106 protein-coding genes and 2 other annotated features (2 of these 108 only partly in view) are annotated in these 115,343 nt (G+C 41.2%); of the genes, 19 read left to right on the forward strand and 87 right to left on the reverse strand.

Going from position 1 to position 115,343, the window contains the following annotated elements:
* From GN217_RS02160 to GN217_RS02170, 3 genes are all read right to left on the reverse strand, one after another.
* On the reverse strand, nucleotides 1-711 hold the 5' end (the start) of the coding sequence (locus GN217_RS02160) for an IS1182 family transposase (protein WP_156854808.1). 738 nt of this gene lie to the left of the window's left edge; only the first 711 of its 1,449 coding nucleotides appear in the window; its start codon is at nucleotides 709-711; its stop codon lies off the left edge, out of view.
* 200 nt (nucleotides 712-911) lie between these two features.
* Nucleotides 912-2,594 carry a dihydroxy-acid dehydratase gene (gene ilvD / locus GN217_RS02165; RefSeq protein WP_156854810.1) on the reverse strand — a complete coding sequence of 561 codons (1,683 nt, stop codon included), beginning with the start codon at nucleotides 2,592-2,594 and terminating at the stop codon, nucleotides 912-914.
* A 203-nt stretch (nucleotides 2,595-2,797) separates the two neighbouring features.
* Nucleotides 2,798-3,586: an HAD family hydrolase gene (locus tag GN217_RS02170; protein WP_156855017.1), complete on the reverse strand. Its 789-nt coding sequence runs from the start codon at nucleotides 3,584-3,586 to the stop codon at nucleotides 2,798-2,800.
* A 780-nt stretch (nucleotides 3,587-4,366) separates the two neighbouring features.
* Between GN217_RS02170 and GN217_RS02175 the strand changes: the two genes are divergently transcribed.
* Both GN217_RS02175 and GN217_RS02180 read left to right on the forward strand, forming a co-directional pair.
* Nucleotides 4,367-5,461, forward strand: coding sequence for a branched-chain amino acid aminotransferase (locus GN217_RS02175; RefSeq protein ID WP_156854812.1), 1,095 nt, complete (start codon nucleotides 4,367-4,369; stop codon nucleotides 5,459-5,461).
* A gap of 124 nt (nucleotides 5,462-5,585) precedes the next feature.
* Nucleotides 5,586-6,443, forward strand: a complete 858-nt coding sequence (locus tag GN217_RS02180; protein WP_156854814.1) for a YitT family protein — start codon at nucleotides 5,586-5,588, stop codon at nucleotides 6,441-6,443.
* Between the two features lie 13 nt (nucleotides 6,444-6,456).
* Here GN217_RS02180 and GN217_RS02185 read toward each other — a convergent pair whose 3' ends face one another.
* Nucleotides 6,457-7,419, reverse strand: a complete 963-nt coding sequence (locus GN217_RS02185; protein ID WP_156854816.1) for a dipeptidase — start codon at nucleotides 7,417-7,419, stop codon at nucleotides 6,457-6,459.
* A 430-nt stretch (nucleotides 7,420-7,849) separates the two neighbouring features.
* Between GN217_RS02185 and GN217_RS02190 the strand changes: the two genes are divergently transcribed.
* Nucleotides 7,850-8,845: a YcjF family protein gene (locus tag GN217_RS02190; protein WP_156854818.1), complete on the forward strand. Its 996-nt coding sequence runs from the start codon at nucleotides 7,850-7,852 to the stop codon at nucleotides 8,843-8,845.
* Nucleotides 8,846-8,847: 2 nt separating this feature from the next.
* Entirely contained in the window at nucleotides 8,848-9,324 is a 477-nt protein-coding gene (locus GN217_RS02195) for a GNAT family N-acetyltransferase (RefSeq protein WP_156854820.1), read from the forward strand.
* A gap of 65 nt (nucleotides 9,325-9,389) precedes the next feature.
* Here GN217_RS02195 and GN217_RS02200 read toward each other — a convergent pair whose 3' ends face one another.
* The 11 genes from GN217_RS02200 to GN217_RS02250 all read right to left on the reverse strand — a co-directional run bounded on the left by GN217_RS02200 (nucleotide 9,390) and on the right by GN217_RS02250 (nucleotide 22,020).
* Nucleotides 9,390-9,938, reverse strand: a complete 549-nt coding sequence (locus GN217_RS02200; protein ID WP_156854822.1) for a GNAT family N-acetyltransferase — start codon at nucleotides 9,936-9,938, stop codon at nucleotides 9,390-9,392.
* A 577-nt stretch (nucleotides 9,939-10,515) separates the two neighbouring features.
* Nucleotides 10,516-11,913, reverse strand: a complete 1,398-nt coding sequence (locus GN217_RS02205) for a SpoVR family protein (protein ID WP_156854824.1) — start codon at nucleotides 11,911-11,913, stop codon at nucleotides 10,516-10,518.
* Nucleotides 11,910-13,079 carry a sporulation protein YhbH gene (gene yhbH / locus GN217_RS02210; protein ID WP_156854826.1) on the reverse strand — a complete coding sequence of 390 codons (1,170 nt, stop codon included), beginning with the start codon at nucleotides 13,077-13,079 and terminating at the stop codon, nucleotides 11,910-11,912. The genes GN217_RS02205 and yhbH overlap by 4 nt, the downstream gene beginning before the upstream one ends.
* A gap of 411 nt (nucleotides 13,080-13,490) precedes the next feature.
* Nucleotides 13,491-15,386 carry a PrkA family serine protein kinase gene (locus GN217_RS02215; protein WP_156854828.1) on the reverse strand — a complete coding sequence of 632 codons (1,896 nt, stop codon included), beginning with the start codon at nucleotides 15,384-15,386 and terminating at the stop codon, nucleotides 13,491-13,493.
* Nucleotides 15,387-15,686: 300 nt separating this feature from the next.
* The gene (locus tag GN217_RS02220) at nucleotides 15,687-16,103 is read right to left on the reverse strand and encodes a hypothetical protein (RefSeq protein ID WP_156854830.1); all 417 of its coding nucleotides are present in this window, start codon (nucleotides 16,101-16,103) and stop codon (nucleotides 15,687-15,689) included.
* A gap of 27 nt (nucleotides 16,104-16,130) precedes the next feature.
* Nucleotides 16,131-16,955: an aldo/keto reductase gene (locus GN217_RS02225; protein ID WP_156854832.1), complete on the reverse strand. Its 825-nt coding sequence runs from the start codon at nucleotides 16,953-16,955 to the stop codon at nucleotides 16,131-16,133.
* A 335-nt stretch (nucleotides 16,956-17,290) separates the two neighbouring features.
* On the reverse strand, nucleotides 17,291-18,229 hold the full coding sequence (locus GN217_RS02230; RefSeq protein ID WP_156854834.1) for an MBL fold metallo-hydrolase: 939 nt from the start codon (nucleotides 18,227-18,229) through the stop codon (nucleotides 17,291-17,293).
* Between the two features lie 20 nt (nucleotides 18,230-18,249).
* On the reverse strand, nucleotides 18,250-19,023 hold the full coding sequence (locus GN217_RS02235; protein ID WP_156854836.1) for an enoyl-CoA hydratase/isomerase family protein: 774 nt from the start codon (nucleotides 19,021-19,023) through the stop codon (nucleotides 18,250-18,252).
* A 12-nt stretch (nucleotides 19,024-19,035) separates the two neighbouring features.
* Nucleotides 19,036-20,025, reverse strand: coding sequence for an NAD(P)H-dependent flavin oxidoreductase (locus tag GN217_RS02240; RefSeq protein ID WP_156854838.1), 990 nt, complete (start codon nucleotides 20,023-20,025; stop codon nucleotides 19,036-19,038).
* Nucleotides 20,026-20,218: 193 nt separating this feature from the next.
* Nucleotides 20,219-21,379 (reverse strand): toxic anion resistance protein, encoded by a 1,161-nt coding sequence (locus tag GN217_RS02245; protein ID WP_156854840.1) that lies wholly within the window; start codon nucleotides 21,377-21,379, stop codon nucleotides 20,219-20,221.
* Entirely contained in the window at nucleotides 21,379-22,020 is a 642-nt protein-coding gene (locus tag GN217_RS02250; protein WP_156854842.1) for a 5-bromo-4-chloroindolyl phosphate hydrolysis family protein, read from the reverse strand. Before GN217_RS02250 ends, GN217_RS02245 begins: the two co-directional genes overlap by 1 nt.
* A gap of 185 nt (nucleotides 22,021-22,205) precedes the next feature.
* Here GN217_RS02250 and coaW point away from each other — a divergent pair, with 185 nt between their 5' ends.
* Nucleotides 22,206-23,006 (forward strand): type II pantothenate kinase, encoded by an 801-nt coding sequence (coaW, locus tag GN217_RS02255; protein ID WP_198042561.1) that lies wholly within the window; start codon nucleotides 22,206-22,208, stop codon nucleotides 23,004-23,006.
* Here the strand turns inward: coaW and GN217_RS02260 are convergent.
* Nucleotides 22,938-23,297, reverse strand: coding sequence for a DUF3006 family protein (locus GN217_RS02260; RefSeq protein WP_156854846.1), 360 nt, complete (start codon nucleotides 23,295-23,297; stop codon nucleotides 22,938-22,940). The genes coaW and GN217_RS02260 overlap by 69 nt on opposite strands.
* A gap of 111 nt (nucleotides 23,298-23,408) precedes the next feature.
* On the opposite strand from GN217_RS02260, the gene GN217_RS02265 reads away from it, so the two are divergent.
* Together GN217_RS02265 and GN217_RS02270 are read left to right on the forward strand one after the other, a co-directional pair.
* Complete coding sequence (locus tag GN217_RS02265; RefSeq protein WP_198042562.1) at nucleotides 23,409-24,587, forward strand: MBL fold metallo-hydrolase; 1,179 nt, start codon at nucleotides 23,409-23,411, stop codon at nucleotides 24,585-24,587.
* Nucleotides 24,584-24,841 carry a DUF3006 domain-containing protein gene (locus tag GN217_RS02270; protein WP_156854850.1) on the forward strand — a complete coding sequence of 86 codons (258 nt, stop codon included), beginning with the start codon at nucleotides 24,584-24,586 and terminating at the stop codon, nucleotides 24,839-24,841. Before GN217_RS02265 ends, GN217_RS02270 begins: the two co-directional genes overlap by 4 nt.
* A gap of 443 nt (nucleotides 24,842-25,284) precedes the next feature.
* Here the strand turns inward: GN217_RS02270 and metA are convergent, their stop codons facing one another.
* Entirely contained in the window at nucleotides 25,285-26,193 is a 909-nt protein-coding gene (gene metA / locus GN217_RS02275; RefSeq protein ID WP_156854852.1) for a homoserine O-acetyltransferase MetA, read from the reverse strand.
* Nucleotides 26,194-26,388: 195 nt separating this feature from the next.
* Between metA and GN217_RS02280 the strand changes: the two genes are divergently transcribed.
* Both GN217_RS02280 and GN217_RS02285 read left to right on the forward strand, forming a co-directional pair.
* Nucleotides 26,389-26,913: a Gmad2 immunoglobulin-like domain-containing protein gene (locus tag GN217_RS02280; protein ID WP_156854854.1), complete on the forward strand. Its 525-nt coding sequence runs from the start codon at nucleotides 26,389-26,391 to the stop codon at nucleotides 26,911-26,913.
* 62 nt (nucleotides 26,914-26,975) lie between these two features.
* Nucleotides 26,976-27,914 carry a DMT family transporter gene (locus GN217_RS02285; protein ID WP_156854856.1) on the forward strand — a complete coding sequence of 313 codons (939 nt, stop codon included), beginning with the start codon at nucleotides 26,976-26,978 and terminating at the stop codon, nucleotides 27,912-27,914.
* Nucleotides 27,915-28,279: 365 nt separating this feature from the next.
* On the opposite strand, the gene GN217_RS02290 is transcribed toward GN217_RS02285, so the two are convergent.
* On the reverse strand, nucleotides 28,280-29,017 hold the full coding sequence (locus tag GN217_RS02290) for an MBL fold metallo-hydrolase (RefSeq protein ID WP_232334301.1): 738 nt from the start codon (nucleotides 29,015-29,017) through the stop codon (nucleotides 28,280-28,282).
* Nucleotides 29,018-29,178: 161 nt separating this feature from the next.
* Between GN217_RS02290 and GN217_RS02295 the strand changes: the two genes are divergently transcribed.
* Nucleotides 29,179-30,648 carry a glycine betaine uptake BCCT transporter gene (locus tag GN217_RS02295; RefSeq protein WP_156854860.1) on the forward strand — a complete coding sequence of 490 codons (1,470 nt, stop codon included), beginning with the start codon at nucleotides 29,179-29,181 and terminating at the stop codon, nucleotides 30,646-30,648.
* 135 nt (nucleotides 30,649-30,783) lie between these two features.
* On the opposite strand, the gene GN217_RS02300 is transcribed toward GN217_RS02295, so the two are convergent.
* The 8 genes from GN217_RS02300 to moaA all read right to left on the reverse strand — a co-directional run bounded on the left by GN217_RS02300 (nucleotide 30,784) and on the right by moaA (nucleotide 38,678).
* Complete coding sequence (locus tag GN217_RS02300; RefSeq protein ID WP_188855985.1) at nucleotides 30,784-31,740, reverse strand: acetamidase/formamidase family protein; 957 nt, start codon at nucleotides 31,738-31,740, stop codon at nucleotides 30,784-30,786.
* Between the two features lie 36 nt (nucleotides 31,741-31,776).
* Complete coding sequence (locus GN217_RS02305; protein ID WP_156854862.1) at nucleotides 31,777-32,985, reverse strand: DUF4317 domain-containing protein; 1,209 nt, start codon at nucleotides 32,983-32,985, stop codon at nucleotides 31,777-31,779.
* A gap of 116 nt (nucleotides 32,986-33,101) precedes the next feature.
* Nucleotides 33,102-33,302, reverse strand: coding sequence for a hypothetical protein (locus tag GN217_RS02310; RefSeq protein ID WP_156854864.1), 201 nt, complete (start codon nucleotides 33,300-33,302; stop codon nucleotides 33,102-33,104).
* A 93-nt stretch (nucleotides 33,303-33,395) separates the two neighbouring features.
* A complete protein-coding gene (locus GN217_RS02315) occupies nucleotides 33,396-34,793 on the reverse strand; it encodes an NAD-dependent succinate-semialdehyde dehydrogenase (RefSeq protein ID WP_156854866.1) in 1,398 nt (465 codons plus the stop codon).
* A 74-nt stretch (nucleotides 34,794-34,867) separates the two neighbouring features.
* Nucleotides 34,868-35,338: a molybdenum cofactor biosynthesis protein MoaE gene (locus GN217_RS02320; RefSeq protein WP_156854868.1), complete on the reverse strand. Its 471-nt coding sequence runs from the start codon at nucleotides 35,336-35,338 to the stop codon at nucleotides 34,868-34,870.
* Nucleotides 35,335-36,612, reverse strand: a complete 1,278-nt coding sequence (locus GN217_RS02325) for a molybdopterin molybdotransferase MoeA (protein ID WP_156854870.1) — start codon at nucleotides 36,610-36,612, stop codon at nucleotides 35,335-35,337. The genes GN217_RS02320 and GN217_RS02325 overlap by 4 nt, the downstream gene beginning before the upstream one ends.
* Before the next feature lie 11 nt (nucleotides 36,613-36,623).
* A complete protein-coding gene (locus tag GN217_RS02330; protein ID WP_156855021.1) occupies nucleotides 36,624-37,634 on the reverse strand; it encodes a MoeB/ThiF family adenylyltransferase in 1,011 nt (336 codons plus the stop codon).
* 33 nt (nucleotides 37,635-37,667) lie between these two features.
* Nucleotides 37,668-38,678: a GTP 3',8-cyclase MoaA gene (gene moaA, locus GN217_RS02335; RefSeq protein WP_156854872.1), complete on the reverse strand. Its 1,011-nt coding sequence runs from the start codon at nucleotides 38,676-38,678 to the stop codon at nucleotides 37,668-37,670.
* A 538-nt stretch (nucleotides 38,679-39,216) separates the two neighbouring features.
* Between moaA and GN217_RS02340 the strand changes: the two genes are divergently transcribed.
* Nucleotides 39,217-40,434: a dicarboxylate/amino acid:cation symporter gene (locus GN217_RS02340; RefSeq protein ID WP_156854874.1), complete on the forward strand. Its 1,218-nt coding sequence runs from the start codon at nucleotides 39,217-39,219 to the stop codon at nucleotides 40,432-40,434.
* Between the two features lie 105 nt (nucleotides 40,435-40,539).
* Here GN217_RS02340 and GN217_RS02345 read toward each other — a convergent pair whose 3' ends face one another.
* The 20 genes from GN217_RS02345 to GN217_RS02440 all read right to left on the reverse strand — a co-directional run bounded on the left by GN217_RS02345 (nucleotide 40,540) and on the right by GN217_RS02440 (nucleotide 64,463).
* Nucleotides 40,540-41,580, reverse strand: a complete 1,041-nt coding sequence (locus GN217_RS02345) for an SEC-C domain-containing protein (RefSeq protein ID WP_198042563.1) — start codon at nucleotides 41,578-41,580, stop codon at nucleotides 40,540-40,542.
* A gap of 373 nt (nucleotides 41,581-41,953) precedes the next feature.
* Nucleotides 41,954-43,396 (reverse strand): SLC13 family permease, encoded by a 1,443-nt coding sequence (locus GN217_RS02350; protein WP_156854878.1) that lies wholly within the window; start codon nucleotides 43,394-43,396, stop codon nucleotides 41,954-41,956.
* Between the two features lie 540 nt (nucleotides 43,397-43,936).
* Nucleotides 43,937-44,662 carry a pyruvate formate-lyase-activating protein gene (gene pflA, locus GN217_RS02355; protein ID WP_156854880.1) on the reverse strand — a complete coding sequence of 242 codons (726 nt, stop codon included), beginning with the start codon at nucleotides 44,660-44,662 and terminating at the stop codon, nucleotides 43,937-43,939.
* 42 nt (nucleotides 44,663-44,704) lie between these two features.
* A complete protein-coding gene (pflB, locus tag GN217_RS02360) occupies nucleotides 44,705-46,948 on the reverse strand; it encodes a formate C-acetyltransferase (RefSeq protein ID WP_370459693.1) in 2,244 nt (747 codons plus the stop codon).
* A gap of 254 nt (nucleotides 46,949-47,202) precedes the next feature.
* A complete protein-coding gene (locus tag GN217_RS02365; protein WP_370459694.1) occupies nucleotides 47,203-47,529 on the reverse strand; it encodes a hypothetical protein in 327 nt (108 codons plus the stop codon).
* A gap of 29 nt (nucleotides 47,530-47,558) precedes the next feature.
* The gene (locus GN217_RS02370; protein WP_156854884.1) at nucleotides 47,559-48,914 is read right to left on the reverse strand and encodes a tripartite tricarboxylate transporter permease; all 1,356 of its coding nucleotides are present in this window, start codon (nucleotides 48,912-48,914) and stop codon (nucleotides 47,559-47,561) included.
* The gene (locus GN217_RS02375) at nucleotides 48,914-49,333 is read right to left on the reverse strand and encodes a hypothetical protein (RefSeq protein ID WP_156855023.1); all 420 of its coding nucleotides are present in this window, start codon (nucleotides 49,331-49,333) and stop codon (nucleotides 48,914-48,916) included. Before GN217_RS02375 ends, GN217_RS02370 begins: the two co-directional genes overlap by 1 nt.
* Nucleotides 49,334-49,602: 269 nt before the next feature.
* Nucleotides 49,603-50,238 (reverse strand): YdcF family protein, encoded by a 636-nt coding sequence (locus GN217_RS02380; RefSeq protein WP_198042564.1) that lies wholly within the window; start codon nucleotides 50,236-50,238, stop codon nucleotides 49,603-49,605.
* Nucleotides 50,239-50,242: 4 nt separating this feature from the next.
* The gene (locus tag GN217_RS02385) at nucleotides 50,243-51,457 is read right to left on the reverse strand and encodes an MFS transporter (protein WP_156855025.1); all 1,215 of its coding nucleotides are present in this window, start codon (nucleotides 51,455-51,457) and stop codon (nucleotides 50,243-50,245) included.
* Nucleotides 51,458-51,634: 177 nt separating this feature from the next.
* Complete coding sequence (locus tag GN217_RS02390; protein WP_156854888.1) at nucleotides 51,635-53,551, reverse strand: vWA domain-containing protein; 1,917 nt, start codon at nucleotides 53,549-53,551, stop codon at nucleotides 51,635-51,637.
* 15 nt (nucleotides 53,552-53,566) lie between these two features.
* Nucleotides 53,567-54,436 (reverse strand): ATP-binding protein, encoded by an 870-nt coding sequence (locus GN217_RS02395; protein ID WP_156854890.1) that lies wholly within the window; start codon nucleotides 54,434-54,436, stop codon nucleotides 53,567-53,569.
* A 279-nt stretch (nucleotides 54,437-54,715) separates the two neighbouring features.
* On the reverse strand, nucleotides 54,716-55,843 hold the full coding sequence (ftsW, locus tag GN217_RS02400) for a putative lipid II flippase FtsW (protein ID WP_156854892.1): 1,128 nt from the start codon (nucleotides 55,841-55,843) through the stop codon (nucleotides 54,716-54,718).
* An 8-nt stretch (nucleotides 55,844-55,851) separates the two neighbouring features.
* Nucleotides 55,852-57,003, reverse strand: coding sequence for a rod shape-determining protein RodA (rodA, locus tag GN217_RS02405; RefSeq protein ID WP_156854894.1), 1,152 nt, complete (start codon nucleotides 57,001-57,003; stop codon nucleotides 55,852-55,854).
* Nucleotides 57,004-57,028: 25 nt separating this feature from the next.
* Entirely contained in the window at nucleotides 57,029-57,664 is a 636-nt protein-coding gene (locus tag GN217_RS02410; RefSeq protein WP_156854896.1) for a DUF1232 domain-containing protein, read from the reverse strand.
* Nucleotides 57,665-57,803: 139 nt separating this feature from the next.
* On the reverse strand, nucleotides 57,804-58,901 hold the full coding sequence (locus GN217_RS02415; protein ID WP_232334302.1) for a M20 family metallopeptidase: 1,098 nt from the start codon (nucleotides 58,899-58,901) through the stop codon (nucleotides 57,804-57,806).
* A 105-nt stretch (nucleotides 58,902-59,006) separates the two neighbouring features.
* Entirely contained in the window at nucleotides 59,007-59,993 is a 987-nt protein-coding gene (locus GN217_RS02420; RefSeq protein WP_232334303.1) for an ABC transporter ATP-binding protein, read from the reverse strand.
* Nucleotides 59,971-60,975, reverse strand: coding sequence for an ABC transporter ATP-binding protein (locus GN217_RS02425; RefSeq protein ID WP_156854900.1), 1,005 nt, complete (start codon nucleotides 60,973-60,975; stop codon nucleotides 59,971-59,973). Before GN217_RS02425 ends, GN217_RS02420 begins: the two co-directional genes overlap by 23 nt.
* Before the next feature lie 13 nt (nucleotides 60,976-60,988).
* On the reverse strand, nucleotides 60,989-61,885 hold the full coding sequence (locus GN217_RS02430; RefSeq protein WP_156854902.1) for an ABC transporter permease: 897 nt from the start codon (nucleotides 61,883-61,885) through the stop codon (nucleotides 60,989-60,991).
* 12 nt (nucleotides 61,886-61,897) lie between these two features.
* On the reverse strand, nucleotides 61,898-62,812 hold the full coding sequence (locus tag GN217_RS02435) for an ABC transporter permease (RefSeq protein ID WP_156854904.1): 915 nt from the start codon (nucleotides 62,810-62,812) through the stop codon (nucleotides 61,898-61,900).
* 79 nt (nucleotides 62,813-62,891) lie between these two features.
* A complete protein-coding gene (locus GN217_RS02440; protein ID WP_156854906.1) occupies nucleotides 62,892-64,463 on the reverse strand; it encodes an ABC transporter substrate-binding protein in 1,572 nt (523 codons plus the stop codon).
* Between the two features lie 148 nt (nucleotides 64,464-64,611).
* On the opposite strand from GN217_RS02440, the gene GN217_RS19150 reads away from it, so the two are divergent.
* Both GN217_RS19150 and GN217_RS19155 read left to right on the forward strand, forming a co-directional pair.
* Nucleotides 64,612-65,400, forward strand: coding sequence for a dipeptidase (locus GN217_RS19150; RefSeq protein ID WP_255454335.1), 789 nt, complete (start codon nucleotides 64,612-64,614; stop codon nucleotides 65,398-65,400).
* Nucleotides 65,401-65,489: 89 nt separating this feature from the next.
* Complete coding sequence (locus GN217_RS19155) at nucleotides 65,490-66,068, forward strand: membrane dipeptidase (RefSeq protein WP_255454338.1); 579 nt, start codon at nucleotides 65,490-65,492, stop codon at nucleotides 66,066-66,068.
* A 43-nt stretch (nucleotides 66,069-66,111) separates the two neighbouring features.
* On the opposite strand, the gene GN217_RS02450 is transcribed toward GN217_RS19155, so the two are convergent.
* The 7 genes from GN217_RS02450 to GN217_RS02480 all read right to left on the reverse strand — a co-directional run bounded on the left by GN217_RS02450 (nucleotide 66,112) and on the right by GN217_RS02480 (nucleotide 71,977).
* Complete coding sequence (locus GN217_RS02450; protein WP_156854908.1) at nucleotides 66,112-66,870, reverse strand: SDR family NAD(P)-dependent oxidoreductase; 759 nt, start codon at nucleotides 66,868-66,870, stop codon at nucleotides 66,112-66,114.
* Nucleotides 66,871-66,933: 63 nt separating this feature from the next.
* Nucleotides 66,934-68,202 carry a TRAP transporter large permease gene (locus GN217_RS02455; protein ID WP_156854910.1) on the reverse strand — a complete coding sequence of 423 codons (1,269 nt, stop codon included), beginning with the start codon at nucleotides 68,200-68,202 and terminating at the stop codon, nucleotides 66,934-66,936.
* Nucleotides 68,199-68,741: a TRAP transporter small permease gene (locus GN217_RS02460; protein WP_156854912.1), complete on the reverse strand. Its 543-nt coding sequence runs from the start codon at nucleotides 68,739-68,741 to the stop codon at nucleotides 68,199-68,201. The genes GN217_RS02455 and GN217_RS02460 overlap by 4 nt, the downstream gene beginning before the upstream one ends.
* A 26-nt stretch (nucleotides 68,742-68,767) precedes the next feature.
* The gene (locus GN217_RS02465; protein WP_156854914.1) at nucleotides 68,768-69,763 is read right to left on the reverse strand and encodes a TRAP transporter substrate-binding protein; all 996 of its coding nucleotides are present in this window, start codon (nucleotides 69,761-69,763) and stop codon (nucleotides 68,768-68,770) included.
* 270 nt (nucleotides 69,764-70,033) lie between these two features.
* Complete coding sequence (locus GN217_RS19345) at nucleotides 70,034-70,267, reverse strand: GapA-binding peptide SR1P (protein WP_370459695.1); 234 nt, start codon at nucleotides 70,265-70,267, stop codon at nucleotides 70,034-70,036.
* Entirely contained in the window at nucleotides 70,197-71,144 is a 948-nt protein-coding gene (locus GN217_RS02475) for a transketolase family protein (RefSeq protein ID WP_156854916.1), read from the reverse strand. The genes GN217_RS19345 and GN217_RS02475 overlap by 71 nt, the downstream gene beginning before the upstream one ends.
* A complete protein-coding gene (locus GN217_RS02480; protein WP_156854918.1) occupies nucleotides 71,141-71,977 on the reverse strand; it encodes a transketolase in 837 nt (278 codons plus the stop codon). The genes GN217_RS02475 and GN217_RS02480 overlap by 4 nt, the downstream gene beginning before the upstream one ends.
* Nucleotides 71,978-72,245: 268 nt before the next feature.
* On the opposite strand from GN217_RS02480, the gene GN217_RS02485 reads away from it, so the two are divergent.
* Nucleotides 72,246-73,268, forward strand: a complete 1,023-nt coding sequence (locus GN217_RS02485) for a LacI family DNA-binding transcriptional regulator (RefSeq protein WP_156854920.1) — start codon at nucleotides 72,246-72,248, stop codon at nucleotides 73,266-73,268.
* A 33-nt stretch (nucleotides 73,269-73,301) separates the two neighbouring features.
* Nucleotides 73,302-73,799 (forward strand): thiol peroxidase, encoded by a 498-nt coding sequence (gene tpx / locus GN217_RS02490; RefSeq protein ID WP_156854922.1) that lies wholly within the window; start codon nucleotides 73,302-73,304, stop codon nucleotides 73,797-73,799.
* Nucleotides 73,800-73,884: 85 nt separating this feature from the next.
* Here the strand turns inward: tpx and GN217_RS02495 are convergent, their stop codons facing one another.
* From GN217_RS02495 to GN217_RS02535, 9 genes are all read right to left on the reverse strand, one after another.
* Nucleotides 73,885-74,148, reverse strand: coding sequence for a hypothetical protein (locus tag GN217_RS02495; protein WP_156854924.1), 264 nt, complete (start codon nucleotides 74,146-74,148; stop codon nucleotides 73,885-73,887).
* A gap of 338 nt (nucleotides 74,149-74,486) precedes the next feature.
* The gene (locus tag GN217_RS02500; RefSeq protein WP_156854926.1) at nucleotides 74,487-75,704 is read right to left on the reverse strand and encodes a M20 metallopeptidase family protein; all 1,218 of its coding nucleotides are present in this window, start codon (nucleotides 75,702-75,704) and stop codon (nucleotides 74,487-74,489) included.
* Nucleotides 75,705-75,889: 185 nt separating this feature from the next.
* On the reverse strand, nucleotides 75,890-76,867 hold the full coding sequence (locus tag GN217_RS02505; protein WP_156854928.1) for a D-2-hydroxyacid dehydrogenase: 978 nt from the start codon (nucleotides 76,865-76,867) through the stop codon (nucleotides 75,890-75,892).
* Between the two features lie 70 nt (nucleotides 76,868-76,937).
* Nucleotides 76,938-77,723 (reverse strand): tryptophan synthase subunit alpha, encoded by a 786-nt coding sequence (gene trpA / locus GN217_RS02510; RefSeq protein WP_156854930.1) that lies wholly within the window; start codon nucleotides 77,721-77,723, stop codon nucleotides 76,938-76,940.
* 30 nt (nucleotides 77,724-77,753) lie between these two features.
* Entirely contained in the window at nucleotides 77,754-78,926 is a 1,173-nt protein-coding gene (trpB, locus tag GN217_RS02515; RefSeq protein ID WP_156854932.1) for a tryptophan synthase subunit beta, read from the reverse strand.
* Nucleotides 78,923-79,537 carry a phosphoribosylanthranilate isomerase gene (locus GN217_RS02520; RefSeq protein WP_156854934.1) on the reverse strand — a complete coding sequence of 205 codons (615 nt, stop codon included), beginning with the start codon at nucleotides 79,535-79,537 and terminating at the stop codon, nucleotides 78,923-78,925. Before GN217_RS02520 ends, trpB begins: the two co-directional genes overlap by 4 nt.
* Nucleotides 79,527-80,321: an indole-3-glycerol phosphate synthase TrpC gene (gene trpC, locus GN217_RS02525; protein WP_156854936.1), complete on the reverse strand. Its 795-nt coding sequence runs from the start codon at nucleotides 80,319-80,321 to the stop codon at nucleotides 79,527-79,529. Before trpC ends, GN217_RS02520 begins: the two co-directional genes overlap by 11 nt.
* 10 nt (nucleotides 80,322-80,331) lie before the next feature.
* Nucleotides 80,332-81,348, reverse strand: coding sequence for an anthranilate phosphoribosyltransferase (gene trpD / locus GN217_RS02530; RefSeq protein WP_156854938.1), 1,017 nt, complete (start codon nucleotides 81,346-81,348; stop codon nucleotides 80,332-80,334).
* A gap of 31 nt (nucleotides 81,349-81,379) precedes the next feature.
* Nucleotides 81,380-82,774: a chorismate-binding protein gene (locus tag GN217_RS02535; protein ID WP_156854940.1), complete on the reverse strand. Its 1,395-nt coding sequence runs from the start codon at nucleotides 82,772-82,774 to the stop codon at nucleotides 81,380-81,382.
* Nucleotides 82,775-82,833: 59 nt separating this feature from the next.
* Nucleotides 82,834-83,102: a binding site (T-box leader), on the reverse strand.
* 41 nt (nucleotides 83,103-83,143) lie between these two features.
* Nucleotides 83,144-83,388, reverse strand: a binding site (T-box leader).
* 863 nt (nucleotides 83,389-84,251) lie between these two features.
* Here GN217_RS02535 and GN217_RS02540 point away from each other — a divergent pair.
* Together GN217_RS02540 and ytvI are read left to right on the forward strand one after the other, a co-directional pair.
* Nucleotides 84,252-85,376 (forward strand): CAP domain-containing protein, encoded by a 1,125-nt coding sequence (locus tag GN217_RS02540; protein ID WP_156854942.1) that lies wholly within the window; start codon nucleotides 84,252-84,254, stop codon nucleotides 85,374-85,376.
* A gap of 168 nt (nucleotides 85,377-85,544) precedes the next feature.
* Nucleotides 85,545-86,651 (forward strand): sporulation integral membrane protein YtvI, encoded by a 1,107-nt coding sequence (gene ytvI / locus GN217_RS02545; RefSeq protein WP_156854944.1) that lies wholly within the window; start codon nucleotides 85,545-85,547, stop codon nucleotides 86,649-86,651.
* A gap of 588 nt (nucleotides 86,652-87,239) precedes the next feature.
* On the opposite strand, the gene GN217_RS02550 is transcribed toward ytvI, so the two are convergent.
* The 19 genes from GN217_RS02550 to rpiB form a co-directional block, all read right to left on the reverse strand.
* Entirely contained in the window at nucleotides 87,240-88,031 is a 792-nt protein-coding gene (locus GN217_RS02550; RefSeq protein ID WP_156854946.1) for an SDR family oxidoreductase, read from the reverse strand.
* A 153-nt stretch (nucleotides 88,032-88,184) separates the two neighbouring features.
* Nucleotides 88,185-89,528 carry a sodium/glutamate symporter gene (locus GN217_RS02555; protein WP_156854948.1) on the reverse strand — a complete coding sequence of 448 codons (1,344 nt, stop codon included), beginning with the start codon at nucleotides 89,526-89,528 and terminating at the stop codon, nucleotides 88,185-88,187.
* 176 nt (nucleotides 89,529-89,704) lie between these two features.
* Nucleotides 89,705-90,478: a TatD family hydrolase gene (locus GN217_RS02560; RefSeq protein ID WP_156854950.1), complete on the reverse strand. Its 774-nt coding sequence runs from the start codon at nucleotides 90,476-90,478 to the stop codon at nucleotides 89,705-89,707.
* A gap of 73 nt (nucleotides 90,479-90,551) precedes the next feature.
* Nucleotides 90,552-91,994, reverse strand: coding sequence for an aldehyde dehydrogenase family protein (locus GN217_RS02565; RefSeq protein WP_232334304.1), 1,443 nt, complete (start codon nucleotides 91,992-91,994; stop codon nucleotides 90,552-90,554).
* A gap of 24 nt (nucleotides 91,995-92,018) precedes the next feature.
* Nucleotides 92,019-92,768: an SDR family NAD(P)-dependent oxidoreductase gene (locus GN217_RS02570; protein WP_156854952.1), complete on the reverse strand. Its 750-nt coding sequence runs from the start codon at nucleotides 92,766-92,768 to the stop codon at nucleotides 92,019-92,021.
* Complete coding sequence (locus GN217_RS02575; protein ID WP_156854954.1) at nucleotides 92,765-93,841, reverse strand: tartrate dehydrogenase; 1,077 nt, start codon at nucleotides 93,839-93,841, stop codon at nucleotides 92,765-92,767. Before GN217_RS02575 ends, GN217_RS02570 begins: the two co-directional genes overlap by 4 nt.
* A gap of 36 nt (nucleotides 93,842-93,877) precedes the next feature.
* The gene (locus GN217_RS02580; RefSeq protein ID WP_156854956.1) at nucleotides 93,878-95,371 is read right to left on the reverse strand and encodes an amidase; all 1,494 of its coding nucleotides are present in this window, start codon (nucleotides 95,369-95,371) and stop codon (nucleotides 93,878-93,880) included.
* A gap of 108 nt (nucleotides 95,372-95,479) precedes the next feature.
* Complete coding sequence (gene panF, locus GN217_RS02585) at nucleotides 95,480-96,949, reverse strand: sodium/pantothenate symporter (RefSeq protein WP_156854958.1); 1,470 nt, start codon at nucleotides 96,947-96,949, stop codon at nucleotides 95,480-95,482.
* Nucleotides 96,946-97,251 carry a YhdT family protein gene (locus GN217_RS02590; protein WP_156854960.1) on the reverse strand — a complete coding sequence of 102 codons (306 nt, stop codon included), beginning with the start codon at nucleotides 97,249-97,251 and terminating at the stop codon, nucleotides 96,946-96,948. The genes panF and GN217_RS02590 overlap by 4 nt, the downstream gene beginning before the upstream one ends.
* A gap of 485 nt (nucleotides 97,252-97,736) precedes the next feature.
* Nucleotides 97,737-98,234, reverse strand: a complete 498-nt coding sequence (locus GN217_RS02595) for a Dps family protein (RefSeq protein WP_156854962.1) — start codon at nucleotides 98,232-98,234, stop codon at nucleotides 97,737-97,739.
* Between the two features lie 299 nt (nucleotides 98,235-98,533).
* Nucleotides 98,534-99,556 carry a YecA family protein gene (locus tag GN217_RS02600; RefSeq protein ID WP_156854964.1) on the reverse strand — a complete coding sequence of 341 codons (1,023 nt, stop codon included), beginning with the start codon at nucleotides 99,554-99,556 and terminating at the stop codon, nucleotides 98,534-98,536.
* A gap of 539 nt (nucleotides 99,557-100,095) precedes the next feature.
* Nucleotides 100,096-100,896 carry an ATP-binding cassette domain-containing protein gene (locus GN217_RS02605; RefSeq protein WP_232334305.1) on the reverse strand — a complete coding sequence of 267 codons (801 nt, stop codon included), beginning with the start codon at nucleotides 100,894-100,896 and terminating at the stop codon, nucleotides 100,096-100,098.
* Nucleotides 100,897-100,934: 38 nt separating this feature from the next.
* On the reverse strand, nucleotides 100,935-101,699 hold the full coding sequence (locus GN217_RS02610; RefSeq protein ID WP_156854968.1) for an ABC transporter permease subunit: 765 nt from the start codon (nucleotides 101,697-101,699) through the stop codon (nucleotides 100,935-100,937).
* 21 nt (nucleotides 101,700-101,720) lie between these two features.
* Complete coding sequence (locus GN217_RS02615; protein ID WP_232334306.1) at nucleotides 101,721-102,698, reverse strand: aliphatic sulfonate ABC transporter substrate-binding protein; 978 nt, start codon at nucleotides 102,696-102,698, stop codon at nucleotides 101,721-101,723.
* Between the two features lie 23 nt (nucleotides 102,699-102,721).
* Nucleotides 102,722-103,528, reverse strand: coding sequence for a VOC family protein (locus GN217_RS02620; RefSeq protein ID WP_156854972.1), 807 nt, complete (start codon nucleotides 103,526-103,528; stop codon nucleotides 102,722-102,724).
* A 138-nt stretch (nucleotides 103,529-103,666) separates the two neighbouring features.
* Nucleotides 103,667-105,679 (reverse strand): transketolase, encoded by a 2,013-nt coding sequence (gene tkt / locus GN217_RS02625; protein ID WP_156854974.1) that lies wholly within the window; start codon nucleotides 105,677-105,679, stop codon nucleotides 103,667-103,669.
* A gap of 32 nt (nucleotides 105,680-105,711) precedes the next feature.
* Nucleotides 105,712-106,356, reverse strand: a complete 645-nt coding sequence (fsa, locus tag GN217_RS02630; protein WP_156854976.1) for a fructose-6-phosphate aldolase — start codon at nucleotides 106,354-106,356, stop codon at nucleotides 105,712-105,714.
* Nucleotides 106,357-106,385: 29 nt separating this feature from the next.
* Complete coding sequence (gene glpX / locus GN217_RS02635; RefSeq protein WP_156854978.1) at nucleotides 106,386-107,333, reverse strand: class II fructose-bisphosphatase; 948 nt, start codon at nucleotides 107,331-107,333, stop codon at nucleotides 106,386-106,388.
* 24 nt (nucleotides 107,334-107,357) lie between these two features.
* Nucleotides 107,358-107,849, reverse strand: coding sequence for a ribose 5-phosphate isomerase B (rpiB, locus tag GN217_RS02640; protein WP_156854980.1), 492 nt, complete (start codon nucleotides 107,847-107,849; stop codon nucleotides 107,358-107,360).
* Between the two features lie 210 nt (nucleotides 107,850-108,059).
* Between rpiB and GN217_RS02645 the strand changes: the two genes are divergently transcribed.
* The gene (locus GN217_RS02645) at nucleotides 108,060-108,836 is read left to right on the forward strand and encodes a DeoR/GlpR family DNA-binding transcription regulator (protein WP_232334307.1); all 777 of its coding nucleotides are present in this window, start codon (nucleotides 108,060-108,062) and stop codon (nucleotides 108,834-108,836) included.
* Nucleotides 108,837-108,880: 44 nt separating this feature from the next.
* On the opposite strand, the gene dhaL is transcribed toward GN217_RS02645, so the two are convergent.
* The 5 genes from dhaL to GN217_RS02665 form a co-directional block, all read right to left on the reverse strand.
* Nucleotides 108,881-109,543 (reverse strand): dihydroxyacetone kinase subunit DhaL, encoded by a 663-nt coding sequence (gene dhaL, locus GN217_RS18650; protein WP_198042565.1) that lies wholly within the window; start codon nucleotides 109,541-109,543, stop codon nucleotides 108,881-108,883.
* A 19-nt stretch (nucleotides 109,544-109,562) separates the two neighbouring features.
* Nucleotides 109,563-110,567 carry a dihydroxyacetone kinase subunit DhaK gene (locus GN217_RS18655; RefSeq protein WP_198042566.1) on the reverse strand — a complete coding sequence of 335 codons (1,005 nt, stop codon included), beginning with the start codon at nucleotides 110,565-110,567 and terminating at the stop codon, nucleotides 109,563-109,565.
* A gap of 316 nt (nucleotides 110,568-110,883) precedes the next feature.
* Nucleotides 110,884-112,191 (reverse strand): MFS transporter, encoded by a 1,308-nt coding sequence (locus GN217_RS02655; RefSeq protein WP_156854982.1) that lies wholly within the window; start codon nucleotides 112,189-112,191, stop codon nucleotides 110,884-110,886.
* 43 nt (nucleotides 112,192-112,234) lie between these two features.
* The gene (locus GN217_RS02660) at nucleotides 112,235-113,092 is read right to left on the reverse strand and encodes a phosphogluconate dehydrogenase C-terminal domain-containing protein (RefSeq protein WP_156854984.1); all 858 of its coding nucleotides are present in this window, start codon (nucleotides 113,090-113,092) and stop codon (nucleotides 112,235-112,237) included.
* Complete coding sequence (locus GN217_RS02665; protein WP_370459696.1) at nucleotides 113,089-113,892, reverse strand: sugar phosphate isomerase/epimerase family protein; 804 nt, start codon at nucleotides 113,890-113,892, stop codon at nucleotides 113,089-113,091. The genes GN217_RS02660 and GN217_RS02665 overlap by 4 nt, the downstream gene beginning before the upstream one ends.
* Before the next feature lie 423 nt (nucleotides 113,893-114,315).
* Between GN217_RS02665 and GN217_RS02670 the strand changes: the two genes are divergently transcribed.
* Nucleotides 114,316-115,092, forward strand: coding sequence for a DeoR/GlpR family DNA-binding transcription regulator (locus tag GN217_RS02670; RefSeq protein WP_156854988.1), 777 nt, complete (start codon nucleotides 114,316-114,318; stop codon nucleotides 115,090-115,092).
* Between the two features lie 86 nt (nucleotides 115,093-115,178).
* Here GN217_RS02670 and GN217_RS02675 read toward each other — a convergent pair whose 3' ends face one another.
* Nucleotides 115,179-115,343: the 3' end of a triose-phosphate isomerase gene (locus tag GN217_RS02675; protein ID WP_156854990.1), read on the reverse strand. It continues 612 nt past the right edge of the window; only the last 165 of its 777 coding nucleotides appear in the window; the start codon falls outside the window, past its right edge — the gene reads right to left on this strand; its stop codon occupies nucleotides 115,179-115,181.

Genomic DNA, 115,343 nt, shown 5'->3' on the forward strand with positions numbered 1-115,343 from the left:
TCCCTCTTTGCAATCTACTACTACCTCTTTCAAGTAGTTCATTTTTTCTTGGACTGCTGGAATTTCACGAATTTCTTCCTCTTTTTCGATGACATCGATTAATTTTTCGCAATAGGCTACAGACTCTTTCACATCATTCTCGGCTGGCTTTTCTGGGTATTTTTCTTTGAGCGATTCATCAAATTCATAGGTTGCTTTTCGGACAGCTTTCGCCTGCTCATTTAAATATTGAGCCGCAGACCTGGAACGATAGCGGGAATGGGAGTGTGTAGAATCGACAATTAAGGCTGCTTTAATTTCAATCAGCCCATGTTCTATTGCGATTTCAGTTGTTTTTTCGATCAATAAATCGAGTAGATTAATATCTTTCAATCGTAGCTTACGAAAATGAGTTAAAGAACTCGGATCAATAACAGGTTCTTCTGGATCCATCCCAAGGAAATACTTAAAAGACATATCGTATTTAGAACGATTAACGACGTCCGCATCGGACAATTTATACATACGCTTTAATAAAATATACTTAAACATTCGGATAGGGCAAATTGCATTCCTTCCGTTGGTAAGACAATAGTTATCCTCCAACTCCTTATAAATAAAGGAAAAGTCAACCAAGTCATTGATTTGGCGTAACTCGTGATCTTCCTCTACTACTATGTCATAAAGGCTTTTATATGGACTAAACGAAAGGCTCTCTTGTGTTTGTAACATGCAATCACCCGCTACTTTCATAAGTATTACATTGATTATAAAACAGAACAGCTAACAAATCACTTTTGTTAGCTGTTTTAAGGGGACTTTTTCAGTGGCCTAGGACAGAGCACTTGTCCCACATGGGAGAAGTGCTCTGACCCTCTGTCCCCCAATACGAAAAAAATGATCCGGGAATTCCCGGATCATTTTCAGGTGGGTTATCTATTTAAGTAATCGGTAACGGCACCTCGAGAGGCACTTGTAACATTATGTGCGTATTTCCCTAGTGCACCTTTTTTGTAAAGAGGTGGTGCAACCCACTTGTTGCGACGGGCCTCAAGTTCTTCTTCGCTCACTTCGAACGTAAGCTCCATGTTCACCGTATCAACTGTGACGGAATCGCCTTCTTCAACTAGCGCAATTGGTCCACCAACTTGTGCTTCTGGCGCAATGTGACCAACTACAAGCCCATGAGTACCTCCTGAGAAACGTCCATCCGTTAAGAGAGCAACTTTTTCACCGAGGCCTTTCCCAACTAGAATACTAGATAGCGATAGCATCTCCGGCATTCCTGGACCGCCTTTTGGTCCTACATAACGGATAATTAGTACGTCACCTTCTTTAATTTTATCGTCCATTACGGCTTGAGTTGCCTCTTCTTCCGTGTTAAATACACGTGCTGGACCAGTATGTTGTTTTACTTTAACTCCTGACAATTTCGCAACCGAACCTTCTGGAGAGAGATTCCCTTTTAGGACGACTAATGGTCCGTCTTTTCGCTTTGGATTGTCTAGTGGCATAATAACCTCTTGTCCTTCTGCCAAATCTGGAACATCTTTTAAATTTTCCGCTAATGTTTTTCCAGTTACGGTGAGACAATCTCCGTGCAGATAACCATTTTCAAGAAGCAACTTCATTACTGCCTGTACACCGCCCACGTTATATAAATCCTGAAATACAAATCTTCCGCTCGGTTTCAAGTCGGCAAGATGAGGTACTTTTTTCTGAATACGTGCGAAATCATCAATCGTAAGGTCGACTTCAATCGCATGAGCAATCGCAAGTAAGTGGAGAATTGCGTTCGTTGAGCCACCAAGTGCCATAACGATTGTAATTGCATTTTCGAATGCTTCTTTCGTCATAATGTCTTTCGGGTAAATCCGTTTTTCAATCAAATTATATACAGCTCGTCCTGCTTCCTTCGAGTCGATTCCTTTCTCTTTCGATACTGCAGGATGGGAAGAGCTACCTGGTAAACTCATACCGAGCGCTTCAACTGCTGATGCCATCGTGTTGGCAGTATACATTCCGCCACAGGAACCAGCTCCCGGACACGCAGCACATTCAATCTGTTTTAGCTCCTCGTCACTGACATCCCCTTTATTATTTTTTCCAACACCTTCAAAAACAGATACGAGGTCAATGTCTTTTCCGTTCAGGTTGCCTGGTGCAATCGTACCTCCATACACGAAAACAGATGGGATTTCCGCATTTGCTATTGCGATCATACATCCTGGAATGTTCTTGTCACATCCTCCAAACGCGACAAGTCCGTCCATATTTTCCGCTCCTACAACTGTTTCAATCGAGTCTGCAATAATTTCCCGGCTTGGAAGCGAGTAGCGCATCCCTTGTGTTCCCATGGATATTCCGTCTGAAACGGTAATCGTATGGAATAAGAACGGAACTGCTCCTGCTTCCCGAACACCCTCTCTTGCTTCTTTAGCTAATGCTCCGAGGTGTACGTTACATGGTGTGACATCACTTTCTGTATCAGCAACCCCGACCATCGGTTTTTTGAAATCTTCATCGGTTAAACCTACCGCACGAAGCATCGCCCGGTTCGGTGCACGCGTTTTTCCATCAAATGCCTGACTTTTAATTCTTAGATCCTTTGACATTCCCTCTCCACCTTTCATTTTCGAATAATTATATGACTAACTTTCAAATAGTTCAATGTATAAATTTGTTTTTATGTATAGAAAAGAGTCATAAAATGCGGACAACTTAACATTTTCGACAATTCCTTAAACATTTTTCAGAAATAAAAAAGCAAGGATACAACTAGTCCATTATAGTTATATCCAAGCTGATGTGTGAACGTTTATTTATTTAATTTCTCCAATAGCGGAACAAGGTCCATAAGTGCGTTGATTTCGTGATCTGGTTGAACTTGACCGGGTTTCGTATCTTTGCGGTTGATCCAGATGGATGTGATCCCCGTTTGTAACGCACCGAGTATATCCGTGTTCAAGTTATCACCAACCATGATAACCTCTTCTTTCTCTTTCTGCACAAGCTCCAATACATGCTCAAATATTGCCACATCCGGCTTTCCTTTGCCAAAAGCTCCGGAAATTACAATCTGTTCAAAATACGGCACAAGAACCGGTGTCAAATCAAGTTTAATATTTTGCAGAGCTGGCGAACCATTTGTTAATAAAACAAGTTGGTATTTCCCTTTCAAAGCATCGAGTAACTGTAATGTATCGTCATAGAGGGCTGCCGTTTTCTTTCTGTTGGCAGGGAATGCTTCACCAAGTTCTGCTCCAAGTTTTGCGTCATCAATTCCAAGGTCGCTCAATCCCCTTGTCCAGGCTTCTTTCCGGTACCCCGGGACTAGCTTATAAAGTTCCGGGAACATGCCGCCTTCATCCGGAAACTCCCCCCATAAGCCTTCAAATGGGTTAATCCCAATCATTTGGGTAAATTCATATGTAGGATAAGATGCATAAATTTCTCGTGCATTTGCCCGAACACGTTTCTCCAGTTCCAGGGAGTCCAGGTCATATTTTTCCTGTGCCATCTTACATGTTGCTTCAAATGCATCTTGCACACTCTTCTCATCCCAGAGTAAGGTATCATCCAAGTCAAATATAATCGTCTTAATCACCATTCGTTCTCCCTTCAAATCAATAAGCTAATCTTAATCAACTTTCACACCTTAAAAATCAAATTACAAACCTGCCAATTACTTTCATTCAGCATAAGTGTTTTGCTCGTTTATTTAATTTAGCGCTCTAATCGCCGTTCAGTTTCCCGGCGGACGGATGCTTTCCGCGGGCTCCGCGCTGAGCCTCCTCGGAAGAAAGGCACTTCCTGCGGGGTCTCATCGTCTCCGCTTTCCCGCAGGAGTCACCGTCCGCCGGGCAACTGAACTGGTAAGGACGATTATTATGAATGGAAACTATCACCCTAAGATCAGCGTTCTATTCCTAAAATCAAAAATAGTGTTCCAAATTTGGCTTTCCCCTCGGAGCAGTCCAGAAACCTCGAGACTCCTGCGGGAGGAAAGGCCTGGCGAGACCCCGCAGCGCGATAGCGCGAGGAGGCTTGCCGGCCGCCCGCGGAAAGCGAGAGGTGTCTGGACTGCGGACCTCCAGGTAAAAGTTGGGCGCACTTACGCTGATTGATAGTAATCCACTGTTTCATGCTACGAAGGTTGGATAACCTTACTTTAGCATAAAACGCAACTTTATTCAGGGAGTTATGTGTTCAACTGGATGATGATAAAACAGTGATTTTTTTATCGAATAAATATAAACTGCGATTGAACGCCTAAATAACACTTCCACGTTAACACAAAAAAATAAAGAATCAAAAAATTCTCTTGCTAAAATCAGAAAAATCGCTTATCATTAAGGGAAACTTTGTTGAATAAGGAGATAGAGATATGGAAGTACAGTCAATACAAGTCGAGAAAAATACAGCACCTAAGGAAAAACCTATGACTGATCAATTAGAATTTGGCAGAGCCTTTACGGATCACATGTTTGTAATGGATTATTCCGATGAGCTTGGATGGCATAATGCTAAAATTCAACCATATCAGCCGCTTTCGATTGATCCTTCTGCAATGATATTCCATTACGGCCAGTCCGTATTTGAAGGATTAAAAGCATTCCGTACCGAATCAGGTGAGGTCCAGCTGTTCCGACCTACAAAAAACTTTGAACGCATGAATAAATCCAATGAACGGCTTGTTATTCCAGAAATTGACGAAGAATTTGTCTTGCAAGCTTTAATAAAACTAGTTGAAATCGATAAGGATTGGGTGCCGGGTGCAGATGGTACTTCCCTCTATATTCGCCCGTTTATCATTGCAACAGAACCATTTCTAGGTGTCGCACCATCCCGAAATTATAAATTCATCATCATTCTTTCACCAGTTGGTTCCTATTACAAAGAAGGTATCAATCCCGTGAAAATCGCAGTGGAAAGTAAATTTGTCCGTGCTGTTAAAGGCGGAACAGGTGAGGCTAAGACAGGTGGAAACTATGCAGCAGGGCTAAAAGGTCAGGAGGATGTAGCAAAAGACGGCTATTCCCAGGTACTTTGGCTTGATGGGGTCGACAGGAAATATATTGAGGAAGTCGGCAGTATGAACGTCTTCTTCAAAATTAATGGTGAAGTCATTACACCTGCGTTAAATGGCAGTATTTTACCTGGAGTTACCCGTGATTCTGTTCTTCAATTGCTCCAACATTGGAACATCCCAGTATCTGAACGAAGAGTGAGCATGCAGGAACTTGCAGATGCCCACGCGGATGGAACGTTGGAAGAAGCATTTGGCTCTGGAACAGCAGCAGTTATTTCACCGATTGGTTTGCTTTGCTGGGATGGTAAAGATTATCCTATCAACAACGGAGAAACCGGTGAACTCTCTAAGAAAATATATGATACGATAACTGGAATCCAGTACGGTAAACTTGAAGATCCATTCAACTGGAACATACCAGTAACACAAAAAGCAAAAGTAAATCAATAAGATATATACTCTCCAGCCGCCTTTGTGCTGGAGATTTTTTATTTCTTTCCTTCAACTATTTACGCCTTAGCCTGTGAATGGTAAAGTAGATACGGTCATAATAATTTAGAAAGGAAACACTTTGATGCAAAATCAAAATCAACTTATTCAGTATTTCTATATTATTCTCGGGGCAACTATTGTCGGGGTAACGTACAATATGTTCTTACTACCCGCAAAGCTTGCCGCCGGAGGAATTTCTGGGGTAGCTACTTTACTTTTTGAAATGTACGAACTCAGTCCTGGTCTGACCCAATTTGTAATCAACATCCCAATTTTCCTAATTGGCTGGCTTACGATGGGAAGTGACTTCGGGTTAAAAACGTTGGTCGGAACATTTTGGGTCCCTTTTATCATCTATTTGACTCAAGATATCGCGATTACGGTTACTAACCCTTTACTTGGTGCCATTTATGGCGGGCTCCTTCTCGGCGTTGGGTTGGGAATTGTTTATAAAGGAAATGGCTCTACCGGTGGGACGGCTGCTCTCGCGCAAATTATGAAACGCTTCACGAATCTGTCGGATGGCTATGCTCAATTAATCGTTGATGGTCTCGTTGTCACTACTTCCATATTCGTCTTCAGTCTCGAACTAACATTGTTCGCTTTGATGACAATTTTCATATCAAGCAAGGCAATCGACTTTGTACAACTGCGTACATCTGCAACGAAACTTATCCTTATCATTAGTGAGGAAGAAGAAAAGATTCAGCAGATCATTAGAGAGGAAATTGACCGGGGACTAACAAAAGTCCGTACAGTCGGCGGTTATTCTAACGAGGATAAAACAATGCTGCTTTGTGTGACAGAACAACATGAGGCTGTCGAATTAAAGAAAATCTTGCAAAAAGAAACACCGAATGCATTCGTCATCTTCCTGAATGCTTCTGAAATTCTTGGACGCGGCTTTTCCATTGATAAATATTATGGACAAAAATTATAGAAGCTCGAGGGGATTACCCATGAGCTTCTATTTTTTTAGTATGATTCATGAAGTTATCATAGGCAAATCCCTTAACGATTTCTTCCGGGTAGGATTTAAGTAGTTCGTTGATTAAATTCTGGTATTCACCAGCATGAGAGAGACGATCGACAAAGCTGCTGATTCCGTCAAAATCCGAGCCAAAGCCAAGATATTTCTCACCACCAAGGGAGCAGATATGATCAATATGCCTGATCAAGTCCAAGATTGATGCTTCTTCACTATTTTCCCGGATAAATGGCGGATTGAAAACTATATGGATAAAACCGCCTTTTCCAATCAGCGCTTGTATCGCTTCATCCGGAAGATTACGCGGATGATTACAGATTGATCTGGCATTGGAATGGCTCGCAAATGGATAATCGGCATGTTCCAACACATCCCAGAAAGCTTGATCAGATAAATGGGAAACATCCGTTAGTATCCGGTTCTCATTATTAAGTGCAACAACCTCTTTTCCAAATGCAGTCAGCCCAGCCCCGCGCGCTTCCCCTGCCCCATCAGCACAAAGGTTGGCATAATTCCATGTTAGTCCAACGGATAATACTCCAAGCCGGTAAAGCGTTCTCAGCTTCGTCAAATCATTCCCGATGCACTCAGCACCTTCGAGTGTAAGAACGGCACCAATTTCCCCTGGTTTTAAATTATCAATTTCGGTAAAACTTCTAATATGCTTCATTTCGGGATTTTTCCCGATAATTTCCGAATGGAACATATCAGCCTGTTCCAGCGCATGCTGCCATTGTTCATCAGTTGGTATATCAGGGTAAATAAATATAGCGAAAAATTGTACACGTACTCCACCCTTTTTTAAGCGCAGCATATTTGTTTCCAGTTCTGGAGATGTGCGAAAGTTAAGCGGTGTATCACAATCAATACGTCTTTTCGTATGTTGCAATTTTAATAGGGCATCACAATGGGTATCGATAATTTTCACTATTACTCTCCTCTCAACAATAGTACATCCAGTTTAAACCTGAATAGAGCATTCGACAAGAAAAGATATTTTCTATCAAAAAAGTTAATTGTCTGATAAAGTGAAACTTCATACAGTGGGGGTTCCCTTACCACCCCCGCTGAATGTTAGTTGAACAGATCAGGTATTTACGGACTGTTTACCCCTACTTCACATATTGGGTTTCCCTCATGTTTAGAGGAGGGGGTATTATAGACCGTTAATACGTGATAAAGTGAAACTTCACTCAGTGGGGAATCCCTTCTCTCCCCACTGAATGTTAGTTGAACAGAATCAGGTATTTACGGACTGTTTACCCCACCTTCACATCTTGGACTTCCCTCATGTTTAGAGGAAGGGGTATTACAGACCGTTAATACGTGATAAAATAATACAAAGGAGTGTGATTTGCTTGCAGCAATACAATGAAAAAGATTTTAACCAAGCATTTGAACATGAAACAAAAAAGGTCAATGCAGAACTTGAGAAAGAGATTTTGTTTGCAATGATCGGTGATGTAAACACGGGTAAGTCATCCACCATTAATCAGCTGATTGGTGATGAAGTTGCCGAGGTCGGCGCAAGACCTGGCGAAACAACAGGAATCGACCGCTATGTATACCGTGATAAAATCATCTTTGTCGATACCCCTGGTTTAGATGATATTGAAGCAAAGCACTCGGAAGAAACATTAAAATTTTATAAAGAAGCGGATGTCGTGCTCTTTTTTCTAAACGCAGCAGGAACGGTCCTCTCTGAAGGGGAATTACGATCCTTTGAAATCATTCGAAAAGCAAATAAAGACATCCTTTTCGTCCTAAATAAAATTGATGCAGCAGACGATATTCCAGAACTCGTCAATTATATTAAAAAGCATACGGGTTCCCGGTCCAAGGTGGTGCCTATTTCCTCAAGGACTGGAGAGAATATCGACAAACTGCGTAATGAGATTTTGGATATCCTGCAAAAAAAGCATAAAGAAGTCCAATTTGCGCGGCTAATCAAGGAAAAAGCGTCAACAGCAAATAAATGGATTCTCACAGCAGCCGGTTCAGCAACAGCTGTTGGAGCTGCGCCGATTCCTGGTTCTGACTTTGTACCTTTAACTGGTATCCAGGTTGGACTGATGGTAAGGCTTGCTACATTATATGAAAAGCCTCTATCAAAAGCGAAAGCAAAGGAATTAATCTTAGCGACAATTACCGGGAATATCGGAAAAACATTGTTCCGACAAGTCGTTAAATTCGTACCAGGTGCAGGTTCTGTTGCTGGCGGAAGTATTGCCGGCGGAATGACACTCGCCCTAGGATATGCTGTAAAGTATGCCTATGAAAATGATATGGAACTTGATGCGAAGACACTTCGATCATTGTATGATTTCTTTAAAGAAAAAAAGCAAAGGAGTTAATTATGCAGATTCGCACCATCCAGGCAAAAGACAATAAAAAAATTGAAGCAATCATTAAGCAATCACTCGAGTCCGAGAACTTAAATATTCCGGGAACCGCTTATTTTGACCCTCACCTTGGTGAGCTTTACCAATTTTATCAAACGGAGCCAAATGCAAATTATTGGGTTGTTGTTGATGAAAACGATGAGGTACTTGGCGGCATTGGTATTGGCCCCTTTGGCAACCACGTTGGTGTGGCGGAACTTCAGAAGCTCTATCTTGCACCAGTTGCACAAGGACGAGGTTTCGCAAAAAAACTGATGCAAACAGCGCTGGAATTTGCTAGCAAACATTACACCCAATGCTATTTGGAGACATTCAAATCCCTTTCCGCAGCAAACCATTTATATGAAAAGTTTGGTTTTGTAAAGCTTAAAAAACCGCTCTCTGGCTCAGAACATAATGCATGTGATTGCTGGTACTTAAAGGAATTATAATGTAGCTGGGACTAGCCTTAATGGATTTATGTCCCAGCCTCCAGTTCTTTTTCCACTTGAAACAGTTAACGAATGATAGCATACATTTTAATATCTCGATTTCTCCCCTTGATTACTCGTGCTTTCCGGAGTGTCCCTTCGTATTGTAATCCCGCCTTTTCCATAACACGGTAGGAGCCGACATTTTCCGGCAAGCATACTGCTTCGATACGGACGAGATTCATTTGTTCGAAACCGAATTGGATGACACGCTTCACAGCTTCGGTCATAAGCCCTTTCCCCCAATAATCACGATGGAGCACATAGCCGATTTCAGCTACCCTGCTAGCCGGTTTCCAATTAACAAAGTCGATGGTACCAATCATTTCGCTATTTGGCTTATATTCAATCGCCCACGGAGCAATTTCCCCTTTTTCATACCTCCCTAGTACAAAATTTAAAAAAGCCTCTGTATCTTGAAGGGATTGATGCCGTTCCCACGTTACAAACTTGCTCACTTCTGCATCACCGCCGTAAGCATTCATCGCTTGCAAGTCCGTTGATCTTACTTTTCTTAACCGAAGCCGTTCTGTTTCCAATGTAGGTAAATTATTATATATATCTTGAACTCGCATTGCCTTCTCCCCCTGCCTAAATGTTGGGGATTATTATACCACACAAAGGGCAAGCGCCCTAATGGGAAAATAGTTCCCTAGTTGTTTTCCTATTAAAGTAAGAAGAATATGCTAATGGGAAAATAAACCCCAGTTGTTTTCCGATTGAAGTAAGGTGAACGTGATGATGGGAGAATAAACCCTAGTTGTTTTCCCTTTAAAGTAAGGTGAACATGCTGATGGGAAAATAAACCTCAGTTGTTTTCCCTTTGATGTAAGGTGAACATGCTGATGGGAGAATAAACCTCAGTTGTTTTCCCTTTGATGTAAGGTGAACATGCTGATGGGAGAATAAACCTCTGTTGTTTCCCTTTGAAGTAAGTGAACGTGCTGATGGGAGAATAAACCCTAGTTGTTTTCCCTTTAAAGTAAGATGAACATGCTGATGGGAAAATAAACCCAGTTGTTTTCCCTTTAAAGTAAGATGATCGATAGTAATCATAGCATTTTTATTTTATAGTTTCTTATACCACAAAAACAGAACAGTCAAAGCCGGAAATTGCATATCTCGCAATCCGGCTTGACTGACAATAACACTTTATAAAAATTTCTTTTTAACATCTTCGCCGTGGCAACTGAAGCGGATATCACGGTCTTCTACAATCGTTTCAAGATGGACAGGTCTGCCCCAAAGTTCATAAATATAAGGTAATACATGTTCAAGATAAGGTAGGTCAAGTTCGGTTCCCTCGTAATGGTGCATAAGGTATAGCTCTCCGTTCCGGTTATAGTCGCCATCCACTACTGTGATATATGGAAATCCACCATTGACCCGCATAGAAATAAGTTGATCGCGGACTTGTTCATATTCCTTTGTAGAAACCCGGTAATCCCTTCCCTTTTTCTCAAACAGATACATATCCTCGCGCTCCACAATTTCCTTTGTTAAATAATTGCGGATGAAGGAAATATCTGATTCTATTTCACGAACTTCAAAGATTTTCTCCCGTCCGCTTCCAGGTTTCACACCGCGGGCAAGCATCTTCTCCGTCGGGTTGTTGTACCTTTCCTCAATATCTTCAAACATTTTGACTCCTAAATAATACGGGTTGATCGATGTGCGAGAAGGTTGCAGGACTCCCGCATTTAATGTTGCATATTCAATCGTATCGGCGCTCGTTAAGTCAAGCTCGCGCATGATGCGCTGATGCCAATACGATGCCCAGCCCTCATTCATGATTTTCGTCTCAAGCTGCGGCCAGAAATAGAGCATCTCTTCCCGGAGCATCGTTAAAATATCACGCTGCCAGTCCTCGAGTTCCCGGCTATGCTGTTCGATAAAATAAAGTAAATCCTTTTCAGGCTTTGGCGGAAATTTCTTCCGTTCCCTTCTAACAATAGGCTTTTCTTTTTCTACTTCATCTAGTCCCCATAAATCATCATAGGGTGTAGGCTTTCGCTCTGGTTTTGTTTCTACCTCTTCATAATCTTGTTCCCCACGCATCAAGGACGGGTCGATATGCTCCTGAATGGCGAGCACCCGGTCGAGGAAATCCTCGACCTCTTTTTTGCCGTACCGCATCTCGTAGGCTGCGATTCGCTCTGCTGTCGTAGTCATACTCTCCACCATGTCCCGGCGTGTATTAGAGAACCTGACATTGTTCTTGAAAAAGTCGCAGTGGGCGAGAACATGAGCAATTATCATTTTATTTTGTACAAGTGAGTTTGTATCAAGTAAAAAAGCGTAACAAGGATCAGAATTGATAACAAGCTCATAAATTTTACTTAAACCGAGGTCATATTGGAGCTTCATTTTATGAAACTGTTTACCAAAGCTCCAGTGACTAAAACGAGTCGGCATCCCATAAGCGCCAAAGGTATATATAATATCTGCCGGACAAACTTCATAACGCATCGGGTAAAAATCGAGTCCGAAACCTTCTGCAATTTCCGTAATCTCCTGGATTGCATATTCCAATTCCTTACTCTCTATCAACGAGACCCCTCCCTCGTCTTCACCCGTGAGAAAAAGGTTTTTAGTGCGGGATACACATCTTGTTTCTCCCGAAGCTGGTAATAGCGGAAGTTCGGATGTTTTATCGTCTGGTACGTATTCATCAATGTTGAATAACGGTTATAGCTATTTACCTCCCCGTAACCGAACATTTGCGACACATCCAGTAACTCATCAACCAATTGCAGACACTTTACATTATCTGATGTGATATTCTCCCCGTCCGAAAAATGAATCGGATAAATATTATAACGGGACGGCGGATACTTCTCTTCAATCAATTCCAGTGCTTTTATATAGGCGGAGGAACAAATCGTCCCACCGCTCTCCCCCTTGGAAAAAAAGTCATCCTTTGACACAACTTTTGCCATCGTATGGTGCGCAATGAATTCAAATTCAACCGTCTGATATTTTTTAATTAAAAAGCGGTTCATCCAGAAAAAGAAACTGCGCGCCATATACTTTTCAAATGTTCCCATAGACGCACTTGTATCCATCATCGCAAGGACTACCGCTTTCGATTCATGCTTCACTTCTTCATTCCAGGTTTTAAAACGTAAATCATCCGGATGAATCGGCGTGATACTTGCCTCGCCTTCTGTTGCATTCCGCTTCAAAGCAGATAAAATCGTCCGTTTCTTATCGATATTCCCCATGAGACCTTTTTTTCGAATATCATTGAACTCAATATTCTCCGTTACCATTTCTCCCGTTTCTTTTTCCGCTAAGTTCGGCAGTTCCAGCTCTTTTAATAATGCAGCTTCAATATCAGCGAGGGAGACCTCCATCTCATAAAAATCTTCTCCCGGCTGATCACCTGGTTTCTCCCCGCCGCCTTTTCCATCCTCACTTCCTGAGCGGGCGATCACATCACCGACCTGACTCTCTCCATCCCCTTGGCCGACATGTTTTGTTTTATCATGGTTATAACGGATTTTATATTCATCCAGGGAGCGGATTGGAATTTTTACAACCTTCTTACCATCAGAAAGAATAATGTTCTCCTGACTGATTAAATCGGGTAGGTTGTTTTTTATAGCTTCCCGGACCTTTTCTAAATGACGTTGCTGATCCTGATTGCCTTTACGATGGAGAGACCAATTTTCCTTGGAAACGATAAATTGCTGCTTATTTGGCTTTTCTCCCATCTTTCTCCTCCTTCATATCCCTTTCAAAATGAATACTGCTTGTTATATCCTATTCATCTTCAGGATCAATTGCTTCCCCCCATAACCCAACTTTCATATCCAAAAAATATCACTCTCATTCAGCGTAAGTGCAGCTTTCAACTGGAGGTCCGCAGTCCAGACACCTCTCGCACCGGCGCACGGTGACTCCTGCGGGAATAGCACGTGTCCGAAGACCCCGCAGGAAGCGAACTTTTTCCGAGGCATACTTAGATCGCCACGTCCTGTAGCAACGTCTGCATTAGCACGTCCTGTGCGTCGAGGTTAAGGCCGTGCCCACGGAAAGCATCCGTTCGCCGGGAAACTGAACGGCGATTAGAGTTTCGGAATAATTGAACGTTTAAAACACTTACGCTGAATGAGAGTTTAATCTTAACGGTTCAGTAGGCTCCCGACATATCGGAGCAGTTCGTTGGCAGAGGTAGAGTTATAGCCGTATTCATCAATGAGTCTCGCGATGACTTCATTCACTTTTTTCAGCTGATTTTCATCCGGTGTCTGGGAGGTTGTTGTTATTTTCACGACGTCTTTTAAGTCTGCGAACAATTTTTTCTGAATCGCTTCCCGGAGCCGTTCATGCGAACTATAATCAAATCGTTTTCCTTTACGTGCATAGGCAGATAAACGAATTAAAATTTCTTCACGGAAGGCTTTCTTCGCATTTTCCGAAATTCCAATCTGCTCCTCAATCGATCGCATGAGCTTTTCATCTGGGTTCATCTCTTCTCCTGTCAATGGGTCACGCAGCTTATTCTTGTTACAATAGGCCTCGACATTATCGAGATAGTTATCAAGCAAAGATTTCGCTGATTCTTCATAAGAATAGACAAATGCTTTCTGGACTTCATTTTTTGCGATTTCATCGTATTCCTTCCTGGCGACAGCAATGTAATTCATATATTTCTCCGCATCTTCCCTCGAAATCGCTGGATGTTGATCAAGCCCATCTTTCAAGGAACGAAGTACATCTAACGCATTAATTGACGGAACTTCTTTACGGATGATGGCAGAAGAGATTCTGTTGATTACATAGCGCGGATCAATTCCGGACATCCCTTCATCTTGATGCTCACGCCCGAGCTCTTCAATATCAACTTGGTTAAATCCTTCAACATTTTCTCCATCATAAAGACGCATTTTCTTCACGAGATCGATTCCCTGCTTTTTCGAATCCTTCAAACGAGTCAGTATGGAAAAAATGGCTGCAACCCTTAATGCGTGCGGAGCAATATGAACATCCGCTATATCGCTTTCCATGATCATCTTTTCATAAATCTTTTCTTCTTCACTCACTCGGAGATTATACGGGATTGGCATGACGATGATTCTTGAATGAAGCGCTTCGTTCTTTTTATTGGCAATAAATGAGCGGTACTCCGTCTCATTCGAGTGGGCTATGATCATCTCATCCGCCGAGATTAATGCGAATCTTCCCGCCTTAAAATTCCCTTCCTGTGTTAACGATAGTAAGTGCCATAAAAATTTCTCATCAGACTTCAATATCTCCTGAAACTCCATCATTCCACGGTTTGCCTTATTCAATTCACCGTCAAAGCGATATGCCCGCGGATCGGATTCCGACCCGTATTCCGCAATCGTTGAAAAGTCGATGCTTCCGGTTAAATCGGCAATATCCTGGGATTTCGGATCGGATGGACTGAATGTCCCAATCCCAGTCCGTTTATCTTCTGAGAAAAAGATTCGTTCCACACGTACATCTTCAATTCGTCCATCATATTCTTTCTCAAGTCGCATCGTATTGAGTGGAGACAAGCTCCCTTCAATACGGATACCATATTCATCCTGGAAATCTTTACGCAGATGTGGCGGAATTAAATGGAGCGGATCTTCATGCATTGGACATCCTTTAATCGCATAAACAGCACCTGCATCTGTACGGGTATATTCTTCCAATCCACGTTTTAACAGGGTTACAATCGTAGACTTTCCGCCACTCACTGGACCCATTAGTAATAAAATTCGTTTTCTAACATCCAAACGCTTAGCTGCCGGGTGAAAATACTCCTCCACGAGCCGCTCAATCGCCTCTTCTAATCCGAATATATCATCCCCGAAAAAATGATAGGTTTTCCTGCCATTTTCTTCGGTGAATCCTTTATCTTTAATCATATTATATATACGGGAGTGAGCAGATTGAGCGACATGGGGTCTCTCTTTGACAATCTCAAGATACTCGGCAAACGTTCCTTCCCACCGTAAACGACTTTCTTCTTCGCGGTACGCTCGAACTTTATTTATAATTTCCATAGTTACTCCCTCCATGATAGCGGCGATTTATATATCCTATGCCGGACAGGAAGTTAACATTACCCCGGAATGAGAAAGGACCGCCAGAACGAGTATCTTACTACTTCGTTCCGGCGGCCCTGATATACTTGGTTGAGGCTTGACTAGTTTTTTATCACGTATTAACGGTCTGTAATACCCCCACCTCTAAACAAAAGGGGAAACCAAAATGTTAAGGTGGGGGAGATACAGTCCGTAAATACCTGATTCTGTTCAACTAACATTCAGTGGGGGGAAAGGAATTCCCCACTGAATGAAGTTTCACTTTATAGATTCATTGTAATATTCGTTGGTAACTTTTTCGGCTTCGACAATTTCGTATTGGCTCGATGTTTTCAGGACGACCCAGGTCATGATATCTTCTCCACCTGCATCGTTCACAACGTAATGCCAGCGTTCTTCATACATCTCGTCCAATTCTTCCACAATTTCGGGATTCAATCGTTTGCGAGTAAGTTCAATTGCGTTTAAGAGTTTAACGCCCTCTACACTACGGACTTGAGCCGCCAGTTCTTCTACTAGTTCCTCAATCGGATGCTCGCTTAAAAATTCTTCACTGAAATAAGCTGCCACAGCTGCTTCATTTTCCATTAGTGCCTGTCCGTACATATCCTCCACAACAGAAACCGATGCAGGGTTAAAACATCCTGTTAAAAGAAAGACAGAACTAACTAACAAAACAGTAATTTTTCGCATGCCATTACCTTAGAAATCATCTGGATTGGAACCGGTACGTTCATTTTTGTTCATGCCAGCAATTTGTTCCACTTCTTCTGCAGTAAGCTTGAAATCAAAGATATCCGCATTTTCAATCATTCTGTTTTTATTAATCGATTTTGGAATTGTCATAACATCCTGGTCCAAATCCCAACGTAAAAGTACTTGGGGTACTGTTTTTCCATACTTTTCGGCAATATCAACAAGTAATGGCTCATCGAAAATACGACCCTTTTTGAGTGGAGACCATGCTTGCATTTGAATATCATTTTCTTTACAGAAAGCTAATACATCACGTTGTGTCAGATGTGGGTGGAATTCAATCTGGTTCACTACCGGTTTCACTTCTGCATCTTTTAGCAGCTCTTCCAGATGATGGACATGGAAGTTACTGACACCGATAGCTCGCACCTTTTTATCCCGGTAAAGCTTTTCGAGTGCTCTCCATGTATCTTTAAATTTCCCTGATACTGGCCAGTGAATAAGATAAAGGTCAAGATAATCGAGTCCTAACTTTTCCAAAGATTCATCGAAAGCTTGCAATGTAGATTCGTATCCTTGTTGATCGTTCCAAACTTTAGATGTAACGAAAATTTCATCCCGAGGGATTCCGGAATCCTTAATTGCCTGTCCGACACCTTCTTCATTTCCATAAACGCTCGCAGTGTCAATCAGACGGTAACCGACAGATAGCGCATCCCTAACGGCATTAATTACAGTATCACCGTCTTCTACTTTAAATACACCGAGTCCGAATCCAGGCATCTTCACTCCATTATTTAATGCGACTGTATCTTGCAAGTTATTAATCATCGTTATCCTCCCATTCATTACTTCTATCGTCTTCTATCTTATCATTATTTTCTTACTTCTAACAAATTGAATGAAAGGGAAAAAATATCGTATAAAGCTGAAAAATTACTATAAGAGCATCTGCCGCTCCGGAAATATACGTTGAGTATCTTGGCGGGTAAAGGCTATCGGCCCGTGGGTCTCACTATGCCGGCCGACGAACAGAGCGTTCTAATGTCGGTGCCCGCCACAGGACTTGAATGTGCTTAGTCGCCCTTTTGCTGGAGTCTCCATATATTTCCGGCACTGATCAGCAATATTATTCTTGTTTTCTTCTATATTAAAATAGTTGTGACTCAACTTCGATATACATAAACTCCCCCTTGTAGTTCCCTTATGCATTCTCCATTTAGGCGGAGATATTCTAGGTGAGCGAGGGTTTCACCGATAGCGAACCGTGTTTCATGGATATTTAATTGTTTATTGAAAAGCTTTTCGCATGCCTCGTAAACCGTGCAGCCTGTTTGAATAATTTCGTGCAAAGCAGCGAGTCTTTCGTCGTGATGTGCTTTTAATTCAAGCACCCGCAAGTGCCCGTCATGAAAAGGTTTCCCATGTGAAGGGATAACAAAGTCGACCTCAAGTGCAGCAATTTTATCCAAAGAATCGAAGTAACTCGCGAGCGGATTCGGGTCACCATGGAACCAGTGGGAAATGTTTGGTGTAATCTTCGGTAAAATATGATCCGTGCTGAGAAGTGCATTTTTTTCCTTATTATAAAAGGTGACAAGTCCTTCCGAGTGACCCGGTGTAAAAATAACTTCATATTCATATTTTCCGAGAACAAGCTTTTCCCCTTCTACTAAATAATGCCCAACGGTCGGATATGGTTGTACCCTTGGGACAAATTCTTCCGTATTCTCAATCATCTGCCGCGCAACTTGTTCCGGTATTCCGGATAACGTATAATATTTCCCGAGTTCGCTGAGCAATCCTTCTTCCCAGCTGTACAGCCCATTTTCCGCATCGATTTGGGACATGGACACCTGGGGCCCATACTTCTCTTGAAAAGCTCCCGCATACCCGTAATGATCTGGATGATAATGGGTAATAATCAAATCAGTGACCTCTTTGCCCGCAAGCTCTTCTTCCCAACGTTTCACCGTCTCCTTATTATGAAGACCAACGTCAATGACTTTATAGCCATCCACTCCTTCTGCAAGGAAGCAATTCACATGGTTCAGGCGAAATGGCAAGTCAAGCCGAATAAGTCGTAAACCATATTCTTCTAACATTTACATCAACACCTTTCGCCTCAATTACCTTTAAAGTTTGGTTTTCGCTTTTCAAAAAACGCTGCAATCCCTTCTTTATTATCTTCAGATTGGAGGAGCAGTGTTTGAATTGCTGTTTCTTGTAGATCACTCGTTTCATAATTCAGCTGCTCAGCATGGTTCACGAAATGCTTCACAAACCGATTCGCAAGCGGAGGACCATCTACAATAAATTGGGCATACTCAGTTGCTTCCTCCATTAGATTTTCTTTGGCAACATGATTAACAAGCCCCCAAGCTTTCAGTTCATCCGCAGATACAGGTTTTGCTGAAGAAAGCCATTCTTTTACAAGCGGACGCGGGACATTATCTGTTAAGGCCTTCATCAGCCCAAGGTCGGGAATCAGTGCAATATTTGAAAAGCTGCTAATGAATGTTGCTTTGCTCTCCGCTACAATAAAGTCTGCCGCCATTGCAATACTAAACCCAGCTCCAGCAGCAAAGCCATTCACAGCCGCAACAACATACGTATCCATCTTACGGATTATCTGGACGACTTCGAGCGCCCGCCTCATATACTTCATAATGGAAGCGGATTCATTTAAGGTGTGAAGTGTTTCTAAATCACCGCCAGCTGAAAACCCTTTTCCCTCACCTGATAAAATGACAGCACGAATTGCTTGATCCTCATCTGCATCTTTTAGGGCTGCAATTACGTCATTTACAAGTTCGATGGATAAGGCATTCCGCTTATCCGGCCGGTTCATTGAAATATAAGCGATACTATTTTCTTTTGTTACTTTTACTAACCCCATGCTCTCTCCCCCTTATTTCATTCGCTGGACGGTTTCGTGATATTCATTTGCGATTTTTTCTTTAGCTTTTAAATATTCTTCCCGAAGCTCATTTGTTATCTCCTTTACTGTCAGCTCCTTTTTAATCGGGCCAACTCCCTGACCTGCCCCCCAAACATCACGCCATGCTTTCACATCGGGATTACCGAGCTCAGAAAAATCTATTTTTCCTTTTTCAGGAAGCTGTTCTGGGTCAAGACCAGCATTTACAATACTCTTCGTCAGGTAATTAGCGTGAATTCCACTAAATGCAGGCGTGTACGTAATATCTGAAATTGAAGAATCAATAACAAGCTTTCGATATTCATCCACAGCACTGCTTTCTTCTGCGACGATAAACTTAGTTCCGAAATAGGCAAGATCAGCACCAAGTGTCTCGGCAACGAGGATGTCCTCCCCCTTCGATAACGTTCCTGCTAAAGCGATAGGACCATCGAAATTTTCACGGATCTCATGCATAAAAGCAATCGGATTCAACCTGCCACCATGCCCGCCTGCTCCGGCAGCAACAAGGACAAGTCCGTCACTTCCTTTTTCTAAAGCCTTCTTCGCAAATTTCATATCGATGACGTCACTAAGAACGACTCCACCGTATTCCTTCACAATTGCTACCACGGGGCTCGGATCTCCCAGTGACGTAATGACAAGTGGTGGTTGATATTTTTCGATTAACGCAAGATCTTCTGTAAAGCGTTTGTTCGAACGATGACTAATAAAATTGATTCCCCATGGGGCAGTTTCTTCCCCGTTTTCTTCTTTTAACTGTTGCAAGCCATCTGTAATTTCTTGCATCCAGTCATCTAACTGTTCGGTTGTGCGTGCATTTAACGCTGGAAACGTCCCGATAATTCCCGAACCGCATGCTTCAAGCACCATTTTTGGATTGGAAATGAGAAACATTGGTGCCATGATGACCGGCAGTTTAACCCCTTGCAGCAATTTTTTCGTTGCTTCATTTGTCATGAAATATACTCCTCCTCTAACATCTCTTTTCTTGAGTGAATGTTCATTCATTCCTTTTCAAAAAAAATAGAATTGGTCAAATCTATTCTTCTTGTATTATTCTAATTCTAAATTTTCATATTTTTAATGTCAAGTGATTACGCGTAAAAAAGAGAACAGGGGCATTGGAAAAATCCAACTGACCCTGTTCTTTTTATTTCAACTCTAATAATTTCTGCTTCATTTCTTCTTCCATTACAATCATTTCTTTTTCAGCTTGTTGGCGCTTCTCTCTACCTTCTGCTTGAATTGTAAGTGTTTCTTCGATGGTAGAAATCAAATCTTCCTGCGTCTTCTTCAATGTTTCAATATCGACAAGTCCACGTTCATTTTCTTTTGCCGTCTCAATTGTATTCGTTCGTAAGAGCTCGGAGTTTTTCAACATGAGATCATTTGTTGTTTCAGAAACGAGTTTTTGCGCTTCAACGGCATTTCTCTGACGCAGCAAGGTTAGTGCAATTGCAATTTGATTTTTCCATAGTGGGATTGCAGTTAAGATTGATGATTGAATCTTTTCCACTAGTGCCTGGTTCGTATTTTGAATGAGCCGAATCTGCGGTGCGCTTTGAATCGTAATTTGTCTGCTTAATTTCAGATCATGCGTCCGCTTCTCAAGACGATCGGTAAATTGAATCAAGTCATTTACTTCCTGAACCATCATTTGATTTTGACTTGCTTCCGCTTTCTCTCTCAGAGCGGGAATTTCTTTTGTCCGGAGCTCAGCAATCTTCACTTCTCCAGCAGCAATGAAAACATTCAATGCATCAAAGTATTCCTTGTTTTTCGAGAATAGCTGTTCCAATAATTTATTATCCTTCGTGAGCTCGTCCTTCCCCCGGTCAAGCTTTACACTAATTCGGTCAATTTGTGCACCAGTCTTTTGATAATTAGAAAGAACTTGATTCACTGAATTAGATACCCGATTGAAAATCTTGGAAAGAAACCCACGGTTATCTGTCCGCAAATCGTCCGGATCTACTTGTTCGAGCTTTTTCATCAGATCGGATAAAATGCCACCAATTTCGCCGATATCACTATTTTTTACATGGTCCAGCATGTCATGGGAAAAATCCATTAGCTTAGACTGTGCTTCCGTACCGTATAAAGATACACTCTGAAGATTTTGCGGGTCGATTTGTTCTGCAAGCTGCAAAGCTCGCTTCCTCTTATCTTCCGGCAATACATCGATGAGTTTCTTTTCGGTTACTTCCTTCTCTGTCTCTATTTCGCTAATTTCCTTGTCAATAGAGTCGCTGCCGAACGGATTCGCCAACAGCTCGTCCAATTCAAATTCATTCTTCTTCTCTTCGGCCATCAGATAACCCTCCCATTTGTTTTCTTCGGTTTTTGTAATGTCTTTTTCGCTACGTCAAGCTCAAAATGTAATGTATCGACATCATCATTCAGCATCTCGCGTAGGTCTTTATTTACGGTTTGACCAAGAACGATAATGGTATGTCTGGAATCCCGCATCGTTTCGCTCATTTCACGGGATTTCACTTGCTGTTTGGATAGGTAGGCATATTTTTCCGCAATTTCAACTAACGAATCAAGATGTTTATAATAAAAAGCTTCCGCCTTAAAAAATCTCCATGGTTCCCGTTGCGTATTCGCATAAATCCTTTTTACGGTACGAAGAATTTCAAAATTCTCCTTCGCATTCCCAAAGTGACGGACTTGAAGAAAGGCGCGCTGCAGTCGGATAACTTTTGCTTTCGCTTCTTTCAAGTTCTCGGAAATGAATTTATATTCCTTCCTTGTCAGCCCTTGACGCTTCGCATAGCGCGAAATCTGTATATGTTTTACAGAATAATAGGTGACTACACCACCGACAATAGCGTATGTCGTTGATAGGAGAATAACTTGTGTAAAGGCGAAAAAACTGATCAACCAGATCACCCCTGTTGCAGTGAAAGCCGCCGCCTGTCGTAAAACAAAGTCGAAAAATGCTTTCATTTCATCACTCCTATAATAAATTACACGGCCTGTATGGATACTCAACCATTAATACGATAAAATCAAGTATAAAGTTTCACTTAAATCTATTTTACCTAACTTGACGAGAAATAACTACACTTAGATAATGACAATTAGATGTTTGGTTAGAGTTTTTAAATTCATTATTTTAGGAGATGAATGGGATGCAACGAATTGGAATTGATGCTGGCGGATCGTTAATCAAGCTTGCTTATGTAGAACGAGAACGGTTACATGTTAAAACTTACCAATATCAAGAAAAAGATTCCATCATGAATTGGCTCCATATGCTCGCACCACAAGTCCATGTTTACGGAACGGGTGGAAGATGGCAGGATGTATCACGTATCATTCGGCAATCAACCGTAACAGTAGAGGAATTCCCCGCGATTGTCCGGGGTGCAGATTATTTATTGAGCAAAGAGGTCGGATCACCAAAGGAATACATTCTCGTAAACATTGGTACGGGGACTTCAATTTTCCACGTCTATAATGAATCCTTCGAAAGGGTGATAGGAAGCGGAATTGGTGGTGGTACATGGATGGGAATCGGCTCCCTTCTAACAGGTAATGAGAAAAGTTTCCGAGAACTTGTCGAACTGAGCGCGGCTGGAAATCATCTACAAGTCGATTTGCTTGTAAAAGATATATACGGCGAGCAACAAGCCCCCCTCATACAAGAACTAACGGCTGCTAATTTTGGTAAACTAGAGCTTTTAAAAACTAGTACACACGCTGATCAACTGCATGCTCTAACACAACTGATCGGTGAGGTCATTTTATCCCTCGCGAGTACCGTCATGCAAAGTAAAAATGTAGGGAAAGTTGTTTTTATCGGTAGCACCATTCAAGGGAATAAACCGCTGCAGAATGTACTGACAAGCTTTCAAGACATGTTAGCGTATGAGGCGATATTTTTGGAGATGGGGGCTTATGCCGGTGCCATTGGGGCCATGCTGGAATAGCTGGCTCTTCTCTCTTAATTCACCAATTAATGTATTACTCTTTTTCCGTTGCCGGTCCGCAAGACCGGCTAATTCTATTAAAATAATCGGTTCATTATTTCTTACTGTAAGCAGCAACCAGCTATCTTCAGTAATAATATGGTCAAATCGTTCGGTGGAAATAACGAGCTCATCGCCTTTCTGTTCTAGTAAAACAACAGCCTTTCCCCCTTCGATTCGATCTACTACACCAATTTCAGGAACGGCGTGCTGCCCATAAAATAATAAATAAATAATTAGCCATATGTTCATAATACACCTCCTCGAATCGAAACAGTCGGATGAAATATTGACCGCTGGATTTTCCACATCCTATTTGCTACTCTATGAATGGAAGTTTTGGAAATCTTAGGGGGAAAGCAAGTGAAGCGTTTAACAATTATACTGGCATTTTTCATCTTTTCTTTTATCACGGCTTGTGATGAAATGCCAACAGAGAAATCAAGCAACTCAGACGAAACACCGGTAACAACGAAAGATAAAGATACTACTACCATTGCTGGAGAAAACCTTGAGGAATTATCCGTTCATTTTATTGATGTTGGTCAAGGTGATGCCACGTTATTCCGTTATCACACGACTGAAGGAAAATATACAATTTTATTTGATACGGGAGATTGGCGCGGTACCGAGGTAACGAGTTATCTCAATGCTAATGAAGTTGATTTTATCGATCTTGTCATCGTGAGTCATCCAGATGCAGATCATATTGGACAGCTTGCTCAAGTAATGCAGAATTTTGAGGTTGGAGAGGTCTGGATGTCTGGAAATGAAAGTACCTCCCAGACGTTTCAACAAGCGGTGGAAGCTGTCTTGGCAAGTGATGCAGACTATTATGAACCTCGGGCAGGTGAAGATTTTTCCATCGGTCCAATGGATATTCAAATTCTCTACCCGGAAAGTATTTCAGGTAAGACCAATGAGGAATCCATTTCTGCCTTATTTACATACGGTAATGTGAAGTTTGTTCTTACTGGAGATGCTGGCAGGGGAGAAGAAACGTATATGCGTAACACATTCAATGTAGCAGCTGACGTCCTTCATCTCGGACATCATGGCTCGAAAACATCCAGTGATCCCGCATTCCTTGATGCTGTTTCACCAAAAATTGCCGTTTATAGCGCAGGTACAGATAACAGCTATGACCATCCGAGCCCAGAAGTCGTAACCGCAGTTGAAGAAAGAGAGATCGAACTATATGGTACAGACAAACACGGCACCATCCTTCTCACAACCAACGGCACCGACATCCAAATCAACACAAATATAACAACGCCTGAAAGCGGGACAACGGGGTCAGAGCAAATGTCCCAAAATGATGAGAACGGAGATACGAAACAAGACACTAATTCAAGCTGTGTAAATATAAATGAAGCAACAACCGAAGAATTACAGCAGATCATCCATATCGGTCCGGAGCGGACTCAGGATTTAGTTGAATTACGCCCATTCCAGTCCATTGATGACCTCACTCAAATTGATGGAATTGGACCAGCACGAATTGCGGATATTCAATCAGAAGGGATAGCGTGTATACAATGAAAGGTATATTAGATCGATTTGAAGGTAATCAAGCAGTTATTCTAATCGAAGAAACGAAAGAGGAATTGATAGTCAACAAGGAAGTCTTACCTCGTGGCAGTATGAAGAATACAATATTCAACTTGAAAAAAGAAAGTGATGGCTACACCATTGTCAACATTGATTTAGCACAGACAAAGGCAGCAGAGAGAAAATCCTCATCCCTTATGGATCAACTGCGCGCAAAAAACAAAGGTAGCAAATTTAAACAATAAAACAAGCGGTAAATGTGAAAATAGCCGAACAAACCAATCATCTCAGCAGGTATAACATATGGTTTGTTCGGTTTTTTAGCATAGGATACTATAAAGCGAAACTCATTCAGTTGGGTTTCCGTACCCCCCACTGAATGTTAGCTGAACAGAATCAGGTATTTACGGACTGTATATCCTCCACCCCCTAACATTTTGGTTTTCCCTCATGTTTAGCGGTGGGGGTATTACAGACCGTTAATACGTGATAAAGTGAAACTTCATTCAGTGGGGAATCCTTACCTCCCCACTGAATGTTAGTTGAACAGAATCAGGTATTTACGGACTGTATATCCCCCACCTTAACATTTTGGTTTTCCCTCATGTTTAGCGGTGGGGGTATTACAGACCGTTAATACGTGATAAATACTTGCGCCTTTGTTTTTTATAAGCTAAGGAATCTTTTGTCAATTCCAATGGTACGGAGTTTCCTGATACACATAGTAATTCAGCCAATTCGAAAATAATAAATGTGTGTGGGAGCGCCATGAATTAGGCGGAGTCTTTTCCGGATCATCATCAGGGAAATAATTCACGGGAACCGCGATGTCGAGCCCCTTTTTCACGTCCCGTTCGTATTCATCACGAAGTGTCGTAGCATCATATTCAAGATGACCTGTAATCATAATATTTTTCCGATCATTTGAAAGAATGATGAATGGAGAGTTTTCATCTGTCTTCGATAACAGCGTAAGTTCCGGGTGCTTTTCAATTGCTTCCGCGCTAACCGTTGTATGTCTTGAATGTGGTGCTAAAAAATGATCATTAAAACCCTGAACGAGTTTCTCAGTAGGCAGGGAAATATCATGATTAAAAACGCCAAAGTATTTCTCCGGCAAGGATTTCTTCTTGATTCCATAATGATGATAAAGTGCTGCTTGAGCTCCCCAGCATATGTATAGATTGGACGTTACATTCTCTACCGACCAATCCATAACCTCCTGTAATTCCCGCCAATAACTCACTTCTTCAAACTCCAGATGTTCAATCGGCGCGCCAGTAATAATAAGGCCATCGAACTTACGGGATTTCACCATATCAAATGTTGTATAAAACGTATCAAGATGATAATTGCTGACATTTTTTGATTGGTACGTTGCTGTCCGTAAGAAATTGATATTCACTTGTAATGGTGTATTTCCCAATAAACGTAATAATTGCAGTTCAGTCTTTTCCTTTTCGGGCATTAGATTCAAAATCAAAATATTCAATGGACGGATATCCTGTGTACGGGCCCTGTCTTCATCCATTACAAAAATCTTTTCTTTCTTCAATGTCTCTCTTGCTGGTAATTCTCTCGGTATATTAATTGGCAATCCACGCATCTCCCCTCTGAATAAAGTTTCATTTTATATAATACCAATCATTATAAATATTAAGTCATGAAACAGCAAGTTCTTGAAACCATAATCCGCCTGAATGGAATCGGTTTCCAAGTGCCTTGCTTTCAGGTTGCTGTTTAATGTTATATAATCAAGAGACAACAAGTCATATCTTCGGAGGGTAGAAGCATGAAAAAGTTCAGAATAATTTTCTTTGCAATCATTCTTTCCGGGTTGATTTCCCTGAGTGCTTGTGGAACAAATGGGAATGATCCGGATACAGAACAGCAGGACGAACCGGAACAGGAAGATGTCTCAGAAAAGGAAGCAACAGATGACGAGTCAGCAGAGGATGAAAAAGCGGTCGAAGAGGACACGACTGAGGAAATGGGAGAAGAAATCGTCGCAGAAAATGATGCTTTTAAAGTTTTCGAACCTGCACCCGACAGTGTTGTCGATAACGAGATTACTGTCCGCGGAGAAGCCCGCGTATTCGAGGCAACTGTTTCCTATGAATTTGAAGACGGCCATAACATCCTTGATGAGGGAACTGTTACGGCAAGCCAAGGGGCTCCAGAATGGGGCGAGTTTGAAATTAAAATTTCATTCGATGAAGTTACGAATGACACTGGAATGATCGTTCTTTTTGAAGAGAGTGCCAAAGACGGTTCCAGACAAAACGAATTGATCATCCCAGTAAAAGTTGAAGATTAATAAGAACGGGTCAATTAGATACTGTCTAATTGGCCCTAATTTTCGGATTAGAGGTTTTAAAGATGCAAAGATTGTTAAAGAATAAATGGTCCGTCGTGGCCATTGCTGTATTTTGTTCATTATTATGGGGAAGTGCCTTTCCATTACTTAAAATAAGTTATGAAGAATTCCAAATTGGTTCAGAAGATGTGATTGCAAAAATTGTGTTTGCTGGACTGAGATTTCTGCTCGCTGGGCTTATCGTACTTGGCTTTCTAATGATTAGTAACATCAAACAGTTATTCATTACTAAAAAACAATTAATGATCCTGCTCGTACTCGGAATTGTCCAGACCGCATTGCAATATTTCTTCTTTTATAATGGACTGGCCAATGTTACGGGTATGCAAGGTGCAATTCTAAACTCAAGCGGAACATTCTTCACCGTCCTGTTGGCACATTATTTTTATGTAAACGACAAGATGACAATCCAAAAAGCAATCGGACTCCTTGCAGGATTTGGAGGAATCATTATCGCGAACTGGGGACAAGGTTTTTCCTACCAATTCACATTCACTGGTGAAGGATTTATGATTCTATCTGGTGTAACCAGTGCGGTTGCAACGATTATGGCGAAGGAACTTGCTAAGGGGATCCATCCATTTGCGATTACAGGCTGGCAGTTCACTTTAGGGGCAATCGTGCTATTAATCATCGGCTTACCACAGCTTGGAGAAAACGCGATTGTTTTCACCACATTTGGCTGGGGATTATTTATTTACTCCGCTTTACTTTCTTCCGTTGCTTTTGCTCTCTGGTACTCCCTATTAAAATATAACCCTGCTGGAGAAATCACAATGTACAAATTCATTGTCCCAGTCTCGGGGTCTATTTTATCAACGCTCTTTATTCCGGGAGAAAATATTACGCCGGCAATACTATTCGCGCTTGCCTTGGTTGCACTTGGGATCATTATCGTAAATATGAGACCACAAAATCAAAAGGAATGGTCGAGGGAATAAGAAACCAATATGGAGGGGTTAATGCGAGTCGTCATGGAGGAGGTCTATCGCTTTCTTCGGGAAGGGAGCATTCGTAATTAATAGAACCTCTCCATGGCGTTTTATATTGGAGGGAAGTGTCCCTCAACCAATCTCTTAAGTCCAAAGATAATAAATATTCATTAATCCGTCAAAAAGCAATTTTTGATTTTTCTTCTGTTTTTATGTCGAGAAAGGTCGATTCACTTGCAAATAACTCAATTTTTTTAGCGGAATTCGTCGAAGTGTGTCGATAATCCGATTTAAAATTTAAAATCTCCACTTTTTTACTTTTCCTCAAGAAAATATTTGAATTTCATACTTTTCCCAAAGCTATTCATATTTTTCTAAATGGTAATTACCATACCGGGCTGCGCTAATTCAACAGCTGCAGCTCCTGTTTTTTCTGCACTCTCTACCAGCTTCTGAATATTTCCGTAATGTGGCAAGTGGGTTAATAATGTCTTGTGCGCTCCTGCTTTTTTTGCAAGCATCCCAGCTTCCCTCGCATTCATATGGCCTGAGTTTTTCCCATCCATTCCTTCATACAGACTGCATTCTGCAATTAATAAATCCGCTCCTTTTGCAAAGTCTACAAGTTCCTTCGTAAAACTTGTATCCGCAGTATATACGAATCTTTTCTTTCCATTCGATATTTTCATCGCATATGTTTCTACCGGGTGAATCGTTTTTAAGAAACTTAGTTGAAACGGCCCAATATGTAGCTCGCTCTCTTCATCAATTGCTTGGAATTCCGTATAGGGAACCGATGTAAACTCCTGTTCTTTCATCTCATCTTGAGGTCCATAAATTGTAAGGGATTCATCAACCCTACCAAGCTGAGTATTTACCAGACGAGAAAACAGATAAACACCGACATCACTCGCATGATCATAGTGGTAATGGGATAATAGAACGTCATTAATCTCATTTAAATCTATGAATTCCTGCAGTTTAACAAGTACTCCACTTCCGCAATCAATGAGCATTGAAAAACCATCTTGTTCAACTAGATAGCCTGAGCACGGTCCATCCTGTTTAGGATAGCCTCCCCACATTCCAATTACTGTAATCTTCATCTCCATCATCTCCCCCCTTATTATACCCTGTTTTCCTTTCTGGATTGAAGTTGTTATTTTACTTTTTTTCCCTAAACGATGTAAGAAAACGTAATTCGGGTTTCAATTTATTTTATTATGGGTATAATAGAACGCGTATGTTTTATACTTGTTTTAAGGGAGGACCTATGAAGAAAGTTTCAAAAGTGTTTTACATAGCACTATCAATTGTAGTTATTATGGTTATTTTGGGAGCAGTGTTCCCTACTGAATTTGAAAATTTAACGAGTCGGATTAAAGTATTTGTTTCCACCACTTTTGGGTGGTATTATATGTTGCTCATGTCCGCCATGGTCATAGTAGCAATAATGATTGCTTTCAGCCGATTTGGGAAAATTCGCCTTGGAAAAGATCACGATAAGCCCGACTTTTCCACAGTTACATGGATTGGAATGCTATTCTCTGCCGGAATGGGGATCGGTCTTGTTTTCTACGGGGCAGCTGAGCCATTATTTCATTATATTGTTGACGCTCCGAACGCAGAGGTAGGGTCAAGTGCAGCTTTCAAAGATGCACTTGTCTATTCTTATTTCCATTGGGGACTCCATATCTGGGCGATGTATGGAGTCGTTGCTTTATCCCTTGCCTTTTTCCAGTTCAGAAAAGGCGAGCCTGGTTTAATTTCATCAACATTAAAACCGCTCTTTGGCGACAAGATGAATGGGCCATTCGGAACGTTTGTTGATGTGTTGTCTGTATTTGCAACAGTGTTCGGAGTCGCAACTTCTCTTGGTTTCGGTGCTGTTCAAATAAACGGTGGATTATCACATTTATTCGGTATTGAAGTAGGATTTGTCCCGCAAACAATAATTGTTATCGTTGTGACTGGACTCTTTATTATGTCTGCTTGGTCAGGACTAAGCAGAGGAATAAAATATTTATCTAATACAAATATTGTGTTAGCAGTTATTCTGTTAATAATTGTTATTGCGATTGGACCGACCGTTCTCATTATGAATATGTTTACGGAAACTCTCGGATTATATGTTCAAAATCTAATTGGAATGAGCTTTAAAACTGCACCTCTTTCGGGCGACAACCGTGCCTGGCTTGATAGCTGGACAATATTTTACTGGGCGTGGTGGTTATCCTGGGCACCCTTTGTCGGAATGTTTATTGCTCGAGTATCCCGTGGACGTACTATCCGCGAATTTATTGTCGGCGTGATGATTGCTCCTACTCTCTTTATCGCGATCTGGTATGCCGCATTCGGTACGACAGCCGGGAGTATCCAGGACTCTGGATTCGACTTGTCCAATTTCGCAACAGAGCTCGTATTATTTAATATGTTCGATCAATTGCCGTTGTCGACGATTCTTTCTATTATAGCGATTATTTTAATTGCTTCATTCTTTATAACATCTGCGGATTCAGCTACGTTTGTACTTGGCATGCAGACAACGAGAGGATCGCTAACACCGCCTAATACCGTTAAAGTTGCTTGGGGAATTGCTCAATCTGCAGTTGCAGTCATTCTCCTTTATGTAGGAGGCCTCACCGCTTTGCAAAATACAATCATCATCGCGGCACTGCCCTTCTCCTTCATCATGATCCTAATGATATTCGCATTGTATAAAGCCTTGAAAAAGGAAGTATAGCGAAAAATAAAGCTGGTTCAGTGGAGATAATCCATTGAACTGGCTTTTTTATTTCCGATCGCCCTTGGATTTTTGCTATTTTAATGAAATAAGTCACCGAGAGATATTCTCTCGGTGACTTATTTTTCATGTTCATTATTTGAATATAGCATTTGGGAGGAAAGCGGAAACAAGCATGTTCGGTGCATTGACAATTTCACTTATACGTAAGTCAACTGCTAGACTGCATAGCATATATGCTTCTTCAGCTTTCATACCGTATGTGTCCATGAGATGTTCAATCATATATTTTATTGCTTTTCTGGATGCTTCCATTAAATCTGGACCAAATCCGGTCGTTACATAGTATCCATGGCTATCCGCCTCAGGAGTTGGAGGTCCAGGAATTTCATAACGCGGCTCGGCGATTGTCTTACCCTTATGTAGTTTAAACCGTACAGTCGCTTCCATCGAGGCTTCAATCGCTGTACCGCAAACTTCGCCATCCCCTTGCGCAGCATGTGTATCACCGATGGAGAACAAGGCACCTTCCACCCACACCGGTAAGTATAATTTTGTCCCTCGGGTCATATGGCGAATGTCGATATTCCCGCCATTTTGCCGAGGTGGAACGACACCGAAATTCCCTTCTTCCGGCAGGGCTACACCGATTGTTCCGGGGAAGGGTTTGATGAACAAATCGATTCCATGTAGAAATTCGGTCGTATTCGGTTTTGTGAGATCGAATGTCTTAATATGGGGTTCCTCGAAATCATCCGCTAATAGACCAAAACCAGGAATAATCGCTGTCCAACCCCAATCGAGTTGCTGGAAATTTATCATTTCAACTTCAAGCGTATCCCCCGGTTCCGCATCTTTAATATAAATCGGGCCAGCGACCGGATTTACTTTGGAAAAGTCCAGGGAAGCAACATCTTCCTTCGTCGAACGCTTCGTAAATTGTCCGCCGGAAGCTTCACTAATTTCAAATGTAATCGTCTGTCCAGAATCGACTTCAGCAATCGGCGGTATATCTTTGTCCCAGCCAATATGCATATGCGTTTGGAAATCATGAATTGTCATATGTGTATGTTGGTGCCTGTGTATACTCATCTTTTCTCCTCCTTGGAATATTTTTATTTATTTAAACTATAACACAATTGATTCATCTGAGTCCTTTCCCGGCTCACTCTTACCTAAATCTTCCTCGATGATTTCAAACCCTTCAATCACCGTATTTTCTTCTAGTTCAATGACAAGACAAAGTTTCCCGTCGAGTCGCATCTGGCGAATGTACCGTAATTCACTCGGGCTCACCTTCAAATCGGCAGCTTTCGTTTTGATTTTAATTGATTTAGAATCATATTTCGGTACAACATTCGTTGCCTTTAATTCGAACTTCTCATCGTTGATTACCTTTTTAAAGGCTTCCTCTACAGCTTCCGGTTGTACATTTTCTATACCGCTGCTGCTTAAAACAGTTTCCATATCTCGATAATCAAGCTTCGGTGTATCATCCGGGTCCGTTTCTTCAATCACCTGCTGGATCTCATCATACACATTTGCAAGTGTCGCTGTTGTAAACTGTTCCCCGGCAACGTCTTTAACTATCTCTTCAAATACAATCTTATCCTCTTCAGCTGTCATAATTTCTTCTGCGTTCAGTACGTCTTCAATAAAGGAGAAATCCAATTCCTTTGATTTTCCTGTCGAATAAAGGACATGGTTCACATCTGATACACCTTCTGTAAAACATGGGAACAGAAAACCTCCTATAGGGGCATTCAAATCAATAATTGGATCGACTTCAATATTGTATTTAAATTCTTTTTCCACATAATCAAACGCCAATTCTTTCCTCGGCTCCTGAGTCGTATTTATCGTACACATAATAAAGAAATGGGAATAGACTTTATCTCGTTCATTCTCCTCGGTTTCTTCACTGCTCGGTTTTACCGTCTTCAAATATTCACCTTTTGTGAATGTAACGATAATATCTTCCTCATACTGCTTTACTTCCAACATCTTCTCTACAATCTGCAGCATACGATCTCTCCATGTTTCACTATGTTCAGTCAGCACGCCTTGATGGAGAAGCAACTGGGTACTGTTTTCCGCTTCGTGAGCGAATCTTAATTCAAACAGCTTCCTATCGAGTTGGCCTGCAAGTACTTTCTTAAAATTGTTCATAAACAATTCTTGTTGCTCTCTCTCTAACATTTCAAATGGTGTGCTCTCCTGATGATAGATTTCACTTGAATCTTTCATAATATATACGTTAAATACTTCATTTATTTTCAATAAATCATTTTCCGGCTTTAACTGCCTGCGAAAACTAGCAATATCCTTTTTATTCACGTAAACACTCCTTATCTAATAATCTAATCTTAACTCATTCATTATACTACAAAAAAGGACGTCAAGGAGAATCCTCAGAACGTCCTTATTTTTAGATATAATAATATATTTTCTCTTTAGCTCCCTGCCTGTCCTCTCACTAAACTAGTTAACGTATTAACAATTATCGTTGCTGCAAAGACTACCACTGCAATTGCTCCTATAATGAAAAAGACTGTCCCTAAGGTTGAATATTCTTCCGGGATGAGGTAGCTTAAACCGATAAACGCAAATCCGGAAGCAATTGCAGCAAGCAGCCAGCTTAATTTTTCAACCATGGTATCCCTCCTTCTCTTCTACAATATGCAACAGGAATTCTGATTGTCCGTGTGCATATTAGAAGAAAGGAACGGAGCACTTTCCCTGTCCTTTCACTCTAAACCACCAATGGATAAATATTTTGTTTCCAAATATGGTTCAATTCCTTCAAGTCCGCCTTCTTTTCCGATTCCGCTTTCCTTTAAACCACCGAACGGAGCGTGTGCAGCAGACGGGGCACCATCATTCCAACCAATGACACCAAAGGTTAGATGTTCATGTAAATACGTACCTGTCCGGTAATCATTTGTAAAGAAGTATGCAGCTAAACCGAATGGTGTGTTATTTGCGATATCAATCGCTTCTTCCACCGTATCAAACACAGTAATTGGAAGCACGGGGCCAAAAGTTTCCTCCTGCATGATATCCATTTCGCCAGTTACTTGTTTAAGAACGGTAGGATAGATGAAGTAATAGCCTTTATCATCATCTTTATCGAATTTATTCCCTGTAAGTACTTCAGCACCTTTTTCAACGGCATCATCGATTTGACTGACAACTTTTCTAAAGCCGTCCCCATTGATGACCGGGCCGATTTGAGTATCTTCTTCCAGTCCGTTTCCAACTTTTAATTTTGCTACTTCCCTTACAAGTCTGTCAGCGAATTCGTCTACAATTTCTTTTGCAACGAGGACTCGGTTTGCACAAATACAAGTTTGGCCAGCGTTACGGAACTTAGATACAATAGTTTGTGGAACTGCGATGTCAAGGTCGGCATCTTTCGTAATGATGAGGGGGGCATGCCCACCAAGTTCCATCGATACGTGTTTTACCGAATCGGCACTTTGTTTAATTAACTGTTTTCCAACTGGAGTTGAACCGGTAAATGTAATTTTTCTCACGAGTGGACTATCTGTGAAAATCTCACCGACCGTTCTCCCTGAACCATTGACGACATATTGGACCACATCTTCTGGAATTCCTGCTTCATATGCTAGTTCAATCAGCTTAATCGTTGTAAGTGGAGTTTCACTTGCCGGTTTTACGATAAATGTACAGCCCGCAGCAAGTGCCGGTGCAGCTTTTCTCGTCATCATTGCTGCAGGGAAGTTCCATGGTGTAATTGCTGCAACCACTCCTATTGGCTGGCGGGTCACGAGGATACGCTTAGACTCGGTATTCGCTGGAACGGTTCTCCCGTAAATCCGTTTTGCTTCTTCTGCAAACCAATCAATATAGCTTGTTGCATATTCAACTTCTCCAAGAGACTCAGAAAGCGGCTTCCCACTCTCCAGTGTCATCACGCGGGCAATTTCTTCCTTCTGCTCTAATACCTTTTCAGACCATTTCCGCAGCAGACGTGCACGTTCATGGGCATTCACTTTCTTCCACTTATTGAACCCATCTGCAACCTTTTCAAGTTTCGCCTGAATATCTTCCTCTGTGTCGATCGTTACCTCTTCTACTAATTCACCTGTAGCTGGATTCAATACTTTTATATTTTCTGTCATGTTTCATCATCCCCTTCCATATTAATAGATCCAAAATTGAATTCCCCTTCAACGTACCGATTAAACATATGAAACTACTGCTTCCCACTCTCCTTTCGTGCACCAGTTGGATAGACTTGTGTTTCCAACTGGTTACCAATCCATGTCTCCCCATCTTCCCAATGTTCCTTTTTCCAAATCGGGACAATCTGCTTAATGCGCTCAATAACATATTCATTTGCTTCATAAGCAGCCTTGCGATGGGGGGAAGAGACAGCGATACATACAGCAGTCTCCGATATATCCAGACGCCCGATTCTATGGGTGACTGCGACTTCTGTTTCTGGCCATTTTCCCTTTACTTCATCTCCTATTTCAGCAAGCTTCTTCTCGGCCATCGCTACGTAAGCATCGTATTCAAGATAAATTGTTTTCCTGCCCTGGGTCCATTCTCTCGCAATCCCGAGAAAGGTAGTGATTGCCCCAGCTTCTCTGCGTATCACCTTCTGAATTACAGCCTCCGTATCGATTGGCTCTTTCACAATTTCATACATTTTCTCTGTCACACAAGTTCTCCCCCTTTCAACCAATCTCCCCATGTAACTCCAGACTGCTCCTCCAGGGAAATCACTGTTATCTGTTCACCTTTTTCATAGCCTTCTTTATTTCCAGGGAGCACAATAAGTATATTTGCTTCAGCTAAGGAAGTAACGATATTCGGTTTATCAAGGCCAACAGGAACTGCAATTACTTTCCCATTTTCATATACGAGCTTACCCCGGACGAATCGATGAAATGGATTAGCATTCGGAAAGTCGGCACCAAGCTCTGCCCTTAGCCTTTTCAAATAGGGCTTCTCCATATGCAAAAAGTGACGGATTACAGGCCTTGCGTACATTTCAAAGCCGACATAACAGGAGGATGGATTGCCTGATAAACCGAAAAATGGTTTACCATCAACCTCTGCTACCGTTGTAACAGAGCCGGGACGCATTTTAATTTTATTAAACAATACATTCGCATTTAATCTCTTTAAAATATCTGGGATATAATCATAATCGCCGACAGATACACCACCCGTTGTAAGCAATATATCTATCTTTTCCAGCGCAGCAACAACTTGGTCATAGCAAATTTCAAACTCATCCGCAAACTGGCCGAGGGAAACGGGGATGCCACCAGCCCGCTCAATTTGCCCGATTAACATGTAAGAATTACTGTCCCTTATTTTGCCCGGTTCTAGTGCTGCATCCACTGATAGAAGCTCACTACCAGTAGAAATAATTCCTACTAGCGGTTGCTTAACGACGGGAACTTCGCTGTAACCAAAGGTCGCGAGCAACGCCATAATTCCTGGATTTATGTATGTCCCCTTTTGTACAAGCACTTCGCCTCTTTTCGTATCTTCACCTGTTTTTGTAATATTTTCAAACGATGTTAGTTTTCTAGTAAACTCGATAAATGTCTTTCCATCTTGCCTCTTTTCCTCTACATCCTCCAGCATAATCACCGCATCGCACCCGCCTGGGATCTCAGCACCGGTCATAATCCGGACGGCTTCATTTTCCTGAACGGTTCCTTCGAATATACTACCCGCCCCAATTTCACCAACTACTTCCAGTTTACTAAGACCATTTCCAGTATCGTTTGCCCGAACGGCAAATCCGTCATATCGTGTTCGATCAAAGGGAGGAACAGCATGATCACTAATCAAATCTTCCGCAAGAAAAAAACCGTGGCTCTCTTCAAGAAGGATTGACGTCTTCTCTCCTTTTACCGCGTGTTGCATGACCCTTTGAATTGCATCGTCCACCTCAATAGGTGTACGTATTTCTACCATTGAATAACCTCCTAACCAACAAGCTGGTAATAAATTTTCCTTGCTTGTTCAATTGAATCGGTCCCATGAATGAAAGTCCGACCATCTTTAAAAATAACAATCCGTAAATCATCATATTGAAGGGATAGTAAAAAGTCATTCACATTAACTTGACCAAGCCTTCCCAGCTTGCTTGCAAGGTCTGGTAAAACAACGTCACGCTTCGCCCTTATTTGTACGGTATTTCTGCCGCAGAGGACTTCTGTTTTTGTTCTATCATCATAACTTAATGCTGGGTACGCCGGATTTGTACCGCATGTTGGACAATCTGCTTTTTTTGCCCGGTCAACCTTAATCGTCTGATATTGATTGGACCAGAGATCAAACATGATAAGCCCGGTTCTTAAAGCCTCTTCATCTTCTACGAGCAGTTTTAATGCTTCTGCAGATTGGTGGGCAACAACCATTTGTACTGCCGGAGCAATGATTCCAACTGAATCGCATGTGGCGCCAGTCATCGTCGTTGTATTTAAAATACAAGCTAAGCATGGTGTTTCACCAGGTAAAATCGTATAGCTCATCCCTGTACTACCGACGACAGAACCGAATATCCATGGGAGCTTGTATTTATGAATCAGGTCATTCATAATGAAGCGAATGTCGAAGTTATCAGTCGCATCAATTACAAGATCCGCTCCCTCAAGCAGTGGTGCAAAGTCCTCTCCAGTAACATCAAGAATATATGCGGCAATTTCCACCTCCGGATTAATCGCTTTCAATTTTTCTTTTGCCGCTACCACTTTTGGGATTTGATTTTTCGCATCCTTTTCCGTGAATAATTGCTGGCGCTGGAGGTTACTAAGTTCCACATAGTCGCGATCAATGATTGTCAGTTTACCAATTCCAGACCGGACGAGATTCGCGGCATTAGCTGTTCCTAGTGCCCCGCAGCCAACAATGAGAACATGTTTTTGATTGATTTTTTCCTGACCGGATTCTCCAATCGGTTTAAATAAAGCTTGTCGCGAATATCGTTCATTCATCACTTCATTTCCTTTCTTTTCTCGCAATCCATTTTAACCACCGATATAAGACATTTCGATTTTTTTCTTATTTTTCGCTGTTTGTTCTGTGCGTTCATCTGAATACCGGTCTGTTCGCTTGCCCCAAATTGAAGCTATTGTTTCTTTAATTTTTCCGTCATCTGTTTCCGAGCGGACAAGCTCCTTTAGGTCATACCCACTGGAAGCAAAGAGACAGGTATAAAGTTTCCCATCTGCCGCAATGCGGGCGCGGGTACAAGTCGAACAGAATGATTCAGACACAGATGTAATGAAACCGACTTCTGTATCTGTTCCTTTATAGCGGTAACGTTTCGCCACTTCGCCAAGGTAATCCGGGTCAACCGGCTCGACGTCAAAATGCTTCGTAATGTTGTCAAGGATTTCTTTTTTCGTTACGACTTTACTGAAGTCCCACCCATTCGTCGTGCCAACATCCATGAATTCAATAAATCGCAACGTAACTCCTTTTTCTTTAAAAAATTTCGCCATCGGGATAATTTCCTGTTCATTCATGCCTTTCTTAACGACCATATTAACTTTCACATGCAAGCCGACTTTCAGCGCTTCATCGATTCCTTTAAGCACTCGTTCAGTACTTACTCCACTATCATTGATCGCTTGGAACGTTTCATTATCGAGGGCATCCAAGCTTACATTAATCCGTTTCAGACCTGCATTTTTAATCGCTTCCGCCTTAACCGGAAGCAGAGAGGAATTCGTCGTTAAAGCAATATCTTCAAGGCCATCAATTCCGTTTAGTTGTTCAATCAGTTGTGGGAGATCCCTTCTTAGTAGCGGCTCACCGCCGGTTAATCTAATTTTATTCACGCCAAGCTCAACGAAAGCAGTCGCAAGTCTTGTGATTTCATCATTACTTAGTAATTGCTCCTTTGGTAAAAAAGCATAATCCGGACCAAATATCTCCCGTGGCATACAGTATGTGCACCGGAAATTGCAGCGGTCTGTAACAGAAATGCGTAAATCCTGAAGTGGTCTCCCGAATTTATCGGTAATATTCACCATAGACGCTCTCTCCCTTCCAATTATTATTCCTCAAGTTGCCGTTCTTTTCACTCTTATCCTTCATTATAAGCCTTTTGCTAGATAATATCGAATAGTTTGTATGATTAATAGTGATACATGTTATTTTTTTTATTGAGTTGCTTATTACTTTCATTCACCTTAAGTGGGTGCAACTTACCTCTGGAGGTCCGCAGTCCACCGGGCAACTGAACGGCGATTAGAGGTCTAGCCAAGAGAACGTGCTAAACATTTCCGCTGAATGAAAGCTGCTGTTTCGTAGAGAAGTAAAAAAACGGGTTTTCAAGGAGACTTCCTTAATTAACCCGCTTAAATTTTTACATTCAATACATGCTTCTTCTAAAATCTTTTTTCTCGTACTGATTTAGTTCCCGTTCTTTTTCCAAGTATTAAATTGGATAGCATTTGAATGGCTGGTGGTGCGTCAGGGTTAATATTTCCGTTCTAACTATGTTTTAAAAGCATAAACTATAGGGAATATAATTGTAACCCATACCAACAAAGATGAGGAGGCGGATGAATGAGTCTGACGAAAAAGATTTTAATCGCCCTTGTTCTTGGTGTCATTGCAGGTATTATTTTAACGTTTATTCCTGAAAGCGTTTTCTCACCACTTGATATGTATTTATTAACTCCGGTTGGTCAAGTGTTCATCAACTTGATTATGATGCTCGTTGTTCCCATTGTCTTTGTCTCGATTGTGCTCGGTACCGCTGGTCTAGGTGAGCCGGCTAAGCTAGGTAGGATTGGAATTCAGACGATTAGCTTTTTCCTTATTACGACTGCAATTGCTATATGTATTAGCCTTGCGCTTGCCTTTATGATCAAGCCAGGGACGGAAGGTGTCTTTGATGTAGATGCTGCAGATTACGAAGCGGCTGAAGCCCCGCCAGTTGTTGAAACAATCGTTAATATTATTCCTACGAATCCAGTGTCTGCCATGTCTTCCGGTGATATGTTGCAAATCATTGCATTTGCCATCTTCATCGGTATCGCACTTGCCTTTCTACAAGATAAAACACAAGGTATCCAACGTTTGTTCACGCAAGCCAATGACATTCTTATGTTTCTTGTTAACCTAGTTATGAAAGCAGCCCCATATGGTGCTTTTGCGCTTATTGCCTCGGCGATTGGCGGAGCAGGACTTGATGCAATCGGCTCAATGGGGGCATATATGGGAACTGTTATCCTCGGGCTATTTGTCCATGCTGCTGTTGTTTATAGTCTCGCCATCTGGCTGCTTGGAAAAGCAAATCCTTGGACATTTTATAAAGGCTTTTTCCCGGCGATGTCAGTTGCTTTCAGTACGTCAAGTTCCAATGCAGCCTTACCAATTTCAATGAAATCAGCTCAGGAAAACCTTGGAGTGAGCAAGAGTATAAGCAGCTTTGTTCAACCCCTTGGCGCCACAATCAATATGGATGGAACAGCCATTATGCAAGCAACAGCTGCTGTGTTTATCGCTCAAGTGTATGCGATTGATCTTGGATTCTCGGAAATCATTATGATTATTCTTACAGCAACACTGGCTAGTATTGGAACGGCTGGTGTACCAGGTGTCGGACTAATCATGCTTGCAATGGTCCTTTCGCAAATCGGGCTCCCGGTTGAAGGGATTGCTCTAATAATTGGAATCGACCGGCTGCTTGATATGCTGCGGACAGCAGTTAACATTACAGGTGACGCGGCATGTGCCTACATTATTTCCGAGAATGAAAAACGTAAAAAAACTGGATAAGAGAGGAATCTTCTGGGACACGGGGTTGGGACACGGGGTTGGGACACGGGGTTGGGACACGGGGTCAGAGCCCTTGTCCCAGATAAATCCTCTGACTCCGTGTTGTTAAATGATTTCATTTATTTCTTCTTGTATTTTGGTTAGTTCTTTTACGATGACAGGCATCATTTTATTTATATTATTTGTGACGGTTGAAACAGCAACTTCATAGTTTCTTGCAAGTTCTGTTTTTGACAAATCTTCTTCATAATTAGCGTTATAAACAATGAATTCAATCGCTGCAGCAAATCCTTCAGGTTTTCTGATTGTCGGACGTACCGCTTCCGTATATAATTTCCATATTACAATCGCCATATCGAAAAAATGATCGGAAACTGCCCCTTTCATTTTCATCTGCTCTGTCACAATTTCAATAACTTCTCCGTACAGCGGATCTGCCCACTCGATAGCAAAATTATCATCCAAGTGTTCGTTCACTCTTGATTTCACTAAAATTTCCGGATAGTTTTCAATGAATTCTTCGTCCGTAAGCTGATAGATTGGATGATTGTCGTTGCACAACATTTCCGAATTCACAACTGGAGTCAGAATAAGCATATAGTCATAAGATTGGATGGAAGGAACTAATATTCCTATAAATACTTCTTCCATCTCCAGGTCTTGCTCTTTATTCAGCAACGTATATGTTTCCTTGCTTCTCCGGTCTTTAAACGTGACAGAGGTGTCTGTAATATCAATAATTTCATAGATGGATGGAACAGCTTCCTTCCAACTTTCAAATGTTTTTCTAACATTTTCATACTTTATTGCATACCTCTCTCTTCGATAAAATTCATCAAATAGGGATTGTCCCTTGCGATAAGATTGATAAAAAATCGCCCATTCTAAAAGACCGTACTTCAAAATCTCTATTACTTCTTGATCATCTATATTATATTTGCGGGCTTCCGAAGCAGACATTTCCGACAATTCCTCTTCATATTCGTACCAGGCAAAGCTTAGAAGATCTGATTCTAATCGTTCCAATTCAAATTCATAACGACTAGTATCCATTTGAATGACCTTGGATTTGGGCGCCCCGTGACAAATTTTATATTTTTTCCCACTTCCACACGGACAAAAATCATCTCTATGTACACTTACCATGAACATCACCCCTCGTATTATATATTTCAAGAACAAAAATTTACTTTTTGATAACTAAATTTAACCTATCTTTCAATCACATTATAAGCGTTGTTTATGAAAACGAAAAGCAACAAGTTCCTTTATGTGTGAAAGGAAAAAGATATGAAGAGATTTCGAACAAATGGGGCAGCAGTGACAGCGGATCCAAAATAATCGAGAATGCATAGCTTTGTAAACTGGATAACCTCTTCTGGCAAGTCTTCATAAGTCGTAGAAAGGGCGCAGGGCGGACGTGGCTATTATTAGCAATTCCAGTCATCCACAACATTTTTATTTTATAATTTCCTATACCATGAAAAAAAGAAGTTATTTAAGTTAAATTTCCCTATTATTACGGCCAGAATCCTAGCCAACGCCACCATGTAAATGCGACGAGCAGCGTAATGATTGTAGTTACAACCGTTGCAACAATTCCTGGCAAATAAAAATCTCGCTGCTTAATCAAACCCGTTCCATGAATTACAACGTTTGGCATTGTTTCCACAACTAAAATATAACCGAACAGCATTGTAACCGATGAGGCAAATGCAATAACGACCGGATCAATACCTACTTGTAATGATAAGCCGATTAGGACAGGCATCAGCGTAACAACAGCTGTCGACACATTTGTTACTCCAAGATGATAAATTTGCGATAAAATAACGGCTAAACATAAGGCAAGCCATGGGTTACTGAAGGCTTGTTGAACAATATCAGCTGTAAACAATCCCGCTAGTAAATCGATTGCTCCTGTTTCAATCAAGACGAATCCAAGGGATAATGTTGAACCGATGAGCAGCACCATGTCGAAATTCACATCGATTATTTTGTTCCATTTGACAACTCCAATCCTAGGAAATGCTAGGAGTACAACCGCTAAGAGTGCGGGGATCGTCGGATGATAACCATGAAGGGCCTGGGTCATCCACAGTATCACTGTAAGCATAAGGATGAGCAGACATTTAATTTCCTTACTGGAAAACTTACCTAGCGCCGTCTGCTTCTCTTTCATCTCCTTCTGCAAATCACTAAATGAATAGTCCTCTGGTGGGTAGCAAAACCAGACGATGATCGGAATAGTAATAATCAAAAGCAACCAGATCGGCAATGCATAGATGAACCAATCTAGATAGGATAAAGACGTTCCAAGATAGGATTGCAAAATTTCAATCGTCAAGATATTTCCAATTGCAGCCGTTAAAATCGCTGTACCACTTATATTCCCCGCAAAAGCTGTCCCGATAAGCATCAGCTTACTGAAATTGCTTTCCCTACCTGCACCTACTACTCGCAATATGGAAAGAACCACCGGCGTTATGAGCTGGGCTCTTACCGCTGTTGCCGGAATAAAAAAAGCCTGCACCTGCATAAGTAAAAACATCCCAGCAAAAATCCCTTTTGCTGACTTACCCCATTTTGCAAGAATCGCATAAGTAACCCGCTCCATTAAGGAGGTGGCATTGACCGCCTTTGCGATCATCATTCCAGCAATGATTAAAAAAACAGCGGATGATGCAAATCCGCTTAAAGCTGTGTCAATCGTTGTCCCGTTTAAGAAAAGCAGTAATACAAGCGTAAGAACGGAAGTCATCCCAAGCGGAATTGGTTCCATTGCCCAAAGTAAGAGTCCATACGCCATGACAGAAATCGCAACACGAGCATTCCAATCGACATGACTGGGGATAAAATAAAGTAGTGCAAGAAACAGCAATGTCGCAAGCGTAAACGTAATCGCTCGTTTAGTAAATAAAAGTTTTTTCCCTGCTTGAACCCAAGAAGTTTTTCGTTTCATTATTCATCCTACTTTTTTGAATTTTTTCACACACCTTCATCTTAAATGCTTTTGAACCGTTCGTCAAAATGAAAAAACATCAAAAAAAGGGCCAATCAAAGCCTAAGCTTTAATTAACCCTTTTGCACTTATAAGAAACTATAAAATAAAAATGCTATGATAACTTAGATATCCAAGGCTAGCCACTTCCGGCTCCAGCGCCCAGCAACTAGCAGATCTTTTGGTGGGACGAGCAGTGCGCAGTCCCAAACTTCACACTCCTTCAATCGATAAGTCAACATCAACTCAAAACTAAAGGAGGGCCGCTTAAATACGGGCTAAAGCCCAACAACGGCATACCCTTAAAGGGGCATGTTTCCTTTATCTCATTGCGTAAAGGGGAAGTTCGATTAAGTTCGCTCACGTATGGGGCAACATCGAACTACCTTCCGTCCTAGGAGGCACAGTTTGTACGTTGCTACGACGCACAGGATGTGCTAGTACAGGCGTTGCGACAGGACGTCGCGTACTTAGCCTGTAAGGGCGCTTGCGCCTTTGCTCCTAACAACCTAGTATCATTTCCGCATTTCGTACTCGCTCCTCTGTCGGTGGCTCGATTCCTTCTAATGGATAATCCATGCCAAGTGCTTCATACTTATAAACTCCGAGTTTATGATAAGGCAGTACTTCTATTTTTTCCACATTCGGTAATGTATCGATGAAATTTCTTAGTGCATGTAAATCTTCATCGAAATCGCTTCGTTCCGGCACGAGTACATGTCTCACCCAGACAGGGACATCTTTTTCCTTTAAATGATTGGCAAAGGCTAAAATATGTTCATTCGATAACCCGGTCAGTTTTTTATGCTTTTCCGCATTGATTTGTTTTAAATCGAGTAAAACAAGATCCGTCAACTCAAGTAATTCATCTAATGTTTCTAAATAATGTGGAGAAGAACTGAATAAACCACCAGACGTATCGATTGTTGTATGAATTCCATATTTCTTCAATTCCTTAAATAAGTGAATCAAAAATTTGCATTGTAACAAGGGTTCGCCGCCGCTTACTGTAACTCCCCCTCCGGAAGCTTGGAAAAAAGGGAGATAATCAAGAATATCATCCATCAATTCTTGAACTGTCATCATTTTCCCATCACTCATTTTCCATGTATCGGGATTATGACAGAACTGGCAACGGAGCGGACAGCCCTGTGTAAAAATAATATAGCGCAGTCCTGGTCCATCTACCGTTCCGAACGTTTCGACTGAATGAATTCTTCCTTGCATATTACTACCTCCCTTTCATTTCGCTTGCCTTCTCATTTGCTTTTATCTGCTTTCATGGAATGTTCGGTTAATCACTTCAATTTGCTGTTCTCTTGTCAGCTTAATAAAGTTAACGGCATAACCGGATACGCGGATGGTGAGCTGCGGATATCGCTCTGGATGTTCCATCGCATCGAGCAATGTTTCCCGGTCAAATACGTTTACATTCAAGTGGTGACCTTCCTTATTTGCGTAACCGTCCAACATTGCAACAAGGTTCATGACCCGAGTATCTTCATCCTTACCTAATGATCTCGGTACGATAGAAAATGTATTACTAATGCCGTCCAGTGATTCTTCATAAGGTAACTTCGCAACGGAAAGTAATGACGCTAGAGCACCATTCTTATCTCTGCCGTGCATTGGGTTCGCACCTGGCGCAAAGGCTTCTCCTGCTTTTCTGCCATCTGGTGTATTACCAGTTTTCTTCCCGTACACGACGTTGGATGTAATCGTCAGCACCGATTGAGTTGGCACTGCATCACGATATGTTTTGTAATGCTTGATTTTTTCCATAAATGTTCTTACAAGGTAAACTGCAATATCATCCACACGGTTGTCATTATTTCCGTATTTCGGGAAATCTCCTTCGATTTCATAATCGACGACAAGCCCTGCTTCATTGCGGATTGTTTTTACTTTTGCATGTTTAATCGCACTTAAGGAGTCGGCTGCAACGGATAGACCTGCAATCCCGCAAGCCATTGTACGTAAAACTTCTTTATCATGTAATGCCATTTCAATTCGTTCATAGCTGTATTTATCATGCATGAAATGGATGATATTTAATGTGTTCACATAAATCTTCGCCAGCCATTCCATCATATCATCATATTTTTCCATGACTTCATCATAATCCAAGTACTCTGTATTGATTGGGGCATATGGTGGAGCAACTTGTACTTCAGATACTTCATCTTTTCCGCCATTTATCGCGTAAAGGAGTGCTTTCGCTAAGTTAGCCCTGGCACCGAAGAATTGCATTTGTTTCCCAATTGCCATCGCAGACACACAGCAGGCAATTCCATAGTCATCGCCATAAATTGGACGCATAATATCGTCGTTCTCATATTGGATTGCACTTGATTTAATTGACATCTTCGCACAATATTTTTTAAAATTCTCCGGTAATTGCTCGGACCAAAGGACGGTTAAGTTCGGCTCAGGTGCCGGTCCAAGATTATCTAACGTATGCAAGAAACGGAAAGAACTCTTTGTAACGAGTGGTCTTCCGTCATTTGCAATCCCGCCGATGGATTCCGTTACCCATGTCGGGTCACCACTGAACAGTTCATTATAATCCGGTGTTCTTGAGAATTTGACGATTCGTAGTTTCATTACGAAATGGTCGACTAACTCTTGTGCCTCCTCTTCTGTCAAAATACCATTTTCCAAGTCACGATTTATATAAATATCTAGAAATGTAGACACTCTACCTAAACTCATAGCGGCGCCGTTTTGTTCCTTAATTGCTGCAAGATAACCGAAATATAGCCATTGAAATGCTTCTTGCGCGTTGGTTGCCGGCTTAGAAATGTCGAAGCCATAACTTTCAGCAAGCTGCTTTAATTCATGTAATGCACGTATTTGCTCATTAATTTCTTCACGGTCTCTAATGACTTCTTCACTCATCATGCCATTTGCACCAACTGAACGAAGCTGTTCTTGTTTATCCTCGATTAAACGATCGACCCCATATAATGCGACCCGGCGGTAGTCACCTATAATCCGTCCACGCCCGTAAGCATCTGGGAGTCCTGTAATAATACCAGCTCTTCTTGCTGCACGAATTTCAGGAGTATATGCGTCAAATACACCTTGGTTATGCGTTTTACGATACTCTGTGAAAATGTGCTTTACTTCCTCATCCACCTCGAATCCATAAGCTTTGGCAGCATCAACCGCCATCCGAATTCCTCCAAAAGGCTGAAGGGATCGCTTGAACGGAGCATCAGTTTGTACACCGATAACTTTTTCTTTTGATTGATCCAAATATCCTGGACCATGTGACGTTATCGTGGATACAACTTTCGTATCCATATCGTATACTCCACCATTTTCTCGCTCTTTACTTGTTAATTCCATCACATGATCCCATAACTCAACTGTTGACTTTGTTGGTCCTGCCAAGAAACTTTCATCTTCCATATAGGGTGTAAAGTTGTTCACAATAAAGTCACGCACATCGATTTCAGTTTCCCATTTTCCACCGGTAAATTGAAGTTTTTCTTTTGTTTCAGTTGCCATTTTCATCAACCTCCTGGATTGGTGTTCATCATTACTTATTGTTTAATAAAGCTATAATGATCAGCCACTCATTTGTTCAATGACTCACATTTAATTACATGTTCATTATATCACATAGGTCGATGATTTTGCACTATATTATACGTGAAATTGTGACAAAATGGTAAATTTAGATGTGCAGGGGCTTTTAAAAAAACGAGGCGATCAGCTAGTAGAACCTGATCTTTGGCTTAATGAAGTTAGCTCGCGGCATGCTACCACAAAACCATCAGTTGCACATAAATTTGCACCACAACATAAAGTACAAGCGCATATTTCCAATTAAACCTGATTCCATTTTTGAAGCCGCTCAAACCATTCGCCCCATTTAACGTAATTACGGGCATAATTAATGGTGAAAGTAAAATGGAAATCGCACTTCCTGACGTGACGGCGAGTACAATGATTTCTGGAGGATAAGGTAAATCAAGGTTTCCTAAGATTCCACCGACAAGAACCATCACCGTCAATGGTCCGAGACCGAAGAATCCAAGAATGATGGGACAGGGGGTCAGAGCAAATGTCCCAGTCAGGTGGGACATTTGCTCTGACCCCCTTGTCCCGCTTTCTATTATAATCCTAGTAATGTTGAGATGATCCAGCTGGATCCGTAAAATACCATGAACTGGACTCCGACGCCTACTCCAAGGAAACGGTTCAGCATTCCGCCGACCATGGCCATAGCAAAGGTGACGAATACCGCAACTAGTCCGCCTTCGTAAAATGCAAGCAGACATACGATCCCTATAAACATTGCAATAATTGCTTCCTGATTAATTCGTTTCAACACGAGCACCGTTGCTTTTCGCGCATAATTCATTGAAAATGGATAAGCAATGATCGATGCAACAATCAATCCGATTAAACCATAAATGAAGAAATCCATCGGTGCCATCAACGTATGCAGATTATGTACCGGTTCTGTCGTGTATACCGGTGGTGCGTTAAATAACGCTTGAGCCGGCCCAATCGCAACCGGGCTAAGTGGAATTCCAAACGCAATAAGCGGGATAAGCGTTTCCGCAACATAAGTCGATTCCGTTACTGCGTTCATCGTAGCAAGACTAGTTGTCGATTTTTTATATTGCCCTTTCACCCTCGAACCAACAATTTCTCCCATTAGTGATGTCATTCCAACTGGGCTAAGTGCAAACGTTAATGATGAAAGGAAAGACGTCCCCCCTACCACAGCTGTCTGTTTTTTCGTTAATACTTTAAACGGGTTTGGGAAATATCCGGACCAAGACTTCTGCTCAGGGGCAAGCTTATATTCATTCTTTTTCGTCCGTTCTATGTTGGGGCGTGCACTACGGGAAGTCGCGAGTAATATATCCGTTAACATCGGCCCAATCGCAATTCCTAGAAAGAAACTGATGGACAAGCCGCTCCCTAATATTGATGTACTGACTAAATTCAAGCCTTGAATAATTAAAGCTAGGGGAACAATGAGCAGAATACTAACCCAACGTCCTTTTGAAACATACCCGATCAATACGGCAGCTAGAGTAAATATAATACCTGCATTATCCTGGAAAAATGTCCCGAATTGACTTAAGAATACAGCGAATAATAATGCAATGGGAAGGGCAATGAATGCACCAATAATTCCACCCGAAATCATTTTTCTAAGGGCGATATGGGGTAAACCAATGCGGCGCATAAAGTTCGCGTGCTCAAGCATCGGAGCTGCCGTCGTGTCTCCCGGGACCCCCATTAATGCGGTCGGAATTGCATGCGTCAAGTGCTTTGCAAGTACTGCCGACATAAAGAATGCAAACACTGCTTCAGGTGGCGCACCAAGTAACACGACAATTAACGTTGCCGGTACCATAACCGCCGTTTCGTCTGATCCTGAAATAAGACCTATTAAAGTAAATATGACTCCCGCAACAATTGCGAGTAGTATCGCAAGTAATAATACATTCATTAATGCTCTTCCCTCTTTTCTTCCATAAACATGTCATAGATTCCTTGCTCTTTCATTTCTTGTGCTGTCACGGGATCATTCAATATCGCTTCCCGTTCCTCTTCAATATCGAATTGCAGTTTTTGATACACTGCGGTAAGCTCAGCACTCGTATTTGGAGTCTCATTCAGTATCCGCTTTGGTTTGAATAATAATGTATTGATTAGAAGTGCGATTAAACTTCCCGCAATTCCGAGCAGTAGAGAATAGGACTTCACCATTTGTTCAGGTGCAATATGGGGAAATATTTGTTTTCCAATAAAGAAACCAATTAAACTTAAGGAAATACTGAGACTAATTGTCGCAATAAGATGCTTGCCGTAAACAGTATCTCCAATTACCTCAACATAGGATTCCTTGTTCTTCTGTTGTTGCGCCATTTTATTTCTCCTTTCTTCGTCACGTAGATTAGCTGTTTTCAGTATGCCCATGCTCTTGTTTTGTGATAAACTAAACAAGTCGGTGAAAATAAATTTCATCATTCATTCAACAAGATTGAATATTAAGAAACTTCGTTGAATAGAATATTTTTAGATAGCTTGCTGCACACCATTTGATTATACCTAGTTTTGTTGAAAGATGTAAAGTAATATTAATAGATTCATGGGATAGACAGAAAAAGTGGGACAGGTTGACCCCGTGTCCCACTTTATTTCATTTGGAATTGTTCTAATAGGAAGTAATGTGCTAGTTTCATATATTCCGTTGTGACGCGTTGGATATCTTCTCGGTCCCTGTACCATCCTCGTGCCTGATACGGATCGTACGGTGTTGGGGATGAGTAGATTGTAATGCCTTTATCATTCAACGCTTTATTGAAAATTAACTTCGCGCGGTAGGAATGGAATTTGGATGTCGTCAAAATCAAATGATCGATTTCCGTGTGATTCTGTACATATTTTCTCACTGCCAGCGCTTCATCTTTCGTACTTTCTGCATCACCAGGGATGATCGTTATCTTTTCTTCCGGAACACCAGAATCTGTTAAAATTCTTTTACTTAATTCAGCATCCCCTGGAATGGTAATATTTTTTTCTTCTAATAATTCACGTCCCTCGAGATGAGACTGCACCATCCATATTTGATCCACTTTTTCGTTTTCATAAAGTTCAAGTGCACCAAGGGCCCGGTCGCCGACACTTCCCATCAACAGTACTAACACTGTTTGCTCAACATCTTCCAAATCATCTTCCGTTACAAGCAACTCCCCGCCATAGCGGAAAAACAAAAGAACAATCGTGACGAGTAATATGAATAATAGAATCAGCAAATATCGCTTTTTCAATCTGTTACTCGGAAACATATCCTGCGTGCCCCAATTCCCGGTTGATTTCTCTTAATTTCTCATCGGACGGAAGCATTACTGTCAATAAACCAAGTAATGGCAAAAATGACACAATAATCATTGTAGGATTTAAGCCAATCCAGTCAATTAAACTTCCGAAAAATACAGAACCGACTGCTCCCATTCCAAATGCAAGACCGACAATTAAACCTGACATCGTGCCAACTTTCCCTGGTACCATTTCCTGACCATATACTACGGCAACTGAGAAACTTGACAGGATAAGCGTTCCAATTATTCCGATCAAAATAAGTGCTACGAGCGGGCCGACATATGGGAGTATGATGGTTAACGGCACGGGAGCAAGTAAGGAACCCATAATAACCGCTTTTTTCCCAAAACGGTCAGCGAGAGGACCACCGATAAATGTACCAATCGCTCCAGTTAGAAGAAACACAAAAATAAAGGTTTGTGATTCGGCGATAGAGACACCGTAATTTTGAATCGCGTAAAAGGCATAGTAATTTGAAATCGCACTATGATACAAAGAGCGAACGAACACAACAAATACGAGTAAAATCACGGCATTGCGAATAACTTTCGGCAGTTTTTGCTTTTGTTTTGTCTCTGTAGATTTCTTTTCCTTTTTCGTTGCTTTCTTCACGACTTCTATTTGGCCGGCGTACCACCTAGATATGTAGACAAGGAACATGGAAGCGATAAACGCAACAAGTACAAACCAAATCGCACCGAATTGCCCCATCAGTACAAGAACAAGTGCAGTAATAATAGGTGCGAGCGCTTGTCCACTGTTTCCCCCCACTTGATAAATTGATTGTGCAAGTCCCCGCTTATTCCCTGCTGCAAGATAGGCAACGCGCGAACCTTCTGGATGAAAGACTGCTGAACCTAATCCGATTAAGACAACACTGATTAAAATTGTAGGAAGGTTCGGAGCAAATGCAAGACCAAGCATCCCGAACATACTTGACAGCAAACCTAATGGCAGGGCATAAGGCATTGGGCGCCGGTCTGTGTACATCCCGACAACCGGCTGCATGACAGATGCGACCATGTTTAACGTAAAGGTAATAAACCCGAGCTGTGTGAACGTCAGTCCAAGTGACCGTTCTAAAATTGGAAACATTGCCGGAATAACAGCCTGCAAAGAATCATTCAACAGATGAGTGAGGCCAATAATAAATAAAATCGAGTACATCGTTTTGTTCTGTGTCTGTAACTTAACAGCTGATTGCTTCGCCAATATGTATCGCTTCTTTCTATAATATTCATTCTATTTTACATATTATAACATAGTGGGACATTGGGGTCAGAGTAATTGTCCCAAAATGTGGGACAATTACTCTGACCCCAATGTCCCACCCCAATGTCCCGCTCAAATGGTCTTAAGTAGGAGCTTTTTCAAGAGGGTGCTGAAGTGTTCGGGTAGTTCTGCGACGGTTGGTACCATGATTCGTTCTTTGCCGTAAATATTTTGCATCGTGAATTCGTCTTTTTCCTCGATTTCCCCTTCTGCAAGGAACATTCCGATGACATCCATTCCTTTTTTCCTAGCTTCCGATACAGCTACATGCGTATCGACAATTCCGTTCTGGTCATAGCCGCTCGCTGCAGGCTCTCCGTCAGAGAATACGAGTAAGAATTTATTTTTCTCGCGCCGGGCTTCAAGCGCCTCTACTGCCACGCGAATACTGAAACCATCCCGATTATCCTCTTCCGCTTCCAATTGCAGGATTTTCGCCCCATTATTTGCGTACAATGAATCCGTATGGGAATGGATTATATGGAAATAGTTCGGCAAATATCCCGGTCTTACTTCATTCGCATCTTCCCAGAAACCAATAATAGAATGAGGAATCTTCAATTCTTTCAATACTTCATGAAACAGAATTATTCCCTTCTTCGTCTCTTCCATTTTCCCAAGCATCGAAGCTGAGCAATCAACAAGCAACGTAAACACTGCATCAAACTCATTCGATTCTTCATTTTTCTTATAAAAAATCCGCGGATTATCTTCCAGGACAACAGATAGCAGCTTATTCGATAAGCGACCAATAAGTAAATCTTTCCGAGGATTCGTCTGTTTATGCTCGATTGTTTTACGAATGGTATTGGCAAGCCTGCGCTGATACATTTCAATCGAAGCAACATATTCCCGGTACAGCTCCTGATCTTCTGGACTCGGCACTTCAGCTTCCTTTACAATCTTTACAGCATCCGTATTTTCTTCCCCATAGACAGACTCATTACCTTGTTTTGCATCTTGCGCACTTTGTTCATCTAGTGCTTCCATTTTCGAATAATCGTTCTGCTTACTTTCCCCGGCCGCACCTTGAATACTTGCTAGCGCCTGATCGGCATCTTCGGTTTCTCTTACACCTCCACCCAGCATACTCGATTTCGCCCCTTGCTCAAGCTCGAACTGCAAGAAGTTCTGCTTGCGGTCTTCGTTCTCACTCTCCCTGTGCCAAGTGGAAAATGTTTCATCAAAATACTCGCTCTCTTCCTTATTCACGTCTTCTACATCATCATTCGCGAGTTCATCAGTACGCGTCAGTTCATCAAATAACGTATTTTTCTCATACCGCTGAATCTCACTCACTGGAAAAATAAAATACTCATTGATGGAATCTTCCTCATATAGCCCACTTAGACGAAATACAATTTTTTCACAGATTTCCGTAATATCCCTAGTCGTTTCCGCTTCATAAATGGAATAAAGCATGGGTTTCAATATCTCAAGATTTTCCTCTGCTCGTTCTGTCGCCCGTCCGAAATCCGGATCAGGATGATTAGACTGAATGAGTAAATAAATAAGGCAAAACAATTCATCCAATCCTCGGCTGCGCGTGACATTGGCAGATACTTGCCTTGTGAAGAAATGCTGGAAATACTTTCTGCGTGTCTGGAAAATTGCAACCGTCCCCGGGCGCTCTTTTTTAATTATTTCCTCTAGGCGGATATCTTCAAATAGAGCAAATAGCTGAGTTGCAAACTTTGTCAGATGCGATTCCTCAATATTTCGCAGATATTCCTGCATTTCAGGTATATGAGAATATCGCATCGTACCAATTGCGCGAAGATAGACATCACTTTTCAAGCCGGCTACTTGTGTTTCCAAATCAAGCTTTTCCCAGAATCTGCTTCCCGTCACTTTTTCATCAACAAGATTCACTCCAGCACCAAAACCATATTCAAATTTCAATTCTGCAAAGCCAGATAACACGCTCGTCAAGTCCTGCAGCTGCATATAATAATTCGTTCTGACCCGTGAGTCATGGAAACGATACATCTTGTATTCTCCTTTTTAAAATAAGGTTTCGGCTATATTATTAACAAATTCACGTTCTCTTTCTTCCTCAAGCTTATCTGTAATCGCTCGGAGGATCGCTCGTTTCGGCGTAATAAGCGTACTTAAATCACAGGCATCGAGCAATGCGCGAATCGATGCAGCCTCTTCAGGCAACTTACCTTGATAGACCGCAGTGATCAAGTCTCCCGATAACCGAACAAATAAGTCGACTAATCTTTCATCCGTTAAATTCGTCGTAGTTGTAATGAGTCGTTTCAGTTGTTCCCCTTCAATATAAGGAACTTCAATTACAATGAAGCGGTTTTTCAGTGCTTCATTCAGTGGAACCGTCCCAATATACCCCTCGTTGATCGCAGCAATAACACCAAATCCATCTTTCGCGGTTACAATTTCATTCGTGAACGGGTTCGTAATCGTGCGGCGGTAATCGAGAACACCGTTAATAAGCGGTAACGTCTCAGGCTTTGCCATATTAACCTCATCTATATATAAAAAGCTTCCTTCTTTCATCGCATTCGTAACCGGTCCCGGCACAAAATCAATTACTTGCTTACCTTCTTCATATGCAAGTGTTTTAAAGCCGAGTAAACTTTCTGCATCGAGATCAACAGAACAATTCACACTGAACATCGGCTGATGAAATAAATTTGAAAGTGTTTCCGCAAATTTCGTTTTCCCCGCTCCAGTCGGCCCTTTTAGTAAAACATTCTTTCCCATACTGAGTGCGACAATCGCATCCACTAATAAATCCATATGCGGCGGAACATACCCACCCGGACGAATCAAATACGCAAACTCCCCCGGACCCCTTCTTCGCACAACCTCCAATCGTTCACTCACAACATCAGGCAACACATAATCCATCAACAACTACTCCTTTCAAAAGTGGGACAGAGGGTCAGAGCATTTGTCCCAGCCCCAGACTCTTATATCCATATCTAATTTATATTCTGTTTTATATTCATTCTTATTATGTTTTAATGAACAACAGTTCCATTATACCTAGAGTTGAAGCATGATTAAAATGATTTGTATTATACAATTCCTCTGAAACTAGTAATACAGTTTATTCGATGAAAATCGTTTATTTCAAAACCACTCAAGCAAAAAAGTGCGACAAGGGCTCTGACCCCGTGTCCCACTTCAAGCTGCTGACATTTGGTTTTTGATGGAGATGTTGGTTAGGATGCCTAGGGAGATCATCGTGAAGAGCATGGATGATCCACCGTAACTGATTAATGGTAGTGGAACTCCGGTAATTGGCATCAGCCCCGATACGGCACCGAGGTTGATAATGACCTGGGTCATCATCTGAAAGGTAATCCCTATCGCTAGCAATTTTGCGAACATATCCGTCGACCCTTTTGCGATCTGCACGCCGCGGAACATGAGAAATAGATAGGCCCCCATTAATATAATGAGACCAAAAATCCCCAATTCTTCAATAATGACTGCCATAATGAAATCCGTATGGGCCTCTGGAAGGAATCCGAGCTTTTGCACACTATTTCCAAGACCATTCCCCCATAGACCACCGGTTCCAATTGCAATATAACCATTCACCAGCTGATACCCTGTTCCCGCCGGATCTGCAAATGGATCCATAAACGAAGTCACCCGCTCCATTCGGTAGGAGGTAGATGATATAAAATACACGATAATCGCTATTCCGACACTGCCTAACATCAACAAATGGCGACCTTTTACACCGGAACAGACAATAATGAACCCACATGCAAACAAAATTAATGCAGCAGAACCTAAATCTGGTTGCTTCAATATCAGTATAAACATAACAGATAATATAATTAATGGAGGCAACACACCCGTCTTAAACGAAGCAAGCTTTTCCTCACTTTTAGAATAAAAGGATGCAAAGTAGATAATCATAAATAATTTAATTATTTCTGTTGGCTGAAAAGTGAAGGGACCTATCCCTACCCAGCGTTGCGAGTAGTTCCTGACAACCCCCACTCCCGGAACCAACACAAGAATTAATAGTATGATTGAAAAAATGACTAACATCGGGGCAAGCTTCCGGTAATTTTTATAAGGAAATAACGCCACAAAAATAAATAAGAAGACGCTGAGTCCAAACCACTGCAACTGTCGATTAAAAAAGTGATTCGCGGATCCATATTCCAAATAGCCAAGTACATAACTACTGCTATAAATCATCAACAACCCGAACCCGGCTAAGAGACATGTCACCACGATGATGCTATAATCCATGTGTTTCAATCTATTTAATAAAATTTTACCCATAATCATTTATCCTCTCATCCATCAGCAAATAAATATTTTCTCGTTCTTAATTGTACACTAAGTACAAGGCCGATGACGATGAAATTTGTTAATAATGCACTTCCCCCGTAGCTGACGAAAGGAAGAGCTATACCAGTAATTGGGGTGACTCCTATTGTCATGCCGATATTTTGGAACACCTGCAAGGAAATAAGACCAACCGCCCCCATACAAATAAAGCTACCGAATAAATCATTTGCTTCATTTGCAATTTGCACGAGACGATAAATCAGTAAAAAGTAAATGAATATTAGAATACTACTCCCAATAAAGCCGAATTCTTCACCGACTACCGCAAAGATGAAATCGGTATGGGCTTCCGGGATATTCCCACTCTGTACTTGCACCCCCTGATTCAATCCCTTTCCGCCTAACTGACCAGATCCAATCCCTAGTAAGGCCTGCTGTAATTGATACCCGTAATCTGAAGTATATTGCTCCGGGTATAGCCAGCCATATATCCTTTCTAACTGATGGGATTTAAAAAAACGTGTAAATAATTCATGATGAAAATAAAACAAGTAAACTAATAGACTCATGAACGCGGTCCCTAAACTAAAAATTAGCCCGATCATCTTAGGTGATATACTCGAAACGACGAGAACCGATGCGGTAATTCCAACGATAACTAAGGCAGAACCTAAATCAGGCTGCAACATAATCAGTACAAAGGGGATAATAGATATCAAGCCAACCTTCAACGTAAGCTTAATACTCGCCTTAAAGGATAATTTATCCGAACCAATTTTACTTAAAATAAAAGCAAGATATACGATAAGCGCTATTTTCATAAATTCAGTCGGCTGAATTTCAATAAATCCTAAGTTTAACCACCGCTGGGCTCCCTTCTTTTCCGTTCCAAACAAGTATACAAGCAGCAATAGGCCGACACAGACTAGGTAAAAAATAGGGGCCATGCGCTTTAATAATTCATAATCAAAACGGGCAATCGCCAGCATGATGCCGATTCCGACCGCATACCAAATGACCTGCCGCACTGCATAATGATACGGATTATCCGCGACATATTGGCCAGAACCACTATAAACGGCCACGATGCTGAACACGAATAATCCGAGTAAAGTTATTAAAATAGTAGTATCTAATTGTTTTTTATTTCCAAACATAGGAACCCTTCTCTATCCATATTCTTTATTTTTCCAGCTGTTTCATAACGACTTGCACGACGATGGCATCATCCATAAACCCTACCGGGAAAAGAAAGTCTGGCAGCAAATCCTTCGTAACAACAAAATAAAGAAGTGCTGCTCCCATTAAACCAAGTTCCTTTACCGATCCTTTTCTATTGATAAATCTAGAAAACATCGATTGCAGCTGTTTAATATAGGGACCCTGGCCATCGATTTTGGCTAGCTTTGCTTGGAAGTTATCCAAAATTATCTGTTTCCCTTCCTCTGTTAAACTATGTTCCTCGTAAATAATAATTTCTTGCTGTAATTCTTTCTCTGTAAATTTTCTTTCATGTTCATCCATTACAGCTAATACATGGTGCATTTTTTCAAAAACAGATTGCAGCTCATTTGGCTCTCCTTCACCAGTTTCTTCAATATAACCTGCAGCTTGCATGAGTGGTAAGACATCGGTACCTAGGCCTTTCGACAGTTTCTGAAGATGATGGATGTTCGCTCTTCGTTTACCGTTCAATATTTTAGAGATCGTTGCATGGTCTACTCCCGATTCTCTACTTAATCTTCTAATGGAAAATTGTTTCTCCTCCATCAAATCATACAACACTCTATGTAACGTCTCAAATCGATACTCAGCCACTTGATTTCCTACCTCTCCAAAAAGCCTTAACTCTGTCGAATCTACCAAACCGGTGACAATTTGTCAACAACACAAAAGCGAAATCTCAACGTTTCTTAAACACAAGAATAAAGAGGTCAATCATTTATAGATCAACCTCTTATGATATGACCTCTCCTTTTTTCTTGCTAAGCAGTTCACAAGTCACTGCAACAAGTGCACACTTCCCAGGGAAATGTTCAAATTTAATATGTTCATTCCTTGCATGCGGCCCACCACCTGGTATTCCAAGCCCATCCAAGGTTGGAATTCCTAGGGCAGACGTGAAGTTGCCATCACTGCCACCGCCTGCACTTGCCCCCTTCACTTTGATTCCGAGTTTCTTCCCCGCCTGCTTAGCGAGTGCAAATAACGCCAGATTTCCAGTTGTTTTTTCTAATGGCGGACGGTTCAATCCGCCCTCTATGACAAGATCAATTTCAGGATGACTAACGGAGAGCGATTCAATGGCGGCCTCTATCCGTTTCGCTTCCCAGCTGTTCTTCACCCGGAAATCCACTTCAATCTCAGCCTTTTCCGGAATCACATTACTAACGGAACCGCCATTTATTTTCCCAACATTGATAGTTGTACCTTTTTTATAGTCTGTCAGCCCTTCCAACTTTTGAATAATCTTGGACATTTCCAAAATAGCACTGACTCCTTCTTCATGATGATTTCCAGCATGCGCACTTTTTCCCGTCGCTGTAATCGTATATTCCCCGACACCTTTTCTTTCTAATTTCAGCGCATGACTCCTTGACGTCGGCGGCTCCATCACAAATACCGCATCACAAGTCTTCGCCGTTGTTTCGATAATTTCTTTAGAAGTAAGACTACCAATCTCTTCATCAGCTGTAAATAAAAAGACCGGAGAAAAAGTGAGCCCACCCTTCGTTTCAAGCAAGGCCTTTACCGCCCAAATCGAACAGAGCAATCCTGCTTTCATATCAAAAATCCCTGGTCCGTAAATCTTGCCTTTCTTTTCAACAATTGGTAACTCTCCTTTTCCCCACACCGTATCATAATGAGATAAAAATAAAATCCGTGGTCCAGGTTGTTCCGGTATTTCATATTTCAAATGATTACCGGTTTCTTCCATCCGGAACGTTTCAACTGTAAATCGGTCTCCGAAATGGCCGGAAAATATCTGCTTGATTGTTCGTTCACAAGCGAGTAATGCTGACTTTTCATGACTTGGAGACTCAGCCTTTACCAACTCTATTAACTCCGCTTTCAACTTCTCCTTATTAGACTTTAGGTATTGGCGTACATCACGTGTACTAATTTCCTTCACATTCCTTCTCTATAATTTTTTCTCCGCCTATTTCTCTGCGCCAAGTGGATGATGACAAGCTACAAAATGGCCGGCTCTCTTGTCTGTAAACTCCGGCTCGACTTGCGTGCAAATCTCCGTCTTATACGGACAACGGGGGTGGAATTTACAACCGGGTGGCGGGTTGACCGGATTTGGGATATCCCCTTCCAATAGAGGACGCTGTTCCTTCCGCTTGGTAGGATCCGGGATCGGAATTGCTGACAGCAACCCCTCGGTATATGGATGCATCGGGTTTGTAAAAAGTTCTTCTTTTGTCGTCCATTCGACAATTTTTCCTAAATACATAACGGCAATTCGGTCGCTTACATGTTTTACAGCCGGCAGACCATGGGCAATGAATATATAGGTGAGCTGCAATTCCTTCTGCAACTTTTTCAAGAGATTTAAAATTTGCGATTGAATGGATACGTCCAAAGCAGATACCGGTTCATCACATATAATCAGTTTCGGTCGGAGTGCAATGGCTCTTGCAATCCCAATCCGCTGACGCTGTCCCCCACTGAATTCATGAGGATACCGATTCAGAAAGGAACGATTCAGCCCGACTAAATCCATTAAATCCAATACTTCTTGTTTCAACTCTTCCTTATTTAAATTCCGGTGCGTTCTTAGTGGCTCAGCAATAATGTCAAATACGCGTTTCCTAGGGTTTAGCGAGGAGAACGGATCTTGGAAAATCATTTGGATGTCCGCCCGTTGTTTCCGCAATTGCTCCCGGGAAAGCGCGGACATGTCAATTCCTTCAAAGACAATTTTTCCGGCTGTCGGTTCGTGCAGATGAACGATTAAATTACCGAGGGTAGACTTGCCACAACCTGATTCCCCGACAACTCCTAGTACTTCCCCTTTTCGAACGGTAAAACTGACATCATTTACCGCACGAAGGTATTGCTTTTCTTTTTTAAAAAAACCTTTCGTCACATCGAACGACTTTTGAAGTCCCTTCACTTCAAGTAAAGGATGCTCGCTCATTGAAATCCACCACCTTTTCACCATGCAACCAGCAACGGACCTCATGTCCCTTTCCAACCTTTGTTACAGTTGGACGCTCCGCCTTACATTTATCCATTACAAATGGACAGCGATCAGCAAATTTACATCCTTCCGGGAATTCAAATGGACCGGGAACCGTGCCGGGAATGGAGACAAGTTCTTCCTTCCATTCATCTATCTTCGGCGTGCTATCGATCAATCCTTTCGTATAGGGATGCTTCGGTTCTTTGAATAACGTATACACATCGGCTTGCTCCACAACTTGGCCACCATACATGACAATCACTTGATCGGCCATTTCGGCGACGACACCAAGATCATGGGTAATGAAAAGGATCGATGTCCCCGATTCTTCAATCAAATCTTTCATCAACCGGAGAATTTGTGCCTGAATGGTTACATCAAGAGCTGTTGTCGGTTCATCGGCTATTAGCAATTGCGGGTTACAGGACAATGCCATCGCAATCATCACGCGCTGCCGCATGCCACCGCTTAATGCATGCGGATGTTGGTCATATACTTTATCTGGCCGCGCAATACCAACCTTCTTCAGCATTTCGATACCGATGATTCGTGCTTCTCTTTTATTTTTCTTCTGATGGAGTCGGATTGATTCAGCAAGCTGGTTCCCGATTGTAAAGACTGGATTTAAGGAAGTAAGTGGTTCTTGGAAGATCATCGCAAGCTGATTCCCGCGCAGCTCACGCATTTTCTTCATTGACATGCCAACTAAATCCTTACCTGCAAAAAGAATTTCACCGCCGACAATTTTTCCCGGCTCTTCAATTAAGCCCATCACCGATAAAGAAGTTACACTTTTCCCTGATCCGGATTCCCCGACGATGGCAACAATTTCCCCTTTCTGGATAGAGAAAGAGACATCATCCACCGCTGGAACGACACCATCCTCTGTATAAAAATATGTTTTTAAACGATTGACGGTTAATAATGCGTGCTCCATTCCATCGCCTCCTTCACTTCACCGATCGCGGATCAAGAATATCCCGCAACCAGTCACCAAGGAATATAATTCCTAACACAGTGATGGTAATGGCAAGCCCAGGGAATGTCGCTAACCACCAGCTTGTTGCCAAATAATCTCTCCCATCACTAAGAATCGTTCCCCAGGATACTTGCGGCGGCTGAATACCTAGACCTAGAAAGCTTAAAGAAGATTCCAATATGATTGTGCTTGCTACACTTAATGTTGCAACGACGATAAAAGAAGAAATGACATTCGGATAAAGGTGAGAAAAAATAATATTGCGATGTTTCACACCGATTGACTTGGCCGCCCGAACAAAATCCCTTTCCTTTATCGATAAAACCTCGCCACGGATAATCCGCGCATATTGTACCCAGTTTGTCACGCCAAGGACAAGGATTAAAGTAAATAAACCAGGACCAAATACTCCCAACATCACTAAAGCTAATAATATATTTGGGATGGCTAGAAAGGAATCTGCAAGCCGCATGAAAAAAGTATCAAGAAATCCGCCGAAATATCCCGTGAAAAGTCCAACAAGAATCCCGATGATTCCTGCCAGAACAACGGAAGAGATACCGACTAATAAGGAAATTTGTGAACCATATATAATCCGGCTTAATATATCCCGGCCCAAATTATCCGTGCCAAGTATATTCTCCCTATCTCCCCCTTCCATCCAAACTGGAGGCTTATGGGTATTTACTGGATTGATCACATTCGGTTCATGTGGTGCAAGCCATGGTGCAAAGATTGCAATAATCACAATCGAAATTACGATGACAAGCCCGACTGTTCCAGTTTTACTCCGGAATAATAACTTCAGCCAGCGTTTCAGCTTCGAATTTTTCCTTGCTGGTCCCTGCATGATACTAGGTTGCGGCATGTCATCCACCTCCTATTTATACCTGATCCGCGGGTCTAATAACTGGTACAAAAAGTCAGCAATCAAATTCATCACAATGACGAAAAACGCAATGACCATCACACATGCCTGAACGATTGCCATATCTCGATTGTTCACTGCCTGAATAAGCAATTGTCCGATTCCCGGCCAAGCAAATACAGTTTCCGTAATCAATGTACCGCCGATAAGCGTCGATGTCTGGAGTGCGATGATTGTAACGACAGGGACGAGTGTATTCCGGAAAGCATGTTTGTAAACGACAATTCCGGTTCTCAATCCTTTACTTTTGGCCGTCTGGATATAATCCTGTCCCAACGTTTCAAGCATACTGGACCGGATAAGCCGCGTCATTTCCGCCGCAATCCCTGTACCAAGCGTAATCGCTGGTAAGATCAAATGGGCGAATGACCCTCTCCCGGACACGGGGAAAATAGAATAGGTTACGGAAAATACGAGGATAAGCATAATTCCTAACCAAAAATTCGGCATCGCTTTTCCAAGCACGGCCGCACCGGTTGCTACTAAATCAATACTTGAATTCTTTTTCGTTGCAGACCAGATGCCTAAAGGTATGGCAATCATAATCGCAACGAGTATAGAAGCGATGGCAAGTTCAAGAGTAGCAGGAAGCCTTTCAAAGACAAGCAGCATGGCGTCCTCACCGTAACGGAAGGAGGTTCCGAAATCACCTTGCAGCATATTCATTACATATCTCGCGTACTGTACATAGAAAGGGTCATCAAGTCCTAATGCTGCTTGCAGAGCTGCGATATCTTCAGCGGTTGCATCCTCCGGTAACAGCAATGCCACCGGGTCACCGGCGATAAAGACGAGTGTGAAAACGATGAAGGTAATGATCAACAATACGGGAATGATTTCCAAGATTCTTTTAAAAAAGTAGTTCACCGGTCATCCCCCTTCCAATCGAAAGTTCTCCCGAAAGCAAGTGACGATTGAAGTCTGCTTCCGGGAAATCCCTTGCCGATCATTTTCTTGTAATCGTATCTACATAAATCATCTCATCCATTGTCGGCGTATAATCGATTTCTTTACTTACGCCAATATTGATTGATTCCATATGCAAAACAATATGGGCGACATCCTCTGCCAGTAGTTCCTGCGCCTTAATATACTGCTCATTTCTTTCCTCAAGGTCCATGTTTGTCATTGCCGCGGCAAGCAGCTCCTCGACTTCATCATTCCGGTAATCTGTTTCCCCTTCAAACCGGTCGGCACTATACCAATCCAAGGCGTTCGCAGCATCAAACATCGAGTTACCTAACCCTAGTAAATAGGCATCTTCATTCTCATGGGCATTTCGGAGTTCAACAAAATTACTCCATTCCATGAACTCGATATTCGCTGTCACACCAATCTGCGCCCACATACCAGCAACCATTTCTGCAACTTCCGCGTCTTGCAAATAGCGGCCCCTTGGAGAGTGGAACGTCATTTCAAAACCATCCGGAAATCCTGCTTCAGCGAGCAATTCTTTCGCCCGCTCCAAGTCATAGTTGTACGTATCATATAAATGCTCTGCAAACCCAAAGTTACCAGGTGCAACCCGTGTAATCGTGGGCACACCAGCTCCCCCTAGCAAACTATCAATAATCGCCTGGTTGTCAATTGCAAGGTCCAGTGCTTCTCTTACCCGCCGATCCGAAGTCGGGTAGCCTTCTGTTGATCTTAAGAAAATCATCAATGTCCGATTTGACGTCTCTTGGGCTAAATACGTATTCTCATGATCTGCCACCCGGTCCCAATCTGCCGGCGGGATATTGACGGCAATATCAACTCCGCCTGTCAGCAACTCAGAAACCCTCGTCGAGTTCTCAGGAATAATCCGGAAAACCAGTTGATCCCATTCCTCGTTTTTTCCATCAAAATAATCATCGTACACTTCAAATACAATCCGGTCATCTCTTACCCACTCAACAAATTGAAAGGGGCCTGTTCCAATTGGATTTTGTAAAAAGTGGTCAAAACCATTTTCTTCAATATAGTTGGAAGGTAATATAGCTGAAGCAATCCGTGAAATCCGGTTGAGCAGCACGGGCTCTGGTTCATGGGTGATGATACGAAACCGGTAATCATCCAAGATCTCTACTTCTTTAATCTGGTTATAATTCGGATAATCCTTCAGTTCTTCCCCGGTTGCGACTCGTTCTAACGAATACTTCACATCAGCTGACGTCAATTCATCACCATTATGGAATGTGACGCCTTCTTTCAGTTTGAATTCCCAAGTGAGGTCATCAATATTCTCGAAAGACTCCGCAAGGTCTGGCAATATTTCTCCCGTCTCATTATCACGCTTCACAAGATAGTTGAACATATTCACGTGAATGGCTTCCGTTGACGTATTGATATGATCATGCACATCAAACGTAACCATGTCGGAACCAACCGCGATTGTGAGTATTCGCTCATCTCCACCTATATCCGCTGTTTCACCCGTGTCCTTGTCTTTTTCCCCGTCTTCTTCATCATTACTGCAAGCACCAAGCAAAAATAGCCCCATAAGCAAAAGCCCAAGCATCCAAATCCTTCTTTTCATCGGCCCCCTCCTTTTAAGTGCGTGACGCAAGCAACATGTTCCTTTATATATATGCGAATTTAAACAGAGACAGACCTGCAAAATAACCAATTTCAAATTCTGTGCTAGACTTATAGACAAAGAACTATTTTACTCGAGGATATTTTCTATGAAAAAAAGTTTTCTATTCTTGTTTTTTCTTGGAATATTTATCGTATTTCCAAGTAATTCGGCACTTGCTGAACTCATACATACAAAAGCAACCGATCCTGTTTCATTTGACCCGACCATTGTCGACTCCCATAATGACACGATGATGCAAATTATAGATGACGAAACATGGCTTCCTATTATAAATATCGGAGAAGACACACCCTTGGAACTCGATATTCCTAAAGCAAAAGAAGGCGGGCTTGATGTGGCGTTTTTTGCAGCTTTTACATCTGGGTATTACGATAATAATCCACGTGCCATCAGCAGAACACTCGCTCTGATCAATGCTTTATATTGGACCTCCGATCAGAATCCGGAAACCCTCGAAATCGCGAGAGATACGGAAACAATGACGCGAATTATCGAGGAGGGAAAACTAGCAGCGATTCCGACAATCGAAGGAGCCTATTCATTGGAGGAACATAATGCGATCGAACTCGTCAGACAATATCATGATCTCGGTGTCAAAGTGATCGGCTTTAACTGGAATTATTCGAATGCCCTTGGTGAAGGTGCTGATCGGATCTATGGTGATCCGGCAATAACTGCTTCCGAAGGCGGATTAACTGAACTCGGTGCTGAAGTTGTGAAAGAAATGAACCGTCTTGGGATGGCAGTTGACGTTTCTCATATGGCACGAACGACATTTTCAGATACAATCGAAGCGTCAGTTGCGCCGATTATCGCTTCGCACTCGGGCGTATTTGCATTGAAAGAACATCAGCGTAATCTCACAGATGAATAAATGTTTGCCTTAAAAGAGAATGGCGGATACTTAGCATCGTATTTTACCCAGCCTTCTTAACGGACAATGCGAACGGATATGTAACCGATATTGTCGACCATATCGATTACGCAGTAGAAATGATGGGGGTAGACCATGTCGGACTCGGATCTGATTTCGATGGGGCTCTGCTTCCAGTAGATTTGCAGACTGCAGCAGATTTACCAAACATTACAAAAGAGCTTGTTTACCGCGGCTATTCACTTGAAGAGATTGAAAAAATACTTGGCAGAAACCTGCTCCGCGTTCTGGCAGAAATCGAGGAAGTAGCTGAAATGAATGGACATAGCGACGGAACAGGACCGGTAATTCAGCCTAATTTTGAAATGGGAGAAGCTATCGAAAGCCGAACCCCTCTTTTAGAAGCCATGATTGCCAAAAATGACCTGGCCGATATGAATCAGGATAATCTGAATGTGATCATTGATGGAATTTCTCACCAGGCGGATTTTGATGAAGTAAGTGGCAAGTTGTCATTTAAAGTAAAGGATAGTTTGCAGGAAAATTCCATATCGTCACCTTTGAAGCGGAAAGTAATAATGGAAGGAAGACGAGGGAGACGAGGATTGTTTATATTTCAGAGATTGAGTAAAGAAGAAAAAATAAAAAACGAGGCTGAAATAGCTTGATTTGCTATCTTCCAGTCTCGTTTTCTTATCAAAAACCAAAAACTTAATCCATATGGGAACCACCATTTATATCTATATCTTCTCCAGTAATATAAGATGCCTCTGGCGATGCTAAAAATGCGATTGTGGTTGCGATTTCTTCTGTTTCACCCGGACGTCCCAATGGAATACCATCAATTACATTTTGGGCATCTGCTTCCGGCAAGGATTTCCAAATTTCTGTATTGACAAGACCTGGTGCCACACAATTCACTGTAATTCCATCGGTTGCAACTTCACGGGCTAAATTTTTTGAAAATCCAAGAACTGCCGCTTTAGATGCTGAATAATGCGCTCCACCGAATACACCGCCACCGCGTTTCGCCGATACCGAAGAGAGGCTGATAATTCTTCCAAATCCTTGTTCTTTCATCGGTTTAAGTACAGCTTGTGTACAGAGGAATAATCCGAACATATTCACACTGAAAATTCGTTGCATATCGTCTAAAGTCATATCTGCAACTGTTACCTTCTGGGATATCCCAGCATTATTGACGAGAATATCAATTCTGCCAAATTCCTCGAGTACTTTTTCGACCATTGCATCAACAGAATTTTTGTCCGTAACGTTCAACTCAACTCCTAAGGCTTTAGCGCCAGTTGCTTCAATAGCTTTTACTGTATCAACTATTCCTTCTTTATTTAAGTCAGCTACAACAATTGTTGCACCTTGATTAGCTAATGTTAAAGCAATTTCTCTTCCAATTCCTTTCGGCGATCCACTTCCTGTAACGATCGCTACTCTCTCTTCCAATTTAAACATTCTATTTCCCCCCAATTTTATGTCACTTTATTTTTATCAATAATCTTTACTTATGTTGCAATGTTATAGAAACAGCAATGTAATTTGCGGAATGACCGCAATCACAATCAATGCGATTAACAGGACGAAGAAAAATGGAAGCGCAGCCCGTATCAACACTGGCATGCTTAATCCAGATATTCCTGAACCGACAAATAGATTCACTCCAAGAGGTGGTGTGATGAAACCAATTGCAAGCGTTACGATCATCACGATTCCAAAATGGATCGGATCCATTCCTATCTCCAGAGCGACAGGATAAAGAATCGGTGTGAATATAATAACAGCAGCTGATGTATCAATAAATAAGCCAATAATCAATAGCATCAGGATAATTAACATAAGAATAACGGTACCATTTTGCGAGACAGATAAAAATGCATTAGCAAATGCCTGAGGAATTCTTTCCATAGATAGAATCGTACCGAATGCATTCGCTGTACCAATAATGATCAATATGGCAACAGAACTTAGTGCTGCATTTTTGAATATATCGTGTAAGTCGCGGAATTTAATCGCTTTATGTAGAAAAACACTTACAAATAAAGCATATACAACTGCTACAACTGCAGCTTCTGTTGGCGTGAATATTCCTCCGTAAATCCCACCTAAGATAATAACCGGAACAAGCAGCGACCATTTTGATTTATTGATCGCTTCCCATAATCGTTTCCAGGTGAAAGCTTCATTCGATCCCATATATCCCTGTTTTTTCGAATAGAGGTAAGCCCAAACCATTAAAAATAGTCCGATTAAAAGTCCAGGAAGGATGCCTCCGATAAATAAAGCCCCAATTGATTCATTCGCCGATATTCCAAATAACACCATTGGAATACTTGGCGGAAGTATGATCCCTAAGGAACCTGCAGCTGCTATGAGTGCAGTGGCAAACTTCTTGTCGTAACCCTCCGCAACCATGGCAGGAATCATAATTCCACCAACTGCTGCGACTGTTGCCGGGCCCGACCCTGAAATAGCAGCGAAAAACATAGAAGTAATAACTGCTGCCATTGCAAAACCACCAGTATATCGACCAACAATCACATTCGCTAAATCAAACAGCCGGGTCGAGATACCCCCTTTTCCCATAATCTCTCCTGCGAGAATAAAGAAAGGGATCGCCATCAAGGCGAAGTTATCTGTTGAAGTAACTAATCCTTGTGCTAGAAATGTAACCGATATGTTCGGGGAATAAATCGCAGTTAATAATCCCGCAATTCCGAGCGCAATCCCAATCGGTACGGTTAAAGCCATAAACAGAAAGAAACTGCCGAATAAGACAAATGAAGTCATACAATTTCCTCCTGTCCCTTAGCGAAACGATTGACGGCTAGTTCTTCGTTTTTCTTTTTTTCCTTCACCGCCAGGCCTTTAAGCTCTTTCACTTCTGCTATCATATTTTGCACGAGGCGAATAGACGTAAGAGACATGCCTACAACTGGCGCAGCATATACTAATGAAAGAGGGATCTGCAATGCAGCAGATTCTCTTGTTACGCGTAACACAATATCGAATCCATAATATGTCATGACCATCGCAAAGATGAGAAAGGAAGCGTTAGCAATAAGTCCAATAATGAGCTTTCCCTTTTGCTCAAACAACATCGTGATGGCGTCCACGCCCAGGTGTCTATTCTTTTTCACTCCATAACTTACCCCAATATAAATCAACCAGATGAATGCATAGCGTGCTATCTCTTCCGACCATGTAAGCGAACTACCAAATACGTAGCGCATCACGACCTGAAGGAAAATGATGAACACTGTGAAAGCACTTAAGAATACGAGGATATATTCTTCAAAATGCTCATTCAACCACCGTAAGACTCTCATTTTTTCTCCCCCTGTTTCTATTCAAATTACTCTGCTGCTTCTAGCACTTCATTTACTAATTCTTCTCCAAAGCTATATTTAAAAGATTCATAGACACGATCCACTTTCTCACTGAATAATTCCATCTCAGGCTCTATCACGGTCATACCAGATGCTGTCAACTCTTCAATCATTTTCACTTCATTCTCTTTTAATAGATCCCTGTGGAACTGTGCTGTTTCCTCGGCACTCTCCTGAATGATTTGTTGCTCTTCTTCTGTCAGTCCTTGCCAAAACTCTTCACTAATCGCAACAGGAAGAGGCATATATTGATGTCCAGAAAGTACTAAATAATCTTGGACTTCATTGAATTTGCTTGCATATGTGTTTGCAATTGGATTCTCTTGCGCATCCACCGTGCCTTGTTGCAGCCCCATATAAAGCTCTCCGAATGCCATCGGTGTCGGATTGGCACCTAGTGCGGAGAATGTACTGATTGATAGCGGAAATTCAGGTGTCCGGATTTTTATCCCATTTAAATCTTCCGGCTTCTCGATTGCCTTGTTTGCTGTAATATGTCGGAAACCGTTTTCAAAGTATGCTAAAATCCGCAAGTTATCTTCTAGAAAAGGCTCGGCCACTTTTTTCCCAATCTCCCCATCCAGCACTTCCCAGGCTGTTTCATGTGTTTCAAACAAGTATGGTAGCTCAAACACACTAATCCTCTGGTCATATTGACTGAAAGCACTCGCTGCAACCATTTGCAAATCGTTAAAAGTAACACTTTCAATCATTTCTGCTTCAGATCCTAATTGCTCGTTCGGATAAATCTGCACTTCAATTTGTCCGTTTGATCGTTCTTCCACAAGTTCTTTGAAATGGACGACTGCTAAATGTCTTTCATTCGTTTCGGCAGATCCGTGACCAAATCGAATCGTTGTTATATCTTCAGAAAGAACATTATTTGTTGTGATAAATATAAAACCTACACCGGCCGCTAACGAAATAATAACTAATACGACGATATTTCGAAGTTTGTTCAATTCCTTTTACCCCCTTACTCCGACAGCTTTCCCAACTTGTTACCACTGTTAAAAGCTTGATTGCAGCAATTAAATGCTATTGAATTGGCAAATTCATTTTTTCAGGTTAATCGATTAACATAATAATAAATGTAAACGATTTCCGTGTCAACCTTGATTATAAAAAAACTCTAAATAATATTTTTCTGATTTATCCCCTCAATGATAAATCGTTTAACAAAGAAAGAGTTGCCAACGAGAGAGTTACTCTCATCGGCAACATATTATATATTATTCCTTACATTTCGGACAAATACTGTAGAGTGTTTCAACTTTTATTGATTCAAATGTTTCTATAGTCCCATCACAATGCTTGCATACCATCAAGCCGTACATCTTTTGATTAAGATTATCTACTGATTTATCCATGCCCAATCCCCCACTTTGTTGGAAATTATAGTAATTCTTCTGCGGTACGCACGATATTTTCCACCGTAATCCCATTGATCTCAAGTAATTTTTCATATGGTGCAGATTCACCGAACTGATCCTGAACACCGATTCGTCTAACTTTCCCTCTGCCTTCTTCTGCAACAATTTCACTGACCGCACTCCCAAGACCATTGATAATGTTATGGTCTTCTACTGTAACGATATTTCCGATATCAATACACTCTAGTACAGCTTTTTTGTCGATTGGTTTAATTGTATGCATATCCAATAATTTCACAGAAATACCTTTCTTCTCTAGGATTTCCACAGCTTTAATCGCTAAATGAACCGTATCACCGTTTGCGATAAGTGCCACTTCATTCCCCTCTTTCAACTGCTTTGCTTTGCCAATTTCAAATTCTTCAGCCTCATCATAAATGACCGGGATATTATCACGAGTAAAGCGAAGATAAACTGGACCATATGTTTCGGCAGCTTGTCTGATCAACTTCCTTGTTGAATGATAATCCGCCCCCATAATGACTTTCATATTCGGGAATGTACGTAATACTCCCATGTCCTCAATCGCCTGATGACTCCCTCCATCATTCGCTGGTGTGAGCCCTCCGTGTGAACAAGCAATTTTAACATTTAAGTTTGGATAACAAACTTCCTGACGAATCTGCTCTGCCATTCTTAAAGATCCGAATACGGCATACGTGCTTACAAAGGGAATTTTCCCTGTTGTTGCTAATCCAGCTGCGAGACCTGCTCCATTTTGCTCGGCAATGCCTACATTGACATGCTGTTTTGGAAATTCATTCATAAACTTTGTCGTCTTACAGGAACTACCGATATCTACATCCACAACTAAAATGTCTTTATTCTCACGTCCAAGTTCTACGATCTCATCCCCAAAGGCTTGCCTTGTTGCAATTTTTTCTGTTTTTGTTACATCTAAAACACTCATACCTCTAACCCCCTTGTTAATTCTTTCATTGCTTGTTCATACTGTTCTTTATTCGGTGCTTTTCCGTGCCAGCCAACGACATTTTCCATATAAGAAACACCTTTACCTTTTACCGTATCGCAAATGATTGCTTGTGGTTTACCATTTTTCTTTTCTGTCGCTTCATCCAATGTAGCAATAATTTCTTCCATCGAATGTCCGTCAATTCGTTTCGTTTCAAATCCAAATGCTTCAAATTTCTTCTCCAAATCAAGGTTTGGCATTATTTCTTCTGTCGTACCGTCTATTTGCAATCCATTGTCATCAACAAAAACAATTAAATTATCCAACTCATACTTCACAGCAGACTGAGCAGCTTCCCAAATTTGTCCTTCTTGACATTCACCATCCCCAACTACGGCGAACACACGGTAGGATTTCTCATCCAATTTCCCGCCAAGCGCCATTCCTACTGCACAAGAAAGACCTTGCCCTAGTGAACCGGTGGAAATATCAATCCCCGGACACATTTTGGAATCTGGATGTCCTTGAAAAGGAGAACCATATTCACGCAATGTATGAATTGTCTCCATCGGCACAAATCCCTTATGAGCAAGAGCAGCATATTGAATCGGTGCCACATGCCCTTTCGATAAAACGAATCGATCTCTGTCTTCCCAATCCGGATTTTCCGGATTCACATTCATCTCCCTAAAATACAAAGCGGTTACAAAATCTGCTGCAGATAGCGAACCACCCGGATGGCCCGACTGTGCTCCATACACCATTGTTACTACTGTCTGCCTTAATTCTTTTGCTTTATCTTTCAATTCTTCCAATGACAAACTCATCATTATCCACCCCTTATTTTTTCACTCCTACATCCAGTCACCTTTATCGCTTCGTTTTATCTGGTAATTCAGTGAGTAGGAATAATTGCTCTATCAATGATTTGGTTAATCGATTAACCCGATTGATTGCATTATATTATGAAAGCGAAATCATGTCAATAGAATTATATAAATAAGTAATTTAATATATAAGTTGAACAGATGAAAGAAGTCATGTAAGATGATTATAAAACCATTAGTTAGTAAATTGATTAACTAAAAAGGAGGTCAAATGAAAAAAGAGGTGGAAGAGAAAAAGGTCACAACGATGAAAGATATCGCAAGAGAAGCAAACGTCTCAGCAGCAACCGTTTCTCATGTGATTAATGAGACAAAGCATATTTCCGAACCAACAAGAAACAGAGTACTGGAAGTCATCAAGCGTTACAATTATGTGCCAAACTCTGCTGCGAAAAATTTGAGACAGCAATCCACGAAAACAGCTGGGCTTGTTGTATCAAGCTTTCCCGACACTTTTGTAACCGAAATGATTGTTGCAATTGAACAACGCGCAAAAGAAACAGGATACAATCTTTTGTTAGTAAATACGAACGAAGACAGGGATTATGAAGAGAAAACCATTAATCTATTACATTCCAAATTGGTAGATGGAATTATCCTCTCGCCTACTTCCAACGATATTGGTTATTTGCAAAAGTATACAAATGAGGATTTCCCTATCGTAATGGTGAATCGTTATGAGTCTTCCATCGAAAATATCCCGAGAGTAACAGGGGATAATTTCCAATTGGGTTACGATGCAACCAATCATTTATTAAAACATGGACATAAAAAAATTGGATTCATTTATTCTTATCCGAATGTATCCACGACGAATGATCGGATCAGCGGGTATAAAGACGCACTCACCCATCACAACATTCCAATTCGTGAGGATTATATTGTACAAGGATTTGCAAAGGCGGAGGGGGCCCGCGCTGCTGTAGAACAATTACTTGCTACAGACAAAGAAATTTCCGCACTTTTTGTACAAAATGACTTAATGACAATCGGAGCAATAAGTAAATTAAAAGAATTGGGTTTAAATATTCCAGAAGATATGGCAATTATCGGTTTTGGAGATTTTTCCTCATCGGAGATTATTGATCCACCGGTAACAAATATCCTATTGCCACCAGATACAATTGGAAGAACAGCATTTGATGTATTGTTGAACAAAATGAATAACTCGCATTATATGACGCACATCGAATTACCACCTTCATTACTCATTCGCAACTCTTGCGGGTGCTAAAAAAATTAATGATTCATACAGGAGGAATTTATTATGGCAACTATTACATTTGGAGAGGAAGCAGTTACTCTTATTGGAAATGAAGTAAAAGTTGGTGATATCGCACAAAACTTTACGGTTTTATCTAACGATCTAAAAGAAGTGACATTGGATGATTACAAAGGGAAGGTCAAATTAATTGCAGCTGTCCCTTCAATTGATACTGAGGTCTGCTCTGAAGAGACGATGCGCTTTAACAAAGAAGCTGATTCTCTTCCAGGAATACAAGTATTAACAATTAGTATGGACCTTCCTTTCGCGCAAGGACGCTGGTGTGCAGCAAACGGCGTGAAAAACCTTGATACGCTGTCGGATCACAGAGATGCTAACTTCGGTAAAAACTATGGCGTGTTGATTGAAGAAAACCGTTTACTTGCACGTGCAATCTTTGTCGTCGATGCAAACGATAAAGTCACTTATGTAGAATATGTAAGTGAAGCAACGAATCATCCAGATTATGACAAGGCATTAGAAGCAGCAAGAAACTCATAAAAGGTAAGGAGAACAAAAGAGTAGTACTATACACAAAAAAACACCAACAAGCAGCTTTCTCTTTGTTGGTGTTTATTATTCTTTCTTATTCACTTTTCTCTTCCTCTTCTTCCTCTTCTTCCTGGAGTTTATTGTAGTATTGTACGCTTGTTAGAGCTCCTTCATCAACCATTTTCGCATCATCTGCGGCTCCGACAGCTCCGGGTCTTCCTAGCTTTTTCACATAGGACTGTGAATCTTTATCCAACCCGATTAATTTCTTCATCTTTTCCCTATTTTCGCTTTTTGATAAATAGGCTACTCCAAGAGCTGCTCCAGCAATTCCAAGGGATTTGGTGAATTTACCCATTTTATCCCCCCTTCACCTGAAATTTTGAAGAATCTTCTTCTATTAATATTATATCACAATACACCCGAATGTTCTGTCATTTAAGTAATCTTCCATTTTTTCGATTATATAAACATCCGAGCGAACAAAGGGTTAACCAGAATTTCCTCCGATTAACCCAATTCATAAAGTGAAACTCATTCAGTGGGGAATTCCTTCCCCCCACTGAATGTTAGTTGAACAGAATCAGGTATTTACGGACTGTATATCCCCCACCTTAACATTTTGGTTTTCCCTCTTGTTTAGAGGTGGGGGTGTTACAGACCGTTAATACGTGAGTATGCTCCCAAATCGTAAGACTATTTATTCGCCGTTTCCTCAATCAAATAATGAGAAACAATCCGTACAAAAGATTTACTGATATTAACTAATGCCCGCTCATCAAAATCGAACTTCGGATGGTGGTGCGGATAATGTGTCGCTTCATTTTCATTACGTGAACCGACTCGGAAATAAGTTCCGGGCTTTTTCTCCAGAAAATAAGAAAAATCTTCTGCTCCCATTGTTGGCTCAAGTTCGGTTACATTTTCCTCACTGAATGATTCACTTAAAATTTCCCGAACGATAGCTGTCTCTTTTTCATGGTTATAGAGTGCCGGGTAGCCGCGAAGGTAATCAATTTCATAGGTCGCATCGAAAGCACTCGTTATTCCTGCAACAATGGAATTGATTTTCTCTTGAACTTTATCGCGTACATCCGCATCAAAGGTTCGTACTGTTCCTTCAATCCTCGCACTGTCGGGGATAACGTTGAAGGCATTTCCTGCTTGAAAAACGCCAATTGTTACGACAGCTGATTTCAGCGGGTCGATATTCCGGCTCACAATTTTCTGCAACGCCTCAATGACACTTGTACCAATCACAAGGGAATCAATGCTTTCATGAGGTCTTGCACCATGCCCGCCGAGACCTTGAATGTTAATTTCAAATTTATCAACAGCTGCCATTTGAAACCCCGGACCAACGCCAACCTTTCCTAATGGGATTTCTGAAGCCAAGTGTGCGCCAAATACATAATCCACGTTATCCAGGATCCCTTCTTCAATCATGAACTTAGCTCCACCTGGTGGCCGTTCCTCTGCCGGTTGGAAAACAAAAATGACATTACCGTTTAACTTATCCCGATGTTCACTCAATACTGCAGCAGTCCCTAGTAATGCCGACGTATGGCCATCGTGACCGCAAGCATGCATGATACCTGGCTTCGTCGATTTATATGGAACATCTTTTTCATCATCGATTGGAAGCGCATCAAAATCTGCTCGGAGTGCAATTGTCTTCCCAGGTTTATCTCCTTGCAAAATCCCGATTAATCCATTTTTCCCACCGATTTGTGTCTTTACTTCCAGACCGAAATTATTTAGCTGTTCTTCAATATATTTTGCCGTATGTACCTCTTCAAATGAAAGCTCCGGATTCATGTGCATATGTCTTCTCCAGTTTTTCATCTGATCAAAATTATCTTCTAATCCCTTAAAAATTGTAGTCAACTGGTCACTTCGTTTTGTAGTTGTCATCTTAATTCCCCCTTCTCTTATTCATCATATGCGTTAAACGATAGTTTATACATCTTATCCCCAGTTGTCAACTAGGTTTAGTAGAATATAAAGTGAAACTCATTCAGTGGGGGTTATTACAGACCGTTAAACGTTATGATAATAGAAGCTAATCAGTACACTCTCCTGATTAGCTCCTTCTCCAACTAATCATTTACAAGATTAATTGCCTTACCTTCCAAAAAACTCTCCAGATTATCTGCGGCAATATTTAATAATCGTTCTCGTGCCTCCAAGCTTGCCCAAGCGATATGTGGAGTGATAATACAATTTTTTGCTTCGAGTAATGGATTATCAGCACTAATCGGTTCTTTTGAAACGACATCAAGTCCTGCCCCGCCAACTTTTCCGTCATTTAAAGCGTCCGCTAAGTCCCGCTCATTAATTAAGCCGCCTCTTGCCGTATTAATAATGAGGACACTGTCTTTCATTTTGCCGATTGTTTCTTTATTAATGAAACCTTTATTCTTTTCAGTTAATGGACTATGCAGCATAATGACATCTGCTTCCTTATACAGCTCATCAAGGGGCGCATAACGGATGTTGTCCGTATAGGGCACTTTCTCTTTTGTACGGTTATAGGCAAGGATTTTCATGCCAAACGCTTCTGCTATCCGGGACGTTACTTGACCAATTCTTCCGTATCCGATAATTCCCATTGTTTTCCCGGAAAGTTCCATGATCGGATGATTCCAAAAACAAAAATCCTCTTGGTTTGTCCAATCCCCCCTTTTCACTGCATCACTATGTTCTCCCGTAAAGTGACAGAGTTCGAGCAAGAGCGCAAAGGCTGCTTGGGCAACCGTATCTGTTCCATAGTCTGGAATATTCGTCACCGTAATGTTTCTTTCTTTTGCCGCTTCCACGTCCACGACATTAAATCCTGTCGCAAGAACCCCAATATATTTAAGCTTCGGGAGTTCGGTAAGAATCTCTCTCGTTAGCGGTGTTTTATTCGTTAAAATAATTTCCGCATCTTTCGCTCTTTCAATGATGAGAGCCGCTTCGTCCGCATGGAATGTAGTCCGATCATAAATTTTGAAATCTGCTAATCTTTCAAGCGGTGCCCAGTCGAGATCACCCGGATTTAATGTATATCCGTCTAGAATTACTGCTTTTGTCATATGTATCCCCCTTGTTCCTATCTTATGAAAGATTATAGAGGGAATAATCTGTAAAAACAAGCACGGATTATCATACCTTGATCGAACGACTCTCCGCTATTAACTGGCTGATTTCTGTTAAATTCCCTTCATGAAGAAGCTGAACGACCTTACTGCCAACGATCACCCCGTCACCATGCTCACTGAGCGCCCTCGCTTGCTCTCCTGTAGATACACCGAAGCCCGCGAGTACTGGAGTATCTGTATATGTCTTTAATTCTTGTAAAAATGTTGATACATATGCATCATGCTCTGCCCTTGCGCCAGTTGTACCGGTAACAGCAACTGCATAAAGAAAACCTTCTGTGCGCTTGGCAAGTTCCTGTAAGCGTTCTTGCGGACTCGTCATCGCAGCAAGCCTTACAAAGGCGATGTCCCTCCTACTTAAAGCTTCCGCAATGAGGCGCTCCTCCTCCATCGGTAAATCGGGAATAATCACTCCATCAACCCCAGCTTTCGCACTCTTTTTGGCAAACGTTTCAACACCAAATGCGATAATTGGATTGATATACGTCATGATGACGACAGGTATCGTCCGTTCTAATTTTGTCACCTCTAATATATCTAGAACGTTGGCAAGTGTTGTCCCGTTAGCTAAAGCTCGGCTGCCAGCCGCTTGGATTGTCGGACCATCTGCTACAGGGTCAGAAAATGGAATACCAAGTTCTATAACAGCCGCATCGTTTTCCTCGAAAAATTTTATTCTGTCCGGCAAAATATCCAAACCACCATCACCAGCCATAATGAATGGTGAGAAAATTTTTTCTCCTGCAGAAAGCCTTTCTTGCAATGCCTTTTCTAATCTTACTTTGCCCATTTATTTCTCCTCCTTCACTTCAATAAATCCTTATTGTCTAAGGTCCTTATCTCCCCGGCCCGAAAGGCAAACAACAATTGTTTGATCTTTAGACATTTCTCCGGCAACCTGCATTGCATGAGCTACTGCGTGCGAACTTTCTAAAGCCGGTATGATCCCTTCTTTCCGCGATAAAAGTTCGAAAGCCTCCAGTGCCTCTTTATCCGTTACAGTCGTATAATTTACCCGGTCGATACTCTGTAAATAGCTATGTTCCGGTCCGACGCCCGGATAATCTAGTCCTGCCGAAATTGAAAAAGCTTCTTCTATTTGTCCGTTTTCATCCTGTAAAAGATGAGTCAATGTCCCGTGTAATACCCCGACTTTCCCCTTTGTTAAAGTTGCTGCGTGTTTATTCGTTTCTAGGCCACTTCCACCAGCTTCGACCCCGATTAAAGAGACATCTTCCTCCTCAACAAAGGGATAAAACATTCCCATCGCATTACTGCCACCACCGACACAGGCAATAATCTTTTCCGGCAGCTTTCCATCTTGTTCTAAGATTTGCCTTTTCGTTTCCTCACCGATCACCGCTTGAAAATCCCTGACAAGCAGCGGAAATGGATGCGGACCAACGACAGAACCGATAATATAATGGGTATCTTCCACATGGTTCACCCAGTAACGAAGTGCTTCATTCACGGCATCTTTCAGTGTCCCGCTTCCGCCTTCAACACTTCTAACCTCGGCACCAAGCAGCTCCATCCGCTGTACATTCAGTGCTTGGCGGCGAATATCCTCTTCCCCCATAAAGACGATGCAATCAAGACCAAGCAGCGCACAAACTGTTGCAGTTGCTACCCCGTGCTGACCAGCACCGGTTTCTGCCACCACTTTCCTTTTTCCCATCCTAACCGTAAGCAGAGCCTGCCCAATCGTGTTGTTGATCTTATGTGCGCCTGTATGGTTAAGGTCTTCTCGTTTCAAATATATTTTCGCCCCACCTGCTTTATCTGTAAGCCGCTCCGCGAAATATAATGGGGTCTCTCTTCCGACATATTGCTTTAAATAGTAGTTCAATTCCCCCAGGAAGCTCTTATCTTGCTTTGCCGCTTCATACGCTTTTTCAAGTTCAAGAACTGCCGGCATTAATAATTCCGGGACGAACCTCCCGCCAAAATTGCCATACTTTCCACTTTGATCTGGTACGGTATATACACTCATTTTTTATAAGCCTCCCTTTGTTTTGCCTGCTCGATAAATGCTTTCATTTTTTCTGGATCCTTCTTTCCTGCCGTCTCGACACCGCTTGAGACGTCAACTGCGAATGGATTCACTGCTTCCACTGCTTCCCGCACGTTTTCTGGATGAAGACCTCCTGCAAGCAGCAACCTTTCCCGGTCGATGCCTGATTCTTGCAGCAAGCTCCAGTCAAACGTCTTGCCACTCCCGCCACGATTGATGCTCGGTGTATCAATTAGAAAATAATCACATGGATACGTGTGGACATTTTCTAACCTTTCTTTTTCAGCGGGGAATGCTTTAATAACCTTTGCAGAAAGAGATTTTGCCACATGTGGCGGTTCTTCCCCGTGCAGTTGAAGGAAATCAAGCCCAACTTGGCTGGCAATTTGCTCCATCACAGCCGGTTCTTCATTAACAAAGACACCGACTGTTTGGACAGATGCCGGAAGACGGCTTGCAATCGCTGCTGCCGCAACCGGCGAAATTTCCCGCTTACTTTCCGTAAAAACAAATCCGATTAAATCGGCTCCCGCCTCGACCGCTGCTTGTGCCGCTTTCTCCGTTGTGATACCGCAAATTTTAACGAACATGCAGCCTCTTCCCCTCTTTCAGTGGAACTTGTAGATTCGTAAATGTTCTTTGTAAATCTTCCGCAAGCATAAGTGTTTCTCCGACTAAAATTGCTTCTGCCCCAACGTCTCTCACCCGCTGCACATCTTCTCTTTCCCGCATGCCGCTTTCGCTAATAAGCAATGTGTCACGGTCCGTAACAAGGGATGCAAGTTTTTCCGTTATTGCTACATCGACTTCAAAAGTTTTCAAATTTCGGTTGTTTATTCCGATTATTTCAGGTTCAAGTTTTACTGCCCGTTTCATTTCTTCCTCGTCATGCACTTCGACGAGTACTTCCAATTCAAGAGATGTTGCATAATCGTATAATTTCTTTAAATCCTCATCTGAGAGAGCTGCAACAATTAATAGAATGATTGTTGCTCCGGCAGCTCTTGCGTGATCGATCTGCAACGTATCGATAATAAAATCCTTACATAAGACCGGAACGTCGACTGCTTCACGAACTGCCCGCAAGTCTTCTAATGAGCCATTAAAGAATTTTTCATCGGTCAGTACCGAGATGGCTGCCGCACCATTTTTCTCATATGTTTTCGCTTGCTCGATTGGATCCACTTCAAGGTCAATCGCTCCTTTGGAAGGGGAAGCGCGCTTAATTTCAGCGATAATATTCATATTTTCTGAAGCAGCAGCCCGCTCTTTAAAGGAGGGATTTGTTTTACCTACCGGCTCCATTAATTTCTTGTGAATCAGTTCTGTCAGTTCAATTCTTTTTTGCTTTAAAATGTTATCTAAAATAGTCATTCAATACACCTCACACAGGAATTTTTTCACTAAAGCTAACTAATCGTTCCAGTCGTTCTAATGCTGCTCCAGATAAAATGCTCTCTCGGGCTAATTCAATCCCGGCTTGGATTGAATCCGTTTTTCTACTTGTATAAATGCCAATCCCTGCATTGAGAAGCACCGTGTCGAAGTAAGCACCAGGCTCACCCTTTAGAACGGACAAAAGAATTTCTGCATTACGCTTGGAGTCGCCTCCACGAATCGCTTCATTTGGATAGATTGGTAAATTGACCTCTTCTGGGTGTAGATTCATCGGGGTTAGTTTGCCATCTTCTATAACAATCAATCTGTTCAAACCGGCTAAGCTAGCCTCATCAAGTGAACCTGCCCCGGTCACGACCACTGCCCTGCGCCGTCCTAGCTTATTCAATGATTCTGCGACCTTCTCAAGCAAATCTTTCCGGTAAACTCCGACTAGCTGGGTTTCCAGCTGAATTGGATTTGTCAGTGGCCCGATGACATTGAAAATCGTCGGTACGCCAAGATGCTGACGAACAATGGAAAAGGGCTTCAGCACTTCATGGACATGAGGAGCAAATAAAAATGCAATATTGTTCTCCGCAAGCATTTCCTCAATATGTTCCTTTGAAAAGGAAAGAGAGACGCCTAAGTGCTCGAGTACATCTGCACTACCCGTTTTACTGGAAATACTCCGGTTGCCGTGCTTCGCAATTTTAATCCCCGCCCCTGCCATGACAAAGGCTGCGGTTGTACTGATATTGAAACTATTTGACCGGTCCCCGCCAGTACCGCAATTATCGATGACATTTAATGTGTTTTCCGTCTGGAAGGATGACTTTTCCCGGATTACCTCCGCAAGACCAGTAATTTCATCGGCCGTTTCGCCTTTTGCTTGGAGTGCAATAAGGAATGCGGCAATTTCCGATTCGGTCACTTCACTCGTAAAGCAATGGCTTGCAGCTGCTTTCATTTCTTCCCGGCTTAAATTTTCCTTGTTGATCAACTTTTGAAGATATGTCTTCATTTGTTCGTTCTCCTTTCTTTACGACTTTTTGTTAACTGAACGTGTATGCAGCTTCTACTAAGGATCGCGCTTTATGCAATGTCTCTTCGTATTCTTTCTTCGCTACCGAGTCACGGACAATCCCTGCCCCAGCTTGGAGATATGCGTATTTTCCTTTGATAATCAGCGTGCGAATCGTAAGTGCGATGTTCAAATGCCGGTTGAAACTAATATAACCAACACCCCCGCCATATGGGCCGCGCCTCTTTTCCTCCAGTTCATTCACAATCTCCATCGCGCGCTGTTTCGGCATTCCGGAAACAGTCCCTGCAGGTAACAAAGATATTAATGCATCGATGCTTGAAGAGTTTTCTCGTAACTCACCCTTTAACTCGGAAACAATATGCATCACATGCTGGTATTTTTCAATGATCATATCGGTTGTAAGTTCGATTGTCTGTTCCTTACAAACACTGGCAAGATCTTCGTTACTAAGTTCAACGAGCATGCGGTGTTCAGAAAGTTCCTTTTCGTCCCCAAGAAGTTCAGCCTCTAGCCTCGCATCTTCCGCTTGTGTCGCACCCCTTGGTCTTGTGCCAGCGATTGGATTCGTAACCACCTCATTACCAGTTACTTGCAGCAAACTTTCTGGTGACGCGCCTAGCAGAATATAATCTGCAAAATCAATGTAAAACATATATGGAGACGGATTAGACGCGCGTAAATTCTCATAAAAGGCAAATGGGAAATCTGGGTTCCCGCTAATATCTGCTTGCATCCGCTGTGATAGTACTACCTGTAACACTTCTTTCCGTTCGATATATTCCTTCGCCCGCAACAATTTTTCTGTAAAACTTGCTTCTGTTTCTTGAGACTTGAAATCTACATTGGGAAAAGCTGTATTGCTGTCTTTCATGTCGGCTTGAAGTAAATTTTTTAGTTTCTTGAGCTCTTCATCCAGGAATACGTTAGGGTCTTGGTCCGGATTGACTGCAATAAGATATAAGCAATCTTTCGTATGATCAATAGCGATAATATTTCTAAATAACATGAAATGAACGTCGGGCATTTGTAACTCATCCACACTTGGAAGAGCAATTTCTTCCAAATGACAAATGAAATCATATCCGACATAGCCGACCGCCCCGCCGAAAAATGGGATTGGTAAATGTGTTTCCATGTCGGGTTGCTGCTTTTTCAAATAGTCGAGTGCATGTTCTTCGAGTTGTCTCGTCGTATTCGTTTGAATATCTATTATCGTAGTTTTTCCTTGGTTGCCAATAACCTCTTCGTACGGATCAACTCCGAGATAAGTGAATTTTCCTTTTTGTTCATGGTAACTCGTACTCTCAAGCAAGAACTTTTTTCGGGATTTCAGGTTTTTGAAAATCTTTAAAGCTGACATTCCAGCTGCCGGTATTTTTTCATATTGATACGCTAAGATCATTTACCTTTCACTCCTTTTCTGTAAATAAAAAAGTCCTCTATAAACATAACTTGATGTTTATAGAGGACGTATGGGACCGCGGTGCCACCTCACTTGGAAAAGAATCTTCTTTTCATCTTTTTCGGATACGGAAGGCTTACATTTCATTCCTTCGATATCCTATCCGTGTAACGGCGGAAACCCGTGTTTTCCTACTCAAGCAACAATTGCTTTTTCAGAAACCTCTCATAAGTCCATTCAACAGTCACGAGCGCGCTGGAATCTCACCATCACCAGCTCTCTGGAACGCTTGAAGCGACTGTTTACTACTCTTACTTTACGATTTTTTATATTTATATTTTTTTGGCAAACAAAAAGATCCCTCATCCGAAAAAGGACGAGGGACCGTGGTACCACCTTTATTAGCTGTAAAAGCTCACTCAACATGTCGGGCAATTATTGCCTAACACCTGTCTCAGATAACGATGAGACGTATTCGCCAAAGCCTACTCCAGTTGTCGTTTCGGTTTGGAAGCTCCGAAGTCCATTCATTTATCCCCTCCACACTGGTTCACACCAACCACCAGCTCTCTTAAGTGTCTGAATAAATTACTACTCTTCATCAACGCAGATTAATTAAGTTATTAGAAATAAGATTAAGATAATTCCGAGAAGATGTCAAGGGGTTTTTGAAACTTTTTTTAATCCCTCTTACTTTCATTCACCGTAAGTATCATGCTCGGTCATTATATTGGTGCCCTGATTACCGTTCAGTTGCCCGGCAGACGCATACTTTCCCAATTAAGTGAGAAAATCATGCGAATGGGAAAATAGGAATCGTTTATTTTCTTATTAGAGCGAGGTATGCGTCCTAATAGGAAAATAGTTCCCTATTGCTTTCCCATTAAAGTAAGATGAATATGCTGATGGGAGAATAAACCTCAGTTGTTTTCCCATTTAAGTAAGATGAACATGCTGATGGGAGAATAAACCTTAGTTATTTTCCCATTAAAGATAAGGTGAGCATGCGAATGGGAAAATAAAACCAAGTTGTTTTCCCATTTAAGTAAGATGAACATGCTAATAGGAGAATAAACCTCAGTTGTTTTCCCATTTAAGTAAGATGAACATGCGAATGGGAAAATAAAACCAAGTTGTTTTCCCATTTAAGTAAGATGAACATGCGAATGGGAAAATAAAACCAAGTTGTTTTCCCATTTAAGTAAGATGAACATGCGAATAGGAAAATAAAACCAAGTTGTTTTCCCATTAGCCTCTTGTTTAGAGGCGGGCGTATTACAGACCGTTAATACGTGATAAAATATTCCCTGTTTTCTTTTCCATATTTTTGTAAGTTTACATCACACTAGCTTGATATCTTTTATGATAAAATAAAGAAGATGCTTTGCAAGTATGTGAGGCAGCAATTTGGCTAGAATGATTGCTATGAACTGGGACATGTGCACTGACCCTAGTCTCAATAGATGGGAGTGGGAGTTTGACTTTTTTACGGAGATTTATTGTTTTGTTACTTATTGTCGGGTTGTTTTGGCATTTTTATGGGGATAGTTTTAAAGAATCAGGAGTAGGCGGAGTTTTTGAAAATATTCAATCAGATATTTATCGAATCGGCGAGCATCCAGTTGTTAGCAATACGCTCGATTGGATTGGACAAGAGATTCGGTTACTTTCTGATAAAGTTTCTGAAACCTTTCAAGATCAAGATTCACCAATTCAACTAGAGAAACCCGAGCTATCAGCTCCTTCCGATCACTTATTTTCTATTCATAACATTGAACTTGGTGATTTGCGGGCGGATGTTGAAGCACAAATTGGTGAACCTGAAAGAGCGACACGGAATGAATATGGTGTGGACTGGGTCACGTATCATCAGAATTACCAACATTTCATGATGATTTCTTATGATGACGACGACCGAGTCAATGGTTTATATACGAATCAAGATTTGCTTACTTCCAGTAATGGAATTACATTTGAAAGCACGCGGGAAGAAGTGCTTTCCGTATTGCCTAAGCCACTGCAAACGCTCCGAAAAGGTTTAGTGAATTACGAAATTCAGGATAACGGGGAGTTTCATACTTTCGAAATTGACCAAAGTTACACGACAATATTTTATGATGTTCATCAGAATAATACAGTGACCGCTATTCTAATTATTGATAAGCAATTGGAAAAACAGAAGAAAAACTATTTTGGAATGCCGAGCGAAGAATTAAGAGAGGGATTCGAATATCAGTTATTTGATCTCACCAATGCGGCACGGGTAAAACACGGGCTTTCTGTTCTCGATTGGGAAGAATCCGCTTTAGAAACGGTCCGCGCCCATAGTCAGGATATGGCAGAAAATAATTATTTCAGCCACACAAATCTGGAAGGCAAGTCCCCATTTGACCGCTTAACAGAAGATGCTGTTGCCTACCAAAGGGCTGGGGAAAATCTCGCTGCTGGTCAACAAAGCAGTATTTTCGCCCATGAAGGTTTAATGAATTCACCTGGTCACCGTGAAAACAAGTTGCATAATAGCTACCGAACCCTCGTTGTCGGGGTAGCTTTCAACAAAGACTCTCTTCCTTTTTATACGGAAAATTATATAGCTAACTAAGTAGGACGTTCATGTTACTTACGTGACGTCCTTTCTTTATATAGACGCGACTCATTCTAGTTAAAGCCAAGAAATTATGATAGGATAAAAATAAAAACAAATGAATTTTCGCTATTTTTATTAACAGATAGCAAATTATGTTCCAAGCGATTGAAAGGAGCTCTGCTTATGAAACACCCAGCGATCCAAATAATTTTCCGCATCCTATTTCTAGCTTTTATTTCCGCAATTGGCTTATTTTTACTATATCATTTTCTTAGACTTACATATCCTTTTCTAATCGCCGCTTTACTTGCCTTTTTAATCAATCCGATTGTTAATACTGTTGAAAGATATTTACGTTTTCCAAGACCACTTGCCGTATTAACCGGAATCCTTTTCCTTATTGGAATTATCGGAAGCATTGTGACGATCCTTATCAAAAAGACCATTGACGGATTTTTATACCTGTCGGATTATATCCCGAATCAAATTGAAGTAGTTTCCATAAATATCCAGTTGTATTTCAATGATGTCATTTTACCATTATGGGATCAAGGCATTGGCTTTATAGACAACCTCGATTCTTCGCAGCGCCAAGCCTTGCAGGAAGGGATTCAAATTATCGGTAGCAATGTCGCCGCCTTACTCGGCAGGATTGGTCAGGGTATTGCTAACGGCCTTTCCACCTTTATCGGTGCCCTTCCCATTACATTTACAGTTATTATTTTTTCTATTCTTGCAATTTATTTCATCAGCAAAGATTCTAAGAAATATGCCACCCTTTATAAAAATAAGTTGCCGCTCATTTTCCAAAAAAAGACCTGGAATGTCTTACGTGATTTAAAGCGAAAAACATTCGGCTTTTTAAAATCCCAAATCATCTTAATGATTCTTACTGCTTTAGTCAGTTTCATCGGTTTATTGATATTGCAGGTGGAGCAGTCACTTACTATCGCTGTAATTCTTGGTTTCATCGATCTATTGCCATATTTCGGACCAGGGCTCATCTTGATTCCTTGGAGTATATATAGTTTTTTTACCGGGGATTTGTTTATGGGGATCGGCCTTCTCATTCTATATGGCTCCACCGTAACCGTCAGACAAATTGCAGAACCGAAAGTACTATCATCCAGTATGAAGTTAAATCCACTCGCCATTCTCGTATCTTTGTTTGCAGGTCTGCAACTATTTGGTTTAATTGGCCTTATTATTGGACCAATCAGCCTTGTTCTAATTATTTCTTTGTATGATGCGAAAGTTTTTGATGGCTTGTGGGAATTTATCACGCATTAACGGTCTGTAATACCCCCTCTTCTAAACTTGAGGGATGCCCAACATGTGGAGCTGGGGGGATATACAGTCCGTAAATACCTGATTCTGTTCAACTAACTTTCAGTGGGGGGGAAGGAATTCCCCACTGAATGAAGTTTCACTTTATCACGCATTAACGGTCTGTAATATCCCCTCTTCCAAACATAGGGGGAAACACAACATGTAGAGCTGGGGGATATACAGTCCGTAAATACCTGATTCTGTTCAACTAACTTTCAGTGGGGGGAAGGAATTCCCCACTGAATGAAGTTTCACTTTATCACGCATTAACGGTCTGTAATATCCCCTCTTCTAAACATGAGGGATGCCCAACATGTGGAGCTGAGGGATATACAGTCCGTAAATACCTGATTCTGTTCAACTAACTTTCAGTAGGGGGTAAGGAATTCCCCACTGGATGAAGTTTCACTTTATTAAAGGAGAACCCACTTCTTCCTGAATAAAAAGACCCGCTTTTGTTGTTATTTCCCGGGAAATATCGACAAGCGGGTTGTTTGTGTACACAATCACATAGTTCATAAATTACTTAAGTAAAGCTGGTTTCCTCATCTACAATGCTTTTACAAGCCCTCCGTCAACAACGAGACTCTGACCAGTGACATAGGAGTTAGCGCCCGACGCAAGGAAAACGACCATGTTCGCAAATTCTTCGGGTTCTCCGTATCTCCCAATCGGGATCGACCGTTCGACTTCATTCCGGAGTTGTTCATAGCTGATTTCTTTATGATCCGCTCGTATTTCATCCAATTCCTGCACTCGGTCTGTTGCAATTCGGCCCGGACCAATGGTATTAACAAGAATATTGTCTCCTGCCAGTTCTTGAGAAAGACTTTTCGATAGGCCGACAATCCCGGCACGAAATGTATTGGATAAAATTAGATTATCCAATGTCTGTTTAATAGATGAGGATGCAATATTAACAATTCTCCCTGCTCCTGACTCCCGCATGGAAGGCAATACTTCCCGCGTAAGACGGATAAAGCTTAATAGATTCAACTCAAAAGCAGCTTGCCAGTCGCTGTCTGAAAACTTATCAAAAGTTCCAGCAGGTGGGCCGCCAGCATTATTGATCAGTACATCTACCTTCCCGTTCCATTCTATAGCTGTTCCCACTAACTTTTTAATTTGCGATTCATCCGTTATATCACATGTTTTATAGCGGACATTTTCATTACCTGTTTTCTTCCTGATTTCAGCTGCGGTAAGTTTCAATTCCTCTTCCCTCCTGCTGGAAATCAGAACATGCGCTCCTTCTTCAGCAAATTTTAATGCAATTGCTTTACCCAATCCTTTACTGCTCGCAGCTACAATGACGGACTGCCCTTTTAATTTTAAATCCATTATTTCTCCCCCTTTAAAACACTCGTTAACATATTACTCACATTTTTTAGAAACTTACTTTCATACTAGCATAACATCATACAAATCGGGGGAATTTATTGTTTTTCAATAAAAAAACCATTGACTAAGTTTCTAATCAATGGTTTTTCCCGTTTATCCATTTTCTCTTTCTCCTATCATAATCCAGCCCCTTCGGATAGAAAATAGGATAATGAGAATGGACAATCCGACCGTTATCGTGACGAATAACCACGGACGGCCATGAAGAATGAACATCGGCGAGAAGGTAATGAGCATAATTTCAACCGGCGCGATTGGTATATAGGCCAAGCCATATTCATCAAGCGTCTTACTCTCCATTCTTGGATCAACTATCCGCAGTAAAGCAATCGCCATTGCCACTGCACCAGTAATCCAGCCCCAAGTAAAGATACCTTTTTCAAACCAATTCTCTTGGAAATAATTCTTAGAAACGACTTTATAGAAAAAGTAAGAGAAGAGGATACCGAATATAATCAGGATTGAAAATGGTACAATGTTCTCCGCTACAACTGTTAAGTTAATCGATGCGATTCCGAAAGCTACCAAGATATCTGTCGCACTTCCGCTCACTTTTGATACAACATTTTTATCAATATAATGATCCACTTCTGCTTTTTGAATCATAATATTTAAAAATAAACCGACTAAAAACGCCAAAGAAAACGCTGGAATCGTAAGTTGCGGAAATAGCCGCTCACCAAATTGACTTAAAAAATAACCCCCGGTTGCTACAAGCAGCACGAGCGCCAAGTGAAATACAAGGGGATCGATGGAAATACTCGAAACTGTATCATTCCCCATCGAAGTTCTTTTCTCTTTTGGCAATAGACCGGTCCGGTATTCTGTAGGCAGTTCTTCAAACCGGCTGATATAGTTCGCTTCACCTTTATTTGCCGCAGAACGGATTAAAAGCAACCCTACTCCAATAGCGACAATTGCACCAATTGTTGCGGAAGTCATCGCAAGGGAAGTCGCTTCTTCCCAGCCCTGCTGTTGAAAAGCATCGCCAAGTGCTGCAGCAGTACCATGTCCCCCGACAAAGCCGGCAGCTAATAATAAACCAAATCCATCATGGACATGGAATGTAGGTACAAGAAAAATTAGTGCAAACATTAAACCTAGTCCCCACATCAATAACATGATGATTTGTGAATATGACCAAAAACCACCAACCTTGTCCATGACTTTCCGCCAATCGAACTTCTCTGATGATAATGGTATGGAAGCGAAAACAATAGCAATTAAAACACTCGGATATGTTCCGATAAAATCAGAAAACGGGATGATTTGAAAACCATTCGGTCCCAGTATCAAGCCCAAAATTCCGGCGATAATGCTTGCCGGCATAAAAGAACGTTGCAGAAATATTACCCTTGCACGTAAAACCATTCCTACTAACAATAACAACGATAATAGTCCTAAATCCGTCAGAACATCCCATAGAGTAAACTCCATATATGTAACTCCTTTCTCTTGGTGTAGGATAATATAGGTTAAAAAGAAGCACACATTTAAATGTGTATCAAATTATAAAAAAACATTCCGCCTGAGGAAAAACACCGCTCGAATATTATAACATACCTTTTTTATTCATGTCTTTCGTGACGCGATTTCGGCAATAGTCGTCAAAGCTAAAGCGTGAAAAAACTTCTCGTGTTTTCATAAATTTGCTGATAAACCGCTGTTCTATCGATTTGTTTTAAGTGTGCAATCACCTTTATCGACTCATGCAACATTTTGGGATGAGTGCGTTTATTTTCGAAAGGACCGGAAAATGACCAAGGACCGTCCGTTTCCACCATTAATTGTTCAAGTGGATATTGTTTGGCTATTCGCTGAATTTTAGGCTTATATACGATATCCGGCGTTACAGAAATAAAGTAGCCATTCGTAAGCATCCGTTGCATTGTTTTATCATCTCCTTTAAACCAATGAAAATGCGCCTTATCGATCGAATGTTTCTCAAGTAAAGAGCAAACAACTGGTGCATCTTCATAAACGGCATGGAGAATAATTGGTTTCTTTGTTCGCTTGGCAAGCATGATGAAATGCTCGAGCAGGTCGATATATTCTTCAAGTTTAAGATCTGTCTCCTGTCTTAAATAATAAGGTAGCCCTACTTCTCCAATTGCAACCATGTCTTGTTCCTGTGTTAAGATAAATTCCGTCAACTGGACTATTTCTTTTTCTGAAGGCAAAGTTTGTTCCGGATGATATCCAAAGGCCGGTTGGATAGTGCAATATGTTTTGGATAAAGCGAGATTTGATTTTGCGGACTTGAGATTTTGTGAAACGGTAATAAGGCCTTCTATCTGATGCTTGTCCAATGACTCGATTATTTGCTTTTGTTCTTCAGTGGTGTAAAAATCAAGATGGATATGAGCATCGATCAGTTTGGTTTCCATAGTACTAGCAATCCCTTCTAAAAATAATTCACAAAAAGAAGTGAAAACAATGGTCTGTTTTCACTTCTGTATTCTATCTATACTTTACTGCCACGTTTTTTATTGTAGTGTAGTTATCCAGTGCTGCCCAACCTTTTTCTCTGCCGAACCCGCTCTTTTTGTAGCCGCCAAATGGCATTTGAACACCACCACCAGCACCGTAATTGTTGATAAACACCTGACCGGAATCAATTCTGCTTGCTAAGTAATGAGCGCGGTTAATATCTTTCGTCCAAACGCCGGCAACTAACCCATAATCCGTACTGTTTGCAAGTTCTAACGCTTCTTCCGTGTCCTTGAACGTAAACACGGTAAGCACCGGACCAAATACCTCCTCTTGGGCAATTCTACTGTGTGGACTTACTCCATCGACAATCGTCGGCTCGATATAAAAACCATTTTCAAATCCTTCGACTATCACTTGATTGCCACCAAAAAGAATTTCTCCCTCTTCCCGAGCAATATTGATCATCCCCATTACCCGGTCAAATTGCCTTTCATTTAAAATCGGACCAATATCTTTATCCTCGATACCTGCACCGATCGTTAGTTTGCCGAACTGTTCAATCACCTTTTTCAAAAATTCATCTTTGAATGATTCCTCAACGAGCAACCGTGCCCCTGCAGAACAAGTCTGGCCTGCATTTTGTATAATCGAACGGACAACGCCGGCAACGGTTGCTTCCATATCACAATCGGCAAACACGATATTCGGAGACTTCCCACCAAGCTCTAACGTGGCTGGCACGACATTCGCCATCGCCGCTTGTCCAACGGAAATTCCTGTTGCAACCGAACCAGTGAATGTTAGCTGATTAATAAGTGGGTGACCTGCTAAAGCAGCTCCTGCTTCATACCCGTAACCTGTTACATGGTTGAACACTCCAGCAGGTAAGTCTAACTCAGCAAAAAATTCACTGAGGCGCAACGCGGTAAGCGGCGTATCCTCTGCGCTTTTTACAACAACTGTATTCCCTACTGCAATTGCTGCCGCAACACTTCTAGAAATAATTTGCAGCGGATAATTCCATGGAATGATATGGGCCGTCACCCCAACCGGTTCGCGCACAACATAATCAAGCAATCCGTCTTGAATTGGAATCGTATCCCCCATTACTTTATCAGCTGCCCCACCATAAAAACGGAAGTAGCGGATCGCCGCATCCACATCAGCATACGCTTGGGAGAGCGGCTTTCCAACATCCGTTGTTTCAAGCTCCGCTAATTCATCCCTATTGGCCTGCATTTTATCGGCAATTGCAAATAAAAGATCTCCCCGGTCAAATGCCGAATACGAACGCCATTCCTCCGTGCGAAATGCAGCAGCTGCAGCTCGAACAGCCCGGTCCACGTCTTCCTTCGTACCTCGAGGAATCTCACCGATTTTCTCACTGCTTGACGGATTCAGCACATCAATTACCGCTTCGTTCGCACTTTTCGTCCATTCTCCATTGATATACATTTCATATGTTTTCACCAGTGTCTCCCCTTTTTTTTAAAACTATATATTTCTCCCACCATCAACATGTAAAACAGCTCCGGTTATCATTTCTGCCGCATCAGACAATAAATATTTCACCGATTTAGCGATGTCTTCCGGTTGCAGTAATTTGCCAAGTGGTACACTGCTTTCAAAGACTTCCTTTTTGGTATCGTCAACACTGCTACCCACAGCAGTAAACTCACCAAGCATTGACGTGTCAGCTGGCCCCGGATGGAGCACATTCGCGTTCACTTGATATGGCGCAAGTTCTAAAGCTAATGCTTTTGTAAAGGACTCTACGGCGCCTTTCGAAGCAACATAAGCCTGCAGTCCAGGTCGTGGCCGTGTCGTCGAAACAGAACCGATATTGACAATTTTTCCGCTTCCCTGTTCCTTCATATAAGCAGCGGCTTCCCGGCACGTTAAAAAGATACTAGTCATATTCACATCGATTATTTTTCGATATTCGGTAAGGCTGCAGTCTTCTATCGGTGTCGCATGTTGCGCAATCCCATGCACATTCGCAAGTCCATCGATAGAACCAAATTCACTCTTTGTCTGCGCAAAAATATGCTGTACAGCAGCTTCATTAAGCAAATCTGCTTTCATAGCTTTAAAACGGGGATTCTCCTCAAGTTCAGCTAAAGCTGCAATATTTAAATCGCACCCGACAACGTTTGCACCTGCTTCGAGTAAATGTTCCACCGTAGCTCGCCCCATACCGCCGCCAGCACCTGTTACAATGACTGTTTTATTTGTTATTGTCATAAAAGTCCTCCAATTCGTTCCAGTTTGTCACTAATTGCATCGCCAACATCTGCTGTTGTCGCATTTCCGCCAATATCTGGCGTCAGTACTTTTTTCTCAACTAACACTTCTTCAATCGCCTGTAAAACGAGATCATGGAGATCTTTCCTTCCAAGATGTTCGAGCATTAGGGCAGCTGACCAAATTTGAGCGATTGGATTTGCGATCCCTTTTCCTGCAATATCAGGCGCAGAACCATGAACTGCTTCAAACATCGAAGGAAATTCACCCAACGGATTAATATTTCCAGATGGCGCAAGACCAAGACCACCGACAATTGCTGATCCAAGATCAGATAAAATATCCCCGAAAAGGTTCGAAGCTAATACGACATCAAAGGTTTCGGGACGTTGGACAAAGTAAGCAGCAAGTGCGTCGATATAATATCTTTCATAATCGATATCTTTATTTTCCGCTGCCACTTCTTCCACAAGTCGATCCCAAAACGTCATCGTATGGAGCATGACGTTCGATTTCGTCGCATTCGTCACTTTTTCCCTGCCATTCGCACGTGCATAGTCATAAGCAAATCTAGCAATCTGTTCAACCCCTTGCCGCGTCATCACCATGTTCTGTAACGCCATTTCTCGGGTTTCCCCATGAAACATCGCTCCACCTGAGTCTGTATATTCTCCTTCACTATTTTCCCTGACAATAACGAAATCAATCGGCACCTCTTTTTTCAATGTGCTTTCCAAGCCCCGCAACAGTTTAACCGGGCGAAAATTAATAAACTGCTGGAAGTTTTTCCGTATTGGTAAAATTAATTCCCAAATCGACACTGGATCTGGCACTCGAGGATCCCCAATCGCACCGAATAAAATGGCATCAAATTCTTTTAACTGCTCGAGTCCATCTTCTGGCATCATTTTCCCGTGCTCTAAGTAATATTCACTATTCCAATTAAAATTCTTCGTTTTAAAACGGAAGCTAGAATCCATCTCAGCAATTCGTTCAAGGACTTTTACCGCTTCCCTTGTCACTTCTGGACCGATCCCATCTCCGGGTAATACCGCAATCTTGTATTCTCTCATCTCTTTCATCCTCTTTCACAAAGTCTATTATTATAATTATTGCTTCTGCATGGATTGTATTTTAGTAACATGGATATCCGGCTTCCTTCCATCGTTCCATTTCCCATCGAGCGCTCTTTCAATCTGGGCACCGAGCTGAAGCAACAGACCGTCATTTCCTTCTTTGGCGAGTGCGTGCATTCCAAACGGTAAACCATTAGGAAGTTGTGCCACCGGAAGAGAGATTCCTGGGATACCGCAAATATTGGCAATCGACGTATAGGAAAAAATACTCCAGAGGTTATGGAACCAGTCGTAAACAGAAGGATTATCACTCATCGTCAAGTATTCTGTCGTTCCAACAAGCGGCGTCGGAAGTGCCATCGTCGGTGTCAGAATGATATCCCATTTTTCAAAGTATGCAGCTGTTGACCTGGATAGCTGGTTAAAAACCGCTTGCATTTTTGCCCGTTCACCATATGTTGCATGTCTTCCTTCCTCCCACACCCGAATACACATCGGTTCCACTAATCCAGCAGGTGGTGTTTCTAAATCTTTCCCTTCTAAAATTTCAGAAATCGTTTGGGAAAAATTCATGATATATGCCTCCGTCTGTGCCTTATATGCAGCATGGAAATCAATATCCGGAATCGTCCATTCGACGTCATGTCCTAATTCTTCGAGGAATTTTGCTGTTTTTTTCAGTTCGGCAACAATTTCTGGTGTTGCTCGGTAATCCCCCCATTCATGCGACACCGCAATCCGCAATTTACCCGGATCCTTTTTAATTAATTCCGTATAAGATTCATCCGGGTGCCAAAATGGCATGAACTCACCAGGTGCCCCGCCTCGCGTATGATCGACAAAAGCTGCCATATCCCGAATTGTACGGGTCTGAGCTCCTTGGCTCGACACAACACTCATTAAATCGGAACCATTGGGAGCCAAGGAAAAAATTCCTCGGGATGGCTTGAGTCCGATATTTCCATTTACTCCTGCCGGAATTCGAATTGAGCCACCACCATCTGTCGCATGAGCAATTGGAACAATGCCAGCAGCAACGGAAGCAGCCGAGCCTGCTGAAGAACCGCATGTCGTGTAATTAACATTCCATGGGTTCCTCGTCACATAGATATCCGGGTTTTCCGCGGAACTGCATAGACCTAGTTCGGGAGTCGTCGTTCTTCCTATAATATTCAGACCTGCCCCGCGAAACTTCGTCGTTAGAAAACTATCTTTCTCTGCTCGATTTCCTTGCATAAGTAAAGAACCCATCTCCTGAAGTCGACCTTTTATCGTGGGTCCCAAGTCTTTCATCAAAAATGGGACACCGGCAAACACACCATCCGGGTTCATTCCGTCTTGCAGTGGATCTTCCACAACATCGTCAAATACTTCAATAACTGCACTAATTTCAGGATTCAATGCCTCAATCCCTTTTGCTGCTTGACGCGCGGCTTCCTGCGGGGTCACTTCTTTTTCCCGAATCAACTCGGCTAAACCTGTCGCATCAAGCTCTGCCCATTCTTCCCAACTCAGCAATTCTTTCACAAACTTCACTCCCCTTTTCTTTATCTCTATGTTGCAAATCCCATCTATTCCGGGGATCCAATCTATTCATAAGAGGCATGCCTGATTTTAAAAACAGGCATGGCCTACCTATGCTCCTTTGTTAATATTTTTTGTTGGAAACTCGTACGCTTCTTCTTTAAAGATCAAACTGAAGACAACAAACACAATCAAGGATAGGAAAACCGGCACGGTAACCGTATGGACGCCAAACAAGTCGCCATATGCCTGGTTATAATAATGAATAGCAATATAAGAACCGATCCCTGTAATCATCGATGCGATGGCACCAGTCTTGTTCGCATATTTCCAGTAAAGCCCCATAATGAGCGGCCACATGAAAGCTGATTCTAAACCACCAAAAGCAAATAAGTTCAGATAAATAAGTAATTCAGGCGGACTGATTGCAAGAATGAAAGCGACTATCCCAATTACTCCAGTAACTCCCATACTCACATTTTTAATTTGTCGATCTGTTGCTTTCGGTTTTATATAGTTGATATACACGTCTTTTACAACGGATGAACTAACGAGTAATAGAAGCGAGTCCACTGTTGACATGATTGCTGCAAGCGGGGCAGATAGGATGACTCCGGCGAGCCATGGAGGCAACACTTCTAAAGCAACGAGCGGAATTACCTGGTCCGCTACTTCAACTCCAGGCAATACTGGACGGGAAAATACCCCAATCAAATGCATGCCAAGCATAATCGTCCCAGTGACAATTGTTCCAATGATGATCGCACGGTGCATCGCTGTCGAATTCCGATAGGACATCGCACGAACTGCGATTTGCGGAAGTGCTACAACCCCTACTCCGACAAGGATCCAATAAGACGAAACGTAAGCAGCCGTCAAGGAACCGTCATGACCGAACGGGGTAATTAAATTCGGATTAATTGCGACCAAATCAGCGAATATATTCGATAGCCCACCGCCCGCAATAATAACCGCTCCAAGGAGAACCAATGTACCAACGACCATAATAACCCCCTGGACCGCATCCGTTACTACAACGGCTCGGAACCCACCAACCGTAACATAAACGAGTACCGAAATCGTAAAAATAAATAAAGAGCCAATATAACTAATTCCAGTTAATGATTGAATTAAATAAGCTCCTCCAACCCACTGTGCCGCCATCGCAGCGAACATGAAAACAATAATACTAAATGCAGAGAGCAGTACAACCGTCTTGCTCTTATATCTTTCTTTTAAAAAGTCAATTAACGTAACCGCATTATACCGTCTTGCAACGATTGCGAACTTTTTCCCAAGAATAAGCAACACGAAATATCCGGTCGCAAGCTGCGTCATTGCAAGCAGCACCCAACCAAAACCAATCGTATAGGCAGCACCTGGGCCGCCAAGGAAACTTGACGCACTTCCATATGTAGCAACCATCGTCATCGCGAGCAGTAAGCCACCGAATTCTCTGCTGCCTAGAAAATAATCACTCAAGAACCCATCCGCTTCCGATAATCTTCTACTAGACCACATACCGATAATAAAAATTACAACAAGAAAAATTAATAAAGGGGTAACTACCGCCCAGTTCATCCTTTCATCACCTCATCTTCCTTTGTATCTTCCTCTTCATCCTCTAGTGAAATGTCTTTCAAGAAAAATTTAACAACTAAAATGACAACAACAAACATCACTAGTGTTCCAAATATTAAACTGTAAAAAATCCACGCAGGAAATCCCATAACATATGTATATTCCTCAGGTGGCTTCGAACCAAGTCCATAGGCAAAACCATACCACCAGATAAAGTTGAATATAGCAAGCCCGCATCCTATAAGCGCCTCCCTATTTGCAACAGAAAAGCGCCATTCCTGTTTTTTCTTTTTCCGTTCCATACCAACACTCCTCTCTATAAACTGAACTATTTTTGTCAAAAACGACAACTTTAAGTCTATTATACTTATAATAATAACTATTTCCAGTATACAAATTGTTCAGACTTAGCGCTTGACATGACAAATATTTTCCGAATAAAAAAGAAGCGAGACGTTTTGATTACTGTCCCACTTCTTATCATAAAGCAACTTCCCTTCAATGTGGGGAATGATTGCTTTTTTTATTTTTTTACCGCCGTTTGAACCAGATTCGAGTTCGTTCGGGTGATTAAAGAGTTTTAATCACTCGAAGGAGATAGATTTGAAATTCGCTTGGGCGATTACAAGCCTTCTAATCAACTGGATGAGATAGCTTACAACTCATTCAGGCGATTAAAGGTGCTCTAATCGACCGAATGAGCTTGAGTTGAACTCATCCGGGCGATTAGAAGGTTCTAATCGCCCATTAGACTTCCAGTTTGTTCAAGTAAATAGGGGGTTTTGTTTTACTCGCCCTCTGTTGCATCTTTACCAAGATAAGCTTGCAAATTCCACAGCTGGAAGTCGAGATTGTTCTTATATTCGATCAGCATATCTTCCGTCACCGCGTCTCCTTCATTTCCTGCTAGTTCAATTCCTTTTACCGTATAATCACGAATCGCACGGTAATCATTTACGAGATCTTCCACCATTTTATCTGCATGAATTTCCCGTTGATAAACCTCTTCCTTGATGAACGCATGCTCATTAAACTCTTGGAGTGTCGAATAAGGTCTTTCACCAAGCTGCAGTAAACGTTCTGCAAACGAGTCAAAGTAGCCTGTTGCATCATTATAAAGTTCTTCAAATTTAGCATGCAAAGTGAAGAAATGCGGTCCTTTCACATGCCAATGATATTGATGAAGTTTTACGTACAATACTCCGAGATTTGCTACGAGATGATTTAATGTAATCGCTGCCGATTCTTCAGGATGACTGTGTGAATGTGCATGTTCAATTGCCATACTATCTCTCCTTTTTATTAATGTTCAGGCTCTATTAGGACCTATAAATACTGTTCCCTATTTCGAGACATTAAAACTTTTTTAGTATGTCTAACGCTTCACCACTTAATACTGCCGATTAATTCCGTCTTTCCTTCCGACGAATAAAAGACCCTTTCTTAATGCCCGACCACACTCACAGAACAGTTGCGCATTTTTATTCCCATTTGGATCAGCAATAATTATAGTTACCTATGCAATCAAAAAACTGCCTGTCATACCTTTTTTTGACAAAATCTAAGGCATGACAGGCACAATGATTACGCGATTGCTTCGATAATTTTTTTGCGATTATTGGATATGGTAGTAGGACTTGTACCATAAATCTGAGCCAGTTCTTTTTGTGATTGGTTCGCTTGTCCGAGTACTCTTTGCTGGAGGACATAGTCAAGGGCAGCCGCATAACTTTCCGGTTTTCTGAAAGCCGGATTTTCTTTTTCCGTAAATGTTTTCCAGATTTCAAGTCCCTGTGCTATATGTTCTTCATCAAATTCTTTTTTCAACATATGTTCTTCAAATATTTCTGCAACCTTACCATATAATGGATTATCCCAAAGCATTTCCTCGGATGATGCTTCAGTTGCCGGTTCATTTGCAGGATCAGCTGGTGTGTTTTCCATCGTTAAAGCAGTTGCTAAAATCGCAGGATATTCTTTCGTAAACTCCTCATCATTCAAAGCTTTTATTCTATCAATAAATTCCTCATCCGCACCAAACAATTCAAACATCGCCAATAGGAATTCATGCTTCTGTACAAACGGAAGCAGCATCCCGATTACAAAATCCCCCTCCTCTACACTGCTCATTTCATACGCTCTTACAGTCGTCTCTTCATTTATTCGGATATCCCGTATATGGAATTTTTCATCCGTTATAGAAACAACTTCATAAATGGATGGTGTGACATCCTGCCAAGCTGTAAATGCCCGATTCACTCTCGCGTCTTTCGTTTTATTCCGTTGGTCTTCATAATATATGTCAAAAACTGTCTGCTCATGCTTAATTGGTTCATGAATCATTGCCCAAGCAGTCAAACCCAACTTGTATAAATTCATTCGTTCTTCGTCTTCAATCGGTGAATACTTCGGGTGTCGCGAAATCATGTCCCCAAGTTCCCCGCGGTAGTTCTGCATGGCAAAACGATACAGTCCCCGATGAAGCTCATCTAATTGATTATTAAAACGAGTAGGATCAACCTCCATTACACGGGCTGCACCGTGACATCTCTTATATTTTTTCCCGCTCCCACAAGGACACGGTTCGTTTCTTCCAATCTTCCTCATTCATTGTCACCTCTAGTAAAGCTATAAAGCTTAGTTATCTCTTAATTATGGGCAATTTTTATAAATAATTCAAGGTTACTCGTAATTAAGTTTAAAAAGCTATTATTTTTCTCAAAGCAGGAAACGCCAAGACACCTTGTGTGTCAAGGATAGGGTCACATTTTCATTGGAAAGGGCAGGGAGTTTAACTTGGCATAATCATTTAAATTGCGGCATTGAATTTAACTCGATACATGTTAAGGCTATATACGTGTATTTCGCTGTGAAGCGGATCACTAGATTTACAACTTCTTGTGAAATTATGCATAGAATTGGTAATGATAAGTATGAAATCTGTTACTGTGATAGATCACAAAGTAGAGGAGAATCTAACGGTCACCATTGCTATGATTATAGATGGTAAATATATTGTTTTCTAAAACAGTAGATCGACTTGGGAAGATTTTATTGCTTAGTTTTAAACTTTTTAGTTACTGTCAAAACAAAAAAGATGCCTCCTTACACTGAGGCATCTTTTTCATATGCTTCTTTTCATTCAATTATGGACTAACTCTTTTTTCTGAAACGCTCTCCATTTCACCATTCATTATTCGATTCAAGATTTCTTCCTCCAACAACGCAAGCTTCGGATCAGATAATTGTCGTGGCCGAGGATTTTCAATATTGATATCAAGACCAATATTCCCATCCTCTATCAGGATAACCCGATCCGCCAGACGGATCGCTTCCCTTACATCGTGTGTTACAAGCAATGTCGTAAAACCCAGGTTATTCCAAATGGTTTCAATTAAATTCTGCATTTCTAAACGTGTAAAAGCATCAAGTGCACTTAATGGTTCATCCAACAATAATAATGAAGGTTCATGAATCAATGCTCGTGCTAAAGCTACCCGTTGCTGTTGACCTCCAGATAAGGTAGATGGCCATTCATGCTTAAAATCTAATAAACCTACTGCTTCCAGCACGCGTTCAGCCCTTTCTGCCTCCTTATCTTCTAGTCCGAGACTAACATTATCGATCACCTTTTTCCAAGGTAAAAGTCTTGAATCTTGGTACATCATTGTAATATTTACTTTTGATTCATCAAGGGTAGAACCGTTGTATAATAGTTCTCCCTCCGTCAACTTATCCAGTCCTGCTATAATACGTAATAATGTACTTTTCCCGCTCCCGCTTTTTCCTATAACAGCAATGAATTGTCCTTTTTCAATGGATAGATGGATATTCTTTAAAACCTTATTTTTACCGAACGATTTACTAGCATGCTGCAGATCGATTTGAACAGCGTGAGGATTCAACTGCTTTATATCATTACTTTCTGTTATAACTTCGCTAGCCAATTTATACACCTCATTTATTTTAAAATACATCTATCTGCTTATTTATAGCTTTCATTCCATGTAAGCATACGTTTTTCGCCAAATCTTGCTGTTAAATCAGCCAGCTTTCCGAGCAATGCATAAATAATAATGCTCAAGATGATAATATCTGTTTGCATGAATTCTCTAGCATTCGTTGCTAGGTAACCAATCCCCACTTGAGTCGGGATTGTTTCTGCTATAATCAGCGTCAACCACATGACACCAAGTGCATATCTTATTCCGACAAAAATGGATGGCAGCGCCCCAGGGAAAAGGATATTCTTGAATAGCTTCCAGCCTTTGAGCTTATACATTTTCCCCATTTCAACTAATCCAGGGTTGAGATTTCGAATGCCGTGGTACGTGTTCACGTATATCGGGAATAGAACACCCAGTACGACAAGAAAAACCTTCGAACTTTCACCGATACCGAACCAAACAATCACTAATGGAAGGAGCGCTAAATGTGGAACATTCCTGATCATTTGAATCGTTGTGTCTGTATAACGGTAAGCTTTACTGGAAAGTCCATTTAAAATTCCAAAAATAAAACCAATCGCACCGCCGATAATCATTCCTAGACCTGCCCGACCTAGGCTCGCCATAATATGATTAAATAGTTCTCCACTAATCGTTAATTCCCACGCTCTCACAATGACACTTAACGGCGAAGGGAATAAAGTTTCCGAAACAACTCCAGAACTAGCAATCACTTGCCAGGATATTAATAGGATAATTGGAATTATCCAAGGTTGTAATTTTTCATACCATGTTTCTTTCACTCGAATCTTCCTCCGAACCAATTATTTTCCACCTACTGGCATTACTTCTGATACATCAATTTCTTCAGGAATCAATCCGATATCATAGTATACATCTGCCTGTTTTTGCTGGGTGTCGACAATTTCCTGGGTAATTGGCGTTGCACCAAACGTACGACGGGCAATTTGCTTCCCAATAATTTCTTCACTAATTCCTAAACTATCTGATAAAAGCTCAATAACATCTTCATTATTTTCATTCGCCCATTGATCCGCTTTATCGATCGTTTCTAGAATGAGGTCAAGCAGTTCTGGGTTCCCTTCTGCAAAAGTTGTGCTCGCATAATAGAAAGTGCGGTTCGGATATTCATAGTCTTCTCCTTCCGTAAGGGAAATCGTATCCAGTTCCCCCTCAGCCGAAGCCAGATAAGGATCGTAGGAGGCTAATGCATCAACCTGTCCTGTTTCAAAAATAGTTCTTCCTTGTCCGGCATCTTCTGGGAAAACCCACTCTACACCATCATTCGTTAATCCTGCTTTTTCAAGTGCCAGAACGGTCAAATATCGATGATTTCCATTTTCCAATGCAGCTATTTTTTTCCCTTTCAAATCTGCAACAGATTCAATTCCCGAATTTTTTAATACAAGTAAACCAACTCCTTCTGGGTTAGGGGCATCTGCACCAACATAAACAATCGGTTTACCTGTAGCTTGAGCAATAATCCCCGGCCCATCAGCTGCATGCCCATAATCAATTGCACCAGCATAAATCCCTTCCATTAAGGTACCACCATGAGTAAACATCTCCCATTGAACCTCGTAGCCTTTTTCGGCCAAAGCCTCTTCAAGAAATCCAGTTTCCTTTAAAAGATGTAACGTGTTCCCTTTTTGAAATCCAATTCTCACAATACTATCACTCTCTTTGCCTGATGTATCTGACGCTTCCGTCCCACATCCTGCCAAGAACACTACCGTAGAAATTAAGAACATGCCCAGTTTCAAAATAAACTTGTTTCTCATCATTTTAATCCCCTTATTCATTATTAGATAAAGCGATACAATGCGTTCTTCACTTCAAATTGTTCTTTCTCCTTGGAGCCCGTAAAATCCACCAAAAATGGCTTCTCTCCTCTTTCCGCTAACGTTTCTGCAACAATTCCATCTCCAATTGGGCTATAAAACGCAATGTCCCCTCCTACCAGTTTTAATTTTTGACCTTTCGCATTCAGGGATTCGTCAACAAAGCTTTCTCCCTTTTCCAAGTCCAAATACTTCGACCACTTTTCAACCGTGGTATCTAAGTTTCGAACAGCAAAGCCGATAGAAGATAATTTAAGATCACCTTTTGGGTGCGGGGCTATCGTTCCCTGTTCCGTTAAATCTGCTTTTCGCTCTTCATCCGAATCATCCCACTGAATAAAAAAAGGAAGTTCCAGTTCTTCATTCTCCCGTCCTGCAAATAATAGTTTCCAGCTTACGACACTGCCGTCTGGCCTTTTTCTACTGAGCGGGAAGGGCCCAAACACTTCTAGCCCAAGTGATTTAAAGCGCTCGGCTTCAACTTCGAGATTAAGAGAACGAAGTGCAATTCTTGATAGTCCGATTGTATAATTATCTTTTTTGAACGTATCTCTTAAACTATATTTTTCGGCCGACTTTTCCGCTAAACTTCTATTTACCACTCCAATAAGTTCTACATAACTTAAATCAAAATAACTGAGCGTATTATATGTCCCCCCGTGTTCATGCCTTCCTCCATTCACCACATGCAAACCATGCTGTTTTAAACTTTCCTTCGCCTCTTCTGGACTTCCGACAAAATGTACTAAATGATCAAATTCAAAAGCCATATGTATCTGCCTCCCTTTAAAAGGTTCAATATTTTATGATTATTGATATTCTAATTTGATTATTCCTATTTGTCAACTTGGTTTTAATTTTAATTAAAAAAGATGCCCAGTCCAAGGCATCTTTTTTTATTTCTTATTTTACTGTCCTACTAATTTTTCCACGCGTTTTACAACATTTTCTACAGTAAAGCCATACGCTTCTATGATTCGTTCTCCATTGCCTGAGGCACCAAATGTGTCGATGGCAAGGATATCCCCCTTATCACCTACATAACGGTCCCAGCCAAGCGAAGAAGCCATTTCAATAGCTAGACGCTGTTTAACACCAGGAAGCAGCACACTGTCTTTATAAGCCTGTTCTTGAGCTTCAAAACGGTCCCAAGACGGCATGCTGACGACTCTAACATCAATCCCCTTCTCTTTCAAAGAGCCCTGCGCCTGAACTGCTAATTGCACTTCAGAGCCTGTTGCGAGAATTAGAGCATCCGGTGTTTTCTTTTCCGCTTCACTTACAACATAAGCCCCCATTCTTACACCGTCATATGCTTTTTCTTTCGTACCTTCCAATGTTGGAAGGTTTTGACGTGTAAGCACAAGTGCAGTCGGCTCATCCTTTGATTCCACAGCAAGACGCCAAGCAGCCTGGGTTTCATTCGCGTCAGCCGGGCGAATCACCGATAAGCCTGGCATTGCACGGAATGATGCTAACTGCTCAACAGGCTCATGCGTTGGGCCGTCTTCTCCTACAGCAATTGAATCATGTGTCCAAACATACGTAACAGGTGTTTTCATTAGGGCCGATAAACGAACAGCGGGACGTAAATAATCACTGAAGACAAAGAAGGTTCCACCGAATACCTTCAAGCCGCCATGCAGTGCCATTCCATTAAGCGCTGCCGCCATCGCAAATTCACGGACACCGAACCAAATATTTCGTCCCGCGTAATTCGCTTTTGTGAAGTCACCCGTTCCATCAATCATCGTTTTATTCGAACTTGCAAGGTCTGCACTACCGCCGATAAAGTTCGGAACAGCTTGGGCAATCGCGTTCAAAACTTCTCCTGAGGAAGCACGCGTTGCTAGCGTTGAGCCGACTTCATAGGTTGGCAGGTTTTTATCCCACTCAACCGGAAGTTCATCATTAATCGCTAACTGTAACTGTCTGCCCTCTTCTGGATAAGTAGTTTTATATTTTTCAATTAACGCGTCCCACTCTTTCTCAGCTTGTGTACCTTTGCGAACTATCTTTTTATTAAAATCTTCATACACATCTTCTGGGACGAAAAACTCTTCATACTCCCAGTTATAATTTTTCTTTACGAGCTTCACTTCTTCCTCACCGAGTGGTGCACCGTGGGAATCAGAAGAACCTCCTTTATTCGGTGAGCCGTAACCGATTACGGTCTTCACTTCAATTAATGTCGGCTGCTCTTTATTTTCCTTCGCCTCTTTCAACGCTTTACGAAGTTCACCTACATCATTACCGTCCTCCACACGAAGAACTTGCCAACCATAGGAACGGAACCGCCCCTCGACACTTTCAGAGAATGACCTGTCGAGATCCCCATCGAGAGAAATATCATTCGAGTCATATAGAACGACTAATTTACCTAAACCGAGATGTCCTGCAAGGGAGGCCGCTTCATGTGAAATTCCTTCCATTAAATCGCCATCTCCAACAAGTGCAAATGTATGGTGATCAACTACAGGGAAATCTTCCTTATTATACGTAGCAGCTAAATGGGCTTCAGCCATCGCCATCCCTACTGCAGAGGCGATCCCTTGTCCTAGTGGACCTGTCGTCATTTCAACACCATCTGTGTCGCGTACCTCCGGGTGACCCGGTGTATTTGAACCCCACTGACGGAAGTTCTTCAAATCATCCATCGTCACATGATAGCCAGATAAATGTAGTAAACTATATAAAAGCATCGATCCATGTCCTGCTGAAAGAACAAATCGGTCCCGATTAAACCATTTGGAATGCTTTGGGTTATGCGTCATAAAATCTGTCCAGAGTGTATAGGCCATCGGGGCCGCTCCCATCGGAAGCCCAGGATGACCGGAGTTCGCCTTTTCGATGGCATCAATAGCAAGTGTGCGGATGGTATTGATTGATAATTGCTCTACAGAAACAGTTGAAGTTGTCATACGTTATCATCCCTTTCAATTATAGCTAGTGCTTATTTTGGAACACTTTCCCAATCAGCTAAGAATTGCTCAATTCCCTTATCCGTTAATGGATGCTTCCATAATTTCGGTAATAGGGACCCGGGAATCGTCGCAATATCTGCCCCGGCTGTTGCTGCTTTTTCCAAGTGATTAATCGTCCGGATACTTGCTGTAATGATCTTCGTATTGAAATGATAATTCTGAAGCGTTGTTTTCAGGTTCTGAATCAATTCCAGTCCATCTTCACCAATATCATCGATTCTACCGACAAATGGACTAACATATGTTGCACCCGCTTTGGCCGCCATCAGTCCTTGGGATACGGAAAAAATGAGCGTAACATTCGTCTTAATACCTTCTTTAGAAAGAATATTAACCGCTTCTAATCCAGCCTCCGTCATCGGGATTTTCACAACGACGTTTGATGCCCATGTTGCGATATCACGCGCTTCACCCACCATCTCCTCCACGGTAAGTCCGATTACTTCAGCACTAACCGGGCCATCCACAAGCTCACAAATCTCTTTAATCGTTTCTTTAAAATCTCTATTCTCCTTTGCAATAATGGAAGGATTTGTTGTAACACCGTCCACTAATCCCAATCGATTAATTCGTTTAATCTCTTCAATATTTGCTGTGTCTAAATAGAAATCCATCTTAAAAAACCTCCTAAGATTTTACTGTGCTAAACGCTCGCTTTCACTGGATAAACACTTTTAACATATCTCACTTGTTTTTCTCTGCCATTTACAAGAATAGAAGAAGTGTGATGGTTGCCAGCGATTGTTTCAATACCGTCGATGATAATATTATCGGTGATTCCAGTAGCTGCAAACAGACAATCATCTGTGCGCACTAAATCATCCTGTGTTAAAACGCTTTCGAAATTGTTGATCCCCATTTCCATGCATCTAGCAATTTCTTCTTCATTGCGTGGTAAGAGTTTTGCTTGCATCTCTCCACCCATACAACGCGCGGCAACTGCTCCCAGCACTCCTTCAGGGGCACCGCCAATTCCAAGGAACATGTCGACACCTAAACTTTCAATGCAAGTGGCAATGGCATAAATGACGTCACCATCATGAAACAAACGTACTTTAGCACCTGTTTCTCGAATTCGTTCAATATATTCCTCATGTCTCGGCCGGTCTTGTATCAGAACATTCAGCTCTGTTACTTCTTTTCCAAGCGCCTTTGCGACATTTTTAATATTTTCTTCGATTGGTGCATCTAAATCAATATGCCCTTTTGCTTTTGGTCCAACTGCCATCTTCTTCATATACATATCGGGAGCGTGAAGCAATGCCCCTTTCTCAGCCGCTGCGATTACTGTAATCGCGTTTCCTTGTCCATTAACAGTTGGTGTTGTTCCTTCAATCGGATCTACTGCAATATCGACTTCGTGACTGCCACCTTTCCCAAGTTCTTCACCGATATAGAGCATCGGGGCTTCGTCGATCTCACCTTCCCCAATGACAATCTTGCTGTGCATTTTCATTTTATTCAAGGTTTCCCGCATCGCATTTGTTGCAGCCCCGTCAGCCGCGATTTTGTCGCCACTACCAACCCACGGCAAGGCGGCGACTGCAGCTGATTCAGTTACTTTTAAAAAATCCAATAATAATGATTGCATGCTTATTCTCCTCGATTCGCATGTTTAGTTAACTGCACAATTACTTCCAGCTACCGCTTCTTTAAAATTTTCCCCTACGAACTCTGCTTCTTTTTCGATAATCTTATCTACTTTTTGTTTGGAACCTTCCGCCCACGCTACGTTCAAGTAAGCTTCAACAACTTTCTTTGCAACTTCTGGTCCAATAATTTGTGATCCCATTGTTAGAATTTGTGCGTTATTACTTAATTGTGCTCTTTCTGCTGAATAAACATCATGAGCAAGTCCCGCGCGGATTCCTGGATATTTATTTGCTGCAATACATACACCAATACCAGTTCCACAAACTAAAATACCTCTTTCTGCTTTTCCTTCACTGATTGCTTCCGCTACTTGGAAAGCTACGTCTGGATAATCTACTGCATCTTCTGAGTAACATCCGAAGTCGATTACCTCGTGCTCTGTATCTGCTAAAAACCCTTTAATTGTTTCTTTTAATTGAAATGCGTTGTGGTCACTGCCGATTGCGATTTTCATTTTTTAATCCCCTTTCTTTATTCCTTTTTACTTCTCTATTTTCATCTTATCACATACTTTCGTTTACTTCAATAATATAACTGTTTATTTTCATTTGTTTTCGATAATGAGTATATACTTATTAGACAAGTAATAAATTTCAGTGGTTTGCTTTGAATTTTTTTCATGATATGATTGAATAGCATTATATACAAACACGGGGGTATATTTATGGGAAAAATGTTTGCAGAAGAACGAAGAAACATTATTCTAAACCAATTACAAAAGGACAAGAGACTTACCGTTAAAGAATTAGCGAACTCCTTGCAAGTATCGGAAGCCACTTTACGTTCAGATTTAAATATAATGGAAAATAAAGGCCTGTTAATAAGAACGCATGGTGGAGCCGTCTTAAATGAAAACTTACCTCCAAAAAGTAATTTCACCGAGCGCGCTATGAAAAATATCGATTCAAAAATTATAATTGCTAATCGAGCAATTGAGTTTATTCAATATAAAAACAGCATTCTACTAGATGCGAGTACAACTGCCTTAGAATTGGCACGTAAATTAAAAGATACCGATTTAAAACTTACTGTCGTTACAAGCGGACTCTCCACTGCAATGGAATTAAAAGAAAATCCAAATATTAATGTCATCGTTCTCGGCGGGATTGCACGGATGGGGTCTATGGGGTTAGAAGGTCTGATTGGGAGTTCCATTTTAGATAAAATACATATAGATGTTTTATTCAGTTCTGCCAGTGGATTTACAATAGTTGATGGTTTAACGGACTTTAACGTCTATGAAGTAGAATTAAAAAGACAAATGGTTCAAAAAGCTAATAAGATAGTCGCACTGATCGACCATACAAAAATTGGTACTAGTTCCATTTCCTCCTTCGCAACAACCGAGCAAATTGATGCTTTAATAACAGATAAACAGCTTTCAGAAGGTTTATTAAATGAGCTAGCTTCTCATAACATAAAAGTAATTGACCGAAAATAAAAGAGGCATTTGGAAACATGCCTCTTTTATTTTCTAAACAATTATTAGTTATCTATTTTCTCTATCCACTCTCTCATCCCTTTAAAAATCAACCATACTGAAGTAGCCCCAGCATCCTGATGGCCAATTGCTCTATCTCCGAGGGACTTAGAACGTCCAAATTTAGCAACATAATCTTTGGTATTTTCCACACCATCGGCCGCTGCTGTTTCCGCATTCTTAATCGCTTCTAAGATACTTAAGTTCTCTTCATTTATACTTTTTTTCAATGACTCAACAGCTGGCTGTAAGGCATCAATCATCGTTTTATCCCCGAGTTCTGCTTTCCCGCGTTTTTTAATTGCTGCAAGCGAATTGGAAAAAAGTTCAGCTAGTAGCTTTGTGTCTAGCTCTTTTTTCTCCTCCGCTGCTTTCACTCCTCCTACAAACATGGTTCCAAAAATAACTCCCGAGGCCCCTCCCATAGAACCGATCATGGACATACCGATTTCTTTAAAAATCTCATTAACCGTTGAGAAATCTTTCATTTCCAGATTTTCTTTAGCTTTAGAAAAGCCAACCGACATTCCTATTCCATGATCGCCGTCACCGATAGCGCTATCAATTTGGGTTAGTAAAGGCTTACTTTCTATTATTTTATCACTAACATATAAATACATATCTCTTACTTGTTCTATGGTAAGGCTATTCGCTAATTTTATCGACATGATTCTTTTCCCCCTCTATTTATTCCTTGATGTTTTTAGAATAATATGGTGAATGAGCTGGTGAATTATATAAATCTTTTAGTTCCTCATCCAATTTTAGTAATGAAATAGAAAATCCACCCATTTCTTGGGTAGTACAATAACTATTGACATCCATATCGTAAACTTTTATACCCTTTTCCTCAAGTAATTGACCTACTTTACGATTAACAATGAGTAGTTCTAACAAAGTAGTTGAACCTAATCCATTTACATAAACCGCAACTTCTTCACCAGCGTTTATTTTACATTCCTTTAATAAGGTTTCCATTAATTCTTCTGTCAATTGGTCAGAAGGCATCATTTTTGTGCGTTTTATACCTGGTTCGCCATGAATCCCCATTCCTAATTCAATTTCATCGTCTCCAAGGACAAATGCCGGCTCTTTTTCTCCTGGGATTATACCAGGACTCGTTGCTACACCAATTGAAAAGGCTTGATCTGCTGCCTTTTGTGTAACACGTGTTACTTCCTCTAATGACCAGCCTTTTTCAGATGCTGCTCCTGCAATTTTTATTACAAATACATCCCCAGCAATTCCTCGTCGATCTTCTTTCCTATCTTCAGGTGCCGAGGCAACATCGTCAGCGACCAATACAGTATTTACGTTAATATCCTCAAAATCTAGTAATTCAGCAGCCATATCAAAATTTAGAACATCTCCAGCATAATTCCCATAAACAAAAAGTACGCCTTTACCTTGATCTGCGGCTTTAGCTACTTCCTGAATAGTATTTGGAGTAGGTGCTGCAAACACGTTCCCTACTGCAACACCATCAGCAAGACCTTCTCCTACAAAGCCCATAAATAGTGGTTCATGACCACTTCCGCCGCCAGTTATAATTGCAACCTTGTCATCTATGTCTTTTCGAATAATCCCGTTTACATCTTCTACTTTAACTAAAGAATTTTTATTGGCTAACATGAAGCCCTCTACAGCTTCTGAAACTACATTTTCAGGCTTATTAATTATTTTCTTTGACATAAATTAACCCTCACTTTCAGTTTGTTATCGTTTTTAATTTATTTTGGTTCTTTTCATTTATTAGTATAACCCTAATGTATTTTCTGTCAATTTTCGTACTTTCATACGAACGTAACTGTTCAACTCTAAGGTTTAAACCTTAACTGAGAAATATACCCATAAAGGAATTATCAAAATATCGTATAGTTTCTGAGAGTAAAACATTGATTACTTAATAAAAGGGATTTCCGCTATAAATTTAACTTGGAGTTTGGTACTATTCGATTTCATCCCAATATCCCATATCACTTTTATTATGATATGGGATATATGAAAATCAGCTAGTAACTTTATCTAACTTGGATTCATCCTCGTCATCCAATTTTTTCGTATTGTCTTTCATATAGTATAAACCTATAGCTCCTAAGAATAGAACGATACCTAGAAAAATTAAACCATACTGCAGATTTCCTGTCGCATCACTAATGTATCCAACAACATAAGGACCAACGAAACCTCCGAGGTTACCTATTGAGTTAATAACCGCAATTGCCGCGGCTGCTGTAGCCCCGAAGAACATAGACGACGGTAAGGTCCAGAATAATGGAATTGCTGCTTGAATACCTGTTGCTGCTACCGCTAGTAACACTAATGCAATCCAAGGATTCCCAGTAAATGCACTTAAGACTAATGCAATGGCTCCTATTACACTAGAAATGATAGCGTATTTCTTTTGTTTTTTAACTTTTTGAGCATACGAAGCTAGTATCACAATTCCGAAAATTGCCAAAATGGATGGAATTGCAGATAAGAAACTAGTAGCTAGGTTACTTGCGCCAGACATTTGGGAAACAATTTGTGGTAACCAGATTGTAACTCCATATAATCCAACAACAATAGATAGATAAACAAAAGATTGTAAGATCAACTGTGGTATTTTAATCAATTTAAAGAAGGAGACATGCTCTTTTACAGTTGCCTCTTTGGCTAATTCATTATTTAGCCATTTTATCTCTTCTGGTTTTAGCCACTTAGCTTTAGATGGAGAGTCCGTTAAGTAAAACCAGATAATAACTCCAAGAATAACAGCTGGTATACCTTCTAAGACAAATACTAATTGCCATCCCCTAAGCCCCCATAGACCATCTAGTTCGAGAATCAAACCAGAAATTGGTGAACCTAGGGCTACCGCAATTGGTGAACCGATTTGAAAGATAGCGTTCGCTTTAGTCCGATGTCTTGCCGGATAGAATGTTGAAATATAGTAAATAACACCAGGATAAAAACCTGCTTCAGCTGCCCCTAAAAGGAAGCGTAAAACATAGAAGGAGATTGGGCCTGTTACAAACATTGTTGCCATTGTAATAATACCCCAAGTCAACATAATTCTTGCAATCCAACGTCTTGCTCCTACTCTTTCAAGAATATAGTTACTTGGAACTTCAAATATAAAGTAACTTATAAAAAAGATCCCTGAACCAAAACCAAACATTTGAGCGGTTAGCGCTAAATCTTCATTCATTTGTAGTGAAGCTATACTAATATTAGTTCGATCTAGAATTGATACAAAGAAACTAATTAATAAAATTGGCAATAATCTTCTATTGAGTTTATTTATAACTTTTTCCTCTGCTACCAAACTCATATATATCCCCCCCGTTTTACTTCAGTTGAAATTTATTAATATTTCAATGTTTAATAGGCTCTTCAAGTTTTAACATTTTACCAACAACTTCATCAAGGACTTCATCATCAAATATACGCTTCCAATCCTCTTTGATAATTGCTTCACGTCCATAATCCATCGCAATTAGGCACGCATCGGAGAATGGATTAGCACCTTCTAGTGCATTAGCTAGGGCTATCTGGATATGACCATAGAACATTGCACGCGCAGCTTCTTCCGGTACTCCTTTTTTCACCGTTTCATTAATTACATCATTGAGAAAATCACCAACCATACAAGCTACAACCTCAGCTAAAGTCGGTTCCAAGATTGCCATATCTTTAACAGTTATACGATGCAATTTTCCAACTGGACCATACATTACCTCAACGATTTTTGCAGTCACTTCATATTTTTCTTCCTCTCCAGTATGTTTAGCAATTACAACATCCTGCTCAGCAGCAATTCCTCCAAAAGTATCTGCATGTTCTTCTTCAGTTAAATATTGTCCAAATACAGAGGGATGACAAGGGTGTGCAACAACTGACGTTATATCTTCACGAGTATATAATTGTCCAGCGTACGCAGCAGCTGGATCCAGAGTAAGAACTGTCGCCCCTTCTTTCATAGCTGGAACTATCTGTTTAGAAACAGAACCAATTGCAATATCCGGTACTGCTAAGATGACTACATCACTAGTAGGAACTACCTCTTCAGATGTATAAACTTTTTGTCCTGTTTCCTCAATTTGAGCTTTCTTTTCTGAGGAGTTTTCTACTAAAGCTAAATCGTAATCATCACTTTTCAAGAGATTATTTCTTAATCTTGCCCCCATTTTTCCACCAGCACCTATAATCGTTACCTTAGTTTTGTTTGTCATTGTAACGTCCTCCTTAAATAATTAATACTCGTTTGAATCCATTCTTTTTCAAGCTTAAGCGTTTTCTCTATGTTTTCAATAAATGGTAACCAAAGTTCAATAATCGCATTGACATCACGTTTCTCTTTTTTCAACGCATCAATCATATAATTCAAGTCAAGTAACCCTTCTCCTAATGGACAGCCGGACAATGTAAAGCCTACCCAGCCATCTTTTCTTGAAAAGGTGAAATCTTTAACATGCAAATTCTTCACATAAGGTGCTGTTTGATTGATAACGTCATTTGGATGTTCTAGTGCAGCTACAGTATTACCCGGATCCAAACAAACACCTAAGTATGGATTGTTAATTCGCTTGATTATATCGACAATTTCTTTTGTAGGAACCTGTTCATAAGTTTCAATTGCTATTTTAACTTGAGCGTTTTCATATTCAGGCATAACTGTCGTTAATCTCTTGTATATCTCTTCATTTGTCGGCTTATCGTCCGCCGTATGGAACATCGTCCGTAAAACTTTAACATTTAGTATTTGTGCGATTCTCAAGTAATTATGCAAATGTTCAGGCGCTACCCCACGTGTTCCGAGTTCTAATTCAATATCTAAGTCTTTTGCTAACTCTACAATTTGCTTGAGTTCCTTTTCTGACATTTTTTCGACCTGCGGATAATCACAGATTTGGAAGACCTCTCCTCCCATTTTTTTAGTAAGTTTTAATAGTTCAGTTAAAGAGGAAGGTATCGGATTTTGCTCCGACAAATGCCAAAAAAATGCGTAAGTACTGGTACCTAACTTCATCATCTCACCCCATTTATAATTTAGTAGGTGTCTAAAAAACAAAAAGCAAATAAATTTTGATACGAAGCTTCAATCATTTATTCTATTCGTTTCTTCATAAGAATAACCGTTCACGTTTCTCATCCCCTCTATTGTTCCCGCTTACAAAAAGAATGTTATAATACTACTAAATCTATCTTTCTATTCACAAGCACACTTTTTTGAAAGCACCTTCATTTGTTTTTTATAATTGATTGTAAATTAATAGTATCATTATTTTTCGTTTTGTCAATTATATTTTTTCGTTTATTATCTTATTTGATTGGTTTTTGATGTTATTTAATTATAAACAAGACAAAATGAAATAAATTAGTGTATAAAAAATTTGTTTTACATAATAAATTGTATTATATTTAATAAAAGATAATAATAGGGTGGGAAGTAATTATGAAAATGTTTGTCAGTGAAAGAAGAGACACTATTATGGATTTATTAAAGAAAAATAAAAGAATTACAGTTAAAGGCCTTTCATCTAAAATTGGAGTATCTGAGGCAACTTTACGCACAGATCTAAATCAACTAGAACAGGACGGATTACTAACAAGAACCCACGGTGGGGCAGTACTGAATGATACAAAAGATGAAGATGTGAGCTTCTCTGTAAGAAGTAAAAAAAATAAAGATGAAAAAATGAAAATTGCTGAAGAAGCAATACATACTATTAAGAACAGACAATGTATTTTATTAGATGGAAGTTCTACTGTACTTGAACTCGCACGATATATAAGCAAGGAACCGTTAAAACTAACTGTTGTTACAAGTGGCTTACAAACAGCAATAGAACTTAAGGAAAACCCAGATATTACCGTCATTTTAATTGGTGGAGTAGCTTCAAAAGGATCGAGTGCAATTGAAGGAACCCTTGGAATTGATTTATTAGATCAAGTGAATATTGATACTATGTACACTTCTGCTAATGGGTTCACTATTGAAAACGGTCTAACTGATTTTAATTTATATGAAGTCTCCTTAAAAAGAGAGATGATAAAAAGAGCAGACAAGGTTGTTGCTCTAATAGATTCTTCAAAAATAGGTGCTATATCTAGTGCTGTATTCGCACAAACAGAAGAAATAGATATACTTATAACTGATAAATCTCTACCTGAGGAAATTATAGAAAAACCATTACTTAAGGATATTGAAGTTATCATTTCAAATAATTAACTTTTTTCAGTTAATCGCTTGTTTCAACCAAGTTTCTAAAAATAAAAATGCCTATCAGCAAATAATACTGATAGGCATTTTTATCTTCAATTATAAAGATGATTCTCTAACTTTCTTAAAATTTCTTCAAATCTTTCCGTTTCCCAAGCTGATCTTCCAATAAACAACCCATTTACATCCACAATATCTATGTATTCAATTATATTTTCATGATTTACACTTCCGCCATATAATAGCGGAATGTCTGATCC

Origin of the sequence: Oceanobacillus sp. AG, assembly GCF_009746545.1 — a bacterium.
GTDB lineage: Bacteria > Bacillota > Bacilli > Bacillales > Amphibacillaceae > Oceanobacillus > Oceanobacillus indicireducens.

What these genes read in the sequence shown, in the direction of transcription:
- GN217_RS02670 (WP_156854988.1), top strand. Translation starts at nt 114,316, where the DNA reads ATGAAAATGTTTGTCAGTGAAAGAAGAGACACTATTATGGATTTATTA.
- GN217_RS02200 (WP_156854822.1), bottom strand. Translation starts at nt 9,938, where the DNA reads ATGCGAGTTCAAGATATATATAATAATTTACCTACATTGGAAACAGAA.
- glpX (WP_156854978.1), bottom strand. Translation starts at nt 107,333, where the DNA reads ATGCAATCATTATTATTGGATTTTTTAAAAGTAACTGAATCAGCTGCA.
- trpD (WP_156854938.1), bottom strand. Translation starts at nt 81,348, where the DNA reads ATGAAGACATATCTTCAAAAGTTGATCAACAAGGAAAATTTAAGCCGG.
- GN217_RS02300 (WP_188855985.1), bottom strand. Translation starts at nt 31,740, where the DNA reads ATGAGTATACACAGGCACCAACATACACATATGACAATTCATGATTTC.
- GN217_RS02240 (WP_156854838.1), bottom strand. Translation starts at nt 20,025, where the DNA reads ATGACAAATGAAGCAACGAAAAAATTGCTGCAAGGGGTTAAACTGCCG.
- ytvI (WP_156854944.1), top strand. Translation starts at nt 85,545, where the DNA reads ATGAAACACCCAGCGATCCAAATAATTTTCCGCATCCTATTTCTAGCT.
- GN217_RS02595 (WP_156854962.1), bottom strand. Translation starts at nt 98,234, where the DNA reads ATGGCAATTGAACATGCACATTCACACAGTCATCCTGAAGAATCGGCA.
- GN217_RS02375 (WP_156855023.1), bottom strand. Translation starts at nt 49,333, where the DNA reads ATGGCGCAACAACAGAAGAACAAGGAATCCTATGTTGAGGTAATTGGA.
- GN217_RS02475 (WP_156854916.1), bottom strand. Translation starts at nt 71,144, where the DNA reads ATGAGTGTTTTAGATGTAACAAAAACAGAAAAAATTGCAACAAGGCAA.
- GN217_RS02235 (WP_156854836.1), bottom strand. Translation starts at nt 19,023, where the DNA reads ATGGGGTTAGTAAAAGTAACAAAAGAAAATAGTATCGCTTATATTTCA.
- fsa (WP_156854976.1), bottom strand. Translation starts at nt 106,356, where the DNA reads ATGGATTTCTATTTAGACACAGCAAATATTGAAGAGATTAAACGAATT.
- GN217_RS02180 (WP_156854814.1), top strand. Translation starts at nt 5,586, where the DNA reads ATGCAAAATCAAAATCAACTTATTCAGTATTTCTATATTATTCTCGGG.
- GN217_RS02570 (WP_156854952.1), bottom strand. Translation starts at nt 92,768, where the DNA reads ATGACAATAACAAATAAAACAGTCATTGTAACAGGTGCTGGCGGCGGT.
- ilvD (WP_156854810.1), bottom strand. Translation starts at nt 2,594, where the DNA reads ATGTCAAAGGATCTAAGAATTAAAAGTCAGGCATTTGATGGAAAAACG.
- GN217_RS02555 (WP_156854948.1), bottom strand. Translation starts at nt 89,528, where the DNA reads ATGGAGTTTACTCTATGGGATGTTCTGACGGATTTAGGACTATTATCG.
- GN217_RS02645 (WP_232334307.1), top strand. Translation starts at nt 108,060, where the DNA reads ATGGGAAAAATGTTTGCAGAAGAACGAAGAAACATTATTCTAAACCAA.
- GN217_RS02615 (WP_232334306.1), bottom strand. Translation starts at nt 102,698, where the DNA reads ATGAGAAACAAGTTTATTTTGAAACTGGGCATGTTCTTAATTTCTACG.
- GN217_RS02620 (WP_156854972.1), bottom strand. Translation starts at nt 103,528, where the DNA reads ATGGCTTTTGAATTTGATCATTTAGTACATTTTGTCGGAAGTCCAGAA.
- GN217_RS02460 (WP_156854912.1), bottom strand. Translation starts at nt 68,741, where the DNA reads ATGAGAGTCTTACGGTGGTTGAATGAGCATTTTGAAGAATATATCCTC.
- panF (WP_156854958.1), bottom strand. Translation starts at nt 96,949, where the DNA reads ATGAACTGGGCGGTAGTTACCCCTTTATTAATTTTTCTTGTTGTAATT.
- ftsW (WP_156854892.1), bottom strand. Translation starts at nt 55,843, where the DNA reads ATGATTATGGGTAAAATTTTATTAAATAGATTGAAACACATGGATTAT.
- trpC (WP_156854936.1), bottom strand. Translation starts at nt 80,321, where the DNA reads ATGACTATTTTAGATAACATTTTAAAGCAAAAAAGAATTGAACTGACA.
- GN217_RS02600 (WP_156854964.1), bottom strand. Translation starts at nt 99,556, where the DNA reads ATGAGGAAGATTGGAAGAAACGAACCGTGTCCTTGTGGGAGCGGGAAA.
- coaW (WP_198042561.1), top strand. Translation starts at nt 22,206, where the DNA reads ATGCAACGAATTGGAATTGATGCTGGCGGATCGTTAATCAAGCTTGCT.
- GN217_RS02325 (WP_156854870.1), bottom strand. Translation starts at nt 36,612, where the DNA reads ATGGTAGAAATACGTACACCTATTGAGGTGGACGATGCAATTCAAAGG.
- pflB (WP_370459693.1), bottom strand. Translation starts at nt 46,948, where the DNA reads ATGGCAACTGAAACAAAAGAAAAACTTCAATTTACCGGTGGAAAATGG.
- GN217_RS02660 (WP_156854984.1), bottom strand. Translation starts at nt 113,092, where the DNA reads ATGACAAACAAAACTAAGGTAACGATTATAGGTGCTGGTGGAAAAATG.
- GN217_RS02550 (WP_156854946.1), bottom strand. Translation starts at nt 88,031, where the DNA reads ATGGATTTAAAATTAAAAGGGCAGTCCGTCATTGTAGCTGCGAGCAGT.
- GN217_RS02330 (WP_156855021.1), bottom strand. Translation starts at nt 37,634, where the DNA reads ATGAATGAACGATATTCGCGACAAGCTTTATTTAAACCGATTGGAGAA.
- trpA (WP_156854930.1), bottom strand. Translation starts at nt 77,723, where the DNA reads ATGGGCAAAGTAAGATTAGAAAAGGCATTGCAAGAAAGGCTTTCTGCA.
- GN217_RS18655 (WP_198042566.1), bottom strand. Translation starts at nt 110,567, where the DNA reads ATGTCAAAGAAAATAATTAATAAGCCTGAAAATGTAGTTTCAGAAGCT.
- GN217_RS02590 (WP_156854960.1), bottom strand. Translation starts at nt 97,251, where the DNA reads ATGGAACGGAAAAAGAAAAAACAGGAATGGCGCTTTTCTGTTGCAAAT.
- GN217_RS02195 (WP_156854820.1), top strand. Translation starts at nt 8,848, where the DNA reads ATGCAGATTCGCACCATCCAGGCAAAAGACAATAAAAAAATTGAAGCA.
- GN217_RS02215 (WP_156854828.1), bottom strand. Translation starts at nt 15,386, where the DNA reads ATGGAAATTATAAATAAAGTTCGAGCGTACCGCGAAGAAGAAAGTCGT.
- GN217_RS02270 (WP_156854850.1), top strand. Translation starts at nt 24,584, where the DNA reads ATGAAAGGTATATTAGATCGATTTGAAGGTAATCAAGCAGTTATTCTA.
- GN217_RS02430 (WP_156854902.1), bottom strand. Translation starts at nt 61,885, where the DNA reads ATGCCGCAACCTAGTATCATGCAGGGACCAGCAAGGAAAAATTCGAAG.
- GN217_RS02455 (WP_156854910.1), bottom strand. Translation starts at nt 68,202, where the DNA reads ATGACTTCATTTGTCTTATTCGGCAGTTTCTTTCTGTTTATGGCTTTA.
- GN217_RS19150 (WP_255454335.1), top strand. Translation starts at nt 64,612, where the DNA reads ATGAAAAAAAGTTTTCTATTCTTGTTTTTTCTTGGAATATTTATCGTA.
- GN217_RS02495 (WP_156854924.1), bottom strand. Translation starts at nt 74,148, where the DNA reads ATGGGTAAATTCACCAAATCCCTTGGAATTGCTGGAGCAGCTCTTGGA.
- rpiB (WP_156854980.1), bottom strand. Translation starts at nt 107,849, where the DNA reads ATGAAAATCGCAATCGGCAGTGACCACAACGCATTTCAATTAAAAGAA.
- yhbH (WP_156854826.1), bottom strand. Translation starts at nt 13,079, where the DNA reads ATGGGAGAAAAGCCAAATAAGCAGCAATTTATCGTTTCCAAGGAAAAT.
- GN217_RS02295 (WP_156854860.1), top strand. Translation starts at nt 29,179, where the DNA reads ATGAAGAAAGTTTCAAAAGTGTTTTACATAGCACTATCAATTGTAGTT.
- GN217_RS02370 (WP_156854884.1), bottom strand. Translation starts at nt 48,914, where the DNA reads ATGAATGTATTATTACTTGCGATACTACTCGCAATTGTTGCGGGAGTC.
- GN217_RS02480 (WP_156854918.1), bottom strand. Translation starts at nt 71,977, where the DNA reads ATGATGAGTTTGTCATTGGAAGAATTGAAAGATAAAGCAAAAGAATTA.
- GN217_RS02260 (WP_156854846.1), bottom strand. Translation starts at nt 23,297, where the DNA reads ATGAACATATGGCTAATTATTTATTTATTATTTTATGGGCAGCACGCC.
- GN217_RS02425 (WP_156854900.1), bottom strand. Translation starts at nt 60,975, where the DNA reads ATGGAGCACGCATTATTAACCGTCAATCGTTTAAAAACATATTTTTAT.
- GN217_RS02350 (WP_156854878.1), bottom strand. Translation starts at nt 43,396, where the DNA reads ATGAAACGAAAAACTTCTTGGGTTCAAGCAGGGAAAAAACTTTTATTT.
- GN217_RS02535 (WP_156854940.1), bottom strand. Translation starts at nt 82,774, where the DNA reads ATGATCTTAGCGTATCAATATGAAAAAATACCGGCAGCTGGAATGTCA.
- GN217_RS19345 (WP_370459695.1), bottom strand. Translation starts at nt 70,267, where the DNA reads ATGAAAAATTACTTGAGATCAATGGGATTACGGTGGAAAATATCGTGC.
- GN217_RS02175 (WP_156854812.1), top strand. Translation starts at nt 4,367, where the DNA reads ATGGAAGTACAGTCAATACAAGTCGAGAAAAATACAGCACCTAAGGAA.
- GN217_RS02560 (WP_156854950.1), bottom strand. Translation starts at nt 90,478, where the DNA reads ATGGAAACCAAACTGATCGATGCTCATATCCATCTTGATTTTTACACC.
- GN217_RS02390 (WP_156854888.1), bottom strand. Translation starts at nt 53,551, where the DNA reads ATGTATCGTTTCCATGACTCACGGGTCAGAACGAATTATTATATGCAG.
- GN217_RS02450 (WP_156854908.1), bottom strand. Translation starts at nt 66,870, where the DNA reads ATGTTTAAATTGGAAGAGAGAGTAGCGATCGTTACAGGAAGTGGATCG.
- GN217_RS02385 (WP_156855025.1), bottom strand. Translation starts at nt 51,457, where the DNA reads ATGTACTCGATTTTATTTATTATTGGCCTCACTCATCTGTTGAATGAT.
- pflA (WP_156854880.1), bottom strand. Translation starts at nt 44,662, where the DNA reads ATGCAAGGAAGAATTCATTCAGTCGAAACGTTCGGAACGGTAGATGGA.
- GN217_RS02485 (WP_156854920.1), top strand. Translation starts at nt 72,246, where the DNA reads ATGAAAAAAGAGGTGGAAGAGAAAAAGGTCACAACGATGAAAGATATC.
- moaA (WP_156854872.1), bottom strand. Translation starts at nt 38,678, where the DNA reads ATGGTGAATATTACCGATAAATTCGGGAGACCACTTCAGGATTTACGC.
- GN217_RS02655 (WP_156854982.1), bottom strand. Translation starts at nt 112,191, where the DNA reads ATGAGTTTGGTAGCAGAGGAAAAAGTTATAAATAAACTCAATAGAAGA.
- GN217_RS02285 (WP_156854856.1), top strand. Translation starts at nt 26,976, where the DNA reads ATGCAAAGATTGTTAAAGAATAAATGGTCCGTCGTGGCCATTGCTGTA.
- GN217_RS02505 (WP_156854928.1), bottom strand. Translation starts at nt 76,867, where the DNA reads ATGACAAAAGCAGTAATTCTAGACGGATATACATTAAATCCGGGTGAT.
- GN217_RS02500 (WP_156854926.1), bottom strand. Translation starts at nt 75,704, where the DNA reads ATGACAACTACAAAACGAAGTGACCAGTTGACTACAATTTTTAAGGGA.
- GN217_RS02290 (WP_232334301.1), bottom strand. Translation starts at nt 29,017, where the DNA reads ATGGAGATGAAGATTACAGTAATTGGAATGTGGGGAGGCTATCCTAAA.
- GN217_RS02665 (WP_370459696.1), bottom strand. Translation starts at nt 113,892, where the DNA reads ATGATGAAGTTAGGTACCAGTACTTACGCATTTTTTTGGCATTTGTCG.
- GN217_RS02280 (WP_156854854.1), top strand. Translation starts at nt 26,389, where the DNA reads ATGAAAAAGTTCAGAATAATTTTCTTTGCAATCATTCTTTCCGGGTTG.
- rodA (WP_156854894.1), bottom strand. Translation starts at nt 57,003, where the DNA reads ATGTTTGGAAATAAAAAACAATTAGATACTACTATTTTAATAACTTTA.
- GN217_RS02310 (WP_156854864.1), bottom strand. Translation starts at nt 33,302, where the DNA reads ATGGTTGAAAAATTAAGCTGGCTGCTTGCTGCAATTGCTTCCGGATTT.
- GN217_RS02345 (WP_198042563.1), bottom strand. Translation starts at nt 41,580, where the DNA reads ATGGTAAGTGTACATAGAGATGATTTTTGTCCGTGTGGAAGTGGGAAA.
- GN217_RS02230 (WP_156854834.1), bottom strand. Translation starts at nt 18,229, where the DNA reads ATGTTAGAAGAATATGGTTTACGACTTATTCGGCTTGACTTGCCATTT.
- tpx (WP_156854922.1), top strand. Translation starts at nt 73,302, where the DNA reads ATGGCAACTATTACATTTGGAGAGGAAGCAGTTACTCTTATTGGAAAT.
- GN217_RS02365 (WP_370459694.1), bottom strand. Translation starts at nt 47,529, where the DNA reads ATGTCCCACCTGACTGGGACATTTGCTCTGACCCCCTGTCCCATCATT.
- GN217_RS02395 (WP_156854890.1), bottom strand. Translation starts at nt 54,436, where the DNA reads ATGGATTATGTGTTGCCTGATGTTGTGAGTGAACGATTGGAGGTTGTG.
- GN217_RS02440 (WP_156854906.1), bottom strand. Translation starts at nt 64,463, where the DNA reads ATGAAAAGAAGGATTTGGATGCTTGGGCTTTTGCTTATGGGGCTATTT.
- trpB (WP_156854932.1), bottom strand. Translation starts at nt 78,926, where the DNA reads ATGAGTGTATATACCGTACCAGATCAAAGTGGAAAGTATGGCAATTTT.
- dhaL (WP_198042565.1), bottom strand. Translation starts at nt 109,543, where the DNA reads ATGTCGATAAAATTAGCGAATAGCCTTACCATAGAACAAGTAAGAGAT.
- GN217_RS02575 (WP_156854954.1), bottom strand. Translation starts at nt 93,841, where the DNA reads ATGAGAGAATACAAGATTGCGGTATTACCCGGAGATGGGATCGGTCCA.
- GN217_RS02340 (WP_156854874.1), top strand. Translation starts at nt 39,217, where the DNA reads ATGAGTCTGACGAAAAAGATTTTAATCGCCCTTGTTCTTGGTGTCATT.
- GN217_RS02250 (WP_156854842.1), bottom strand. Translation starts at nt 22,020, where the DNA reads ATGAAAGCATTTTTCGACTTTGTTTTACGACAGGCGGCGGCTTTCACT.
- tkt (WP_156854974.1), bottom strand. Translation starts at nt 105,679, where the DNA reads ATGACAACTTCAACTGTTTCTGTAGAGCAATTATCAATCAATACCATC.
- GN217_RS02420 (WP_232334303.1), bottom strand. Translation starts at nt 59,993, where the DNA reads ATGAGCGAGCATCCTTTACTTGAAGTGAAGGGACTTCAAAAGTCGTTC.
- GN217_RS02245 (WP_156854840.1), bottom strand. Translation starts at nt 21,379, where the DNA reads ATGGCCGAAGAGAAGAAGAATGAATTTGAATTGGACGAGCTGTTGGCG.
- GN217_RS02315 (WP_156854866.1), bottom strand. Translation starts at nt 34,793, where the DNA reads ATGACAGAAAATATAAAAGTATTGAATCCAGCTACAGGTGAATTAGTA.
- GN217_RS02520 (WP_156854934.1), bottom strand. Translation starts at nt 79,537, where the DNA reads ATGTTCGTTAAAATTTGCGGTATCACAACGGAGAAAGCGGCACAAGCA.
- GN217_RS02225 (WP_156854832.1), bottom strand. Translation starts at nt 16,955, where the DNA reads ATGATTAATAACTTGCAAGATACAGTCGCATTAAATAATGGAGTGAAG.